Below are 83,136 nucleotides of genomic sequence, written 5' to 3' on the forward strand. Positions count from 1 at the left end.
TACTGCAGACCGCGGATCCGCGCTTCCAGGAGCTCCGGTGAGGCCGGTCCGGGTGCACTACCCCCGTCAGGCGTCTCCGTCACGAGCACCGTCCTTCCAACCTCTGCCCCGCGACCCTAGGGGGTGTCTGCTGGACCAGCAGCCACGACCTCTCCTTGCCTGGGGTAACCATGTCACATCGGTAGTCCCAACTGTCACTCCAGGCATCACTGGTCTCACCTGTCAATCGGGTGCGACGATTTCCAGCTCGTAGCCGTCGGTGTTGTGCAGGAAGGCGGCGTAATGCTGCGGACCGCCGGCGTAGGGGTGCCGGTCCGCGAACATCAGCGTCCAGCCGTGTGCGGCAGCCTCCGCGACGATCGCGTCGACCTTCGCGCGGCCGGCCGCGTTCAGCGCCAGGTGGTTCATCCCGGGCCGCATCCGGTCGTGCTCGCCGGCGGACATCGCCGGGCTCTGCTCGACCACGACGTAGCTCCCGTCCGGAGCGGTCCAGGTCATCCCACCGGGCCAGCCGTCACCGTCCTTCCAACCCAGCCGGTTGAGGACCCAGCCCCAGCTCTGCTCGGCCCGGGACAGGTCCGGGACCCAGATCTCGATGTGATGCACCGCGGCGACCATCGGAGCATTATCTGTGCTCGTCGAAACGGCTCGACACCGCCATCGAGATCGCCCCCGACACGACCAGCCAGACCGGCGCCGCGACCAGCCACGGCCACCACTCGCGACCCTGCGCGGCCTCGGCCACCGCCTCGCCGAACAACCCACCGGCCGGCGCGAACACCAGCACGAGCAGAACCCGCGCCACCGCCGTCTCCCTGGTCATTCCTTCATTGTCAGATCCCGCCACCAGGCCCGCAGAAACCTTGGCGTTTCGCGCCCGGACACTTTCTTGTCCGTGGGAGGGTTTACCGTCTGCGATGACAGTGACAGATCGGCGAGAGGTTGGGAGTTCGTCGTGAGCAGCACGCGGATCGAGAGCACGGCGTACGGCGCTGCCGCTCTGGAGCGCCTGCAGGCCGTGGTGGCGCGGCTGAAGGCGGACGATCCGATGAAGCCGGTGACCCTGCTGCTGCCGAACAACCTGGCCGGCGTGATCGCCCGCCGGCACCTTGCGCGAGACGGGATCGCCGGCCTCTACCTGGCGACGCTCGAGCGCCTGGCCGAGCAACTCGCGGCCGGCTCTCTCGCGCCGCGCCGCCCCGCCACGCGGCCGATCGTGGCGGCGACGTGGCGTACGGCGCTGTCGAAGGCGCCGGGCATCTTCGAGGAGGTGGCGGAGCACCCCTCGACCATCCAAGCGCTTGCATCGGCTCACCGCGAGCTGCGCGACCTGAGCGACCCGGCTTTGCACAGCGTCGCTGAGGCGTCGGCGCTCGGTCCGGACCTCGTTCGCCTGCACCGGCACGTGACTGGCGAGCTGGCAGCGGACTGGTACGACGAGACCGACCTGCTCCGCGCAGCGGCCAATCGCATCGCCGCTGCACCGGAGGTGGTCGCCGAGCTCGGCGCGCTGGTCCTCTACCTGCCCCAGGAGCTCACGCAGTCCGAGGCAGCGTTCGTGGCAGCGCTCGGCGACGCTGCTGCCGATCTGACCGTGATCGTTGGTCTGACCGACGTTCGCCGGGCCGACCGCGCGGTCCGGCGGTCGCTCGAGCGGATCGGGATCGACCTGCCGTCGTCGATCTCGAAGAACTACCCGGTCGCGACCGAGATCCTGAACGCGTCCGACGCCGACGACGAGGTCCGTTGCGTGGTGCGCGACGTGGTCGCGGCGCTGCAGCACACGCCCGCCCACCGGATCGCGGTGCTGTACTCCGCGGCCTCGCCGTACGCGCGTCTCCTCCATGAGCACCTGGGCGCCGCCAACATCGAAGTCAACGGACCAGGCACGCGACCGGTGCACGAGCGCGCGCTGGCGCGGACGTTGCTCGAGGTGCTGGCTCTGGTCGACCAGGACCTGCCCCGGGCAGACGTCTTCCGTGCGCTGGCGAACGCACCGACGCGAGACTTCACCGGCGAGCGGATCCCGGTGCCGCAGTGGGAGCGGATGTCGCGCGCAGCCGGTGTGGTGCGTGGTGGCGACTGGGACACCAGGCTGGCTCGCTACGCCGAGTCGGAGCGGCGCACTGCCGATCAGGAAGAGGCTGCTGACGACCCACGGCCTGCTGCGGTGCGGCGCGCGCAGTACAACGCGACTACGGCCGAGCGGTTGCATGCGTTTGCTTCCGAGCTGCGACGTCGGCTGACTGCCCTTGCTGAGCTCGAGACATGGTCCTCGCTGGCGTCCGGTGTCCTGCAGCTGTTCCAGGAGCTCCTTGGGGACTACTCGCAGCTGCCGGCCGAGGAGCAGTACGCCGCTGCCGCGGTCGAGGGGTCGCTGAAGGGCCTGTCCACGTTGGACGAGCTCGGTACGCCGGCCAGTCTCGCCGTACTGCGGGACGTGCTGGATCTCGAGCTGCAGCAGTCATTGCCGCGGGTCGGGACGTTCGGCACCGGAGTACTGGTGGCGCCGTTGTCGGCGAGCATCGGGTTGTCGGCGGACCTGGTGTACGTCGTGGGGCTCTCGGAGGACCTGTACCCGGGGCGCGTGCACGAGGACGCACTGCTGCCGCATCGGGTGCGTGAGGCGGCGGCTCCGGAGCTGGCGTCGTTCCGGGACCGGCTGGATGAGAAGCAGCGGCACCTGTTGGTGGCGTTCTCGTCGGGCGCACGGGTGGTGGCGTCGTTCCCCAGAGGTGACCTGCGGCGTTCGTCGCGTCGGCTGCCGACGCGGTGGCTGCTCGGGTCGCTGCGCGAGCTGACCGGCGACCACGCGCTGCCGGCAACGCAGTGGGACCGGCACGACAAGGTACTGCGGACCTCGGCGTCGTACGCCGGATCGTTGACCACGGCAACCATGCCGGCGACTGAGCAGGAGTGGCAGACACGGGCCGCGGCGGCGCGGCTCTGGGTCCACGACGGCGTGCTGGTGCGAGCGCGGGAGCTGCTCCGTGGACGAGCCTCGCAGGCCTTTACACGCTTCGACGGAGACTTGTCCGGCGTGCCCGGCCTGCCCGAGTACGCCGTAGAGGACCGGATCGCGTCGCCAACGGCGCTGGAAGCGTATGCGACGTGTCCGCACGCGTACTTCGTCGAACGCCTGCTGCAGGTGGAGCCGATCGAGTCACCCGAGGACCTGCTGGTGATCTCGCCGATCCAGGTGGGGAACCTGATCCACAACGGTCTGGACGCGTTCGTCAGCCGGTTGGCCGGCTCGCTGCCCGGCTACGGCGAGCCGTGGCCGGACGAGCAGCGGTCATTGTTGCTGGCGATCGGGGCGGAGCTCGCCGAGCAGTTCGAGGCTGAGGGGCTGACCGGACATCCGCGGTTGTGGCAGCGGGAGCGGCTGCGGATCCTGAGCGATCTCATGGTGTTGTTGACGGACGACGATCGCTGGCGGGCCGAGCGGTCGGCGTCGGTGGTGGCGAGCGAGCTGCGGTTCGGGTCCGACGGCGAGCCGCCGGTGGAGATTCCGGTGCCGTCGGGGCGGGTGCTGCTGCGCGGATCGGCCGACAAGGTCGATCTCGGGTCGGACGGGACGATCTACGTGACCGACGTGAAGACGGGCGGCTTCTCGCGGTACGAGGGGATCGAGTCGGATCCGGTCGCGGGCGGGACGAAGCTGCAGCTGCCGGTGTACGCCTACGCGGCGCGGGCCCGGTTGGGCGAGCCGTCGACTCCCGTTGAGGCGTCGTACTGGTTCGTCCGGCGCGGCGGGAAGCGGATCCCGGTGCCGCTGACGCCGGAGGTCGAGGCGCGGTACGTCGACACGCTGGACGTGATCGTGTCGTCGATCGCGGCCGGGTACTTCCCGCCGAAGGCGCCCGAGGTGCCGGACTTCTTGTGGGTGCAGTGTCCTTACTGCAACCCGGACGGGTTGGGACACAGCGAGGTGCGGGCGCGGTGGGACCGGAAGCGGCACGATCCGACGCTCGAGCGGTTGGTGCGGCTGATCGATCCGACGGCGCTGGAGCCGGTCGCTCCGGCTGCGACTGGGCCGGGCGCTTCGGGGGTGGTCGGCGATGAGTGAGCAGTTGCTCGACGGCGACGCTCGGGAGCGGATCCGGACCGACACGGACGCGACGTTGTTCGTCGAGGCCGGCGCGGGGTCGGGGAAGACGCACGCGCTGGTCGATCGGGTGGTGACGCTGGTCCTGCGCGACGAAGTACCGCTGCGGAGGATCGCGGCGGTCACCTTCACCGAGAAGGCCGGGGCCGAGCTTCGCGACCGGTTGCGGGTCGAGTTCGAGAAGGCGCGTCGCGGTCCGTCGGGTGCGCTGGCCGACGCTGCGCTGGACGATCTGGACTCGGCGTCGATCGGGACGTTGCACTCGTTCGCGCAGCAGATTCTGCTCGCGCATCCGATCGAGGCCGGGCTGCCGCCGCTGATCGACGTCCTCGACGAGGTCGGGTCCTCGGTAGCGTTCGAGGAGCGTTGGGCGGAGCTGCAGCAACAGTTGCTGGACGACGATTCGATCGCCGAGCCGTTGCTGCTGGCGATGGCGGTGGGTGTCGAGCTGAAGCATCTGCGGTCGCTGGCCCGGCTGTTCGGCAACGACTGGGACCTGATCGGTGAGCGGGTGCTGGTGGATCCGCCTGAGCTGGTGTCGATGCCGGACTTGACCGGGCTGATCGCGGCCGCGGCGAAGATCGGTGGGTTGGCGGAATCGTGCCTCGACGGCGAGGACCGGTTGCTGCCGAAGATCGTTCAGATCCGCGAGCTCGGGCTGATGCTCGGCGCGGCGTCCGATCAGGAGTCGCAGCTGGCGATTCTGCAGACGTTGCGTGGGCTGAAGGTCGGCCGGATCGGCCGGAAGGAGAACTGGCCGGACGTCAACCGGGCGCGCTCGGACTGCGGTGAGGTCGTCGAGGTGGCCGGTTCGCTGGTCGAGCTGCTGCTGGATGCTTGCCTGCGGCATCTTTCGCACTGGATCGCGGAGCGGGTGCTGGAGTCGGCCGAGGTCCGGCGTGGCGAGGGGCGGCTGGAGTTCCACGACCTCCTGGTCCTGGCGCGGGACCTGCTGCGGCGGGACGCGGTGGTGCGGGCGGCGTTGCAGGAGCGGTACGAGCGGTTGCTGCTGGACGAGTTCCAGGACACGGACCCGATCCAGATCGAGCTCGCCGTCCGGATCGCGGCCGGCGCCGACGGGGATGCTGCGGATTGGCGTGACGTCGAGGTGCCTGAGGGGCGGCTGTTCGTCGTCGGCGACCCGAAACAGTCGATCTACCGGTTCCGCCGGGCGAATATCGCGACGTACCTGACCGCGCAGGATCTCCTGGGTGAGACGGTCGCGCTCACCACCAACTTCCGCACGGTCCCGCCGATCCTCCGCTGGATCAACACCGTCTTCGACACCCTCATCCAGCCGCAGGAACAGGCCCAACCGTCGTACCAGTCGCTGGCCCCGCACCGGACCGCCGCGACGTCAACGGCACCTCGGGCCAAGCAGGTCACCACCCAACCCGAAGACGTCCGTGGCGACCAGCTCTCGATCTTCGACGACCCCGACGAACTGACCCTCTTCGACGATCCGGCCGCCGAGCCGTCACTCTTCGACGACTCTCCAGCCACCTCCGATCCCGAGAGCTCCGGGGTTGGTGACCTGGCGACCGTGCTCCCGTTCAGGCGACGCGGTGACTCGGCGACGGCCGACGTACCTGTTGATGAGCCGGCTGACGACGTGCCAGAGGACCCAGCGGCTGGGCCGGCGGTCACGATCCTCGGGGCGGAGGTGCATGACGACCTGCCGCGCGCGCAGGCGTCCGTGTTGCGCGAGCGCGAGGCGGCCGACGTCGCGTCGGTCATTGAGCAGGCGCTCCGCGAGGGATGGCTGGTGTACGACGAACGCTCGGAAGGCTGGCGCCCCGCGGAAGCAGGCGACATCGCCGTACTCGTCCCGGCCCGCACCTCGCTCCCGTTCCTCGAGGACGCGCTCGACCGCGCGGACATCCCGTACCGCGCCGAGGCCAGCTCGCTCGTCTACCAAACGGCCGAGGTTCGCGACCTGCTCGCCTGTGCCCGCGCGCTCGGCGACCCGAGCGACCAGCTCGCGCTCGTCACCACCCTTCGGTCCCCGCTGTTCGGCTGCGGCGACGACGACCTCTACACCTGGAAGCGCGGCGGCGGCTCGTTCACCCTCACTGCGCCGGTGCCCGACCAGCTGCTGACGCACCCCGTTGGCGAGGCGGTGGAGTGGCTGCGCCGCACGTACTACGCCGCCCGCTGGCTCACCCCCAGTGAGGTGCTCGCGAAGATCGTGGCCGACCGCCGCATGCTCGAGGTCGCCGCGATCGGCCCGCGCGCCCGCGACGCCTGGCGCCGCATCCGCTTCGTTGTCGACCAGGCCCGCGCGTGGTCCGAGGTCGAGCACGGTGGCCTGCGCTCGTATCTCGCCTGGGCCGCCCACCAAGGCGAGGAAACGTCCCGCGTCGCTGAGGCCGTCCTCCCCGAGACCGATGCCGACGCCGTCCGGGTGATGACGATCCACGCGGCGAAGGGCCTCGAGTTCCCGATCGTGATCCTGTCCGGCATGACCGCGTCCCCGAACCGCCAGCGCGGCGTACAGGTCCTGTGGCCGCCCGACGGCGGGTACGCCGTGAAGCTCAAGGCGTCCGTTCAGACCGAAGACTTCGACCTGGTCCAGCCGGTCGACGAGCAGATGGACGACTACGAGCGCCGCCGCCTGCTGTACGTCGCGGCGACCCGCGCCCGCGACCATCTCATCGTCTCGCTGCACCGCTCCGGCAACCGCCGCCACTCCAGCAACGCCGAGCTCCTGGCCTCAGCCGGCGGAGTCGATGCACCGCACGCGACCGTCTTCACAGGCCAACCGGTCCCGGACCGCGAACCGGCAACGACCGCTGACGTCACCCCACCGATGTCCCGGACCGAGTGGGAGACCCGCTCCGCCGCGGCCCGAGCCGCAAGTCGCGCCCGGTCCGCCCAAAGCGCGTCCGGCCTCGAAGGCACCGGTCCAGAGGTCGCGCTGGCCGACATCGACCCGGGTACAGCGAAGGCCGCCCGCGACCTAGAGCTCCCGCCATGGTCCAAGGGCCGGTACGGAACCGCGATCGGCCGCGCGGTCCACGCCGTCCTACAGGTCGTCGACCTCTCCACCGGCGCCGGGCTCGAACCCGCGGTCGCGACGCAGTGCCTCGCGGAGGGTGTGCTCGAATACGCCGACGTCGTCACCGCACTTGTCCGCTCGGCGCTGGCGTCGGACGTCGTACAACGGGCGGCTGCGCGGGAGCACTGGCGCGAGTCGTACGTCGGCACCGTCCAGCCGGACGGCACGGTCCTCGAAGGCTTCGTCGACCTGATCTACCGCGAAGACGACGGCCGCCTGACGATCGTCGACTACAAGACCGACGCGATCCCAGCCGCAGCCCTCGACAGCCGGGTCGCGTACTACGCCCCACAACTCGAGGCGTACGCAGCGATCCTGCCCAACACCGCGCCACCGATCCTGCTGTTCCTCAACCCCGGCGGCGCGGTCGAGCGACGTCTCTAGTCGTTCTCCCGCGCCCCAGGCCCGTCGGCGACCTCAAGCGAGCAGCCGAATCGCGAGCACGGTGATCAGCGCGCTTGAGGCCAGCGTCGTCACCAATCGGCCGACGTGCCCAGTGAGCACCCGACCGAGCAGTGCTCCGCCGCCCGCCAGCAACAGTTGCCAACCGGCCGACGCGACGAACGCGCCGGCCACGAACACGATCCGCTCCAGAGTCCCCGAGGCGCCCGATCCGCCGAGCACCAGGGCGGCGAAGTAGATCACCGTCCACGGGTTGAGCAGCGTCATCCCGAGCATCCCGAGGTACGCCGTGAGCGCCCGCATCGGCGTCTCCTGCTCGATCGCGACCAGGCGATGCGCGCGGTACCGCCGTACTGCCTTGACCGCTCCCATCACCGCGAGCGCGAGCAGTACGGCGACGGACGCCCAGCGCAGCGGGTCGACGATCGGGACGAGCAACGGCGCCAACGCCGTACCGGCCACCGCGGCGACGACGGCGTAGATCCCGTCAGCGGACGCGATCCCCAACGCCGCGCACGCACCGATCCGCAGCGAGCTCCGCGCGGTCAGTCCGACCAGGTAGGTCCCCACGGGCCCGACCGGCATGGCAACGCCAAGCCCGGCCAGCAACCCGGCGACCAGCGCCGCGGTCACGATCGACCGCTGATCGACCCCCACCGACGACCGGTCTGCTGCTGCTTGCCCGCCGCCAGGTCGGCAACCGGCATCAACAGCAGCACTCCACGGGTCGTCGTCATGTCCCACATGATGAACACCTGCCTGCGCACCGGCAACCGATTAATTTGTTGCCTCCGACAACCATTTGACGACTGCTTTGACAACCAGGGGTTGACACTGACAACCTGGGGTTGTCATGATGCCTGCATGGTCAAACGCTTCGACACCCCGGCCCACCAGGAGCTCCTCGCCAACCTCAAGGAAGTCCGCGCCGAAGCCATCAACCACGCCCGCCTGGCTCGGGACCTCTCCCGCCAACGCCGCCACCTCATCGACACCCTGCTGGCGGAAGGCTTCTCCCAGTCCGACCTCGCCCGGGAACTCGGCGTCACCCGCCAAGCCATTCAGAAAATGGTCGCCGCCGGCTCCGACTGACCTGCCACTACACCAGACCAATTCCTCCGTTGTGTCGCCAATGGATTACTGACAGTCTATGGGGTTCCGGGGGTTGACGAACCGAATGGTTACAGGTTGTGGACAACGGGAAATGACGTGTGCGTGTGGGTCGGCGTGAAGTCGCTACGATCTGCGGAAACAGACGGATGATGGTCCGCCGCCGGCGGGTCTGCCACCGCGAGTGTGTGAGGGTGTGGCTATGAACATCGGTACCCGGAAGATCGTCGTCGACGAGGCGATCGCGCAGCTGCGGCTGTACGCCGAGACGAACGGCGCCGTCCTGCAGTACTACGACGGGCTGCCGGGGATGACCACCGTCGGCGGCTCCGACCCGAACCGGGTGACGCTGGAGGACCTGGGGCGGACGATGGTCATCGGCGCGGACCTGCGCGCGGCGGACATCCCGTGGCTGCTCGAGGTCGAGGCGGAGAAGGAGCTCGCCGCGATCCCGGTCGACGCGCGGCTGGAGGATGCCGCGCCGGGCAGCGACCTGTTCAAGGCGGCGATGGCGCTGGACGACCTGTTCACCGGTCACCGCGGCTTCGGGCACGCCAAGAAGTCCAAGCTGCTGCACCTGAAGCGGCCGTACCTCTACCCGGTGACCGACAGCTTCATCCGGATGACCTACGGGAACGCGTCGGCCGGCGCCGACTTCCTGAGCGCCGTCCGCGAGGACCTGGTCAACCCGGCGAACGTCCGCGACTTCAAGCTGCTTCAGGTCCGTCTGACCGCCGAGCCCTCGACCTCCGCGGCCCGCTTGCTCGGCGAGGTCCCCATCCTCCGCCTGCTCGACATCCTCGCCTCCCTGCTGGGCGAGGCGAAGTAGCGCCTCACGCACTCCGGCAGCGCCGCCGGAGCTAGAGCATCCCGAACCGAGCCAGCGGCTCGACCAGCTCCCGCTCCTCGTAGGACAGATGCGACAGCAGCGTGTCGTTCAGCAGGTCCACTGCAGCACGCAGCCCGTCGATGCTCCCTGACCCATCAACCAGTGCCACTAGTGCCTTGTCCACGCCCTCCAGCACTTCGTGGATGACGTGGTGCTCCTCCTGCAGCCGGTCCACCACAGGTACCAGCGCTGGGTCAGCCCGCCGCAGGTGCGGGAACATCGACGCGTCCTCCAGCGAGTGATGCGTAGTCACCAGCCGGCAGTACGACTCGCAGTACGTCCCCAGTGTCCAGTTGTTCTGCCGCATGGTCATGGTGTTGATCGCAGAGCGCGCAGCTCCCACACCCAATGTTCCAGCGGCGACCTGCTCCACCAGGTCCTGTACCTGCTCGAGCTCTGCCCGCAGATGGTCGTGTACGTCGATCAGGTGCTGACCCGACTGCAGCTGGTACGGCGTGTACGTCCGAGCCGGGTCCAGCGCGGGGCCGGTAGGCCGCTCCGACACGTCCAGGACCTGTACTGCGCTCCGCCGTACAGCCGGAGGTGGTGTCGGCACCACGTCGAAGCCACCGGCCGGAACGGGCGGCGCAGCAGCCACGACAGCACCCGACCGCGCTGCCTCGACGGCCTCGCGCACACCGGCAGCAACCGTAGCGAACCGCCGGATGTCGTCCGGATCGTCCGAGGCGAGGATGTACCCACTCATCCCCTCCCCCAACGTCAGCTCGCTGAGCTGGTCGATCCACACCTCTTCCGGCCCCTGCAGGAATCCATCGTTCCCGGCGAACCGACCGGACACGTTGTAGAGCCGTCGTACTTCGGCCGGATCCCGCCCAACCGACATGGCAGCCTCGTCGATGGTCTTGTTCATCGCCGGCAGCTGGTCCGGCCCGGCGTACCCGCTGCTCGGCAGCCACCCGTCCGCCAGCCGACCGGTCACGCCGAGCATGCGCGGCTTGTAGGCGCCGAGCCAGATCGACACGTCATGCGCCGGCACCGGCCCACGCTTCGCGCCGGCGACCTGGTAGTGCTTGCCGGCGAGCCGAATGCCTCCAGCTGCGGAGCTCCACACCTCGCGCATCAGCGCGATCGCCTCCTCCAGCGCCGCGATGCTGGAACCGGCGGTGAGTCGCGGCCCACCGTTCGCTGCGACTGCGTCCAGGAAGCCACCGGCACCCAGGCCGAGCTCGACGCGTCCGCCGGTGATCAGGTCGAGTGTGGCGACGCTGCGAGCGAGCACGACCGGGTGGCGGAGCGGAAGGTTCGCCACGTTCGTGGTCACCTTCACCCGCGAGGTCTGGGCGGCGACCACCGACAGTAGGGTCCATGCGTCCATCAGCCGCGGCTGGTACGGATGGTCCTGGAAGCTGACCAGATCCAGACCGACCTGCTCGGTCAGCTGGGCCAGCGCGATCACGCGGGCCGGGTTGTCGACCGCTGGGGTCAGGAACGTGCCGAACACCAGCTCGTGGCCGTAGTCCATGGTTCACCTTCACCTGTCGGGGTTCGCTCGCGCCCAAAACTACTTCGTCAGGCAAATAATCTCAACCACAGAACATCTACTGCCGAACCAATGCGAAGGCCTCCTCCGGCCCCAGCCGGCCACCCGCTGCAAAGGCAACGTCGTAGCCCGGGAACTGTGCCGCGGCCACCGCCCGGGAGAGGTCCTCAGCCTCGGTGGCCGCCGTCAGATACGGCTCAGACGCCCGCGCCGTCGCGGCCGCACCCAGCAGGGTCGCCGCCAGCGTCTTGTCCGGATGGCAGGCCGCGATCCCCTCCAGTGCCCAGCACATCCCCCGCTGCGACCCGAACTCCGCAGCGACCTGGAAGGACTCCGAGTGCAAGGCCAGAGCCGCAGCCAGGTCCCCCTGCAACTCGCGCACGAACCCGAGCTCCGCCAGCACCATGGGCAGGTACAGCACCGGCTCACCCTGCCGCCGGGCACCGTCGATCAGCGTTTGCAGCCGCTCCGCCGCCTCGTCGAACGCCCCGGTACGGCGGGCCGCGAAGGCGAGCACTATCTCCGCCAGCGCCTGCGTGGCCCATTGCCCTTGCTCGGTAGCCAGCCGGTACGCCCGCTCGGCGCGCATCCGCGCCTCGTCGTACCGGTGCCGTCGGATCGATGTCCAGCCGAGCACGCTGAAGGCAGTGGCCACCTCAGGCCACAGACCGATCTCCTCGGCGGCCTGCAGACCCTCCAGTTGCAGCCGCTCTGCCTCGTCGAAGTCGCCGGCCAGCTCCGCATGCCCTCCGAACGAGCCAGTCGCCTGCAGCACGCCCCACCGGTCCCCCAGCGCCCGGAAGATCGTGATGCTCTGACAGGCGTCGTCGTACAGCGCCGGCAGGTCAGCTCGCACGTGGGAGTGCTTGGCCCGGGCCGCCAGCACCGCAGCCACTCCCCACTGGTTGTCGTCGGCCTCGAAGCGCTTCAGCGCCCGCTCCAGCATCGCCAAGCAGGTCGACAGATCGCCTGCGTCGCTGCCGGTGTACGCCATCCACCACAACCCGAATGCCTCGGCCGCCTCGATCGACCGGTCCCGCTCCGCGGCAGCCGCAGGGTCCCCCAGGAGGTACATGAAGCCGGCACGCCACGCGCCGACGCCCTCCAACGGCTCCAGCGACCGCAGGGCCTCGACATAGCGACCACGCAGGAACCAGTACCAGCCCAGCGCGTCGACCAGCCGCTCAGCCAACGCGAACTGACCAGTGGCGACGGAACGGTCCAGAGCGCTGCGCAGATTGGGAGAGTCCTCGTCCAGCAGACGCAACCACCTCGTCTGCTCAGCACCGAACAGCTCGGCCGATTCCGCCAACGAGACGTAGTACTCCAGATGCCGCTGCCGCGCGTCCTCCAGCTCTCCAGCCGCGCGCAGCTTCTCCACGCAGTACGCCGCCACCGACTCCAGCAGGCGGAATCGCCCGCCCTCCACCGGTACGACGAGTGAGCGATCCACGAGGCGCACCAGCACGTCCACTAGGTCGGCCCGCGAGCACACAGCCGCAGCAGCCTCCGCAGTACAGCCATCTGCGTGTACTGCGAGGCGCTGCAGGACGGACTGCTCGTCTGGAGCGAGCAGCTCCCAGCTCCAATCGATCATCGCGTGCAGGGTCTGCTGCCGTGGCGGAGCACCGCGGTGACCCGTCGCCAGCAACCGGAAGCGGTCATCCAGCCGGGCGACGAGCCCATGCACGCCCAACGCCCGTACCCGGGTCGCAGCGAGCTCCAGCGCGAGCGGAATCCCGTCCAGCCGCCGGCACAGCACCGACACATCAACCACGGTCTCCGCGGTCAACGCAAACCCTCGCGAGGCCGCAGCCGCCCGCGTCACGAACAGCTGGACGGCACTGCACGCGCCAACCTCATCCTGCGAAGCAGATGGCGTGGGTACGTCGAGCGGCGGCACGTTCCACACCACCTCACCAGCCAGCCCAAGCGGCTCTCGACTGGTCGCCAGCACGCGCAGGCCGGGCGCAGCGGCCAACAGCCGATCGGTCAGTACGGCGACCTCCTCGACCACCTGCTCACAGTTGTCGAGCACGAGCAGCCGGGCGCCCATCACCGCTGCGAGGCGGTCGAGGACCGGCGCCGAGCCGGTGTCGCGGAGGTCCAGCGCCGTCTGCACAGCGTCAGTGAGCGCACCGCCAACCGACAAGATGTCAGGTGTCACCGCAGCCAGCTCGACCAGCACCACGCCATCGGCAAAGCGGTCTGCGACAGCAGACGCCGCACCCAGCGCCAGGCGTGTCTTGCCAACACCTCCGGGGCCGACCAACGTGACCAGCCGCGACGAGCCCAGTGAAGCGCCAACGTCCGCAAGCGCCTCGGAGCGACCAATCAGGTCGGTCAACGCAGCAGGAAGGTTGCTGCGCGCATGCGGCAGCTCCTGCGCCAGGATCGACTGCTGCAGAGCAACCAGGTCAGGGCTTGGATCGAGCCCCAACTCGTCCAGCAACACACGCCGCAGCTCAGCAAAGCTCTCCAGTGCCTCACCCTGACGACCAGCCCGGTACAGCGCGCGCATGTGGGCAGCACGCAACCCTTCACGCAGCGGGTGCTCCCGAACCAGCTCAGACAGCTCGGTCACCGGCAAGTCGGCCTGCTCGCACGCACTGAGCCTCAGGTCGGTCAGCCGCGCCACGGCGGTCTCCACGAACGCGTGGTCGGCAAAGTCGGCGTACGCCGGACCACGCCACAGCGCCAGCGCCTCGCCGACAGCGCCCGAAGCCAGCAGCTCACCGAAGCGCAACGCATCAAGAGAAGAGGCAGAGACCACAATCGAGTAGCCGGCCGGACCCGACTGCACCAGCGAGCGGCTACCCGGCTCGGCGTCCTCGAAAGCACGGCGTAGCTGCGACACCTTGGCGGACAGGGTGCCCGCCGGGTTGCCGGGCAGCTCAGTGCCCCACAGGTCGTCGATGAGCCGGTCAGCCGGCACTGGACGGCCCTCGTGCACGAGGAGATCGGCCAGCAGCGCGCGCACCTTCAGGCCCTGGATCACCACCGGTGCTCCAGCCGAAGTCCAAGCCGTCACCGGCCCCAGCACCCCGAAGCGCATGGCCGCACCCTATTCCGCCGCCGGACTAACGCACCGGAAAGAAACCGTAAACGCCTCCCGGCAGAGTCAGGGCCGTCGGAAGGGGTCAGCGAAAGGAGGGGCACATGCGACTGGCAGTGATCATCGGCAGCACCCGGCGTGGCCGCTTCGGACCGACCGTGGCGCGCTGGCTCGTCCAGCAGGCGGCCAAGCAGTTCGACGTCGACCTGCTCGACCTGAAGACCACCAACCTGCCGGTCATCCTGCCCGACACCGACGACGAGGCCCCACTGGAGGTCGCAGTACTCGCACCGCGGCTGGCAGCGGCCGACGCGTTCGCCGTCGTCACTCCGGAGATCAACTGCAGCTTCCCGGCGTCACTGAAGACCGCACTGGACTGGTACTACGCCGAGTGGCACGCCAAGCCGGTCGCGATCGTCAGCTACGGCCGGGAGACAGGCGGACGCCATGCCGAGGCACAGCTCCGGCAGGTCTTCACCGAACTGCAGGCAGTCACCATTCGCAACACCGTCGCACTGCCCTGCTATTGGGAGCAGTTCACCGCAGACGGCGGCTGGCCGCGGCCGTCCGCCGGCTACGAGGCAGGAGCCAAGCTCATGCTCGACCAGCTCGTCTGGTGGGCCGAGGCACTCCGGGACGCCCGCGACCGGCGCCCGTACCAACCATGAGAGGGAAAGACCCATGCGAAAGCTGATCGAGTCCACCTACATCACCCTGAACGGCGTCGTCGACAGCCCGCAGAACTGGGGCGGCCAGTACTGGGACGCCGACCAGGCGGCGTACGCCGAGTCCCTGATGGACGGCGTCGAGGCGCAGGTACTCGGCCGCGCCACCTACGAGGCGTTCGCCGACGTGTGGCCCCAGCGCACCGGCGATCCGTTCAGCGACCACTTCAACGCAATGCCGAAGTACGTCGCCTCCCGCACGGTCACCGACTGGAAGTGGAACGCCCAGCCGCTCCAGGGCGACGCTGTGGAGGCGGTCCGCAAGCTCAAGGCCGAGGACGGCGGCGACCTGATCAAGTACGGGACCGGGTCGTTCTCGAACGACCTGCTCGAGGCCAAGCTGGTCGACGAGTACCACTTCTGGTACTTCCCGATCGTGATCGAGGGCGAGAACGTCTTCAACAGTCTCAGCCTGACGCATTTCGACCTGCTCGGTACGACGACCTGCAAGTCCGGCGTCGTCATCCACAAGTTTGCTCCGAAGGCCTGACCGGACGACAAGCTCGGCCGGTGCACCAGTCACGGTGCGCCGGCCGCGCTTGTGTGTGCATGACGTGGGTACCGGTCGGGCCTGACGGGGGTGTGAGGCGGCGTGGGGACCGCCTGTCGAGGGTCCTTGCGACCGGGCCGACCGGATCGCAGGTCCACACATGTAATCGGACTGGAGGTCTGATGGGTACCGTCCTGACCATCGTGATCATCGTCGTGGTGGTACTCGCCGCGGCGGCGCTGCTCGTGGTGTACCAGCGCAGACGTTCCGGAGCGCTGCAGAGCCGGTTCGGACCGGAGTACGAGCGGACTCTCGAGGAGTCCGGTGACCGGCGCAGCGCGGAGCGTGAGCTGCGGGAGCGTGAGAAGCGCGTGTCCGGCCTGGACCTCAGGCCGTTGAGTCGCGAGTCCGCCGAGACGTACCGGAGCGAGTGGGCCGATGTCCAGCGGAGCTTCGTGGACCGGCCCGCCGGTGCGGTCGCGGACGCGGACCAGTTGGTACTGCGGATGATGCGCGAGTGCGGCTATCCGGTCGACGAGTTCGACCAGCGGGTCAACGACATCTCCGTCGACCACCCCGGGGTCGCTACGCACTACCGCGACGCGCACCGCGTCGCCGTTGCCCAGACGCGTGGCGAGGCCAGCACGGAGGACCTGCGCCAGGCCGTCACGTCGTACCGGCAGTTAGTCGAGGCACTGCTCGACGACAGCGACCATGCCCGCGTCGATCGCAGCACGCCGGACAGCCGGCCGACAAACGCCAAGGAGCAAGCATGACCACCCCCGACGACCGCCGCTACGACCCCGCCGTCGACGACGACCGCCTGATGACCGAACCGGCGGACGACCTCACCGACCGCACCACCGGCACGGCGGAGCACCAAGCAAGCAACGTTGAAGCCAGCGGTGATCTAACGAGAGACGATCTGCCAAGAGACGACCGGTCGACAAACGATCTGGCGACAAACGATCTGGCACGAGATGACTTGGCGCGAGACGATCTGGCGAGGGACGATCTGGCCAGCGACGATCTAGGCAGGAACGATCTGGCGGCCGACGATCTCGCGACACATCGGACCGCAGATCCAACAGGAGATCCGACGGCAGATCGGACCGGAGATCCGACGGCGGATCGGATGGCCGATCCGACGGCGGCCGAGCGGCTCACCCCGGCGGACGCGGCCGTTGGTGACCCCAATGATTTGCAGGCCGACGAGCGGGACGTCGCTGGCTCCGGGCCGGCTGTGGACGAGCCGCTGGTCGCGTCCGGGGCGTCCGTCGACTACCGGCTGCGCTGGGATGTCATCCAGCAAGGCTTCGTGGACGACCCGCGGAACGCAGTGACTGAGGCCGACAAGCTCGTCGACGACCTGCTCAAGCACCTCGCCGACGGCTTCGACCGGCAGCACCGGGGTCTCGAGCAGCAGTGGTCCGACGGCGAGCCGTCCACCGAGGACCTCCGCACCGCCCTCCAGCGCTACCGCACCTTCTTCCAGCGCCTCCTCACCATCTGACGAACCAGCTGAACGAACCACGGCCGGTGCGGCGAAACCCCGCCGGACCGGCCGGTTCGTTGCCTACGGCACGATGTTCTGGTTCAGGTGGAACAGGTTGCCCGGGTCGTACTTCCGCTTGACCTCGACCAGCCGGTCGTAGTTCTGCCGGTAGTTGTCCCGGATCCGGCCCTGGTCGTCGTCGGCCATGAAGTTGACGTAGCCGCCGGCCTCGGAGTGCGGTGCGACGTCGTCGTAGTACGAGCGGACCCACTCGATCCCGGCCTCGTTCTGCGCCGGGTCCGGCCACATCCCCGCGATCACGGTGGCGAAGTTCGCGTCCCGGTACGCGAACGCCGTACCGTCCGGTGTCACCCGGTGACAGGCGCCGTTGATCGGGTAGATGTGCACGGTCGAGTTGACCGCCGGCAGTCCGGGCGCGTGCCGGACGTGCGCCTGGATCGCCTCGTCGGTCAGCTCGGTGACGAAGTTCGCCTTCCAGTAGTGCTGCAGGCCCGGCGGCACCAGCGCGTCGAACGCACCGTTCAGCGCCGGGTACGGCATCGGCCCGACCATCTCCGCGACCACCGGCGCGAACTCGCGGAACTTCGAGATCTGCGCCTCGCCCTCGTCGAGGTCCCCGGCCCAGCAGCCGACGATCGCGGCGAACGGCTCACCGTGCCGGTTCTCCGGAATGAACGGCAGCGGCGGCGCGATCTGGAACGCCGGGAACCCACCGAGCTGCTCCGGCGCGTCCTTGATCAGCTCCCGGAACCCGGACAGTACGGCGACCGCGTCCGACAGCTCGAAGAACATCGGCCCGCCGTACACCGTCGACACCGGCGCCAGCCGGAACTCGAGCGCCGTCACGACCCCGAAGTTGCCGCCGCCACCGCGGAGCGCCCAGAACAGGTCCTCGTTGTCCTTCTCGCTGGCGATCAGGAACTGCCCGTCCGCGGTCACCACATCGGCCGAGATCAGGTTGTCGCAGGACAGCCCCAGCCCACGGGCCAGGTACCCGATCCCGCCGCCGAGCGTCAGTCCGCCGACGCCGGTGGTGGAGATGATGCCGCCGGTCGTGGCCAGTCCGAAGGCGTGCGTGGCCGCGTTGAAGTCGCCCCACGTCGCCCCGCCGAGCGCCCGCGCGGTCCGGTTCACCGGATCGACCCGGACGCCCCGCATCGCACCCAGGTCGATGACGAGCCCGTCGTCGACCGTGCCGAACCCGGGCACGCTGTGCGACCCGCCGCGCACCGCGAGGTCGAGCTCGTGGGTCCGTGCGTAGTTCACCGCGGCGATCACGTCGCCGGCGTTCTCGCACCGCACGACCACCTGCGGGTGCTTGTCGTGCATCGCGTTGTAGACGCGGCGCGCCTCGTCGTACCCCTCGTCACCTGCCGTGAAGACCTGTCCCCGGACGCTTTGCCGTAAGTCCTCGATCGTGCCCATGTCTGCTCCCCGAACCGTCGCCTGTCGCAACAAACCGGCGTGCGTACCGCGCACACCGCGCAGACCGGTTGTCCCCGTCGAGCGCGACGCGAAGACTTCACCCCAGTGAGCGTCAGATCCCCCGACGAGCGGCCGGCCCTCCCCCAGACCTCGCCCGTTCAGTCCCGACCATGGCAAGCCGGGCCGGTTTCGTCAATGGCTTCACCACTCGCCGTCCGCAATCCGTTAGCGACTGCCGCGACCGCGGGCGTCCGGGTCCGGCGGGTCAGCAGGAAGACCTCGCGCCCGACGTCGCCTTCGGCGGGCAACCGTACGGCGACTCCCGGTGCACCTTGGCCGAGGACGAGGTCCGGGAGCAGCGCACCGGCGCCCGTCGTTCGGACGAGCTCGAGGAGGATCAGGAAGTCGTCGGAGCTGTAGCGGATGTCAGGCTCGAAGCCGCCGAGCTCGCGGCAGACGCGGACGTGCATCTCGCGGTGGCCGGTGCTCGGCTGGCAGGCCGCCCAGGGCAGGTCGCGGAGGCTGGAGATCGGTACGCGGTCGGCCTGGGCCGCAGGATGATCGGCCGGGAGCACGACGCGGATGTGTTCGCGGAGCAGCGGTTCGCGGTCGAGATCGGGGTGGATGGCGCGCGGCTGACCGTCGTACTCGTCGCCGACCATGACGTCGAGCTGCTGCAGCCGCAGCGCCGGTGCAGCCTGTTCGACCTCGGCCTCGGCCGCCTCGACGCGGATATCAGGGTGCGTGACGGCGAGCTCGCGGATGGTCGGTGCGACGACGCGCAGGAACGCCGACTGGAACGACGCGACCCGTACGACGCCTGCCACGCGCCCGGCGGCAACAGCGGCGAGCTCTGCCTCGGCCGCTTCGACCCCGTCGAGCAAGGTGGTGGCGTGCCGGACCAGGACCTCGCCGGCGGGCGTCAGCCGGACGTTGCGGCCGATCCGCTCGAGCAACGGCGTACCGGCCTCGCGCTCTAGGACGGCGAGCTGCTGCGAGATCGCGCTGGGCGAGTAACCGAGCGCTCGCGCCGCGCCGTGCACAGTGCCGCGACCGTGGACCTCACGGAGTAGACGCAGGCGGTGCAGATCCATCATTCGTGCAGTTTAGCTTCACGGTATCGTCCTTGAAGCCGTGATGGACGTGAACGGTTCTCCTGGCTGACCATCGAACTCGTGGGACGCCTCTTCTGTTTACTCTCCGCCGCGGGCTTCGGAGTCATGGCCGTGTTCGGCAAGCTCGCTTACGACGCCGGTGTGTCGATGGACGCACTGCTACTGGTCCGCTTCGGCCTGGCCGGCGGGTTGCTGCTGACTGTCGCGCTGGCGCGCGGTTCACTCCGTCGCCTGCCGCGGCGTGCGGTGCTGACCGGCCTCGGCATGGGCGTTTTCGGGTACGCCGCCCAGTCCGGGCTGTACTTCTCCGCGCTGACCCGGCTCGACGCGTCGCTAGTCGCGCTGATCCTGTACCTCTACCCGATCCTCGTGATGGTCGGCGCGATCGCGCTCCGCCGGGAGCGGGCCTCGCGGCGGCGGGTGTGGGCACTCGCGGTCGCGCTCGTCGGGATCGGTCTGGTGCTCAGCGGTGCGGTCGCCGGTCGCTTCGACCTGCTGGGCGTGCTGCTGGCGTTGGGCGCACCAATCGTTTACACCGGTTACATCCTGGTCGGAGACTCCACTGACCTGCCGCCGCTCGAGCTGAGCGCGCTGGTGTGCTGCGGCGCGTTCGGGACTTTCGTGGTCGTGGGCGTGGTGCGCGGGACGAGCTTCGACTTCGCGCCGGTCGGGTGGCTCTGGCTGGCCGCCGTCGCACTGATCAGCACAGTTGGCGCCATCCTGTGCTTCTTCGCGGGGATGGCCAGGGTCGGTCCCTCGGTCGCGTCGATCCTGTCGATCTTCGAGCCGGTGGTGACCGTGGTCGCGGCGGCTGCCGTGTTCGGCGAGCAGCTCACCGCGACCCAATGGTTCGGCGGGGCGCTGGTGCTGTCCGCCGTCCTGATCGTGCAGTGGCCAACAAGGGGGCCGTCATGCGTCCGGTTTGACCGCGCTGACCGCGTACATGGTGAGCGACATGTGGAAGCTGCCGCGATCGGCGGCCTCCCCAATCGTCTTGGCGAACGCGTCGGCCTCGGCCTGGGAGATGACGCCGGCCTGCTGTGAGGTCACGTGCATCATCCCGACGAACCCGCGCCGCGCGCCTTCCTGCGGTTCGATCCAGGTCGCGGCGGTCTCGCCGGTGATCTCCAGGCCGGCGTCGACGAGCAGGCCGCGGAGCTGCCGGCCGGAGTACGGGTTCGCGGACTCGCGGAGGAAGAAGTCGATCATCCGCTGCAGGACGTCGGGGTCGGCGGGATGAATGATCGCCGTCGACCAGTCGGTGTCGATCAGCGCGATCCGGCCGCCAGGCCGTAGTACCCGGGCCATCTCCTGGACGACGGCCGCGGGATCCTCGACGTGCTGCAGGACGCGTTCGCTGCGCAGTACGTCGACCGTCTCGTCCGCGAACGGGAGCAGCTCGGCGTGGCCGTCGACGTACTCCGCCGACGTACCGGCGGCCCGGCGTACCGCCTCCTCGCGCAGGCCTTCGTTCGGCTCGACGCCGATCGCCTGGCCGGTCGGCGTCACCAGCTTCGCGAACGCGACCACGTCCTCGCCGGTCCCCGAGCCGACGTCGACCGCGGTCTCCCCCACGGCCGGCGCGAGTTGAGTGATCGCCCACGACTTGAGCGTCTGGACGGCCGGCCGCTGCGCCATCTGGTCGAGGATGAAGGACTGCAGCCGGATGTCCTGCTCGCCGATCCGGGCCCGGCGAAAGCTGCCGCGCTGGCTGAAAGCGGGCTCGTCCGTTGTCATCTTTCCCCCCTTGTTCGTTGCACGAGCGTAGCGGCGGACGAGCCCATCCAGCCTTTTAGGGCAATTGCCATTCGTCATTGGGCATCCGGAGGATCGCCCACCCCACCGCGGCGAATCCGGCGGCCTGCAGGCCCCACCCGATCAGGTCGAGCGTGTGGCTGCTGACGATGACGGCGGCGATGAAGTGGATCGGCTGCGACACCGTGACGGCGAGCGCGGCCCAGCGGGCGACGATGTGGGAGCGCCACATCGCGATGCCGAGCAGGATCGTGCCGACGACGTGACCGATCACGAAGACCGCTCCGGCGACGTTCATCGAGCCGTGGGTGACGTCGGCCGCTCGTGTGATGGCTGCCGGGTCGAGTCCGGCGGTGCCGGCGGACCAGGTGAACGCGTCGCTCGAAGCGGTCCACGGCAGCGACAGGTAGCCGGGGATGACCAGCAAGAGAGCCACCCCGGTCAGCCACGGCGTACGGCGGCGGGTGAGACGGCCGACGGCGTACGCGCCCGGGACCAGCGTGAGGATGGCGATGTAGGCCAGCCAGAGGATCAGCGAGCTGCGGTCCAGGTTGCCGATGATCTTGTGGACGATCGTTGGTACGTCGTCCGTCGTGTTGTACGGCAGCAGGTAGCGGAGCAGTGCCACCGCCGCAGGACCGATCGGCAGGATCAGCGCCTCGGTCCACCGCCAGGCCGGGCGGACGTCAGCGGGCGTCTTCGTAGTGGTCACGGTGGTCATCGCGCACCGGCCAGCTGACGCTTCGGACGCAGTACTGCGATGACGCCGACGACCGTGGCCGCTACGCCGACACCAGCAGCGGCTACTGCGGCAGCGGGCACGTCCGACGCGAAGAACGCGGGTACGGCGAGCAGCGCGGACGCCAGGCGCAGCGTGATGAGCGGTGCGAGCGCCCAGCGCTTGCCACGCCAGGTGACGACGACCAGCACCAGGCTCAGCAGGCCGACGACGGACGCTCCGATGGCGATGGCCATCGGTGGATGATCGCCGTCCGTGAGCAGCGGCGTGAACAGGTCGGCCACGGACAGGAGCCCCAGCAGGACCAGACCGAACTTCATCTCAGTTCCCCCTTCGGGTGGTTGGTTGGCTCAACCGTGGCTGTTGGGACGGGGTGCGGGCCTGGGGACGGGTTCCCCAGGCGGCAGGCAGTTCCCCGGGTGGCTCGGGAGCGCGTTCCCGAGACAGCGGGAAGGTCTCGGGAGCACACTGCCGGTATGACTTCGAGCGTGGGCAGCCGGCGGGGGCTGGTCGGTGCGCTGGCCGGCCTGGTCGTTGCTGAGGTGGCGGCCGCGCTCGTCTTGTCGCTGGCCATCGGCTGGGGCTGGCAGGAGCTGCTGGACACGTTCATGGTCACGAACGGCCTGATGGCGCTGACCTTCGGGCTGTGCGGGGCGGTGATCGCCTGGCATCGGCCACGGAACGCTATCGGGTGGCTGTTCATCGCGGACGGACTCGGGCACGCGACCACACCGCTCGCGGCCGCGCTGGCGGCGTACCTGGCTCGTGCGGGTGCACCCGTGCCGGTGCAACGGGTGTTCGTGACCCTGTCCATGTTCGCGTGGCCATGGTCGATCGCGCTGTTCCTTCCGCTGGCTCTGCTGCTCTTCCCGACCGGGAGGCTGCTGTCGCCGCGGTGGCGGTGGGCGTTCTACGGCATCATCGTCACGGCACCGCTGTTCACGCTGGAGATGGTTGGTGGGGGCGAGGCCATTTCGCCCGGACTGCCTCGCGGCTACCTGCAGGTTCCGTCGGCCGACTCGTTGCAGCCGTTGTGGACGGCAACCGAGCTCCGAAACGTCGTCGCGATTCTCGTCGGGATTGTCTGTCTGCTGGTCCGTTACCGGCGTGCGGACGAAGTTGGCCGGAGGCAACTGTTGTGGTTGCTGCTGGCATCGGTCGTCGCGGTGCTGTTCGTGATGCCGTGGGCGTTCATCGCCGGGACGCCGATCCTTGTGCTGCTGGCGATTCCGTTGATTCCGATCTCGGTCGCGGTGGCGATCGTTCGGTATCAGTTGCTCGATATCCGGCTGGTGGTCTCGCGGGCATTGACCTGGGCGTTGCTGTCGCTGGTTGCTATTGGCATCTACGCGGCGTCGGTGGCGGTGCTAGACTCGCTCATCACCTCGCAGGTGGGGCGGTCGGCCGCGGTGACGGTGCTGGTCGCACTGGTGATTGCGCCGGTGCTTCCTCGTCTGCAGCAGCTCGTCGACCGGGCGTTGTACGGCGACCGCGGCGATCCGGCGAGTGTCGCCTCCCGAGTTGGCGAGCAGCTGTCGGCCGGCCTCCCCGGTGTTGTTGATGCCGTGCGGTCGGCGCTGCGGCTGCCGTACGTCGGCCTGGTCGTCGAGGACGAGGTGGTCGCCGCGGCGGGGGCTGCTGTGGAGAGCGTCGTGCCGGTTCAGCTTTCTTACGGTGAGGAAGTTGTCGGATGGCTGCGGGTGGGGGTTCGGTCAGGTGAGTCGGGGCTGTCCTCGGCGGACCGGAGCGTGCTCGGGTTGGTCGCCGTACCGCTCGCGCTTGCGGTGCATGCAACCCGGCTTTCGGCGGAGCTGCAGGCGTCGCGGGAGAAGCTCGTGTCGGCGCGCGAAGAGGAGCGGCGACGGCTGCGGCGAGACCTTCACGACGGGCTCGGACCCACGCTCACCGGTGTAGCTTTCAGCGCGGACGCGGCGGCGAACCTGATCTCGACGTCGCCTGAGCGGGCTGAAGAGCTCCTGGCCACATTGCGCTCGGACACGCGTACGGCGATTGCCGACGTGCGGCGGCTGGTCGACGATCTGCGGCCGCCGGCGCTCGACGAGCTCGGCCTGGTCGAGGCGCTCCGGCAACGCGCTGCGCAGCTGTCGTTCCGCGCGGACGGCGCCGCGATCCACGTGTCGGTCGCTGCGGACGGGTTGCCGCCGTTGCCAGCCGCTTTGGAGGTCGCGGCGTACCGGATCGCGACCGAGGCGCTGACGAACGTCGTACGGCACTCGCGCGCGACCAGCGCAGTACTGTCATTGCGCTGCGGCCCCGACCTGGAGATCGAAGTGACCGACAACGGCCCACCTACCGCGCCTTGGCACCCCGGCGTCGGCCTCCAAGCCATGCAGGAACGCGCCGCCGAACTGGGCGGCACCTTCCAGGCCAGCCCCACCTCCACAGGCGGTCAGATTCACGCCCGCTTTCCGCTGCCTGTTCCGACTGCCCAGTCTCAGGACATCCTGCGGCACCCGTGTTTGCCGGTGGAGCAACTGTGATCCGGGTCGTGCTGGCCGACGACCACCCGGTCGTGCGAGCCGGTCTGGCAGCCCTGCTCACCTCCATCCCGGGCCTCGAGGTCGTCGGCGTCGCCTCGACGGGCCGCGAAGCAGTCCGCGAGGTCGTCACCACCCGTCCCGACGTCGCCGTACTCGACCTGCAGATGCCCGACCTCGACGGCTTCGCCGCCACCCGCGAGCTGGCCCGCTCCGCGCCCGACACCGCGGTCCTTGTCCTCACCATGTTCGAGGACGACGACTCGGTCTTCGCCGCCATGCGCGCCGGCGCCCGCGGCTACCTGGTCAAAGGCGCCGAACAAGACGAGATAGCCCGCGCCATCCGCGCCGTCGCCGCCGGCGAAGCCATCTTCGGCCCGGGCGTGGCCCGCCGGGTCCTTGGCTTCTTCTCCGCCCCACCGCCCGCGGCCGAACCGTTCCCCGACCTGACCACGCGGGAACGCGAGATCCTCAACCTGATCGCCGCCGGCCTGTCCAACCCCGCCATCGCCGACCGCCTCGCCCTGGCCTCCAAAACGGTCGCCAACAACGTCTCCGCCATCTTCACCAAACTAGGCATCGCCGACCGCGCCGCCGCCATCATCCAAGCCCGCAACGCCGGCCTCGGCACGGATCAACCAGGCTGACGGATCGCTTGCAGGTACCGGTTGCCGATCGTTTCCAGGTGCTCCACGAGTTTTGGTGGGGCGTCGACGTGGAAGTCGAGGCCCAGCATGCCGATGTAGACGGCGATGATCTCCAGGGAGTCGGCGCCGGTGACGAGGACGCAGGTGTTGTCGTCGATGGATTCGACGATGCCGACGGCGGCGTGGATGCGGGAGAGGACCTCCTGGGCGGGGGCGAAGACGGTGATGCGGGCGTGGACGGCCCAGCCTGTGGTCGCGACGTCGCGCAGTACGAAGTTGATGTAGTCCTCGGCGGGCATCGGTTTCGGTGCGTACTTGCGACCTGTTGCCATCCGCAACGACATCCAGTCGACGCGGTACGTGCGCCAGACTCCCACCTCGTCGCGGGCGACCAGATGCCAGTACGCGTGCCAGCTCACCAACCGGTACGGCTCGACCAGGATCGGCAGGTCGGCGCCGACACCCGATCCGGCGCTGCGCATCGAGACGCCCTCCGGGACGTGGTACTCGAAGCGGAGGTAGTGCTCATCGCGGATGCAGGCCGCGATCATCGACAGTACGGCGGCGTCGATCTCGGGCGCCTCGACGTTCGAGCCGGTGTTCTCGGGGCCCTTCTCCATGGCCTGGTGGATCGCGTTGACCTGCCGCTGGAGGCGGTGCGGAAGGACCTGCTCGAGCTTCATCAGCGCGCGGGCGCTGCTCTCCGCCATCCCGGCAACCGTGCCGCCGCTGCGCAGGCCGACCGCGACCGCCACCGCTTCCTCGTCGTCCAGCAGCAGCGGCGGGAGCTTCGCGCCGACGCCGAGCTGGTAGTGACCGGCCGGCCCGCGTGTCGCGTCGACGGGGTACCCGAGCTCGCGCAGCCGGTCGATGTCGTTGCGCACGGTCCGCGTCGTCACCTCGAGCTCCTCGGCCAGCTCGGCGCCCGTCCAGGCCGGGCGGGTCTGGAGCAGGGCCAGGAGCGCGAGCAGACGCTGCGAAGTCTCGAGCAAATCAATCTCCCAATTAGGAATCTAATGTTCCTATACGGATTCTACGGTAGTCCCATGAGCACAAACGAGAGCATCCGGACCTTCGCCGTCTCCATCGACCAGGCTGACCTGGACGATCTGCACGCCCGCCTGGCGCGGACGCGACTGCCCGAGCCCGCTCCCGGCGACAACTGGGACTACGGCACCCCGAACCACTACCTCCGCGAGATGGTCGACCACTGGCAGCACGGGTTCGACTGGCGGCAGCAGGAAGCGCGGATGAACGAGTTCCCGCACTACCTCACCGAGATCGACGAGCAGACCGTGCACTTCATCCACGTACCGTCCGCGGTCGAGGGCGCGACGCCGCTGCTGCTCCTGCACACCTACCCGGGATCGTTCATCGACTTCCTCGACATGATCGGCCCGCTCACCGACCCGGCGGCGTACGGCGGCAACCCCGAGGACGCGTTCTCGGTCGTCGTACCGTCGATCCCCGGCTTCGGGTTCAGCACCCCGCTCGTCGGCGGCGGCTGGACGATGGCGCGGGTGGCGCGGACCTTCGACGCGCTGATGCGCCGGCTCGGCTACGAGTCGTACGGCGCTCACGGGTCGGACGGCGGCGCGATGATCGCCCGGGAGCTCGGCGTACTCAACCCGGCCGGCTTCCTCGGGCTGCACGTCCTGCAGCTGTTCTCGTTCCCGTCGGGCGACCCGGCCGAGTTCGAGAAGTTCACGCCGGCGGACTACGCGGCGCTGGAGCACCTGAAGTGGTTCCAGTCGGTCGGCGGGTACAACGCGATCAACTCGACCCGCCCGCAGACCGTTGCCGTCGGCATCTCCGACTCGCCGGTCGGCCAGCTGGCCTGGAACGAGCTCTTCAACAGCTTCGGCAACGGGACCAGCCTGGTCACCCGCGAGCAGATCCTGACCGAGGTCTCCCTCTACTGGTTCACCAACACCTCCGCCACCGCCGGCCGCTACCACTACGAGGAGGCCCACGCCGGCGCCGAGCCGCAGCTCAACCACGCCCCGACCGGCGTCGCCGTCTTCGCCGACGACTTCAAGACCATCCGTCCCCTCGCCGACCGCGACAACCCCAACATCGTCCACTGGTCAACCTTCGAAAAGGGCGGCCACTTCGCCTCCCTCGAACTCCCGAACGACGTCACCGCCGACCTCCGCACCTTCTTCCGCAGCCTGTAGCACCGTTACCGGGCCGGCCCCTCGTCGAAGGGGCCGGCCGGTCAGCGTTTCAGCTCGATGACGCCGATCGCCTTCGGCCGAGCGGCGTCGACCACGATGATGCCGGGCTGAAAGAAGTTGCCGAGATAGATCCGCTGACCGTCCGCGCTGACCACCATCCGGACGGCCACGCCCAGGTCGTCGTTCAACGTCCCCACCACCTGGTGACTGCCGACGTCGACGACCTGCACGGAGTCCTGCCGGCCGGAGTACCCAAGAACGTAGAGCGTCTTCCCATCGGGTCCCGGCTGACCCTCGCTCAAATCCCCCGGCACGTCGTACGCCGTTGGCCGGGAGGTCTTGACCTCGGTGTTGATGACGGCGTACGAGCGGATGCCGATGACGAACAGGGCGCCGTCAGGCCCGAGGGCCAGGTCGCGCGGTTCGGCGCCGACCTTGATCGGGCTGCGATCGGGCATCCGGGTCGCCGTGTCGATGACCGACACCGTGCCCGCGTCCTGATTGGCGACGTACAGCCGCTGTCCTTTCGCGTCGACGGCAAGATCGGACGGGCTGGGTCCGCTGGCGAGTGGGCCACCGACCGTCTGACGCGTCTCCGTGTCGATCACCGTGATCGTCTGGGTCTTCTGGCTGAGCACGTAGAGGCGGTGGGTCGCGGTGCTGAGCGACAGGTCCGTGGACTCGGGCGCAACCGCGATCGGCTGCCCGATCACCTTCCACGCGGCAACGTCCACGACAGAGATCGAGCCGGAACCGGAGTTGCACACGTACAGCGTTCGGCCGTCGGGCGAGAGCAGAAGCCGGCTCGGCTCGACACCGACGGGCAGCGGATCGCCGATCTGCTCGCGGGTCGTCGTACTGATCTTCAGCACCCGGCCGTTCCCGACGTCGGCCGCGTAGAGGAACTGGTCATCAGGGCTGAGAGCCAGACCGAGGGCGACCGGTGCCCGCGGCGCAGGCGGTACGACGGCCATCGCGACCCCACCCAAGGCGGCGGGGGCGAGCAGGGCAGCCGCCATCACCCAGGAAGGCAAGGCGACGCTCATGCCGACCGGTCTGAGGCTGAGGACGCCGAGCAGCAGCCAGACCACGAGCAGCGCCACGACAACCAGCCACGGCGAGCTGAATCCGCCCACGCGATGGAAGAGGCCGAGCCAGACCACGAATCCGCCGAGCACATAGCCCGCAGAGAACGCCCTCCCGAAGTTCAGCAACCCACCGGTGAGCGCCAGCTCGGCGCCGAGGATGCTCAGGAGCGCGGGGTGGAGGAGGTGCGGCCAGGCGCGGTACCCGTAGACCGTGATGATCAGGACGAGGAGTGCGGCGACCACCCCGACCAGGACCAGGACGAGCCGCGGACGAGCCTTCGGCGGACGCCAGCGGACCGCTGCCACGCCTCCGGCCGCCAGCCAGGTCACTTCGGCCGCGATCAGGAAACCGAACGGCATGCGATGCACCGGATTCGGGAGGTAGCTGGTCAGCCAGCTCGTCAGGAGCGCCGCGCTCACGAGGCCGGGCAGCACGCTGCCCGCGACATACGCCGGGCCGGCGCCGCGGAACTGCATCACCAGCGCAGTGGCGAGGAATGCAGCGAGGGCGATCGAGTACGGCGTGGGCTCGAGCGCCGCGGCCGTCACCGCCGCCGCGGCGGCCAGCAGGGTCAGGATGATGATCGGCCAGCCCGGCCGCAGCTTGTCGCGCAATTGGTGGGCTCGGTGGCGCCAGCGGCGCCCGCTCGCCTTGGCCGCGGCGCCGAAGGTCGGTCCGCTCGGACGCCGTACGGGCGGCGCGGTCGCGACCAGCTGCGGTCGGGGCGGCGGCGCGTCGAGGTAGGCCCGGGCGGTTTCGGAGATGGCTCGGCTGTCGTCGTCGACCAGGCTTTCCAGCTTCGCGCGGGCGGCCCGCCGTACCTGATCGTTGCTTGCCTGGAGCAACTGTCCCAGCTCGATCAGGGCGGATTCCCGGAGCGGCTGGAGCGGGCTCTCGAGGTTCGCGGTGATCTGGGCCGGCATCGTCCAGTGCGGGTTGGCCGCGATGACCGTGCGGCCCTGGACGTCCGCGAACTGCTTGGGACGCTGGTTCGGCTGCTCGGCGACGACCGCGTCGTACGCGTACCGGTACAGCTCGTCGGCGGTGATATCGCCGTCCGCGTCAAGATCGGCCGCGCCGCTGCGGAGGCCCTCCACCACGTGCCGGGTGAAGACGGACTGGGCTGCCTGACCGCGAATGCTGTCGCCTTCGAAGGCGTACTGCGTGGAGTCGGTGGCCGTCAGCACGATCCGCCCGCGCCCACCGAGCTCGGTCTTGGTATGTACCCCGGAGTCCGCCTTGGCGAACTGCTCCACGCCGTACGCGCCTCCGTAGCAGCAGTCCAGGATCAGGATCTGCTGCCGTGCCGAGCTCTCGTCGACGGCCTCGTTCACCATGTACGTCGGAAGCGCGGTGAAGCGCAGCCGCTCGCGTCTGGTGTTCTTCATCGCCAGGTAGAGGCGGCCGTTGTCGTCCTTCAGACCGTGCCCGCTGAAGTAGAGCAGGGTCAGGTCGTCGCGGTCGGCGGCCGCGTAGAACTCACCGATTGCCTCACCCACCCGGCTCGACGTCTCGTTGATCAGGACCTCGACGTCGAAGCCGGCAATCGCGGGATCCGCCAGCACCTCGGCGAGCGCCTCGGCGTCGTACGCGGGAGTGACGAGTTGGCGCAGCCCGGCGTCCTCGTACTCGTAGGTGGCGACGAGCAGCGCTCGGCGTGCCATCGCTCAGCTCGCTTCGTGCTTGCGCAGGAAGCTCTCGATCAGGCGTTCCCGCTCCTCCGCCGACGCCGCGTCCACCTCGATCGAGTCCGCGCCGATCGTGACCTTCACCCGCTGCCTCGGATCACGCCGCGCCAGCCAGTCCTTGAGGATGGTCACCAGGACCGACACCATTCCCCCGGCCCCGCCCACCGCCACCACGAGCTGCCCGACCGTGGCCGCGTCACCCTTGCTCCCCGCCGGCGCCGTCGTCCGCACGTCCCGTGTCTCGAACTCCGCGAGCTGCCGCCGCAACTGACGGATCCCCCGGTCCGCCAACTCCTGGTCCTCGTCCACCAGCGCGATCTGAACCCAAACCTCCACAACCACCCTCCCCGGCGTCGGCACCATGATGTCGGTCCCCATTGCCGCTCGCAACGGTCCGTAACCGGATGCATCCCGTCCGCCCGTTGTCAACGGACTCTTCCGGGTTTGCCGTAGACCACTTGGTCCAGGTCGTAAGGATTGTCCGGCCGTTTGCTGCCCTCGACGATGGCCCGGTTCCGTTCTCGAACCGAAGGGACGAATTCTCCTGATGATGTCCAGACTCAGCGTGCTGGCGGCGTCCGTCGCCGGTACTGCGTTGCTCGGCGTACTGATACCGCCCGCCGTCGCGACTCCCACCTCCCGCACTGTCCTCGGCTCCCGCCCCAGCTGGGCAGCGGCCGCCACCGACCGCGGCGCGACCGATCCGCGCGCCGAGCTCGACGGGCGCGTCAACCTCGCCGGTCGCGATCCGCAGGGAATGACCGCATATGCCTTGTCCGTGATCGATCCGCACAGTGCCAACTACCGTCATTTCCTGTCGGCCGCGGAGGTTCGGGGACGGTTCGGGCCGTCGGCCGAACAGACTACGTCCGTCGTCTCCTGGCTGAAGTCCGAGGGCCTCGAGGTCACCGACGTGAACGAGCACTACGTCGGGTTCCATGGATCGGTGGCCTCGGCGCAGAAGGCGTTCGAGGTCGAGCTGCACAACTACGCCGACGGCAAGGGTGTGCACCGCGCGCCGGCCGGTGAGGTGAAGGTGCCGGCCCGACTTGCGGCCGCGGTCCAGGGCGTGATGGGCCTCGAGGACCAGACGCGGCAAGGGGTACGGCCGAAGATCCTGGACCAGGCTGTCGCGACGGCCGCGCCGGCGGACGCCGATCCGTGGGGGCCGACGCCCGCGTTCTACCGTGCCGAACCGTGCTCGCACTACTGGGGCGAGAAGCAGGCCACCGACCAGCCGCCGCTCGAGGGCAAGACCCGGCCGTGGACCCTGTGCGGATACGGGCCGCAGGAGCTGCGAACGGCGTACGGCCTCAACAAGTCCCGGTGGACCGGGAAGGGCGTGACGGTCGGCATCATCGATCCCTACGCGTCGCCATCGATCGAGTCGGATCTGGTGGCCTGGGCCAACAAGCACAACTTCCAGGGCTGGCGGCCCGGTCAGTTCAAGCAGTTCACGTCGCCGGGTGGCTCGCCGGACTGCTTCGGCGGCGCGCCGAACGCGCTCTACGTCGAGGAGGCGCTCGACATCGAGGCCGCGCACTCGATGGCGCCGGACGCGAACATCACGTACGTCGGCGCCAAGGACTGCTCCGATGCCAGCCTGATCGATGCGTTGAACCGCATGGTCGACAACCATCTCGCGGACCTGGTCAGCAACTCGTGGGGCGACGGGGCGAACGGACCCGCGACCGAGGCGATCCGGAGCGCCTACGAGTCCGTCTTCCAGCGCGCGGCGATCCAGGGGATCGGCGTGTACTTCTCCTCCGGTGACTGCGGGGTCGAGCCTCAGGACAGCGGCTGCGGACAGTTCGAGGGCTCCAACGGTGTGCAGACGGAGTACCCGCCGGAGAGCGCCTGGGTGACCGGCGTCGGCGGTACCACGATGCCGGTCGACGCGCAGGGCAAGAAGGTGTTCGAGTTCGGCTGGGGGAACATCCGGTCGCCTCGGACCGGCGACGGGTGGAGTCCGGATCCGCGCGCAGGGTACCCGGCGGCGTTCACCGGCGGAACCGGCGGCGGTACGAGCGCGAAGGTACGGCAGCCGTCGTACCAGGCCGGGGTCGTACCGGCGAAGCTGGCGCGGACGTTGCTCACGGGCGAGACTTCGGCGTACCCGATGCGCGTCGTACCCGACATCGTTGCCGACGGCGACAACAACAGCGGGATGTTCGTCGGCCAAACCTGGCTGAAGCCGGACGGGACCACCGGGTACCTGGAGGTGCGGCTCGGCGGGACCTCGCTGTCCAGCCCGCTGATCGCTGGGATCCAGGCGCTCGCGCAGCAGGCGCAGGGGTCGCCGATCGGCCTGGCCAACCCACAGATCTACCAACGCGCGGGGACGACGGCGCTGACTGACTTGACCGACCCGCCCGCTAGCGAGTTGTTCAGCGTGGTCCGCAACGACTACGCAGACTTCACCGACCCGACAAGCCCCGTCCTAACCCGCCTAATCACCTTCGGCTTGAACGGGCCACTAACGGCCACTCCCGGCTACGACAACCTAACCGGCCCCGGCACCCCCAGTTCAACCTACGCCGACTCCTACCACCACTAACCACCCACCGCTGGCGACGGGTTAGCCACGACCCACCGGCCTAACCCGTCACCCGCGACCAACACACCACCGTTCGGTGGTCGGCCGCTCAACAGCCGACGGTTAGCCAGTCGACCGCTCAACACCAGCCCCGTCTCACAACCGCTCCACTCAGCAACCCGGCTGGTCGGCTGGTCGGCTGGTCGGCTGGTCGGCTGGTCGGCTGGTCGGCCAACGATCCGTGCATAGGCAGCGGCACGTTCGACAGCCGGCGCATCATCGGACCTGAGCACGACGACACAATCCGAGCAGGACCCCGCGACGCACGCCGCGGGGTCCTGCTCTTGAAGCCAGCCCGACTCAAGCTGGTCCGCAGCCGCTCAGTGCGTCGGGCCCCGCACGGTCGTCAGCCAGTCCCAGCGCAGACACCCAGCACGCTCAACAGCCAGTACGTGCCTAGACACCCGGCACGTTCGACACCGCGACCTCGGACACTCCCCCGCCAACGCCGCGGCCATGCCGGCGCAGCTCGGCGCACCGACCGCCGGGCCCGTACGTAGACAACCGCCACGTTCGACAACGCGACCTCAGGCGGCTCCCCGCCAACGTCGCGGTCGTGCCGGCGCGACCGTGGCCGCACCGACCGCCAGCCCGTACGTAGACACCGAGCACGTTCGACACCGCGACCTCGGACACTCCCCCGCCAACGTCACGGCCGCGCCGACACAACCCGGCGAACCGACCGCCAACCCGTACGCAGACACCCGGCACGTTAGACAGCGGCACGAAGACGGTCGAAGTAAAAGAACCCGAGTACAGGGAGCGGAGTACAGGGAGCGGAGTACAGGGAGCGGAGTACAGGGAGCGGAGTACAGGGAGCGGAGTACAGGGAGCGGAGTACAGGGAGCCCGGGGTGCTAGCACCCCGGGCTCCTTTGGGCTCCACCCATCTGGAGGGACGTCCGGGCGGAGCTTCCTCGGCCGGTTCGACCTACACCCGGTGGTGCTCCCACCTGCTCCGCCGCAGTCCCCCATGACGACAACGAACTCCCCGCCGCCGAAGGCCTCCCCGAATCCTGCCCCGCCCAAGTACCGCCATCCCATCCCCCTGAACCGCACCGGCACCCCCACCGGCAGCGCTCTCGACGCTACGCCCGCTCCCCGCAAACTCACAACGCCGGGAACCCACCTACTTCTGCTGATGCCGCCCCAGAAACCCTTCCAGCACCGCCCCCTCGAACCCCTCTTTCTCCACCTTCATCAAATCGTCCCCCATCCGCACCACCACATACCCCGGACTCTTCCGCCGCCGAATCCAATCCCCCATCACCGAAGCAACCGACGCAATCACCCCAGGTCCCCCCACCAACCCGACAGCGAGCGCCACCTCCCCACCCGCCTCCTCCATCACATCCTGCGTAAACACCCCCTCCTCAGCCAACTCCTTCCGCAGCTGCCGCAACGCCTTCCCCCCATCCCCACCCACCCGAACCTCAACCCAATGCCCCTCACCCATAACCCCTCCTAGTTGCCCAAGGCCCCTGTGGATAACTCCAACCGCACCCACCGTCCACCTCCTATTGTGAAACCACAACAGACCACCGAAAGGAAGACACATGGACCCCGGCGAAACCCAACATCTCCTCCCCGACAAACTTGCCGCCGAGCTCGGCGTGAACCTGGACGAACCGGCGGCCGATGCGGACTTGCCGAAGCCGCGACCATCCGCGGAAGGACAACCATGAGCTCCGACGAAACTCCGCACATCCTCGGCTCCGGCGAGCGCATCTGGGTGATCAGTCCGTCCGCCGCGGCCAAACAACTTCCCCAGATGCTCGAGCGCTTCCGCGCCGGCGAAGGCGGCCCGTTCCTCATCGGCAACGCCGGCCAGCCCGAAGGTGCCTTCGTCTCCTGGGACGCCTTCCGACGCCTCGCCGTACTCGCAGCAGACACCACCGAGTTCGACCACGTGTACGACGAGGCCCACGATCGCCTGGCGGACGACGAGCCCTCCGTCCCCCTGGAAGACGTCGCGGCCGAGATTGGCTGGGACCTCGACCAGCCGATCGACGACTCCGACCTACCGAAGAAGTGATCCAACGCTTCCGCATCCTGCTCGACGGAAAGCTCCGACGAAAATCGCGATGCTTGAGGTCGCCGCAGCCCCCAGCCAAACAGCCTGCGCTCGCGAACTGCGAGCCCTGAAACTCGGTCTCCTCGCGCTGGTCAAGGGTCGCGAAACAGACACGAACGCGAGCTCTAACCAGCCAACAACACATCCACCTGCACTCCTCACACTCGGCCGGCCCAACGATTCGGCTACGCTTCTGCAGTGGGACTGCAGGTCGCTTGGCTTCCACTGCAGCTCACTCAGTCTGAACAACGTCGCCCGATCAGACCGGACGGGGAAGCGTGGGGGAGAGCAATTGGCTGGGCTGAGCTTGTCCGCTGATCTGGTGCTTCGGGAACGGATCATGGAGCGGCTCGCCCTGGTGTGTGATCAGACTGGCGGGACGATGACTCGGCAGCAACTGACGAACTTCGATGTTGGTGGCGTCCAGCGTCGACTTGTCGATGAGTCCAAAGGGATCTGGAATCCCAAGGATTTGAATGCCACGCTGTCGATCAACAGCTCGCCTGATGGACCGTACGAGGACGGCCACACCGACCAAGGCCTCTTCGTCTACGCCTATCGTGCGGGATCGACGGATGGGATAACAAGAAAGTCCGTGCCGCGATTCAGTTCGCACTGCCGATGATCCTCCTGATGAAGCTGCAGCCGAGTCTCTTCGTTCCAATCTTCCCGGTGTACGCGGTCTCCGACGTCAAGGAGTCGCGTCATTTCCTCATCGCGCTCGACGAGTCGTTGCGATTCATCGATAACCCGCAGACGACCGACGTCGCCGTCAAGAGGTACGCGGAACGTGTGACGCGTTCGCGGCTCCATCAACCGGTCTTCCGAGCGTCGGTGATCCGCGCGTACGACACCCGATGCGCCGTCTGTCACCTCCAACACGGCGAACTCCTCGACGCCGCCCACATCCGACCTGACTCGGATGCAATCGGCATGCCGCATGTCAGCAATGGGCTGAGTCTCTGCAAGATTCATCACGCGGCGTACGACCAGAACCTGATGGGCATTCGCCCAGATCGTATCGTCGAGATCAACCGACACCTCCTAGAGGAGCGTGACGGCCCAATGTTGAAGTACGGCCTGCAGCAGATGCACGGCACGACGATTGCCCAGCCTCGCCGGCGCATCGAACGACCCGACACCGACGCTCTCGCATGGCGCTACGAACTCTTCAAGGCGAGCTAGGCGTATTCTCTGCCAGCAGGTGCGGCAACCTGGGAGGGGCGACGGGGTGAGCACGAACGGCATTTTCTTGAGAGTCGGGAACAAGTTCGAGTTGTTGGAGGAAACGCCGTACGACTCCGAGAACGTTCTGCAAGCGGCATTGGCGGAGTATCCCGAGGTGTTGGCTGGCCCAACGACGGAGGCGGACGGCGAGGCACGGTTATTGCTGGTCAGCCGTGAGATGGGCGTCCCCTCGACTGAGCACGGACCGGCGACCTTCAGCCTGGATCACCTGTTCATCGACCACGAGTGCATACCAGTACTCGTCGAGGTGAAGCGCGCATCCGATACACGGATCCGTCGCGAAGTGGTTGGCCAGATGCTCGACTACGCCGCTAACGCCGTGAAGCACTGGCCGCTGACCTTGATCCGACAGGCCCCCGAGACCCGAGCGGCGGCCGAAGGTAGCGCAGTCGAGACCATGCTGGCGGAACTACGGCCGGGGCTCGATCCAGACGAATTCTGGAAGTCGGTCGAGTCCAACCTGATCGCCGGGCGGGTACGGATGATCTTCGTCGCCGACGTCCTGCCGGCCGAGTTGATCCGGATTATCGAGTTCCTCAATGAGCAGATGAACCCGGCCGAGGTGCTTGGCGTTGAGCTGCGCCAGTTCGTCGCTGGTGGCAACGTGGCCTATGTTCCGCGGGTGGTCGGTCGAACTTCTGCGGCGATCAGTGTCAAGAATCCCAGTGGGCAGCAATGGTCGCGGGAGTCCTTCCTCGAGGCGGCCCGGGCACGCTGCACTCCGGCGGAGATGACCCTGGTCGAGAGGCTGCTGGCGGACGTCGAGGTACGCGGCGTTCGACTCTCGTGGGGTCGAGGTGCGACGCCCGGCGTCGGCGGGTGGTACGACATCAAGGGTCGACCGACGGCGGTATGGGTACTGAACGCCAACACGGACAGACCTAGCAGCAAGGCCTACTTGGTGTTCTAGTTCGGCGACATCAAGGAACGGCTCGTTCCCGATCGCATCGAAGCCGCGGCCGTGAAGCTGGAACAGATCGAATCGCTACGGCTCAAGATCGCTGACGCCCGCGCCGATGAGTGGCGGAAGTACCCATCGATCCGGCTCACCGATGTGCTCGCCGATCCGCTGGCCACCGACATCATCTTCGACGCCATCACCGACCTGATCGATTCCTAAGCTCACCTTGCGCCTCACTCAGAAGCCGGGGCGATGAGACTGTGCGGATTCTTCTGTTGGAAGTCTGGGATGGGGCGCGGGAGGGTGGGAGGTATGGACTTCACTCATCTTGGGCGTACTGGGTTGTCGGTTAGTCGGATCGTTTTGGGGACTATGAATTTTGGGCCTCATACCGAGGTGGGGGACTCGCACGCGATCATGTCGCGGGCGCATGAGGTAGGGGTCAACTTCTTTGATACTGCCAACGGGTATGGGCGGGCCATCTACCCGGGGCGGACGGAGGAGATTATCGGGGAGTGGTTTGCGCAGGACGCCGGTCGCCGGGAGAAGACGGTGCTGGCGACCAAGGTTTACGGGGACATGGGCGACGGGTCGTGGCCCAACACCGGGCGGTTGTCGGCGTTGAACATCCGGCGGGCGCTCGACGCGAGTCTGACGCGGCTGCAGACCGATCATGTGGATCTGTACCAGTTCCACCACGTCGATCGGGAGACGCCGTGGGACGAGATCTGGCAGGCGATGGAGGTCGCCGTACAGCAGGGCAAGGTGCTGTACGCCGGGTCGTCGAACTTCGCGGGATGGCACATCGCGCAGGCTCAGGCCGCGGCCGAGAAGCGGAACTACACCGGGCTGGTCAGTGAGCAGTCGCTCTACAACCTGATCGTTCGTGACATCGAGCGCGAGGTGCTGCCGGCCGCGCGCGAGTACGGGCTTGGCGTGATTCCGTGGTCGCCGCTGCAGGGTGGACTGCTCGGTGGCGTGATCCGCAAGGAGAACGAAGGGGTACGGCGCCTCGAGGGCCGCGCCAAGGAGGCGCTCGAGCAGCTGCGGCCGCAGATCGAGCAGTACGAGGCGTTCGCCGACGAGCTCGGCCACGAGCCGGGTGAGCTCGCGCTGGCGTGGCTGCTGCACCAGCCGGGGGTGACCGGGCCGATCGTCGGGCCGCGGACGATGGAGCAGTTCGAGTCCGCCGTACGCGCAGTCGACGTCAAGCTCGACGAGAAGGCCCTCGCCCGCCTCGACGAAATCTTCCCGGGCTACAAGACCGCCCCGGAGGACTACGCCTGGTAAGACGGATACCGCCGTACCCCCACCCGCGGGGTACGGCGGTCATCGTGCAGCGATGGCTTCGATCTCGAGCAGCCAGGACTCGTCGTAGATCCCGGTGATGATGACGGTCAGCGCCGGGGCGTGGTCGCCGAGAACCTCCCGGCGGATGGCCGAGTTCTCGGCGCGGTAGGCGCGGTCGGACAAGTAGGTGGTGACCTTCACCAGGTCGGCGTACGTCAGCTCGTGCTCGGCGAGCGCGGCGGCGATGTTGGCCCACACTTGGCGGCACTGGCTGGCGAAGTCCGGCGCCAGTTCGCCGGCCGGCGAGACCGGGATCTGACCGGAGATGTACACCGTGCGGACCGGTGTGGAGACCTCGACCGAGTGGCGGTAGCCGCCGCCGTCGGGGACGAGCGGACCGGGAAGGATCGACATAGCGGTCAATTGTGGCCAACAGTGGTCGGGAGCATGCCGATGAGGGCGTCGGCGGCCAGGGAGGCGGCAGGGCCTGTGGGGACGGCGACCGAGACCTGCCAGTCGGCGGCGGCGCCGGGGGCGAGGCTGACGGTCACGTGGTCGCCTCGTTTGGCGGCGATGCGTTCGGGGACGAGGGCGACGCCGAGGTCGTGGGCGACGAGCGCGAGGAGCGTGTGTACGTCGTTCACCTCGATCGTCACCGGATGCGCAACCCCGGCTGCCGCGAACGCGCGGTCCGAGATCGCTCGCGCACCCCAGGTCGGATCGAAGTCCACGAACGACTCACCCGCCAGATCGTGCAGCGTCACACCCGACGCCTTCGCCAGCCGGTGATCGGGTGCGCAAACGAGCACCATCGACTCCCGCGACAACGGCCGCAGATCGAGCCCGTCCACCGGATCGCCCGCGGTCGCGACGAACGCCAGGTCGAGCCGTCCGGACGCCAGTTCGTCCAGCATCGGCGTAGACCCCGCCTGCCGAACCTCGATCTCCACCGCCGGGTACGCCGACCGGAACTTGGCCAGCAACGCCGGTACGTCGACCACCCCGAGGCACTGCTCGAGCCCGACCGTGAGGTGCCCGCGAAGCAACCCCTGCACCGCGGCGACCGCGTCCTTGGCAGCCTCGGCGGCGGCCAGGGTACGCCGTCCCTCGCACAGTAGCGCCCGCCCCGCCTCGGTCAGCTCCACGCTCCGGGTGTTCCGAACGAACAACGAGGCCCGCAACTCCCGCTCGAGCGCCCGGATCGAGGCCGACAACCCGGACTGCGAGATCGACATCGCCTCGGCCGCCCGCGTGAAGTGCTTCTGCTCGGCCACCGCCACGAAGTGCTCCAGATGCCTCAGCTCCATGACTAAGAACTGTAGTCGATCGAAGGAAATCGATTCACCTCTCCGACCACTCAGGAGGCTGGGCACCCGGGATGGATAGGGTGTGCGCATGGCGGATGAGGAGTTTCGGGTTGAGGTTGTGCTCTCGGATGAGGGGCATCGGTTGACGTTGTGGGATCGGGTGCGGGCGTTGGATCTGGATGATGACGCGCGGAAGCGGCTCGGCGGTCAGGTGACGGTGACTCGCGATGGGGACCGGATGCTGATGTACACCAGCACGCTCGAGGACGCGCAGGAGGCGGAGCGGACCGCCAGGGAGCTCGTGGCCGGCGAGCACCTGGAGGCGGAGTACACCGTGACCCGGTGGAACGCGGCCGAGCAGGACTGGACCGACCCGAGCGTGCCGGACGGCGCGCACGACGCGGACAGCGACGCGGCGAAGAACGCGAACATGGAGGTCCCGGACCCGCGATACGTCGTGATGCAGGCCTACAAGCCCGAGTTCCTCCGCGACCTGGGGCTGTAGCGCGGGACGCACCGTCGTGTGCAGATCCGCCTAGTCTGGCGGCCATGGATGTCTCTCTGGGGCCGGTGACGGACGAGGATCTGCCGATGTTCCAGCGGTTCGCGGTCGAGCCGGGATTGGTCGGGCTGGACTGGGGTGGGTTTCGCGATGCGCAGGCGCCGGTCAAGCGGTTCGCCGAGGACGGGTACCTCGGTAAGGACGACGGCCGGATGATGGTTCGGACGTCGGACGGGACGGCGGGGTTCGTGAGCTACCTGTCGGGGACGTTCGACGGGAAGACGCAGTACTGGGAGATCGGGATCGCGTTGCTCCCGGAGTACCGCGGGCGTGGGATCGGGTGGCGCGCGCAGGCGTTGCTGACGGAGTACCTGTTCCTGCACACACCGGTGCACCGGATCCAGGCGGCGACGCATCCGGAGAACGTCGCGGAGCAGAAGTCCTTGGAGAAGGCGGGATTCCGGCTCGAGGGCGTGATCCGCGGGTGCGAGTTCCGGGACGGGAAGCTCCGCGACGGGTACCTGTACAGCCGGTTGCGGGACGATCCCGCGCCGGAGGTCGGCAACGGTTCGGCAACGGCACTCTGAGCGCGGCCCCTCGGCCGACTAGTCTCGGCGGGTCGCTGCGCGCTCACTGGGCGTGGTTCTGCGACGCTGAAAGTGCTGACGAGAGGGGATGCCGTGACGCGTCGACGTGGTCTGGCCGCTGGTGCCGTCGTGCTGTCGTTCGTGGTCGCCGGATGTTCGGACGTGGCGGCGAGCGAGACGAACCCTTCCCTGACGCCGTCCAGTACGCCGACCGCTCCCACGCCGACCGTTTCTACTCCCGCTGCCAAGCCGACGGTGGTGAAGCCGAAGCCGCGGGTGAAGCAGAAGCCGGCGTACTACGCTCTGCGCGTCGAGCGGCAGCTGGACAAGCTCGGGTACCCGGTCGGCGACGTCGACGGCGACATCACCGTCCGCGCCAAGCAAGCGCTGTGTGCATGGCGCGAGACGCACGGGCTGCCGGTCAACCGCAACGGGCTCAACTTGAACGACGCGTACTCGGTGCTCAACGCAACCACTCGGCCGGCGGCGACCCGCTCGCCCGGCATCTACGTCAACAAGACCTGCCAGATCCTGTACCAGGTCGTTGGCAAGACCTACAAGCGGATCGTCTGGATCTCCACCGGAGCACCCGGTTACGACACCCCGAACCGCACCGGCAAGGTGTGGCGCAAGTGGGCCGGCGCGCACGAGAGCAGCCTGTACGACGACGCGTTCATGTACGACTCGATCTACTTCCTGAAGGACCGCCCCGGCATCGCCCTCCACGGCTCCGGCGTCAACACCCTGATCAAGCCCTATCCCGCCAGCCACCGCTGCGTCCGCGTCCTCCGCCCCGAAATCCACCAAATCTACGCAGACACTCCCCTCGGCACCAAGGTCCAGATCTACGGCGAGTTCTGATCGCTCAGTGCTTGGGGAGGCGTTCGAGGTGGGGTTTTAGGGTGCCGTCGTAGAGGTTGGGTGGGAGGCCGGTGAGTAGGTCTGGTAGGTGGAAGGTGGGGAAGAGGGACGGGTCGAAGAAGGCGACTGCGTGGACGATCGCGGCGGCTGTGAGGGTTAGGACCTGGAGCTGGAAGGCTCGGTGGATGTTGTCTCTCGGGTCTCGCATGTAGACGGCGAACGCTGGTTGGCCGTTGGCGCGGAGGGGGATGAGGATCTGGTCGCCGGGGCCTTGGGCGGGGCAGTGGGTGGAGATGAGCCGCCCGATGTCGCGGGCGCCGCGGAACCAGGAGGTGAACGGCGGCATCTCCCAGATCGTGTCGTCGGTGAAGAGCCCGACGATCGCGGGTACGTCGTACTCCTCGAACGCGGCGCGGTACCGCTGGAGAAGCAGTACATCGGTGCGAGGCGGGACGCCAGCCACGGATCCCAGGGCCGACGCGGGCTCGACGGGTCCGAGGAGGTTGGTGATGCGGTCCGCCGGCCAGGCCTCGATGTCGTGGAGGACCGTGGCGGCGCGCTGGCGGGGCGGGAGGCGTTGCAGGGCGGCGATCAGACCGAGATCGAGCGGTCGGCCATCGATCAAATGATCAGGGATCGGCTCCAGCCAGAGGACCTCGGAGCGTTCGGACAACGCTCCCTCAGGATTTACCGACGGCGGCGCGAGATCCGTCGGCAGTGACCGCGCGCCCGCGCGGACAAGGCACTCCCGGGTGGCATCGTCGTACGACGACACGCCCCGCGCGACCTCGGCGGCCTCGGTGATGGAGCCGAGGAGGCGGTAGCAGTGCGAGGTCAGTCGGCGCTGCAGGGTGTCAGCGCTGGGTGGCGTACCTCCGGGAGCGTCCATCTGGCCAGGTTCCTCACGGCCAGTCTCGCCTTTCCGCGCGTTGGGTGTCGAGATAGGCGGCCAGAGCAAGCGCTCTCAAGTCCTGGTGGTGCGGTACGGCGAGCTGCGCGCCGATCGGCAGCCCCGCCGTCGACCACCCGGCGTTGACCGTGGTCGCCGGGTGCTGCGACATGTTGTACGGCACGGTGAACGCGATGTGTTCGAACGGTTTCGAAGGATCATTTGTCGGATAAGCGAGCTCCGCGGGAAACGCCGTGATCGGAGCCACCGGAGACAGAATCACGTCGTACGCCGTAAACACGTTGCCCACCGCACTGGCCATCGCGCCCATCTGGCTGTACCCGCGGAACACGTCGAACGCGTCCAGCTCCCCCGCCGTCGATACCCATTCGCGGATCTGCGGAAGGACCTTCGCCCGCCGTTCCTCCGGTAGCGCAGCGATGTCGCTGGCAGACCGTACCCGCCAGAAACGGTCGAGGCCGTCGAGCATTTCGCGGGTGATGATCGGCGAGATCGGTTCGACGATCGCTCCCGCCTTCTCGAGCGTCGCGGCCATCGCGGACACGGCCGCCGTCACTTCGGGATCGACCGGGAGACCGAGACCGGCGTCCAGGAGCAGCGCGACCCGCAAACCGTTGAGCGTGATCTCGTAGGTGTCAGAGGCAGCAGGGATCGAGGTGTGATCCCGCGGGTCGTACCCGGACATCACCGAGAGCGCGAGGGCCGCGTCGTCCGCCGTACGGGTGAGTGGTCCGATCGCGCGGCCGGGGTACGGGTTTCCGACCGCGATCCGGCCGTGCGTCGGCTTCAGCCCGACCAGTCCGCACCAACCTGCCGGCAGCCGGATCGAGCCGCCGATGTCGGTCCCGATATGGATCGGGCCGTATCCCGCAGCTGCCGCCGCGGCGGCCCCCGCGCTCGATCCGCCCGCAGTCTTGGACAGATCCCACGGATTCCGGGTCAAGGCATGGAACGTGGAGACGCCGGACGAGAGCATCCCGTACTCCGGCATCGTGGTCTTGCTGAAGATCACCGCTCCGGCTGCCCGCAGCCGCGCCGCCGCCGGTGCGTCCTCGGCCGCCGGGATCAGCTCGGTGGCCGCCGTACCTTGCGGGACCGGCGTACCGCGGGTCGCGATGTTCTCCTTCACAGTCACCGGTACGCCGTCGAGCGCACCGGCCGTCCCGTCCCGCCAGCGCCGCTCCGACTCCTGCGCGGCCGCCCGAGCGCCGGCTGGGTCGAGAGCGTAGAGAGCGCTGATTCGCGGTTCCCACTCCTCGACGCGGGCCAGGACGTCCTCGAGCACCTCGACGGGCGAAAGGCTCCGGTCCCGGTACTTCGCCACGAGTTCGGTGGCGGGCAGATCAGCGAGAGTCATTCAACCTCCTCAGTTCGGGGGATCGAAGCGGCCGTCGACCGCGGTCCAGCCGCCGTCGACCGCGAGCACGCTGCCGGTGACGAAGCTGGCGGCGTCGGAGGCGAGGTACACGACCGCGCCGGCAAGCTCGCTCGGTTGTGCCCAGCGGCCGAGCGCGCCCTTCTGCGCGTAGGCGTCGTACCAGGCCTGGTTTGCTTTGATCTGCGCGGTGAGTGGGGTCTCGACGACGCCGGGAGCGATCGCGTTCGCGCGGACACCGTTCGGCCCGAGCTCGGCGGCCGCGGTCCTCAGCAGTTGGACGAGACCGGCTTTCGTTGCCGCATACACCGATTGCCCGGGCTCGACCGTCGTACCGCGAATCGAGCTGAACCCGATGATGCTGCCGCTCCCCCGCTCCGCCATCCCCCTCCCGAACGCCCGCACCAGTTGGAACGACGCGCGCAGGTTGAGCGAGACGACTCGATCGAACTCCTCGATCGTGTAGTCAATGATCCGTTTCCGAACATTGGTCGCCGCAGTGAACACCAGAACATCCACGGCTTCGAGTTCCGTGATTGATCGTTCGATCGCCGCGTCGTCCAAAACGTTCAACTGGTACGCCGCCATCCGACCGGCGAGCTCGTGGTCGAGGGTAGCTGTTTCTTCGGCGGCGGTGAGGTTGAGGTCTGCGCAGGTGACGCGGGCGCCGTGGGCGGCGAGGGCGAGCGCGCTCTCCCGGCCGATCCCGCTGCCGGCGCCGATCACCAGCGCATGCTTGCCGTCCAGGCGGAACAGGTTCGCGTAGTCCATGGCCACCTCTCAGGGACGTGGTCGGATGATCGCCATCCGGGTCGTGGTCAGCTCCTCGATCGCGAAGCGAGGACCCTCCCGGCCGGTGCCTGAGTCCTTGACGCCGCCGTACGGCATCACGTCGGACCGGAACCCCGGTACATCGTTGATCACCACCCCGCCGACCTCCAGCCGATCGATCGCCGCGAACGCGGTCTCCAGGGAGGAGGTGAACACACTCGCGTGCAGCCCGTACCGCGTCTCGTTTACCACTCGGAGAGCGCTCGCTACGTCCGGGACGGACCGTACGGCGATCACCGGCCCGAAGATCTCCTCGTCCCACGCCAACTGCCCATCCGGTACGTCGGTGAGCACGATCGGCCCCAGCACTGCACCACCTGGAACCTCCGGGGAGGTCGCGCTCTCGGAAGATGCCGTACCGGGGGCGCCGTAGGCGATCGTCGCTCCGGGGGCGCCCTCGGCGATCGGCCCCAGCACGTCACCGCCTGGAACCTCCGCGGCGGTCGCGCTCTCGGACGTACCGGGGGCGCCGTAGGCGATCGTGGCGCCGGCACGGACCGCGTCTTCTACCCAGGTGCGGACCCGCTCGGTGGACTGTGGGTTAATGAGCGCGGAGACGCGAGTGTCTGGATCGCGGGGGTCTCCAACGACGACGGCGGGGAGACGAGCGCCGAGCCGCTCGAGCAACGCCTCTCGCACTGACTCGACCGCGATGACGCGTTGGACGGAGATGCAGGCCTGACCGGAGGCGTAGTACCCGCCCCGGATGATCGCGTCCGCCGCCGCATCGAGATCAGCGTCCTCGGCGACCACCAGAGCCGAGTTGGAACCGAGCTCGAGCAGCACCTTCGTCGGCGCTGCGTCCCGGGCAATCCGATGACCAACAGCGGCCGACCCAGTGAACGAGACCGCGCCGATCCGACCATCCGTCGTGAGCGTTGCGCCTACATCCGATCCCCCGGTGATCAATTGAACAGCGCTCTCCGGCGCTCCCGCGTCAGCAAGAGCGGAGCGCATGAGATGCACGAGCCAGAGCGTCGCGAGCGGTGTCTGCGGCGCCGGCTTCACGATGATCGGACAACCGGCCGCGAACGCAGGCGCGACCTTGTGCGCCGCCAGAAGCAGCGGATAGTTGAAGCCGGTGATCCCGACGACAACCCCGATCGGCTTCCGCACCCAAAAACCTTGCAGACCCTCGCCACTCGGCAGCAGGTCAAGAGGCACCGTCTCACCGTGCAACCGGGCAACTTCCTCGGCCGATGTCTCCAGCGTCAACAATGTTCGATCGATCTCAACGCGACAATCGATCATCGGTTTGCCGGTTTCGAGCACGAGCAGATCAACGAACGCATCCCGCTCAGCAAGGACAGCGGAATGCACGCTCTGCAAGACTTTCCGGCGCAAGTACGACGGCAGCCGCCCGACAGTCTCGCGTACGCCGACAGCGTGATCGATCGATCGCCGAGCGAGCTCGACGTCCCCGACCGGTGCATCCGCCACCGCCGACCCGTCGTACGGGAACACCACGGGAGCGCGATCGGAGGTCTCGATCCAGGACTCACCGATCGGCAGGCCGGCTGGAAACTTCACGCTGGTTCTCCCTTCGTCGTGAGCAGGTCGGAGGTCGTTGCTCCGGACAGCGCTCGCTGCAGGGTGGGGATGGCGGAGACGAGGCGTTGCGTGTACGGATGCTGGGGTGCGGCATAGACGTCGCCGGTGAAGCCGGTCTCGACGATCTGGCCGGCGTGCATGACGGCGACGCGGTCGCAGACGTGCTTCACCACGGAGAGATCGTGCGAAACGAACACCAAGGTCAGGTTGAGCTCGTCGACCAGATCCGAGATCAGGTTCAGCACCTGAGCACGGACGGAGACGTCGAGCGCACTCACCGGCTCGTCGGCGATCAGGATCCGCGGCCGCGGCGCGAGCGCGCGGGCGATCGAGATCCGTTGCCGCTGGCCACCCGAGAACTGGTGCGGGTACCGGTCCCCGGCATCCGCGGACAGCCCGACCGCCTCCAGCAGCTCGCGAACACGCTCTCCCGAGGCGGGATGACCTTGGACCACGAGCGGCTCGGCGATGATGTCGCGGACCCGCATCCGCGGGTCGAGAGAACTCATCGGATCCTGGAACACGAGCTGCAGGTTCTCCCGCAGGAACCGCAACCGGCGTTCCGGGAGACGCGTGATGTCGGTGCCCTCGACGATCACGTTTCCCGAGGTCGCGCGGTCCAGAGCCGCGATGATCCGGAGCAGCGTCGACTTCCCGCACCCCGACTCCCCCACGATCCCGAACCGCTCCCCCGGCTTCACCTCCAGGCTCACCCCGCGCAATGCGTGCACGACCGGCGCGGTCTTCACCAACGAGGTCCGAGGTCGTGGATAGTCGCGCACCACGTCAACTGCTCGAATGATCGGCTCGACCTCTGGATGCGGAACCGGAATGTGCTCGTGTGTGGTCAAGGAGTCAGGCATCGGTGGCTCCTGCTGGATGGAAGCAGGCGAAGCCGCGCTGTTCGGAGCCAGTCCACGGAGGTGGTTTCTCGCAGGCTTCGGTCGCATGCGCACAACGGGTACGGAAGACGCAGCCGGTGGGAAACTGGCCCGCGGGTGGGACGTTGCCGGGGATCGTGGTGAGCCGGTGCGCAGCGGTTTCCAGATCGGAAGCGGCGAGCAGGCCCTCGGTGTAGCGATGGCGGGGTCGGGTGAAGACCTCTGCGACCGGACCGGACTCGACGACGCGTCCGCCGTACATGACCAAGACTCGTTCGCACACCGTTGCGACGACGGCGAGGTCGTGGGTGATGAAGAGCAGGGCCGACGAGCGGGCCATCACGCCACGGACGATGAGGTCCAGGACGAGCGCTTGGACAGTGACGTCAAGAGCGGTGGTCGGTTCGTCGCAGATCAGCAGCGCCGGATCGTTGGCCAGGGCAAGCGCAAGGACGACTCGTTGCCGTTGGCCACCAGAGAGCTGGTGCGGGTACGCACGCAGTGTGTCCACAGGCAGCTGTACCAGCTCCAGCAGCTCGGCCGCGGCAACCCGGGCAGCACGACCGGCGGCTCCGACACCGCGCCGCGCCGATCGCGTAGCGGCGTCGCCACGACGATCCCTGTGGATCAGGATCGCCTCAGCAACCTGGTCACCGATTCGCATGGTCGGGTTGAGGGCGGTCATCGGTTCCTGGAAGACCATCGCGACGTCGCGACCGCGGATCCGCGACATCCGCCGCTCGTCCGCGCCGATGAGGTCGTGCCCAACACCGTCGAGCCGCACCGACCCGCCGGCGACCACATCCTCCGGCAGCAGACCGAGAATGCTCAGCGCGGTCAGCGACTTCCCAGACCCCGACTCGCCGATCAACCCGACCCGCTCCCCCGGCCCCACGGTGAGATCCACGTCCGAGACCAGCGCCTTGTCGCGCACCCGCACAGACAGCTCGCGAACAGTGAGTACGTCGCTCATCGCCGGTCCTCCAGCTTCGGGTCGAACCGGTCGCGGAGCCCGTCGCCGAGCAGGTTGAAGCCCAGCACGGCGATCGCGATCGCCACCCCCGGGGAGATAGCCAGCCGTGGCGCAGTGAACAGAAACTCCTGGCTCTCCTGCAGCATCCGTCCCCACGACGGCGTCGGCGGCGGCGTCCCGTACCCGAGGAAGGAGAGCGCGGCCTCGGCGAGAACGGCGATCGCGAACGACACCGACGCCTGCACCGTGATCAGGCTGGTCACGTTCGGGAGCACGTGCCGGACCGCGATCGGCCACGGTTGCCGCCCGGCCGCGCGCGCCGCGAGCACGTACTCCGAGCGCATCACCTGCAGCGCCCCGCTCCGGATCACCCGGGCGAAGCTGGGCACCGAAGCGATGCCGATGGCAATCATCGCGGTCAGCGTGCTGGCGCCGAACACGGCGCCGAACATGATCGCGAGCAGCAGCGCGGGAAACGCGAGCAGCAGATCGTTGGCGCGCATCACGAGCTCGCCCGGCCAGCGCCGTACCATCGCCGCCAGGATCCCGAGCGGTACGCCGATCACCGCGGCGACGCCGACCGCGACCACGCCGACGAAGAGCGTGGTCCGGGAACCGACCATGATCTGGCTGAGGATGTCCCGGCCGAACTTGTCAGTCCCGAACCAGTGCGACCAGGACGGCTTCAGCAACCGCGACGCCGGGCTCACGAGCGTCGCGTCGTACGGCGTCCAGACGAACGAGATCAGCGCCGCCAGCACGATGATCCCGACGATCACCGCGCCCGCGACGAGGCTGGGATTCAGGCGTCTCATCATGCCGACCTCAAGCGCGGGTCGAGGGCGACGTACAGCAGGTCGACGAGGAAGTTGACGAGGAGAACCGCGATCACGAGGACCATGACCACGTCCTGCACGAGCAGCAGATCGCGGTTGGAGACGCCGTCCAGCAAGAGGCTGCCGAGGCCCGGGATCACGAACACGCGCTCGACGACGACGGCGCCGATCAGGAGCGTCGCCAACTGCAGGCCGAGGACTGTGACGACTGGTACTGCCGCATTGCGCAAGCCGTGTCTCCAGAGCGCCTGGAACGGACGGAGACCCTTGGCCCGCGCGGTCCGTAGGTAGTCCTCGCGGAGAACATCCAGCACCGCGCTCCGGACGTACCGGGTCAGAACCGCGCCCTGGACCAGGCCGAGAGACAGCGCCGGGAGGATCAGTTGCTTGAGGAACATGAGCGGATCCTGAGCCGGTGGCGTCCACCCGTTGGCCGGCAACCAACCGAGCTTCACCGCGAAAGCCACGATCAGCAAGATCCCGGCGAGAAACGCGGGAACCGCGACGCCGACCTGGGAAACGGCGGAGAGCGCGAGTCCGGAGAGCTTCCGGTGCCGGGCCGCCATCACCGTCCCGGCCGGCGCCGCGACCAGCAGCGCGATCACCATCCCGGCGATCACCAGCCACAACGTCACCTGCAACCGGTCGAACACCTGCGGCCCGATCGCGACCTTGGAGATGTACGACGTCCCGAGATCACCGTGCAGCAGCCCGCCGACCCAGTCGAAGTACTGCGTCGGCAACGGCCGGTCGAGGCCGAACTGGCGCCGCAGCTCGGCCACGGCCTGATCGGACGCGTTCACGCCGAGCGCGACCCGCGCGGGATCGCCGGGCAGCACCGCCATGAACGCGAACACCAGCACCGAGCTCACCGCAAGACTGATCAAGAACACCCCGGTGCGCTCGATCAGGCGGAGAATCATCGCGCGAGCTTCGACAGATCGAAGTTCTCGGTGATCGCGTTGGTCGGGAGCCCCTTGATGTTCTTGTCGGCCACCATCAGGTTCGGCAGCAGGAAGAGCCAGTCGCCGGCCGCCTGCTCGGAGATCCGGCGGGCGGCCTTCTTCAGGTTGTCGACCTGCGCGGCCTCGTCGCCGGTGTCCGCCGCGGTCAGGTACCCCTGCAGCGTCGGATCGTCGTACCGCGTGTAGTACTTCGGGTTGAACACGGCCCCGAGGTCGCGCGGCTCGACGTGGGCGATGATCGACATGTCGTAGTCGGCGTTCTTGAAGACCGTCGTCAGCCACGCCGCCGGGAACTCGAGCTGGTCGATCTGCACCTTCAGCCCGGCCTGCTCCAGCTGGCTCTTCACCACCTGACCGCAAGAGGTTGCGTAAGGCAACGTCGGCAGCCGCAGCCGCAGTGTCTTGCCGGCGGCACCGGATGCCTGCAGCAACGACTTCGCCTTCACCAGGTCGTACGGCGCGACGCCCGTCAGGTCCTCGTACCACGGATCGGTCGGCGGGACCATGCTGCCGATCAGCTTGCCGCGACCGGCGAAACACGTGTCCAGCAAGGCCTTGTGGTCGATCGCCTGCCGGATCGCCTGGCGGGTACGGACGTCCTTGAAGACCGGCCGCGAGTTGTTGAACGAGAGCAGCACCTCGCCGTTGGTCGTCCCCTCGATCACCTGGTACTTGTCGTTGCTGGTGAACTGGGAGAGCGCTTCCGGCGCCTGGACGGTGCCGACCACGTTGATCGTGCCGGTCAGGAGTGCGTTGTTCAGCGCGGTCGGGTCCTTGAAGTACTTCAGCGTGATCTGCTGGAAGAACGGCTTGCTCCCCCAGTAGCCGTCGTTGCGGACCAGCACGATCGAGTCGCCCCGGTTCCACTTCGAGAACTTGAACGGTCCGGTGCCGATCGGAGTCGTCGCGAGAGCGCTCACCCCGCTCTCCGAGAACATTGCGCCGATCCGGGTGGTCATCCGGAACAGCCAGTCGTTGCTCGGCTTGGCGAGCGTCACCTGCAGCTGGGTCGGCGAGAGTGCTTTGGCAGCCGAGACCACGTCCATCGCGCCCTTCAGCGAGATGGTCCACGCCGACTTGACCCGGTTGATGCTGAACACCGCGTCCGCCGCGGTGAACTGTTTGTCGTTGCTGAACTTCGCGTTGTCGACCAGGTCGAACGTGTACGTCTTGCGGTCCGGCGACACCGTCCACGACTTCGCCAGCGACGGCACGATCTTGCCGGAGTCGTCCTGCTTGACCAGCGTCTCGTACACGTTCCCGAGCAGCGCCTGCGGGATCGCAGCGCCGTCGGTGGTAGTGAAGTCCAGGCTGGCCGGCTCGGCGACCAGACCGATCGCCAGGTTCTGGTTGGCGCCCGGCGAGCTGCCCGACGATGTACCCGAACCGGCCGAGCAGGCCGTCACCGCCAGCAGCGCCGCGGAGGCGAGGAACGCGACCGCTCGAGTGGAAAACGACGACTTCACGTCAGCTCCTCCGTGCCGCCAACTGGTCCGACCAGTGGACTAGGTCTCAATGGGCCACTAGGTTTGTCCCCTACTCAGGTGCCTGTCAAGCGATGGGAGGCGTGCCGGATGACAAAAGGTCCGCAGTTCCAGCCGGTACAGCCCGTGCGCGCGTACCAGCGGATCGTCGAGCAGGTCGAGGACGCGCTCGCCCGGGGTGACCTGACGCCGGGCCAGCGGTTGCCGAGCGAGCGCGAGCTGGTCGCTCAGTTCGCGGTCAGCCGGTCGACGGTGCGCGAGGCGCTCCGGGTGCTGGAGAGCAACGGCGTGGTGCGGTCCCGGCCCGGGGACCCGAACGGACCCGAGATCCTGCCGTTCTCGCAGGCCGCCCTCCGCAAGCAGATGGTCCGGCTGGCCCGCGTCGACGAGCTCACGCTGAGCGAGCTGATCGGGTTCCGGATGATCATGGACGGCGCCGCGATCCAGGTCGCGTCCCGGCTCCGGACCGAGACCGAGCTGGACGAGCTCGAGCACACGCTGGTCGCGATGCGGGACGCGATCGACGTCGACTTCGCTGCGTTCGGCGAGGCCGATCTCGCGTTCCACGAGCTGATCGCGCGGATCAGCCGCAATGCGCTGATCCAGACCTGCAACGAGGTCGTCCGCGGCGTCGTCCTCAGCCTGATCTCGGACAAGATCGCGCACGCGCCGAACAGCCGGGCCCTGATGCTCGAGTCGCTGCACCACCACGCCGACGTGGTCGACGCGATCCGGACCGGCAACGGGCACGCGGCCGCCCGGATCGCCCGCCAGAACATGTTCGACTACTACGCCGGGTATGTGCCCGACTCCGAACAGGAAACGTTGCGCGCGCTCATAGAGGACTGAGGGTTTCCCGTGGCATTCTGACGGGATCGGTTCACTGGTGGGGGGCACCGCGTGAGCAAACCTGCGATTCTCACTGTCGACGACGACCCGATGGTCTCTGCCGCGATCTCCCGGGATCTGCGCCGGCGGTACGGCGACGACTACCTGGTGGTGAAGGCGACCTCGGGCGACCAGGCCCTGGCCGCGCTGACCAAGTTGGCCCTGCGCAACCAACCGGTCGCGCTGATCGCCACCGACCAGCGCATGCCCGGTATGACCGGGATCGAGCTCCTGGAACGCGCCCGGGCGCATGTACCGAGTGCGAAGTACCTGTTGCTCACCGCATATGCCGACACCGACGTCGCTATCAAGGCGATCAACGACATCGGCCTGGACTACTACCTGCTGAAGCCGTGGGATCCGCCCGAAGACCAGCTGTTCCCGGTCATCGACGACCTGCTCGGTGACTGGCAGCACGCCAACCCCGAGCACACGTCCGACGTCCGGGTGGTCGGCAACCGCTGGTCGGACCGCGCCCACGACATCAAGACCTTCCTCGCCCGCAACCACGTGCCGTACCAGTGGTACGACGTGGATGGCGATGCCGAAGGCAAGCGACTCCGCGAGCTCGCGGGTGCCGACGACAACGACCTGCCGCTGGTCCTCGTACCGGACGGCGAGACCCTTCGCTGCCCGACCGCCCTGGACCTGGCCGCTGCACTCGGCCTGCGCACGAGGGCCGAACAGCCGCTCTACGACGTCTGCATTGTCGGCGGCGGCCCGGCCGGCCTGGCGGCCGGCGTCTACGCGGCGTCCGAGGGCCTCAGTACGGTGATCGTCGAGCGCGAGGCACCCGGTGGTCAGGCCGGCCTGAGCGCTGCCATCGAGAACTATCTCGGCTTCCCACGCGGACTGACCGGCTCCGACCTCGCGCAGCGCGCCGTCGCGCAGGCCGCGCGGTTCGGTGCGGAGATGGTGCTGGCCAGATCGGTCGTCGGACTCGAGTCCCGCGGCCCGGTCCACGCCGTACTGCTGGAAGGGGCGGGTGAGATCGAGGCACGCGCCCTGATCGTTGCCACTGGAGTCGAGTACCGCAATCTCGACGTCAAAGGGCTCAGTGACTTCAGCGGGCGCGGCGTGTACTACGGCGCGACCGCCAGCGAGGCCAGCCAGGTGCAGGATGACGAGGTGTACGTCGTCGGCGCGGCGAACTCGGCCGGCCAGGCTGCCCTCAACCTCTCCCGGTACGCCAAGCGGCTGGTCCTGCTGGTCCGCGGCGACTCGCTCGAGCGCTCGATGTCGAAGTACCTGATCGACAAGATCACCAAGGCACCAAACATCGAGGTGCGCTGCCGGACCCAGGTGGTCGGCTGCCGCGGCGACGGTCACCTCGAGGCACTGACGCTGGCCGCCGACGGGCGGGTCGAGGAAGTGTCCGCGAGCTGGCTCTTCATCTTCGCCGGCGCCATCCCGCGCACGGACTGGCTCGGTGACTCGGTGGTCCGCGACGAGAAGGGATTCGTCGTCACCGGCCCCGACCTGGTCGCCGCGGAGCGCTGGACGTTGCCACGGCCGCCGTACGCACTCGAAACCAGCGTGCCGGGCGTGTTCGCGGCCGGCGACGTACGGCTCGACTCGATGAAACGCGTCGCCTCAGCAGTCGGTGAGGGTGCCATGTCGATCTATCTCGTCCACCGCTTCCTTGCGAGCACCTGATGGACGCCGACGTCCTCCGGGACATCCCACTGTTCGCCGGTCTGACCAGTGCGCAGCTCGATGAGCTGATCGCCGGCAGTACCGCCGTGCCGATCGAGCTGGGCAACGACCTGTTCCACGAAGGCGAACCGGCCGACTTCTGGTGGGTGCTGGTCGAGGGTGTGATCGCGCTGCACCGCAAGATCGGTCGCGAGGACACAGTGCTGGGCAAGATGGACGTACCGGGCCGCTGGGCGGGCGGATTCTGCGCGTGGGACGAGCACGGCGTCTACCTGGCCAGCGGGCGCGGCCTTGCCGACGGAGTGGTACTGCGGGTGCCCGCAGAGCTGCTCCGGGACCGCATCGACGCCTGGTTCCCGCTCGCTGGTCATTTGATCAAGGGCGTGTACGGAACTGCGCGAGCGATCGAATCGACCGCTCGGCAACGCGAGTCGCTGATCACTTTGGGCACCCTGGCCGCTGGACTCGCGCACGAGATCAACAACCCCGCTGCGGCGGCTGCTCGCTCGGTCAGCGCGCTCGACACCGCCTGTGTCTCGTTGCTGTCCGCGCTGCGCCGGCTGGCCGAAGGGGAGGTCACCGCGGCCCAGTTCAGCGCGCTCGACGAGCTACGCCTCGAGTTGGCCGACGGGACACCTGCACCGGACCCGGTGGACCTCGCTGACAACGAGAACACGATCTCGGACTGGCTGGACGACCACGGCATCGCCAACGACTGGCTGATCGCACCCCCGCTCGCCGCAGCGGGCGCGGACATCCAGTGGTGCGAACGTGCCGCCGCCGTACTGGATCATGCTGTCGAGCCTGGTCTGGAGTGGGTGGCGAGCACGCTGTCCACCGCTACGTTGCTGAGTGAGGTGAAGGAGTCGACGCGCCGGATCACCGAGCTGGTCGCGGCGGTCCGCTCGTACTCCCAGCTGGACCGCGGCTCGATCCAGACCATCGACGTGACCGAGGGCATCGAGAGCACGCTGGTGATGCTCGGGCACAAGCTCCGCGACCGGGTCGAGGTGATCCGCGCGTACGGCGCCGACGTACCGCTGATCGACGCGTTCGCCGGGGAGCTCAACCAGGTGTGGACGAACCTGATCGACAACGCCGCCGACGCCATCGACCAGGCCGGGACGTTGCGGATCACGACGCGCTCCGAGAGCGATCAGATCGTCGTCGAGTTCACCGATTCTGGCCGGGGAATGCCGGCCGAGGTCGCCGCGCGGGCGTTCGAGCCGTTCTACACGACCAAGGACGTCGGCAAGGGGACCGGGCTGGGCCTCGACATCGCCCACCGGATCGTGGTGGAGCACCATGGCGGCACGATCGGGATCAGCTCGCACCCGGGCGAGACAACGCTCCAGGTGCGGCTCCCGCACCGGCCACCGAAGACCGGCGGCTGAAGACCGGCGGCTGACGTCGTAGCGGACGGCAGGAGGCCTGTACTGCGGACGCCGTGAACCCGCCCGCTCAGCGGCGTCCGGCGACCCCCTGCCGTCCGGTACGGGTCTCAGGTGGAGTGCTCGAGGATACGGACCCTCGGCACCTTCAGGATCTTGCGGGCCTTGGTGGTCCAGTCGGAGCAGAGGAAGCTCGCCGCGGTCTCCGGCCACGCGACCACGAGCACGTCCTCGCTGCGGGTCGTCTTCACCATCTGCATCAGCGCCAGCAGCACCTCGCCGTGGGTGATGGACACCTCGACCTGCTGGCCGCTCGCCGCGCGCAGCCGGCGCGAACTGTGTTCGATCACGGCAGCCAGGTCGACGGCCGGGTCAGCCAGCGTGGCCGTCGGGGTTCGGCTCGGCGGGGCCGCGGTGCTGACCGCGGTGCGGGCGGCGCCACCGGACAGACCGGCCACGTCGTCGAACGTCGCGCCGAGCAACGCCATCGGCCCACCGAATCCACGCTCCGGATGGCTGGAGACGAGCAGGTGGTAGTTGACGGGTTCCTCGTGCCTTGCGTACAGGGCGGCAACGCGGCGCGCGTCGCCCTCGCTCATCTCCCGCTCGATGAGCACCACCACGTCGTACGTCATGCGTGGCTCCCTTCGCGTCACTTCCGTTGTACTCCCGCAACGGTTCGCACCAAAGCACCGCCCCGGCCTCCGTCACCGAATTGTCAAACTCCTCTCAGGTTGCTGCCAGACTCGCCCGGGCGCAGGGCACGGCGTGTCAGGTCGGCAGCGGTGCGTGTGCGCGGGAGTCCGGCGCGAGCGTGGCCAGCAGGTACGGCGCGTCGACCAGCGACACGCTCCCGTGGTCGAGCAGGTGCGGGTGCAACGCGAACACCTCGGTGCCGGCCCGCGGCGTGATATCGCCGGTCAGTACCGCGACGAAGTCGGACCGGCTGGCCGCGTCCTCGTCCCACGCACGGTCCGGCTCGAGCCGCGCCGTGAGCCGGCGCGCGAAAGCCGCAACGTCTTCGGACGGGTCCCGCAGGTAGCCGACGACCGACCCGTCGGCGGTCCGGACCGCGACCTCGTCGGTCCGCGCGGCCGCATGCCAGCAGCAGATCTCCCAGAGGCTCACCCGGTCGCCCGAGCCGTGCACCTCCTCCAGCGTCGCAGCCATCAGCCCGAGGTGACCGCCGTACCGCGCGATGTTGTGCCCGTAGCCGGCCGCGCCGAGGTTGACGTCGTACCAGCGCAGCTCCCTGCTCAGCAGGTCGACGCCGAACGGCATGAGGATCTTCGCCGGCCCGGAGAGGTCGAAGCGGTCCTGCACAGCGGCTGGGTCGAAGAGCCCGCTTGGCTGCCGCATGACCCCGACAAAGCCGCGCTCGAGCTGGTCGAACGGTACGTCGTTGTAGCTGAAGACCACTGGGAGCACATAGCGCCCACCGACCCGCCGCACCGCCCGCAGGTCGAGGTCGACGAACTCGGTGGAGCCGTGCGGTCCGGGAGCTGATGTGAGGTCGCCGGAGTGCACCAACGCGTCCTGGTCGAACCGCAGCCTGGTGTAGTCGCACAGGCCGACGAAGCCCCACTCCTCGTCGAACACAGCCACCGACAGGTCCAGGTCGATCCGGCGGTCCTTCGGCTCGACCCAGTGCAGGAACAGGCGGAGCAGCTCGTCCTGTGGGACCGGCGCCGAACTCCCCCGGGTCATGCGGAGCAGCGTGGCCGACGAGTTCCGCTCTGACGCCGGCGCGGCCAGGCGGACCAGCTCCTCGTCCAGGAACGTCCGCCGCCAGCGCGGCAGGTCGGTTGCCCTACGCAACATCTCACCCACGAGCACGGCGGACAGGTCGGCAGCCAGTGCCGGCGGCAACGGCTCACGCTCGTCGACAGTGGTCCAGATCCGGGCGGTCCCGCCGCGAGGGAAGAACAACCGCAGGTCGCCCGGTGGCGTCCGGACCTGACCGAGCGCGGCCGTCAGCACAGCGGGTGAGACGTCGGAGACGGCTGTCGTCAATGCGTCCACGAGCACCGGGTGCTGGGCCGCCTCGAGTGCACGGGCTAGCTGGAGCAGGCGCCGTACCAACTCGCCAGGACGCTGCGCCAGCAGGTCCAGCGCGCGGTCCGGCCGTCCGTCGGCGAACGCGCCCTCGACCCGGGCGGCGAACGTCCGCATCACGAGCTGGCCGTCCTCGAGCCGGACGAACGGGTGGCGCGCCGCCTCGGACGCGACAGCCCGCCCCGCGGCCGTGGACAGGTCGAGGTGGGTACGGCGAAGGATCGCGAAGGCCAGCGCCGCCACCGGGAAGCGGGTCGCGAACTCGAACGGATGCAGGTTCTCGGCCATCCGCTTCCAGGCGCGCTCGTGGCGGAGCATGTCCTCGATCAGCGACTCGACCGGCAACCGGTTCAGCCGCTGCAGCATTACCCGACGCGTTGCTCGCGGCAACGACTTCCGCCGGGCGGGTGCGGTGCGCAGCCCGGGGTCGGCGTCCATGAGCGCGTAGATCAGCCGCAGTACGTCGGTCGCCGTACCAGCGCGGTCGATCAGGGTGGGGTCGTCGGCGAGGAAGTGAGCGATGACCAGGGCCCGCGTCTCCCGCACTGGGATGTCGTCGGGCAGCCAGGACGGATCGCCTCCGTCAAGCAGCACCTGCAGGTCGGCGCGGTCCGAGACCGACAGTGGCGAGCGTCGGAGCAGCAGTGCTTCGACTGTCTCGCGCGCTGCGTCCTCAGTCGCCAGCGACAGCAGTCGGAGGCGGTCGGAGCGGACGTGTGCCGGCTGCTCCTGCTCGGCCGACGGCCTGAGGAACGGGTCCTTGGGGTCGATCCGCCGCAGGCACAGCGGGCAGGCGCTGAAGTCAGAGCCGTCCCAGCAGGTCCGGCAGACCAGGTGAGCGCAGGGCGACACCGGATGCACCGCTTTGGTGTCGCCGCACAGCACACAGGGCTGGTCGGGCTCCTGCAGCAGCTGGGCGAACACCCGGTTCACGTAGAAGGTCTCGGTGTTGCCGGGGACGCTCTCGGGGAAGCCACGAAACAGGGGTGTGTGCTCGGTGTCGTAGCCGGACTCGGCGTCAAGCAGGTCGAGCATGGCCTTGCCGAAGCCGGCCAGTGCGGGAGCTGACAGCGAGGCGCAGTACCGGTAGAGGCTGACTGACAAGAGGAAGCCGCGCTGGATCAGGTCAGCCTGGAGTGCGGACAGGCCGAGCTGGATGGTGAGGGGACGGCGCAGCCACTGCCAGGCCGAGCGTCGCACCGGCGGCGTCAGCGTGGTGGCGTCGACCAGCCGGCGACGGCGCAGCAGGACGGCGGCCTGCGCGTCGACGGTGCGCTCGGGCATGGCGGACTCCCCCAGGTAGCGGTCGGTGAAGACGGCGCCAGGGGCGGAGAGCGGACGCGCTACATGGCCTGGTAGAGGAGAAGGAAGCACGTCCAGGAGCCGCCCCTGGCACTGAGAACGCTACCGGGTGCCGCCGACAGTTTTCGGGACCCGCTCCGGGCTCTTGGGGGCCCGGTTCGGCCCTGGAAATGAGAGCTCCGGTAGCAAGGTCGGGGCCGCCCCGCCCAGACCTCGCTACCGGAGATCTCCAGAGTAGAACGTTCATCCAAACAGTGCGCTACCGGGTCCCCCTGTTGGAACCGGAACTGGCACTGATGCGCCGCAAGTAAACCCTTGATCCGGCCGCCGACACGGATTTGATCACACTCGGGAGGTGGGGTGCCACGGATCGTGGTTACGTCGTTGGTATGAGGAGCCGCGTGGTCGAGCGCGCGCTGTGGCGCGACGTGTTCGGGCATGCGGAGTTCCGCGCGCTGTTCCTCGCCGGGGTGCTGTCGGTAGCAGGTGACCAGCTCGCCAGGGTGGCCCTGTCGGTGCTCGTCTTCGAGCGGACGGCCTCGGCCGGACTGACCGCGCTGGCCTACGGGCTGACCTACGTGCCCGACCTGCTCTTCGGACCGCTCCTGGCGGGCCTCGCCGACCGCTACCCCCGCCGTACGGTCATGATCGTCACTGACGTGACGAGGGCGATTCTCGTTGCAGGTATGGCGATTCAGGCACTTCCGCTGATCGCAGTGATCGGTTTGCTGCTCGCACTGCAGGCCTTCGGGTCGCCGTTCAACGCAGCGCGCGCGGCGACGCTTCCCGCCGTACTCCCGGGTGATCGCTACGTGCTGGGCAAGGCCGCGAACGACATGGTCGTGCAGTTCAGCCAGGTGCTCGGTTTCGGGTTCGGTGGCGCCGTCGTGGTGGCCGTCGGGGCCTCCGGTGGCCTGCTGCTCGACGCTGCAACCTTCGTGCTCTCCGCCGGCCTCGTGGCGATCGGCGTACGGCGTCGTCCGGCAGCAACAAGTGGCACTGATCTGCCACCGGCCAATTACGTCCACGAGCTGGTCTCTGGGATCGCTCTGGTTGCCCGCTCGCCGAAGCTTCGGACGCTGGTCTTCCTGGCGACGGTTGCCGGCTGCTACGTGACTGTGGAGGGCCTTGCGGTCCCGTACGCGCACCAGATCGGACACGGCACCACCGCGGCCGGACTGTTGCTGGCGGCGAGCCCAGCGGGCTGTGTGGCCGGCATGTGGCTCATCACCCTCTGGTCGCCCGAGCGCCGGATGCGACTACTGGGGCCGCTGGCAGTGGCTGCTTGCCTCCCACTGGTGTTCTGCGCCCTACAGCCCGGGCTGGCCGTCACCGTCTGTCTCTGGGCCTTGTCCGGCGCCGCGTCGGCGTACCACCTGCCGACGAGTGCCGCGTTCGTCCAGGCTGTGCCGGACCACCAGCGGGGCAAGGCGTTCGGGGTCGCGAGCACCGCGCTGAAGGGCAGCCAGGGCCTCGGAATTCTGCTCGCGGGCATGCTGGCAGAAACATTCGGCAGTTCTGTCGCACTCGCCGCGATGGGCGCTGCCGGCGCATTGCTCGCGGCCGCGGCAGGCGCGGCGTGGACCCGCGCCCGCCGAAACGGCGACGATTCCGGAATATCACGGTAGGATCAACTTCTCCGGCCGCCGGGTTTACCCCGTGAATGACTTCTCCGGAATGTTAGAAATAGGTAAAGATTTACCTTTCGTCACCAATCGTTACCGCCCTTGGCGGCGGCTGGGACGAACCAGTCGTTACCGGCCCGGAGCCAGTCGTTGCCACCACCGGTGAACCAGTCGTTCCCGCCCGAGAACCAGTCGTTCCCACCGTGGAACCAGTCGTTGCCGCCGGTGAACCAGTCGTTGCCGGTGCTGGTGGCGCGCGTTGTCTTCTGCATGATCCCGACCCTTCGATTTGACCAACTGATGGAATGCCCCGGCCACGGGCGTGACCTGACGTGAACAGGTCGTTACGATGAACGTACAAACCGCTCAGATCGACCGTGTGTGAGGCTCATGATGATTCTGATCGGTCGGAGCAGCTGGGGGCCACCCCGGCAATGGAAGCTCTGGTCGTTGCCGAGGACCGCGTTGAGTTATGTGATCGCGGTTGATGTGATTGCGGTCACGATTACCACATTGGCGGTTCGGGCCACGCTGACCGGACCGAATGCCGGGGTCACGCACTCCGAGTGGGTTGCGTTCGTGGTGCTCGCGGCGACCTCGACCCTGCACCTGGAGTCTGCCCGCGGAATCGAGCGCCGACGCGAGATGGCGGCGAATACTTCGCCGCACACGAACCTGAAGTGCCTGTGGGTCTTCGCGGCGCTGCTGCTGCTCCCGCTGTCGCTGGTGATCCCGCTGATCGTCTTGTCCTACACGTACTCCTGGTTCCGCGTGTACGGCCGGACCATTGCCCACCGCAAGGTCTTCTCGACAGCGACGTACATCCTCGCCAGCGCTGCGGCTGCCGCCGTACTGCGTGCTGGTGGGTTGCTGGACGCCCCGCGGGTGCCGACCGGGTTCTGGTCGCTGCTGGTGGTGCTCGGTGCGGCCGCTACCTGGTGGCTGGTGAACTACGCGCTCGTCATCGGCGCGATCCTGCTGGCGTCTCCCGACGCGACGGCACGGGAGGCGCTCGGTGAGCTGTCTGACCAGATGGTCGTCTGTGCCGGGCTTGGTCTCGGTGTGGCGATCGCTGCGGTCCAGTCGTCGTACCCATGGGTCGTCCCTGTGCTCATGGTGACGGTGCTGGCGCTGCACCGGGACCTGCTGCTTCCGCAGTACCAGCGCGCGGCCGGCACGGATGCGAAGACCGGTCTGGCGACGTCGTCGTACTGGGCAAACGCAGTGCCGGCTGAGCTGGCGCGGGCGGACACGCTACGCAGCACGGTCGGCCTGCTGATGCTGGACCTGGACAGGTTCAAGGAGATCAACGACACGTACGGGCACCCCGCTGGTGACGAGGCGCTGCGTGCGGTCGCTGAGGCGATCCGTGCCGAGGTCCGGCACGGCGACCTGGTCGCCCGGGTCGGTGGGGACGAGCTGGCGGTGCTGCTGCCGGGTGCGTCCGAGACGGAGATCCTGGAGGTCGCAGAGCGGATCCGGGAGCGGCTGGTAAGCATCAGTGTCTCGGTCAGCACGACCAACAACGGCACTGCGGTGATCAAGGGCGTGCCGGCCTCGTTCGGTGCGGCTGTGTACCCGGACTGCGCTGCGACGATGGACCAGCTGATCCTGGCCGCGGACGACGCGCTGCTCACGGCGAAGCGCTCGGGCCGCAACCAGATCGTCGCCGCGAAGCCCACTCCGCCGACGATCGAGCACTCCGACCAGCCTGTCGACTGACCTTTCCGAGGTTGTCCACAGGGCCCGACGACGGGCGGGAAACTGTCGGCCGTCCGGCGTACTCTGCGGGACATGTTCGATGCCGTCTTCGTCCCAGCCGACCCGCCGCGTGCGGGCCGGTTGGCGTTGTACGGCGACCTGTCCGCCGAGGTCGCGGACGGGACGGTCGAGCTCGTGCTGCCGAAGGGGTCGACGGTTCGTCGGACGACGGTGCCGGCACGACTGCTGCGGATGGATGAGGTCATCGCGCGGATCTCCCAGCCGCCGGAGGAGGCGTCCGTCACTTGGACGGCTTGGCGGGCAGCGGCGTTGGCTGGGCTGGGGTTGATCGGGCGCGGGCGACTCGTGCCGGACAAGAGCCCGGACGGGTACGGCGCTTGGCGGGTGGCGCCGCTGGACCCGCTCGACCGGGCCTGGTTGCGGAACCTGTCTGCCGCGCTTCCGCCCTTCGGCTACGCGCTGCCGCTGGCCGGCTCGCGACCGGTCCGGCTGGTGGACCCGGAGCGGTTGATCCGTGACTTCTGGGATGCGCTGGCTGACAGCCTGGTCCGTTCTCCGGCAGCAGCGGTGGCCGCTCGTCCGGGGGCCGCAGCCTTTGCGGCGGCTGATCCCGTTGCTCTGACCGGTCCGTCCAGTTGGCTGGACGAGACTGCCCTGACCGAGGAGGCAGGCGCCCGCCTGGTCCTGCGCATCGAACCACCAGAAGATTTAGGCGACTTCCGAGCCGTCCTCCAGCTCCGCAGCGGCGTAGACCCCAGCCTCCTCGTCGATGTAGCAGATGTCTGGAGCGCCCCAGCCGCCGTCCTCTCCGCCCTCGGAGAGCGGGCAGAGACCGACCTCCTCCTGGCGCTCCGCCGAGGCGCCCGCGTCTGGCCACCACTAGGCGCCGCGCTGAAGGACGTGGCTCCTGAAGAGGTCGACATCGACGACGACTACCTGGACGACCTCGCCGAGGACACCGCCGCCCTGGAAGGCGCCGGCATCGAGGTGCTCTGGCCGAAGGACCTCTTCGCCGGCGAGCTCGCAGTCCGCGGCACCGCCGGTACGCCGACACCCGGCGCCGTCACCGGCCCCGACTTCAACCTCAACGACCTCGTAGCCTTCCGCTGGCGGCCGACCATCGACGGGCAGGAGCTGACGGAGGACGAGGTTTCGGCGCTGGCCGAGGCCAAGCGGCCGATGATCCGGATGCGCGGCCGGTGGATGCGGGTCGACCAGGACCTCGTGCGGAAGCTGCGGAGCGGGAGCAGCCGCAAGCTGACCGGAGCGGAGGCGCTGGGGGCGGCGCTGACCGGGACAATCGAGGTCGATGGTGAGCTTGTTGCCTTCGACGCGGATGGGTCGTTGGCGACGATGATCGGCAAGCTGCGGGCGGCCGAGGAGCCGGCGCCGTTCGCCGAGCCCGCTGGGCTGCAGGCGACGCTGCGCGATTACCAGCGGCGAGGCGTCGCGTGGATGGCGCACCTGGCCGATCTGGGACTGGGCGGCTGCCTAGCCGACGACATGGGTCTGGGCAAGACGATTCAGGTGATCGCCTTGCACCTGCGGCTCGCTCGGCGCGGGCCGACGCTCGTCGTCTGTCCGTCGACTCTGCTTGGCACGTGGGAGCGCGAGTTCGACCGGTTTGCTCCGGACGTGCCGACGCGGCGGTATCACGGTGCCGGCCGGACGTTGAGCGATCTCGGGCCGGACGAGGTGGTGCTGACGACGTACGGCGTCGTACGGCAGGACCACCGCGTACTGGGTGAAGTGGCGTGGGGGTTGGCTGTTGCGGACGAGGCGCAGCATGCGAAGAATCCCTTGTCGCGGACGGCCCGCGCGCTGCGGACGTTGCCTTCGGCAACCAGGATCGCGCTGACCGGGACGCCGGTGGAGAACCGGTTGTCGGAGCTGTGGTCGATCCTCGACTGGGCGGCGCCGGGGTTGCTGGGGACGCTCGAGCGGTTCCGGCACGATGTCGCCGTACCAGTTGAGCGGTATCACGACGAGGAGGCGACGGCTCGGCTCGCGCGGGTGACGCGCCCGTTCCTGCTGCGGCGGCGGAAGAGCGATCCGGGGATCGCGCCGGAGTTGCCGCAGAAGACGGAGCGAGATGTCGTCGTACCGCTGACCAGCGAGCAGGCGACGCTGTATCAAGCGGTCGCCAAGGAGGCGCTGGCGAAGATCGAGTCTGCGGAGGGCATCGCGCGGCGTGGGCTGGTGCTGAGTCTGCTGACACAGTTGAAGCAGGTGTGCAACCATCCGGCGCAGTTCCTGCACGAGCCCGGGCCGCTGGAGCGACGGTCAGGGAAGCTCGCGGCCCTCGACGAGCTGCTGGATGTGATCCTGGCCGAAGGCGAGTCGGTGCTGATCTTCAGCCAGTACGTCGAGATGTGCCGACTGATCGAGGCGCATCTCGCGGCGCGGCAGGTGAAGACGCTGTTCCTGCACGGCGGGATCGGGGTCCGGAAACGCGAGGAGATGGTCGCGCAGTTCCAGGCGGGCGAGGCGCCCGTCTTCCTGCTGTCGTTGAAGGCCGGCGGGGTGGGCCTCACGCTGACCCAGGCGACCCACGTCGTCCACTACGACCGCTGGTGGAACCCAGCAGTCGAAGACCAAGCAACCGACCGCGCCTACCGAATCGGCCAGGACCGCCCCGTCCAGGTCCACCGCCTGGTCACCGAAAACACCCTCGAAGACCGCATCTCGACGGTGATCGCGGCCAAGCGCTCGCTTGCGGATGCGGTCGTCGGCGCGGGTGAGGCCTGGCTGAGCGAGCTGTCCGACGCGGAGCTGACAGAGCTCGTCGAGCTCTCGACCGGACCATCGAAGTCCGGCTCAACCAGTGCCTACAACCCTTCAGCCGTCGGCAAATCTCCTCCCCCACTAGCTGGAGCGGCTGGAGCAACCTCGCCGGGTCAGGCCGATCCAGCAGACGAAGGAACCTCACCGGGCCTAGGAGGTGAGGTGGGTGGAGCAACCCCGCCGGATCTAACAGGTGGAGCAACCTCGCCTGCCCCGGCGGGCGGAGCGGCTGAAGCGACCTCGCCGGATCCAGCCGGTGCGCCGGGCGAAGCGACCCCAGCGGACCTGGCAGGTGGAGCCAGCTCGCCGGACCTGACGGGTGGAGCGGGTGAAGCCACCTCGGCACCTCCGGGCGGACAGGCGGGTGAACCCACCTCGACGGGTTCAGGTGGGGTAGGTGGAGCAACCTCGCCGGGTCGAGCAGGTCGGGTAGGTGAAGCGACCTCGCCTGCCCTGGCGCGCAGAGCGGGCGGAGCAATCTCACCTGACGCAGCGGCCGGGGTCGGCGAAGCAACTTCACCGAGTCCGGCGGACGGAGCGGGTGGAGCAGCCCCGGCGGGACCTGCGCGTGGGGTGGGTGGGGTGTCTGATGGTTGAGCGGGAGCCTTGGCGGGGGTGGCGGGGTAAGGGGGAGGATGCGGGGTTGCCGGCGGCGAAGGGGCCGGGGAGTCGGCGGCCGTTTGGGTCGACCTGGTGGGGGCGGGCTTGGCTGGAGGCGTTGGAGCAGCGGGCACGGCTGGATCCGAACCGGTTGTCGCGCGGGCGGTCGTACGCGCGGCGCGGGAGCGTGCTCGAGCTGACCGTGAAGCCGGGCGAGGTTGTTGCGGTGGTGCAGGGCAGCCGCGTCACGCCGTACCAGGTGACCGTGCGGATCCGAGCGTTCACCTCGACCGAGTGGGACTCGGTGCTGGACATCGTCTCCGCCCAGATCGGCCGAGTAGCAGCCCTCCTCGACGGCGAACTCCCACCCGAACTCATAGACGACGTCCGCGACGCCGGCCTGGACCTCCTCCCCGGCCCCGGCGAAGTCCTGACCCACTGCACCTGCCCCGACTTCGCCGTCCCCTGCAAACACTCGGCCGCCGTCTGCTACCTCATCACCGACACCCTCGACGACGACCCCTTCGCCCTACTACACCTCCGCGGCCGCCCCAAACAAACCCTCCTAACCACCCTCCGCTCCCGCCGCACCACCACAACCCCTCCCACCAACCCACCCCCAACTCCCCCGCCCCCCGGCATCCCAGCAATAGCCGCCTTCGCCCCCTACCTGACCAACCCCAACCCCATACCCACCGAGCCCCCCGCACCCACCGGCGCCGGAGCTCCTGCACCCACCTCCCCCTCCCTCACGAAGCCCACCACAGCGCCCACTGCACTTCCCCCAACCACTCCCACCTCCCTCACGAAGCCCACCCCAACACCCACTGCGCCTCCCCCAACCACTCCCACCTCCAGGACAAAGCCCAGCCCATCACCCGCCGGCCCTCCTCCAGCCACCTCCACCTCCCGTACAGAACCCGCTGCACCTTCTGCAGCCGCTTCCGCTTCTCTTGCCGAACCCACCACGGCGCCCGCCGCACCTCCAGCCACCTCCACCTCCCTTACGCAACCCGCCGCAGCACCCGCTGGACCTCCTCCAGCCGCAGCCGCCGCTCCGGCACCCTCCGAAGCCCGAGCTCCTGCAGCCACCTCCACGTCCCTTACGGAACCCACCCCAACACCCGCCGGACCTCCTCCGGCCGCAGCCACCTCCTCCCCTACAAAGCCCACCCCAACACCCGCTGCACCTCCTGCGGTCGCCTCCGCCTCCGCCTCCGCGCACGTCGCCTCCGCCACAGACGCTGCCGCGGACACCGCAGGCATCGCGCCAGCTGTTGAGGGGCGTCCTACGGCGGCTGGTTCAAGGGGGCCAGCCGTGCCTGTGCCGGTGCCGCCGCGGCCGCTTGGTAGTCCGGGCGTCCCCGCGGCGGTGAAGGCGTTGGATCCGCCGCGGTCGTCGGGGGTCGACGTACGGGACCTGGTGGTGTTGGCGACGGATGCGGCTCGGCGGGCTTGGGAGGTGGCGTCCGGGGACGGCGACGGCGGGCTCGGGCTGACGTTCGAGGAGGATCTGGCGCGGCGAGCGGCCGACTTGCTCGGTACGCCGGAGCTCGCCGACCTGGCCCATCGCGCCGGCGTACCAGCCCGTCAACTCACCAGCTGGGCCGCCGCCTGGCACCAAGCGGGCCCCGGCGGCCTGGCCGTCACCATCCACACCCCCACCGACACAGACCCCGACACCCTCAAAGAAGCCCTGGCCGTCCTCCCCGAGGCCACCATCGACGCCAACCGAGTCACAACAGGCAAACTCCAACTCCGCCTAGGCCCGGACAACCTCTGGTACCGCTTCGACCAACACTTCAACGACTGGACCCTCACCCGCCCACCCTCCCCCGACCCGACCGACCTCCTCTAGACGCCGATCCGTCAGCCCTTACGAGCCACAAACGCCGTGGCCAGTTGGGAGATGAGGTTGTAAGGGATCGGGTCTTTCAGGGGGAACTTGAGGGTGCCTTTGCCGGAGCGGTAGGGAGCGATGGCCATGGTCAGCGCGCCTGAGGTGGGTGGGACGGGGTAGAGGCTGAGGTGGTGTTTCCAGGCGCTGAAGTGGAGGAGAGCCCGGTCGTCGAGGGTGATGGTCGGCATTTGGTAGCTGATCTTCTCGCCGGCGTCGGGGACCGCGGCGTGGATGGTACGGCGTACCTCCCGCAGCACCTCCTGCACATCAGCCGGGAACGACGCGATGTACTCGTCGACAGTCTCGAACGCCATCACGCCATCGTGGCGCAGCAGGTCAGTCCGGGGGAAGCGGCGTGAACTGCATCGGAGCGGCGACTGGAGCCGGGTCCCACGGTTCATCGAGCGGCGTCGGCCGCCACCTCCACGACGCGGGCGACGGCGTACCGGCGACCGTGGCGCGACCAGTCAGCCACCGCAGGTTGAGCCACGGATCGTCAGCCACGCGAGGCTCATGCGGGAACAGACGGGCCAGCAGCCGCTCGCACAACTCCGCGGGTGGTTCCAACTCGCAGCCAAGCCCGCTCGCGAGATCCTGCCCGTGCACGAGCACCTCAACGCACGCCATGCCCGCGAACCCCGCCGGATCCCCGATCCCCCACGGGTGAAACGCGCGTACCTCGGCAGGACTCGCCCGCACCACCAGCGCCAGGATCCGCCCGGCTGCCTCAACAAACTCGAGCATCCCCGCCGGAGGCGCCAACTCCTGCGCCCGCGCCGACCAACGGACGTACTTCGTCGGCGCCTGCACGGCCAACTGCGAAGCCCAGTGCAGGTGCGCCTGCCCAATGTGCTCAGCGGTCTCCCGGCAACTCCACTCGATCGTCCCCGCCCGCACCGACCAATCCGCGTCCACGGCAGGCTTCAGCGCATCGACCAGACACCCGACCGCGCTCTCCAGATCCTCCGCAGCAGTCACCGCCGCTCCCCCAACGACGTGTGCTCCTTCAACGCCGCGATCAAGTGATCGGCGATCTTCCGATGGCCCGCCACCGTCGGGTGGACCTGGTCGGTGCAGTCCTCCTCGCTGATCCATCCGGTCGAGTCGACGTAAACGACCCGCGGATCATCGAGCGACTTCACCGCAGTCTCGATCGTCTCCGCATGCTTACCGTTGAAGGGCGTCAGCGCCACAATCGTCGTGTCGCCGTACGCCGCTCGCACCCGCCGCAGATAGCCGGCGTACTCCGCGACCTCCAGCGTCGGATCGTTCACCCCGAGGTTGACCACGACCACCTCCGGCGGCGCGACGCGCTCGGCCGGAGACCCCGCGAAGTTCCACCCGAACGACTCGAGACCCGACGGCACCGACCCGTTCCCCGGCTTGCTGATCCCCTGACTACCGAACCCAACCTGGTACGACGTCGCGCCGAACGCCCGCGCGGTCAAATAGGCGTACGACGACGCGCCGTCCGCCCCCTCCGACTCCGGGTGCTCGCTCAGCGACCGCACGCCCTGCGTGATCGAGTCACCGTAGAACTCCAGCCGTGGACCACCCGCCAGACCGCTCAACCGCAGCACGGTCCGCGCATCGAGCACCAGCCCCGCGAACACGACCGCGCACTCGAACGGCGGCTCCCACCGGTTGGCGTGCTCGTTGACGTCCTTCACCACGACCGAGACCTGGTGCCGGCCGTCCGGTGCGGACAGCTCAATCACCGGGCTCTCGATCAGGTACAGCTCCGGCTCACCGTCGTCGACCGTGATCCACAGGTGCGGCGCGACGGTGAGCCCGTCGGTGTCGAACAGCAGCTGCAGCCGCTCACCCGCGAACGAGAACGAGATTCGCGAGCCCGAGTTCACGGTGATCGCGACGCCCGGCTGGTGGCCCCACTGGCCCTCCAGGACGATGCGCGGATCGGACGGGGCGACGACCTCGCCTGGCTCGAACGGCACGGCAGACTCCTTCTCTTCGGCGGCCGTGCCATTCTGCCTGGCAGTTCACCAGCCCTCCTTCCGGGCCCGGGCCTCGAACAGCAGGATCCCGGCCGAGAGCGCGACGTTCAGCGAGTCCGCCTCGCCGAGCATCGGGATCGACACCGCGTCGAACCCGTGCGTGTGCCAGTCCCGCGACAGCCCCGAGCCCTCAGACCCGACCACGAAGGCGGTCGGCCCGTCGTACGGCGGGACCCGGTAGCTTCCGGTCGCCGCGGGATCGGCGAGGTGGACCCGGAAACCGTGTCCACGCAGCCAGCTCGCGGCGCTCTCGACGTCGTCGAACTCGAGGATCGGCAGCGAGAGAACAGTCCCTCGACTGGCGGAGTAGACCGCCGGATGGCTTGGCCGAGCGCGGCGGCTGGTGAGGACGAGGCAGTCCGCTTTGGCGGCGTCCGCCGTACGGATCAGGGTGCCGAGGTTGCCGGCGTACTCGACGCCGTCGGCGACCAGGACCAACGACTGGCTGGTGAATCGGAACGTCTGCGGCGTCCACTGCGGCAGCCGGGCGATCGAGATCAGGCCGTCGGAGCGGGTCTTGCGGGAGAGGCGGGCGAGGAGCTTCTCGGAGATCCGGTAGACCTCCGCGGCGCGTTCAGCGATCCGGTCGACGTCGGTCGCACCGGCCTCCGGGCACCAGAAGAACGCCTCGATAGTGGTCGTCGTGGCGAGCAGGCGGTCGTGTTCCCAGCTGCCCTCGATCATGATCCGGCCGGGAGAACCGTCCTTCCGGATCGCCAGCAGGTCGCGGACACGGGGATGTTGCGCACCGATCGAGCGCGCACTGTGCACAGTCATGTGCAGACTCCGTCAGGAGAGAATCAACAAGCGCGCCGGGGACACCCTCAACAGGGGTCCATGCCGGCGGGGCGACACCGTCAACGGTGTCGTGGTACTGACGCGGCCTTCCCGACCGCGTCAGCCAAGGATTCTCATCACACCTCGGATGGTAGGCACCGGCGCACGACGCGTCACCCGGTTTTCCACAGCCTGCGTTGTCCACAGGCCGGCGGGGTGGTGGTTTTGGTCTGTCGGTGCGGGTGGTTAGAGTCCTTTCCTCTGGTAACGCCGGTCGTTATCACACGGGAGGGAGTGCGGATGGACGCGACACTGCTCGACGCCGAGGCCGAAGCGGCCGTGCTCCGGGTGTACCGGCAGGTCTTCGCCGTGCTCGCCCGCGAGGCCGGCGCGATGATCGTCGACCCGGACCTCCTGGACGTCGACCAGGCCATCCTCGACGCGTTCGCGGAGGCGGGCAGCGACGGGTTGACCGTCGAGCAGGCGACGCTCGCGTGCCGTGCGTACGAGCGGGAGCTGATCGTCCGCCGCTTCGAGGTACTGCGGCAGTACGGCGCGATCACCAAACTCGTCGACCGGCCGAACGAGCTGCGCCACCGCGCCGCGTTCGCGCCGTACGTGATGCTGATGTTCCTCCGCCGGATGTCGGTGCAGGGCGGCCAGGCCGAGCTGCACCAGCTGCTCACCCTCGAGGCGCACAGCGTCAGCGATCCGCAGGCGACAGCCGATGACGGCCGGGCGTCGGTCGAGCGGCTCACGAAGGTCTTCCGCCTGCTCGGCAACGAGCTCGCGATCCTCGTGTCAACGAGCACGACCGCGCAACTACGGGAGAACGCACAGCTCGCGTGGGGCAACGAGCGCCTGATCGAGCAGGCGGAGAAGGTGCACCGCATCGTGCTCGAGCGCTGGCCGGAGCTCCACCGGGACTGCACCTCACTGCGGATGGCGCTCGCCGCGTACGCCGATGCCGTGCAGCTTGCCGCTGGTCGTCTGGTCGAGCGAGCCGGTACGACGCGGGCGCTCGGGCTGCTGCCGATCGAGACGTGGCTGACGTTCAGCCGGAGCAGCGAGCCGGACGCGTTGGCCGGCGTACTCGACGGGCTGCTCTTCGATGCTGCGGCGCCGGACTTCTCGCCGCAGACGATGGTGGAGGCTGTCGAGACGGGACGGCGTACCGGGACCGCGCGGATGGCGCCGCCGCGGCCGACCGGGGACGTCGATGCGCCGGAGTCCGCGGCGGCGACTGACCGCGAGGAGCTGCGAGCCGAGGCCGAGCGGGTCCTCGCTGGCCGCGCGGCGGTCGACATCGTCGAGGTCGTGGACGAGGCCGGCGACTGGGTCACTGCGCGGCGGGTGCTGGCCGAGCTGACCGCGGCGCACCTGCATGACGAGCTCGAGTATGAGTTGGTCTGGTCGGACGGGATGAGGGTCGATCCGACGGCCGGTACGCCCTGGGCGACCGAAGGCGTGTTCCGCCGGGTGGGTGCATGAGTACGCAACCGTCCGAGGCCGTGGAGCGGCGGCTCTACAACGCTCTCTGGTGGGCGAAGGTCCAGTCCGCCGGGCCGCTCAAGGTCGATCCGGACACGCCCGCCGTCGCTGGGCTCACTCGCGCCGCTTCGCCAGATGGCGCGACGGTGTGGTTGGTGCCGACGCTCCCGTCCGGTGCTGGGCATGCCGTGCTGGAGGAGCTCGGCGCTCCCCCGGTCGCGGTCGAGCAGCCCAACGAGACCGCTCGCCTGCTGGCGATCTGCGTCGCCTGTTGCTGGATCGATCGCAGCGAGCCGGCCTGGCCCGGTGCGGTGGGGACGCTCGCGCAGATCAGGTCCGTGTACGCCGGGATGCGCGGCCGCCCCGAGCAGTCGAGCGACCTGACCCTGATCATCGGCAGCCTGCGCCGCCTCCACGCCACCCACTGGATCCGCTGGAACGAGAAGGCCGCCGAGGTCCGCCTCGGCCCCCGAGTCGTCACCTGGACTCCTGCAGACCTGTCCACCCTCCGCGATCTCTGCCGCCACCTACCAGACCCACCCCCGGCCGTCCGCAACGCACCGACTGCTGCTGAGCCGTCTGACGAGCCCCTGCCGCCAACGGAGGTAGCGGATGACTGAGCAGCATGCGTTGTTCGACTCCCTGCTGCAGGACCTCGGGGATCGGGCTCGCGATGAAGTGCTGGCTGCCTTCAGCGCCGTGCAGTTCGCCGCGCACCCGGTCGCCGAAGTACAGCTGGCCGGGCTGCGCGACGTCACCCTCCGGCGCCACGTGCAAAAGATGCTGAAGCTGATCGGGCGGACGCTGGTCCACGTCGACGGCACGCACTGGACCGCCGGGTACGCCGACGACATCGCCGAAGCCCTGACTGCGCAAGGCTGGCAGCCGCTCAACGTGATCGATCGCGCCGTGCTCGTCCTCGTGCTGATCCACTCCGTCGCGATCCCCCGCAGCGAGGGCATCCTGACCGGCGACAGCTGGCAGTCCGCCCGGCCCACAACCGTCGACGAGCTGCGGACCACCAGGATCAGCGGAGAAGAACGCCGACTGGCACTGCAACGCCTCCGAGCGGCAGGCCTGATCCAGCTATCAGGCGACCACTCCAGCGGACCGGCGTACATCCCAGGTCCACAGCTCCAGCGCCTCACCCCGGCGGCCCGCCGTCGCCTCCAAGACCAGCTGATCCTTGCCGCCGCACCCGCATCACCGATCGCCGAAGCCATCCGCGCCCGCAACGGCGGTCCAGTACTAGTAGGAGATGAGACATGAGCCCCGCGGACGATGGGCCGTTCGACATCCTCGGGTCCAAGGTGCTGCTCGGCGTACAGGTCGTCGACCTGTCCCGGCTGTCCACGCACCCGATCCCGATGATCGGCCGCGGCCTGATCACCGTCGCCGGCCAAGGCCCCACCGACTCCAACGGCGCGGGCAAATCCTCCTGGATCGCGGCGCTCAGCCTCCTGCACGCGGACGACCAGTGGCGCCTGACCAGCGGTGCTCCCGGTGCCGCCGAGCTGCTCTTCACCGCGGAAGCTGCCGGTCAGGAAGGCAACTGGTCCAACGTCGACCGCGGCTACATCGTCGGCGTCTTCGCCGACCCTGACCTCACCGATCTGGCCGACGTCGAAGGCTCAGCGATCACCGTCTGGATCCGCATCAACCGCAAGGCGTCGTACATCGACCTCCGCTGGAAGCACGGCCTCCACATCCCGCACGGCGCGACCGAGGCCGAGCGTGCCGCCGGCGCCGACGCGCTGTGGGCGGCGCTCCCGCACTCCAACGGGCGCACGGACTTCCACGCCAACAAGCTCTCCCAGGTCCTGTACGGCGGCCAGGTCCGCTGCGTCTCCTTCTTGTCGACCTCCGTCCGATCGAGCCCGACCGCGAACCTGCTCGCCGAACCGCTCAACGAGCTCGGCCCGGCCCGCATCTTCAACGCGATCGCGACGCTCACCGGCCTCGACCACGAGCTCGAGCAGGAGCAGGCGCACCGATCCGCCGAGCACACGCAGCGCGAGGCCACCAAGCAAGCGACCGCCGACCTGCAGCGCTGGGAGCAGGAGATGGCCACGGTCGAGGCCGGCATCCTGCAACGCGCCGCCGCCCGCGACGCCCTGGCCGCGGCGAAGGAGTCGTGGCAGGCCCGCTGCGCCCGGCACCTGATCGACGGGGACGCCCGCAACCGCGAGATCCTGCAGGAGCTCGCCGTACTCGACGAGCGTGTCGCCGAGCAGGAGGCCCGGCTGGAAGCTGTCGACACGGAGATAGATGCCTTTGGCAATGAAGAGGGCATGCTCCGGGACGTCCAGCTGACCCGACAGGAGCGGGACAAGCTCGATGCCCGCGACCGCGAGCTCGACCTGGCCCAGCGATCGGTGCGCGAGCAGCTCGAGCGACTTGGGCAGGAGCACCGGCGTCTGCTGGAAGCGGGACGGTCCGCGGACGGACGCGACCTGTCCGTCGCCGCGGAGGAGCAGGTCGAGGCGCGCGAGTTCCTCGAGGAGCACATCGGTCGCGATCACGCGGCGCGCATCGCGGTCGAGCACGCGACGGCCGAGCTGCGCGAGGCGGAGAGCGGTCAAACCGTGTCCGCGACCCAGCAGCAAGTGCTGGAGAACGCGGGCCTCGAGTGTGGTGCGCTCACGGACATCACCGAGCTGCCCGAGTCCGACCGCGCGGAGTGGGAGCCGCGACTCGCGCCGTACCGCGAGGCCGTGGTCATCGACGCCGGTGACGCGACGGTTGCGTCCACCGCGCTGGCCGACGCCGGGTACGCCGGATTCCTGCTGGTGCTGGCGAATCGGCCAGGTGCGCCGAAGTCGCGACGCGGACCGAAGTCGGCGGACAAGCGGTTCGCGCTGGACGGATTCTTCGCCGCACTGGGCGAGCGCGCAACCAAGGAGAACATCGACGAGGCCGCCGGCGTCGTCGCGGTCGGCCAGTTCGACGAGCCGATCACCGGCCGGACCGCACGGATCCAGGCGGCCGGTCGGCGCGTGGAGGCGGCCCAGGCGGCCAGGGCGGTCGCCTCCGCCGCGCTGGAGCAGGCACGATCACGCGTCGAGCAGGCAGAACGCCGTACGGCGGCCGCCCGCGCGCTGGCTGACGCGGACTCGGTCCAGGAGCAGATCCTCGCGCTCCGCGAGACGATCGACCGGCACGAATCCGATCGCGACTCACTCGCGCCGCAACTCCAAGCCGCAAAGGAGTCCGCAGAAGCAGCCGCCGGACAGCAACTGGTCCGGGACGAGCGACTCAAGAACCTTGAGGCGACCCGCCGCGACCACGGCCGCATCCTCGACGACCTGACCGGGCGTCGCCTCGCTCTGCTCGAGGAGCAGACGACGCTGGACCTGACCACGCGGACGACCGCGTGGGGAGGGACGCCGGCGGAGGCGGAGGAGTTCATCCTCGGTCTTCCCGACGACGCGCAACGCCGGACGACCGCCGACTGGAACCACCAGGCCAGCACCCTCGTTGACGACGTCATCCGCCGCTGCTTCCCCAACGCGCGCTCGCGCGAGGATCTCCCGACCGAGCTCTGGGAGATCCTCAACGGACCCGACGGCTGGACGAACGGCACCCTCGGCGACCGCGTCGGCCTGGTGCCGGCGTTGCACCGGACGCTGAGCAGTCACCTCGCGCAGCACGAGACGTTCGACAGCCTGCAGCAACAGCAGATCGCCAGCCAGCGCGCCGAGCGAAACGCCGCCCTCGAGCGCGCTCGCGAGGGTCTCGCCGAGGCCGAGAGCACCGCGCGCGCCCACCGCGCCTCGCTTGCCGACGGCATCAAAGCGCGACTTCGCCTGGTATCGCAGGAGTTCGACCGCCTCGACCAGCAGTACGGCGGGTACGGCGCGAAGCTCGAGTTCCCCGAGCCGGACCCGCCCGCCGAGCCGGACAAGCCGTGGCGCTGGACGGTCACGCCGAAATGGCGACGGTCCGAGGGCGGCCCGTTCTCCGCGTTCAACGTGAAGGGCAACACCGCTCAGATGGACGAGAAGGCGGTCAAGCTCGTCTGCGCGGCCGCGCTGGCCGGCGGTTCCGAGCGGCCGTTGCTGCTGATCCTGGACGAGCTCGGCCGCAACCTCGGGTCCCAGCACCGACGCGAAGCGGTGGCGCTGTTCGAGCAGATCGGCCGCGACCGGAACATCACCGTCATCGGCGCGCTCCAGGACGACATGGAGCGGTACGCGCTGGCGTCCTCCCGGCTGTACGTGAAGCTGCGGCGGAGCTCGGACACCATGCCGTACAACCAGGCGCCAGTGGTGAAGGGCAACGAGGACAACGCGGCTCGGGTCGAGCTGCTCCGCGAGTGGCTCACGTCGTACCGCGGCTCGACCCCGACGCTGGAGCTGGCCTCGCCAACACTGACGTAGTCGGACACTTTCCGACAGAAACAATCACTCGAGGGCTTGACCCTGCCTCGCGGTCCGCCATACTCACGGGTGAGAGCGCTCTCTTCCTACCGCCCCAGGGAGAACCACATGTTCCGCTCGCTGCTTGCTGCCCTGCTGCTGCCGACGGCTTTGCTGGTGCCGGCGGTGACGCCGAAGCCACCGCCGTTGACGACGCCGTGGACCAATCAGGTGTCGGTCAGCAACCCGCTCCCGGAGTACCCGCGGCCGCAACTGACCCGCTCCGAGTGGCAGAGCCTCAACGGCGCCTGGCAGTTCGCACCGACCAACTCGTTGGACAACCCCCCGACCGGCACGCTCGGCGAAGAGGTCCTGGTTCCCTACCCGATCGAGTCCGCGCTGTCCGGCATCCAGCGGCACGAGACCCGGATGTTCTACCGGCGCTCGTTCACCGTCCCGGCCGGCTGGTCCGGGCGGCACGTTCAGCTCAACTTCGGCGCGGTGATGTGGCAGTCGAAGGTCTGGGTCAACGGCACCCTGGTCGGCACGCACGAAGGTGGGTACGACGCGTTCTCGTACGACATCACCTCCGCGTTGCGGGCCGGGAGCAACGACATCGTCGTCGGTGTCTGGGCGCCGGTCGACGCCGAGGACATCCCGCTCGGCAAGCAGCGGCTCAACCGCGGTGGCATCTGGTACACGCCGTCGTCCGGGATCTGGCAGACCGTGTGGCTCGAACCGACGCAGCCGACCTGGATCACGCGCCTGGACACGATCCCCAACGTGGCGGCGGGCGGTCTCGATCTAACCGTCCAGGCTTCGTCGACCGGTCAGCCGGTCCACGCGCAGGTGCTGTCCGGCGGCCAGGTCGTCGGTGAAGCGTCCGGTGTGAGCGGTGCGCAGTTCCGCGTGCCGGTACCGAACGCACGCCTCTGGTCACCCGATGACCCTTTCCTCTACGACCTGCGCGTCACCCTCGGAAGCGATCAGGTTGGTGGGTACTTCGGGATGCGGTCGGTCGGCAAGGCGATGCTCGGCGGCTTCCTGCGACCGACGCTCAACGGCAAGTTCGTCTACGCCCTCGGCACACTCGACCAAGGCTTCTGGCCGGACGGTCTCTACACCGCACCGACCGACGACGCACCGCGGTTCGACCTCGAGCAGCAGAAGGCGCTCGGCTTCAACATGGTCCGCAAACACATCAAGGTCGAGCCGGCCCGCTGGTTCTACTGGGCCGACAAGCTCGGCCTGATGGTGTGGCAGGACATGCCGTCGCTCGTCGCCGGCCGCAATGCGTCGGCGGCGGGCGAAGCGCGGTACGAATCCGAACTGCGCCGGCTCGTCGAGACCCACAAGCAGCTGACGTCGATCGTGCAGTGGATCCCGTTCAACGAGGGGTGGGGCGAGTTCCAGGCCGGCCGGATCGCCGATCTGGTGAAGAGCCTCGACCCGAGTCGGCTGGTCAACCACGACTCCGGCTCGAACTGCTGCGACTCCGATCCGGACCCCGGCAACGGCGACGTGATCGACGACCACATGTACGTCGGACCCGGCGTGGCCCGGGCGCCGACGACGACACGCGTACTGCAGCTGGGTGAGTACGGCGGACTCGGTCTGCACGTACCCGGGCACGAATGGCCGAGCGGCAACAGCTTCGCCTACGAGATGCTGCCTTCGTCTGACGCACTCACCAACAGGTATGTGCAGATCACCAGTCAGCTGCCGGAGCTGATCAACGGAGTCGGCCTGTCCGGGTCGGTCTATACCGAGCCGACCGATGTCGAGGACGAGATCAACGGCTTCTACACCTACGACCGTCAGGTGCAGAAGATGGACTTCGCCCGTGTCCGGGCCGTCAACCAGCAGGTGCTCGCCGCCGCCCAGGGTACGACGCTCCCGATCGGCAAGCTCGTCTCGCTCCGGGTCACCACGCCGAGCTACACCAACCGCTATCTGCGACACATCGGCGGCGTCGCCAACACCGACGTGATCGATGCTGGCGGCAATCAAACTCTCAAGCAGGACGCGACGTTCTGGGTGCGTCCCGGACTGTCGAACAGCAGTTGCTACTCCTTCGAGTCGCGCAACTTCCCGGGTCAGTACCTGCGCCAGCGCTCACTGCGCATCTACAAGGAGGCGGACTCGGGCGGCACCTTCGCGGCCGACGCGACCTTCTGTGCGCGGGCAGGCCTGAGCGGCGGCGGTACCTCGCTCGAATCGGCCGCGCGCCCTGGCTACTACCTGCGGCATCGCAACTCCGAGGTCTGGATCGACACCGACACCGGCGGTTCCTATCGCGACGACGCGACCTGGAACCTGGTGCCGGCGTGGTGGCGAAGCGGCGCCGACCTCGCTGTTGGACAGGTCCGCACGTTCCGCGTGACCACGGCCGGCTACACCAACCGGGTACTGCGGCACCGCGACGGCCTCGCCCGTACGGACGTCATCGACGCGGGATCGCCACTCGCGGACCGGCAGGACGCGAGCTTTATCGTCAGGCCCGGCCTCGCCGAGGGCAGCTGCTACTCACTCGAGTCGGTCAACTTCCCCGGCCAGTACCTGCGGCACAGCAACTACCGGCTGCAAAAGGCTGCTGACGACGGCACGGACACGTTCCGCAAGGACGCCACGTTCTGCGCGCAGCCACCGCGCGCCGGCGGCGCGGGCAACGTGTCGCTGCAGTCGATCAACTATCCGACGTACTACGTCCGGCACGCGAGCGAGCTGGTCTATATCGCGACTTCGACCGGCCCGAACCCGTGGGACGGCGGCGGTTCATACGACGCGGACACGACGTGGGCCGACCAGGCCGGACTCGGAGGCTGACATGCGCGTTCTGCTGGCACTTGCTCTGCTGTTCACGCTGACACCCGCACTTCCTGCCGAGGCTGTAGCTGCTTCGGCTGCTTCGGCTGCTTCGGTTTGCTCGGTTGCCTGCGACACGCTCGATCCGTCGAAGGCGCAGGAGGAGACGTTCCCCGTACCGGAGAAGGTGATCAATGGGCGTCGCGTCGTACTGCATGTGTCCGACAAGGACGCGATGGCCTGGGGCAGCATCGACAACGGAGTCACGAACGACGCGGTGTGGCTGGATCGGAGCTGGGACGGCGGCGCGACCTGGGACGGTTTGCTCGGCAAGGCGTGGATCCCGTCCGGCTGGACCGGGACGCGCACACTCATGTACAACCTGGCCGATCCGGTCGGCCATCGACGCGGGCTGATCCGCGCGTGTGGTGACGCGGCCGGCGTCGACTGCACTGCCTGGGTTCACACCGCTGTATGCGCGGCGGCCTGCGACGGAAGTACCGGGCCGTCCGGCGACAACCAGCCTGTACCTTCGACGACTTTGTCGGGTCGCCGCATCGCCCTGCACGTCGACAACCGCGGCATGGCCTGGGGCACGATCGACAACGGCAGCGCCGGCGACGAGATCTGGCTCGACCGCTCGTGGAACGAAGGCGCCTCCTGGCCCGGCGGCTCTTCCCTCGGCCGGACCAGCAGCGTCTCCAGCAGTGCCAGCACGCTGTTGTATGCCACCAGCGATCCACTCTCCAAGCTGTACGGCGGCGCGGTCCGGGCCTGCGGCCGAGCCGCCGAAGGCCAGAACGGCAGCTGTACGGCGTGGGCGCGTCCGGCGACCGATCGCGTCGGAGCGGCCGCCGACGCGCTGATGTACTCGTACCAACCGAACACCGCGTGGTGGTTGTCGAGCTGGTGGAACTCCGCGGTCGCAGTCACGACGTTGATGGACTACCAGCAGCGGACCCGGCGTACCGACCTGCGCTGGATCGTGAACGAGGTGTTCGAGAAGAACAGGGGCGTCTTCCCCGCCGGGGTGAAGAGCGGCGACGCGTTGGAGGGGAACTTCGTCAGCCGGGCGATCGACGACACCGAGTGGTGGGGCATTGCCTGGATCCAGGCGTACGACCTGACCGGTGACCAGCGGTACCTCGACATGGCCGTGACGATCGCGAACTACGTCCAGGGGTATTGGGACACCAGCACGTGTGGCGGCGGGGTGTGGTGGGACCGCGAACGCACGTACAAGAACGCGGTCACCAACGGGCTGTACATCCGGCTGACCGCAGCCCTGCACAACCGGCTGCCGGGTGACACCGTCTGGTTGCAGCGAGCAACGACGGCATGGAACTGGTTCCTGCACAGCGGTCTGATCAACTCTGCTCAGCTGGTGAACGATGGGCTGACCGGATCGTGCGCGAACAACGGCCAGACGGTCTGGACCTACAACCAGGGGCTGGCGATCGGCGGCGCGTTGGAGCTCTGGCGGGCGACCGGCGACGGATCGCTGCTGACCGCGGCGCGACGGCTCGGTGATGCCGGCATGTCAGCCTTGAGCCCCGGCGGCATCCTGACGGAGTCGTGCGATGCGGCGGATTCCTGCGACGACAACCAGAAGCAGTTCAAGGGCGTGTTCATGCGCTACCTGATGGACTTGGCCGACTCCACGGGCGATGCGTCGTACCGGACCTATGCCCAGCGGCAGGCCGACTCGATCTGGGACCACGATCGCGACTCGCTCAGCCGGCTCGGGCAGCGCTGGGCGGCAGGCGGCGTCCGCGACTGGCGGACCCAGGCGAGCGCGTTGGGAGGTCTCCTTGCCGCGACAACTGCTTGACAGTTGTCTAGATTTCGTTGGGTGATTACCAAAATACGACCCCGGTGCTGTCGCCGGACCGGCCGGTGCAGCACACTGGTCCGGTGCAGATTCGACCGGCGCGGGATCGGAGGGCGTGAATGGCTTCCTGGCTGCTCCGCGCCCAGTGGTCGCACCGTGACGAATCGGTCGAGCACCGGGCCCTTCGGGTGCTCAGGACCCTGACGGCGGTCGCCGTCGCGTTCCCCGATGTCCACAACTGGACGCAGGACGAGCGGTGGGGCTACCACGTCCTCGAGGCGGACGGGTCGACGCCGCTGCAGGAGATGGTCGAGGCCACCACGAAGGTGCTGGCGAACGGCACTTCGACGACGCGGTTGCACCTGCAGAGCACGGGTGAGCTGCCCTGGCTGTTCGACCTGTCCATGGGCGGGACGATGACCACGGTGTCTGATCAGCTCACGCTGCACTGGAGCGACGAGGAAGCGCTGCGGCAACCGGAGCGGTTCGCGCAGGTGCTCCGGGCGGTCGTGACGATCTGGGAGCCGCAGTGGGCCAGCATCGCGGACACCGAACTCGCGGCGGCGGCCGGAGTGTTCCGGCGCGGGATCCCGATGATGGGGTGGCTGACGTATGTCCGCGGCATGATCGCCGGGGCGCCGGGCATCGACATCTCGCTCACGCCGTTCGAGCGTGGCACGCTGCTGCAGGCGCCGGTCTCTCCCGATGACATGACGCCGGTGCACATCTGCGCGGCCGCCGCGCTGGTCGGTATCGCGCCTGAGGAGAGCTAGAGCCGGCGGTCCCAGCGCTGGAGCTCTGCTTCAGTGGGTCGATAGAACCTGGCGCTGTACTCCATGAGCTCGTCGCGAGTGATCCGGAACGTCCCGGGCGGCAGGTTGTCGTTGCGTCGACTGATTCGGTCCCACAGAACCTCGAACGGCGGATCGAGGAACACAATCTCCGTCTGGGCGCCCAGATCTCGTGCTCGCGTGCGGAACAACTCGCGCTCCTCCTCGGACCAGCAGCCGTAGTCGAGGATCGCGTCCACTCCCAGAGTCAGCACGCGGGCGGCAACGCCCCAGAGCAGCTCGGACTCGAGCACCCACCGGCGGCCGTCGACCTCATTCGTGTTGAACAGCGCCTCCATCCACACGTCCGGGGTCAGCCGAACGGCACCACGCTCCTCCTCGAGGCGCCGCGCGTACGACGTCTTGCCGGAGCCGGGCAGGCCGACAGTGAGTGTCAGCGTGGCCATCAGGTGTTCGCCAGGGTCGTCGTACCCGCGCCGCGGCGGCGGAGGGTAACGAGATCGTGGCGGGCACTGGGGAGGGACACCTCATCGACACCTTCGACCGTGAAGCCCGCGTCGGCGATCAGTTGGAGGTCGTCGCCGCCCGGTTGTCCTTCGCTGGTGAGGTAGTCGCCGAGGAAGATCGAATTGGCAATGTGGAGCGCGAGCACCTGGAGACCGCGAAGGTGGATCTCACGTCCGCCGGCCAGGCGTACTTCGACGTCGGGGAAGCAGAAGCGGAACAGGGCGAGGATGCGCAGGCAGCGCTCGGGGGTCAGGTCCCAGCGGCCCTCCATCGGGGTGCCCTCGAACGGGATCAGGAAGTTGATCGGAACCGAGTCCGGGTCGAGCTCGCGGAGGGCGAAGGCAAGATCGACGATGTCGTCGTCGGACTCCCCCATGCCGAAGATCGCTCCGCTGCACGGCGAGAGACCGGCCTTCGTCGCCTTCTGCAGGGTGTCAACGCGGTCGTCGTACGTGTGCGTCGTACAGATGTCGCCGTACCGCTCCTCGCTGGTGTTGAGGTTATGGCTGTACGCGTAGGCGCCGGCGTCCTTGAGCCTGTCTGCCTGATCGTCCTTGAGCAGGCCGAGGCAGACGCAGATCTCCACCTGTGGGTGGTCCGCCTTGATGGCGCCGATCGTGTCCTCGACCCGGCGGATGTCTCGATCTCCCGGTCCGCGACCGGACGCGACCAGGCAGACTCGCTTCACGCCGACTTCTACAGCCCGCCGCGCCAGGCCGGCGGCGTCAGCTGGATCGATCCACGAGTACTTCATGATCTCCGCGGTGGATCCGAGCCGCTGGGAGCAGTAGCCGCAGTCCTCGGGGCAGAGCCCACTCTTCAGGTTGACGATCGTGTTCAGCTTCACCCGCCGACCGAAGAACTCCCGCCGCACCTTCCCCGCGGCCGCAACGAGGTCGAGCACGTCGTACTCCGGTCCGAGCACCCGCAGCGCCTCTTCACGGGTGGGCAACTGCCGGTCGATCGCCTTGCGAGCAAGCTCCTCGAGTTCCGTCACCCGCCGATCCTGTCATCCCACGTGATCGAGGCACATTGGTGGATGTCTCCAATGGTCGGGGTGTCCGATTCGTTCAAGACGGCTAGTGACTCATTGCCGCAGGCTGTCGGTATGTCGACGACTTATGCGAGTGACCTGACAAGCCTGATGAACGTCGGCCCAGCCGTGGCGCGGTACCTTGCGCTCGCCGATGTCACGCGGGTCGACCAACTGGCCGGCCGAGATGCTCTGGAGCTCTTCGAGACCATCTGTGAGCGCGGCGGAGAACGGTACGACCCGTGCCTACTGGACACGATCATGTCCGCTGTCGACCAGGCGAACGGTGAGCCGGCGCGAGCATGGTGGACCTACACGACGCAGCGCAAGAAGCTGCTGTCGTGAACTACCTGGACAAATGTTAAGGGCCACCCCGGATGGGGTGGCCCTTAACAGTGTGAATGTCCGGCGGCGTCCTACTCTCCCACGACCTCCCGGTCGCAGTAC

72 protein-coding genes and 2 pseudogenes (1 of these 74 cut by a window edge) are annotated in these 83,136 nt (G+C 68.5%); 39 read left to right on the plus strand and 35 right to left on the minus strand.

Annotation, left to right across the window (positions count from 1 at the left end):
• From AB0E69_RS11460 to AB0E69_RS11470, 3 genes are all read right to left on the minus strand, one after another.
• Nucleotides 1-83, minus strand: the 5' end (the start) of a protein-coding gene (locus tag AB0E69_RS11460; protein ID WP_360142852.1) for an FtsK/SpoIIIE domain-containing protein. 2,668 nt of this gene lie to the left of the window's left edge; only the first 83 of its 2,751 coding nucleotides appear in the window; its start codon is at nt 81-83; the stop codon falls past the left edge of the window.
• 139 nt (nt 84-222) lie between these two features.
• Complete coding sequence (locus AB0E69_RS11465; RefSeq protein ID WP_360142854.1) at nt 223-618, minus strand: VOC family protein; 396 nt, start codon at nt 616-618, stop codon at nt 223-225.
• A 7-nt stretch (nt 619-625) separates the two neighbouring features.
• On the minus strand, nt 626-823 hold the full coding sequence (locus tag AB0E69_RS11470; RefSeq protein ID WP_360142856.1) for a hypothetical protein: 198 nt from the start codon (nt 821-823) through the stop codon (nt 626-628).
• A 132-nt stretch (nt 824-955) separates the two neighbouring features.
• Here AB0E69_RS11470 and AB0E69_RS11475 point away from each other — a divergent pair, with 132 nt between their 5' ends.
• Entirely contained in the window at nt 956-4,069 is a 3,114-nt protein-coding gene (locus tag AB0E69_RS11475; protein ID WP_360142858.1) for a PD-(D/E)XK nuclease family protein, read from the plus strand.
• Entirely contained in the window at nt 4,062-7,550 is a 3,489-nt protein-coding gene (locus AB0E69_RS11480) for a UvrD-helicase domain-containing protein (RefSeq protein WP_360142860.1), read from the plus strand. The genes AB0E69_RS11475 and AB0E69_RS11480 overlap by 8 nt, the downstream gene beginning before the upstream one ends.
• A 33-nt stretch (nt 7,551-7,583) precedes the next feature.
• Here AB0E69_RS11480 and AB0E69_RS11485 read toward each other — a convergent pair whose 3' ends face one another.
• Entirely contained in the window at nt 7,584-8,225 is a 642-nt protein-coding gene (locus tag AB0E69_RS11485; protein ID WP_360142862.1) for a LysE family transporter, read from the minus strand.
• A gap of 207 nt (nt 8,226-8,432) precedes the next feature.
• On the opposite strand from AB0E69_RS11485, the gene AB0E69_RS11490 reads away from it, so the two are divergent.
• Nucleotides 8,433-8,660 carry a TrfB-related DNA-binding protein gene (locus AB0E69_RS11490; protein ID WP_360142864.1) on the plus strand — a complete coding sequence of 76 codons (228 nt, stop codon included), beginning with the start codon at nt 8,433-8,435 and terminating at the stop codon, nt 8,658-8,660.
• Between the two features lie 220 nt (nt 8,661-8,880).
• Nucleotides 8,881-9,507, plus strand: coding sequence for a DUF6308 family protein (locus tag AB0E69_RS11495; protein ID WP_360142866.1), 627 nt, complete (start codon nt 8,881-8,883; stop codon nt 9,505-9,507).
• 31 nt (nt 9,508-9,538) lie between these two features.
• On the opposite strand, the gene AB0E69_RS11500 is transcribed toward AB0E69_RS11495, so the two are convergent.
• Both AB0E69_RS11500 and AB0E69_RS11505 read right to left on the minus strand, forming a co-directional pair.
• The gene (locus AB0E69_RS11500) at nt 9,539-11,050 is read right to left on the minus strand and encodes an LLM class flavin-dependent oxidoreductase (protein ID WP_360142868.1); all 1,512 of its coding nucleotides are present in this window, start codon (nt 11,048-11,050) and stop codon (nt 9,539-9,541) included.
• A 76-nt stretch (nt 11,051-11,126) separates the two neighbouring features.
• A complete protein-coding gene (locus tag AB0E69_RS11505) occupies nt 11,127-14,123 on the minus strand; it encodes a BTAD domain-containing putative transcriptional regulator (protein WP_360142870.1) in 2,997 nt (998 codons plus the stop codon).
• A gap of 104 nt (nt 14,124-14,227) precedes the next feature.
• Between AB0E69_RS11505 and AB0E69_RS11510 the strand changes: the two genes are divergently transcribed.
• From AB0E69_RS11510 to AB0E69_RS11525, 4 genes are all read left to right on the plus strand, one after another.
• On the plus strand, nt 14,228-14,791 hold the full coding sequence (locus AB0E69_RS11510; RefSeq protein WP_360142872.1) for an NAD(P)H-dependent oxidoreductase: 564 nt from the start codon (nt 14,228-14,230) through the stop codon (nt 14,789-14,791).
• A 13-nt stretch (nt 14,792-14,804) separates the two neighbouring features.
• Entirely contained in the window at nt 14,805-15,338 is a 534-nt protein-coding gene (locus tag AB0E69_RS11515) for a dihydrofolate reductase family protein (protein WP_360142874.1), read from the plus strand.
• Between the two features lie 182 nt (nt 15,339-15,520).
• Nucleotides 15,521-16,114: a hypothetical protein gene (locus AB0E69_RS11520; RefSeq protein WP_360142876.1), complete on the plus strand. Its 594-nt coding sequence runs from the start codon at nt 15,521-15,523 to the stop codon at nt 16,112-16,114.
• Nucleotides 16,111-16,851 carry a hypothetical protein gene (locus AB0E69_RS11525; protein ID WP_360142878.1) on the plus strand — a complete coding sequence of 247 codons (741 nt, stop codon included), beginning with the start codon at nt 16,111-16,113 and terminating at the stop codon, nt 16,849-16,851. Before AB0E69_RS11520 ends, AB0E69_RS11525 begins: the two co-directional genes overlap by 4 nt.
• 63 nt (nt 16,852-16,914) lie before the next feature.
• Here the strand turns inward: AB0E69_RS11525 and AB0E69_RS11530 are convergent, their stop codons facing one another.
• Together AB0E69_RS11530 and AB0E69_RS11535 are read right to left on the minus strand one after the other, a co-directional pair.
• Nucleotides 16,915-18,279 (minus strand): FAD-binding oxidoreductase, encoded by a 1,365-nt coding sequence (locus AB0E69_RS11530; RefSeq protein ID WP_360142880.1) that lies wholly within the window; start codon nt 18,277-18,279, stop codon nt 16,915-16,917.
• 158 nt (nt 18,280-18,437) lie between these two features.
• On the minus strand, nt 18,438-19,376 hold the full coding sequence (locus tag AB0E69_RS11535; protein ID WP_360142882.1) for a LysR family transcriptional regulator: 939 nt from the start codon (nt 19,374-19,376) through the stop codon (nt 18,438-18,440).
• Between the two features lie 78 nt (nt 19,377-19,454).
• On the opposite strand from AB0E69_RS11535, the gene AB0E69_RS11540 reads away from it, so the two are divergent.
• A complete protein-coding gene (locus tag AB0E69_RS11540; RefSeq protein ID WP_360142884.1) occupies nt 19,455-20,438 on the plus strand; it encodes a DMT family transporter in 984 nt (327 codons plus the stop codon).
• A gap of 87 nt (nt 20,439-20,525) precedes the next feature.
• Here the strand turns inward: AB0E69_RS11540 and AB0E69_RS11545 are convergent.
• The 3 genes and pseudogenes from AB0E69_RS11545 to AB0E69_RS11555 all read right to left on the minus strand — a co-directional run.
• Nucleotides 20,526-21,209: pseudogene (locus AB0E69_RS11545) on the minus strand (methyltransferase domain-containing protein); the annotation flags it as partial.
• Nucleotides 21,187-21,861, minus strand: a complete 675-nt coding sequence (locus AB0E69_RS11550; RefSeq protein WP_360142886.1) for a hypothetical protein — start codon at nt 21,859-21,861, stop codon at nt 21,187-21,189. The gene AB0E69_RS11550 and the pseudogene AB0E69_RS11545, both read right to left, overlap by 23 nt.
• A gap of 5 nt (nt 21,862-21,866) precedes the next feature.
• Nucleotides 21,867-22,208 (minus strand): hypothetical protein, encoded by a 342-nt coding sequence (locus tag AB0E69_RS11555; RefSeq protein WP_360142888.1) that lies wholly within the window; start codon nt 22,206-22,208, stop codon nt 21,867-21,869.
• Nucleotides 22,209-22,364: 156 nt separating this feature from the next.
• Between AB0E69_RS11555 and AB0E69_RS11560 the strand changes: the two genes are divergently transcribed.
• Complete coding sequence (locus tag AB0E69_RS11560) at nt 22,365-24,389, plus strand: histidine kinase (RefSeq protein WP_360142890.1); 2,025 nt, start codon at nt 22,365-22,367, stop codon at nt 24,387-24,389.
• The gene (locus AB0E69_RS11565; RefSeq protein ID WP_360142892.1) at nt 24,386-25,033 is read left to right on the plus strand and encodes a response regulator transcription factor; all 648 of its coding nucleotides are present in this window, start codon (nt 24,386-24,388) and stop codon (nt 25,031-25,033) included. Before AB0E69_RS11560 ends, AB0E69_RS11565 begins: the two co-directional genes overlap by 4 nt.
• On the opposite strand, the gene AB0E69_RS11570 is transcribed toward AB0E69_RS11565, so the two are convergent.
• Nucleotides 25,021-26,025, minus strand: coding sequence for a WYL domain-containing protein (locus AB0E69_RS11570; RefSeq protein WP_360142894.1), 1,005 nt, complete (start codon nt 26,023-26,025; stop codon nt 25,021-25,023). The genes AB0E69_RS11565 and AB0E69_RS11570 overlap by 13 nt on opposite strands.
• Nucleotides 26,026-26,079: 54 nt before the next feature.
• Here AB0E69_RS11570 and AB0E69_RS11575 point away from each other — a divergent pair, with 54 nt between their 5' ends.
• On the plus strand, nt 26,080-27,210 hold the full coding sequence (locus AB0E69_RS11575; protein WP_360142896.1) for an epoxide hydrolase family protein: 1,131 nt from the start codon (nt 26,080-26,082) through the stop codon (nt 27,208-27,210).
• A 41-nt stretch (nt 27,211-27,251) separates the two neighbouring features.
• On the opposite strand, the gene AB0E69_RS11580 is transcribed toward AB0E69_RS11575, so the two are convergent.
• Together AB0E69_RS11580 and AB0E69_RS11585 are read right to left on the minus strand one after the other, a co-directional pair.
• A complete protein-coding gene (locus AB0E69_RS11580) occupies nt 27,252-29,963 on the minus strand; it encodes a caspase family protein (protein ID WP_360142898.1) in 2,712 nt (903 codons plus the stop codon).
• A gap of 3 nt (nt 29,964-29,966) precedes the next feature.
• Nucleotides 29,967-30,323: a hypothetical protein gene (locus AB0E69_RS11585; RefSeq protein WP_360142900.1), complete on the minus strand. Its 357-nt coding sequence runs from the start codon at nt 30,321-30,323 to the stop codon at nt 29,967-29,969.
• A 214-nt stretch (nt 30,324-30,537) separates the two neighbouring features.
• On the opposite strand from AB0E69_RS11585, the gene AB0E69_RS11590 reads away from it, so the two are divergent.
• A complete protein-coding gene (locus tag AB0E69_RS11590; RefSeq protein ID WP_360142902.1) occupies nt 30,538-32,544 on the plus strand; it encodes a S53 family peptidase in 2,007 nt (668 codons plus the stop codon).
• A 1,167-nt stretch (nt 32,545-33,711) separates the two neighbouring features.
• Here the strand turns inward: AB0E69_RS11590 and AB0E69_RS11595 are convergent.
• Complete coding sequence (locus tag AB0E69_RS11595) at nt 33,712-34,038, minus strand: hypothetical protein (RefSeq protein WP_360142904.1); 327 nt, start codon at nt 34,036-34,038, stop codon at nt 33,712-33,714.
• 100 nt (nt 34,039-34,138) lie between these two features.
• On the opposite strand from AB0E69_RS11595, the gene AB0E69_RS11600 reads away from it, so the two are divergent.
• The 7 genes from AB0E69_RS11600 to AB0E69_RS11630 all read left to right on the plus strand — a co-directional run bounded on the left by AB0E69_RS11600 (nt 34,139) and on the right by AB0E69_RS11630 (nt 38,095).
• Nucleotides 34,139-34,267: a hypothetical protein gene (locus tag AB0E69_RS11600; protein ID WP_360142906.1), complete on the plus strand. Its 129-nt coding sequence runs from the start codon at nt 34,139-34,141 to the stop codon at nt 34,265-34,267.
• Complete coding sequence (locus AB0E69_RS11605) at nt 34,264-34,617, plus strand: hypothetical protein (RefSeq protein ID WP_360142908.1); 354 nt, start codon at nt 34,264-34,266, stop codon at nt 34,615-34,617. Before AB0E69_RS11600 ends, AB0E69_RS11605 begins: the two co-directional genes overlap by 4 nt.
• A gap of 331 nt (nt 34,618-34,948) precedes the next feature.
• On the plus strand, nt 34,949-35,281 hold the full coding sequence (locus tag AB0E69_RS11610; protein WP_360142910.1) for a hypothetical protein: 333 nt from the start codon (nt 34,949-34,951) through the stop codon (nt 35,279-35,281).
• Between the two features lie 8 nt (nt 35,282-35,289).
• On the plus strand, nt 35,290-35,841 hold the full coding sequence (locus AB0E69_RS11615; protein ID WP_360142912.1) for an HNH endonuclease: 552 nt from the start codon (nt 35,290-35,292) through the stop codon (nt 35,839-35,841).
• 46 nt (nt 35,842-35,887) lie between these two features.
• A complete protein-coding gene (locus tag AB0E69_RS11620) occupies nt 35,888-36,814 on the plus strand; it encodes a hypothetical protein (protein ID WP_360142914.1) in 927 nt (308 codons plus the stop codon).
• Nucleotides 36,815-36,865: 51 nt separating this feature from the next.
• On the plus strand, nt 36,866-37,024 hold the full coding sequence (locus AB0E69_RS11625) for a hypothetical protein (protein ID WP_360142916.1): 159 nt from the start codon (nt 36,866-36,868) through the stop codon (nt 37,022-37,024).
• Nucleotides 37,025-37,117: 93 nt separating this feature from the next.
• On the plus strand, nt 37,118-38,095 hold the full coding sequence (locus AB0E69_RS11630) for an aldo/keto reductase (protein ID WP_360142918.1): 978 nt from the start codon (nt 37,118-37,120) through the stop codon (nt 38,093-38,095).
• A gap of 39 nt (nt 38,096-38,134) precedes the next feature.
• Here AB0E69_RS11630 and AB0E69_RS11635 read toward each other — a convergent pair whose 3' ends face one another.
• Together AB0E69_RS11635 and AB0E69_RS11640 are read right to left on the minus strand one after the other, a co-directional pair.
• Nucleotides 38,135-38,509 (minus strand): RidA family protein, encoded by a 375-nt coding sequence (locus AB0E69_RS11635; RefSeq protein WP_360142920.1) that lies wholly within the window; start codon nt 38,507-38,509, stop codon nt 38,135-38,137.
• Nucleotides 38,510-38,514: 5 nt separating this feature from the next.
• Entirely contained in the window at nt 38,515-39,402 is an 888-nt protein-coding gene (locus AB0E69_RS11640) for a LysR family transcriptional regulator (protein ID WP_360142922.1), read from the minus strand.
• Between the two features lie 88 nt (nt 39,403-39,490).
• On the opposite strand from AB0E69_RS11640, the gene AB0E69_RS11645 reads away from it, so the two are divergent.
• From AB0E69_RS11645 to AB0E69_RS11655, 3 genes are all read left to right on the plus strand, one after another.
• Nucleotides 39,491-39,907, plus strand: a complete 417-nt coding sequence (locus tag AB0E69_RS11645; RefSeq protein ID WP_360142924.1) for a hypothetical protein — start codon at nt 39,491-39,493, stop codon at nt 39,905-39,907.
• Between the two features lie 44 nt (nt 39,908-39,951).
• Complete coding sequence (locus AB0E69_RS11650; RefSeq protein ID WP_360142926.1) at nt 39,952-40,491, plus strand: GNAT family protein; 540 nt, start codon at nt 39,952-39,954, stop codon at nt 40,489-40,491.
• 93 nt (nt 40,492-40,584) lie between these two features.
• Nucleotides 40,585-41,352 carry a L,D-transpeptidase family protein gene (locus tag AB0E69_RS11655; protein WP_360142928.1) on the plus strand — a complete coding sequence of 256 codons (768 nt, stop codon included), beginning with the start codon at nt 40,585-40,587 and terminating at the stop codon, nt 41,350-41,352.
• 4 nt (nt 41,353-41,356) lie between these two features.
• Here the strand turns inward: AB0E69_RS11655 and AB0E69_RS11660 are convergent, their stop codons facing one another.
• From AB0E69_RS11660 to AB0E69_RS11700, 9 genes are read right to left on the minus strand one after another with little or no spacing between them, the layout of a single operon-like run.
• Nucleotides 41,357-42,241 (minus strand): RNA polymerase subunit sigma-70, encoded by an 885-nt coding sequence (locus tag AB0E69_RS11660; RefSeq protein WP_360142930.1) that lies wholly within the window; start codon nt 42,239-42,241, stop codon nt 41,357-41,359.
• 13 nt (nt 42,242-42,254) lie between these two features.
• Nucleotides 42,255-43,619, minus strand: coding sequence for an amidase (locus AB0E69_RS11665; protein ID WP_360142932.1), 1,365 nt, complete (start codon nt 43,617-43,619; stop codon nt 42,255-42,257).
• Nucleotides 43,620-43,628: 9 nt separating this feature from the next.
• Nucleotides 43,629-44,408 (minus strand): SDR family NAD(P)-dependent oxidoreductase, encoded by a 780-nt coding sequence (locus tag AB0E69_RS11670; RefSeq protein WP_360142934.1) that lies wholly within the window; start codon nt 44,406-44,408, stop codon nt 43,629-43,631.
• Nucleotides 44,409-44,417: 9 nt separating this feature from the next.
• Nucleotides 44,418-45,998: an aldehyde dehydrogenase family protein gene (locus tag AB0E69_RS11675; RefSeq protein WP_360142936.1), complete on the minus strand. Its 1,581-nt coding sequence runs from the start codon at nt 45,996-45,998 to the stop codon at nt 44,418-44,420.
• Nucleotides 45,995-46,882 carry an ATP-binding cassette domain-containing protein gene (locus AB0E69_RS11680; RefSeq protein ID WP_360142938.1) on the minus strand — a complete coding sequence of 296 codons (888 nt, stop codon included), beginning with the start codon at nt 46,880-46,882 and terminating at the stop codon, nt 45,995-45,997. The genes AB0E69_RS11675 and AB0E69_RS11680 overlap by 4 nt, the downstream gene beginning before the upstream one ends.
• Entirely contained in the window at nt 46,875-47,873 is a 999-nt protein-coding gene (locus AB0E69_RS11685; protein ID WP_360142940.1) for an ABC transporter ATP-binding protein, read from the minus strand. Before AB0E69_RS11685 ends, AB0E69_RS11680 begins: the two co-directional genes overlap by 8 nt.
• A complete protein-coding gene (locus AB0E69_RS11690) occupies nt 47,870-48,688 on the minus strand; it encodes an ABC transporter permease (RefSeq protein ID WP_360142942.1) in 819 nt (272 codons plus the stop codon). Before AB0E69_RS11690 ends, AB0E69_RS11685 begins: the two co-directional genes overlap by 4 nt.
• Nucleotides 48,688-49,632, minus strand: coding sequence for an ABC transporter permease (locus AB0E69_RS11695; protein WP_360142944.1), 945 nt, complete (start codon nt 49,630-49,632; stop codon nt 48,688-48,690). The genes AB0E69_RS11690 and AB0E69_RS11695 overlap by 1 nt, the downstream gene beginning before the upstream one ends.
• Nucleotides 49,629-51,140, minus strand: coding sequence for an ABC transporter substrate-binding protein (locus tag AB0E69_RS11700; RefSeq protein ID WP_360142946.1), 1,512 nt, complete (start codon nt 51,138-51,140; stop codon nt 49,629-49,631). Before AB0E69_RS11700 ends, AB0E69_RS11695 begins: the two co-directional genes overlap by 4 nt.
• A gap of 108 nt (nt 51,141-51,248) precedes the next feature.
• On the opposite strand from AB0E69_RS11700, the gene AB0E69_RS11705 reads away from it, so the two are divergent.
• Genes AB0E69_RS11705 through AB0E69_RS11715 form a run of 3 tightly spaced genes read left to right on the plus strand, consistent with a single transcriptional unit; the run spans nt 51,249 to nt 55,096 of the window.
• Complete coding sequence (locus AB0E69_RS11705) at nt 51,249-52,007, plus strand: GntR family transcriptional regulator (RefSeq protein WP_360142948.1); 759 nt, start codon at nt 51,249-51,251, stop codon at nt 52,005-52,007.
• A gap of 51 nt (nt 52,008-52,058) precedes the next feature.
• Entirely contained in the window at nt 52,059-53,702 is a 1,644-nt protein-coding gene (locus AB0E69_RS11710; protein WP_360142950.1) for an FAD-dependent oxidoreductase, read from the plus strand.
• Nucleotides 53,702-55,096 (plus strand): ATP-binding protein, encoded by a 1,395-nt coding sequence (locus tag AB0E69_RS11715; RefSeq protein WP_360142952.1) that lies wholly within the window; start codon nt 53,702-53,704, stop codon nt 55,094-55,096. Before AB0E69_RS11710 ends, AB0E69_RS11715 begins: the two co-directional genes overlap by 1 nt.
• Before the next feature lie 107 nt (nt 55,097-55,203).
• Here AB0E69_RS11715 and AB0E69_RS11720 read toward each other — a convergent pair whose 3' ends face one another.
• Both AB0E69_RS11720 and AB0E69_RS11725 read right to left on the minus strand, forming a co-directional pair.
• Nucleotides 55,204-55,728 (minus strand): hypothetical protein, encoded by a 525-nt coding sequence (locus AB0E69_RS11720; protein WP_360142954.1) that lies wholly within the window; start codon nt 55,726-55,728, stop codon nt 55,204-55,206.
• Between the two features lie 136 nt (nt 55,729-55,864).
• Nucleotides 55,865-58,432 (minus strand): MXAN_6230/SCO0854 family RING domain-containing protein, encoded by a 2,568-nt coding sequence (locus AB0E69_RS11725; protein ID WP_360142956.1) that lies wholly within the window; start codon nt 58,430-58,432, stop codon nt 55,865-55,867.
• Between the two features lie 407 nt (nt 58,433-58,839).
• Here AB0E69_RS11725 and AB0E69_RS11730 point away from each other — a divergent pair, with 407 nt between their 5' ends.
• Nucleotides 58,840-60,078 carry an MFS transporter gene (locus AB0E69_RS11730; protein WP_360142958.1) on the plus strand — a complete coding sequence of 413 codons (1,239 nt, stop codon included), beginning with the start codon at nt 58,840-58,842 and terminating at the stop codon, nt 60,076-60,078.
• An 80-nt stretch (nt 60,079-60,158) separates the two neighbouring features.
• On the opposite strand, the gene AB0E69_RS11735 is transcribed toward AB0E69_RS11730, so the two are convergent.
• Nucleotides 60,159-60,347, minus strand: coding sequence for a DEAD/DEAH box helicase (locus AB0E69_RS11735; protein ID WP_360142960.1), 189 nt, complete (start codon nt 60,345-60,347; stop codon nt 60,159-60,161).
• A 202-nt stretch (nt 60,348-60,549) separates the two neighbouring features.
• Here AB0E69_RS11735 and AB0E69_RS11740 point away from each other — a divergent pair, with 202 nt between their 5' ends.
• From AB0E69_RS11740 to AB0E69_RS11755, 4 genes and pseudogenes are all read left to right on the plus strand, one after another.
• Nucleotides 60,550-61,797 (plus strand): GGDEF domain-containing protein, encoded by a 1,248-nt coding sequence (locus tag AB0E69_RS11740; RefSeq protein ID WP_360143026.1) that lies wholly within the window; start codon nt 60,550-60,552, stop codon nt 61,795-61,797.
• A gap of 72 nt (nt 61,798-61,869) precedes the next feature.
• Nucleotides 61,870-65,178: an SNF2-related protein gene (locus AB0E69_RS11745; protein ID WP_360142962.1), complete on the plus strand. Its 3,309-nt coding sequence runs from the start codon at nt 61,870-61,872 to the stop codon at nt 65,176-65,178.
• Nucleotides 65,171-65,662 (plus strand): annotated as a pseudogene (locus AB0E69_RS11750) (hypothetical protein); the annotation flags it as partial. The gene AB0E69_RS11745 and the pseudogene AB0E69_RS11750, both read left to right, overlap by 8 nt.
• Nucleotides 65,663-66,499: 837 nt before the next feature.
• Nucleotides 66,500-67,039: a hypothetical protein gene (locus AB0E69_RS11755; protein WP_360143030.1), complete on the plus strand. Its 540-nt coding sequence runs from the start codon at nt 66,500-66,502 to the stop codon at nt 67,037-67,039.
• Nucleotides 67,040-67,050: 11 nt separating this feature from the next.
• Here AB0E69_RS11755 and AB0E69_RS11760 read toward each other — a convergent pair whose 3' ends face one another.
• The 4 genes from AB0E69_RS11760 to AB0E69_RS11775 are packed head-to-tail and all read right to left on the minus strand — an operon-like array spanning nt 67,051 to nt 69,873.
• Nucleotides 67,051-67,395, minus strand: a complete 345-nt coding sequence (locus AB0E69_RS11760) for a DUF1801 domain-containing protein (RefSeq protein WP_360142964.1) — start codon at nt 67,393-67,395, stop codon at nt 67,051-67,053.
• A 22-nt stretch (nt 67,396-67,417) separates the two neighbouring features.
• On the minus strand, nt 67,418-68,059 hold the full coding sequence (locus tag AB0E69_RS11765; protein ID WP_360142966.1) for a maleylpyruvate isomerase N-terminal domain-containing protein: 642 nt from the start codon (nt 68,057-68,059) through the stop codon (nt 67,418-67,420).
• Complete coding sequence (locus tag AB0E69_RS11770; RefSeq protein WP_360142968.1) at nt 68,056-69,036, minus strand: SGNH/GDSL hydrolase family protein; 981 nt, start codon at nt 69,034-69,036, stop codon at nt 68,056-68,058. Before AB0E69_RS11770 ends, AB0E69_RS11765 begins: the two co-directional genes overlap by 4 nt.
• Nucleotides 69,037-69,081: 45 nt before the next feature.
• A complete protein-coding gene (locus tag AB0E69_RS11775) occupies nt 69,082-69,873 on the minus strand; it encodes an RNA methyltransferase (protein WP_360142970.1) in 792 nt (263 codons plus the stop codon).
• 300 nt (nt 69,874-70,173) lie between these two features.
• Here AB0E69_RS11775 and AB0E69_RS11780 point away from each other — a divergent pair, with 300 nt between their 5' ends.
• The 7 genes from AB0E69_RS11780 (at nt 70,174) to AB0E69_RS11810 (ending at nt 81,131) form a co-directional block, all read left to right on the plus strand.
• Nucleotides 70,174-71,364 (plus strand): hypothetical protein, encoded by a 1,191-nt coding sequence (locus AB0E69_RS11780; RefSeq protein WP_360142972.1) that lies wholly within the window; start codon nt 70,174-70,176, stop codon nt 71,362-71,364.
• Nucleotides 71,361-71,984 (plus strand): hypothetical protein, encoded by a 624-nt coding sequence (locus tag AB0E69_RS11785; RefSeq protein ID WP_360142974.1) that lies wholly within the window; start codon nt 71,361-71,363, stop codon nt 71,982-71,984. Before AB0E69_RS11780 ends, AB0E69_RS11785 begins: the two co-directional genes overlap by 4 nt.
• Nucleotides 71,977-72,633, plus strand: a complete 657-nt coding sequence (locus AB0E69_RS11790) for a hypothetical protein (RefSeq protein ID WP_360142976.1) — start codon at nt 71,977-71,979, stop codon at nt 72,631-72,633. Before AB0E69_RS11785 ends, AB0E69_RS11790 begins: the two co-directional genes overlap by 8 nt.
• Entirely contained in the window at nt 72,630-75,743 is a 3,114-nt protein-coding gene (locus AB0E69_RS11795) for a chromosome segregation ATPase (RefSeq protein WP_360142978.1), read from the plus strand. Before AB0E69_RS11790 ends, AB0E69_RS11795 begins: the two co-directional genes overlap by 4 nt.
• A gap of 108 nt (nt 75,744-75,851) precedes the next feature.
• Complete coding sequence (locus AB0E69_RS11800) at nt 75,852-78,548, plus strand: AbfB domain-containing protein (protein ID WP_360142980.1); 2,697 nt, start codon at nt 75,852-75,854, stop codon at nt 78,546-78,548.
• Nucleotide 78,549: 1 nt separating this feature from the next.
• On the plus strand, nt 78,550-80,358 hold the full coding sequence (locus AB0E69_RS11805; protein WP_360142982.1) for a glycoside hydrolase family 76 protein: 1,809 nt from the start codon (nt 78,550-78,552) through the stop codon (nt 80,356-80,358).
• Nucleotides 80,359-80,477: 119 nt separating this feature from the next.
• Nucleotides 80,478-81,131 carry a hypothetical protein gene (locus AB0E69_RS11810; RefSeq protein WP_360142984.1) on the plus strand — a complete coding sequence of 218 codons (654 nt, stop codon included), beginning with the start codon at nt 80,478-80,480 and terminating at the stop codon, nt 81,129-81,131.
• On the opposite strand, the gene AB0E69_RS11815 is transcribed toward AB0E69_RS11810, so the two are convergent.
• On the minus strand, nt 81,128-81,595 hold the full coding sequence (locus AB0E69_RS11815; RefSeq protein WP_360142986.1) for an ATP-binding protein: 468 nt from the start codon (nt 81,593-81,595) through the stop codon (nt 81,128-81,130). The genes AB0E69_RS11810 and AB0E69_RS11815 overlap by 4 nt on opposite strands.
• Complete coding sequence (gene bioB / locus AB0E69_RS11820; RefSeq protein WP_360142988.1) at nt 81,595-82,653, minus strand: biotin synthase BioB; 1,059 nt, start codon at nt 82,651-82,653, stop codon at nt 81,595-81,597. Before bioB ends, AB0E69_RS11815 begins: the two co-directional genes overlap by 1 nt.
• Nucleotides 82,654-82,764: 111 nt before the next feature.
• Here bioB and AB0E69_RS11825 point away from each other — a divergent pair, with 111 nt between their 5' ends.
• Nucleotides 82,765-83,034 carry a helix-hairpin-helix domain-containing protein gene (locus tag AB0E69_RS11825; RefSeq protein WP_360142990.1) on the plus strand — a complete coding sequence of 90 codons (270 nt, stop codon included), beginning with the start codon at nt 82,765-82,767 and terminating at the stop codon, nt 83,032-83,034.
• Nucleotides 83,035-83,136 lie beyond the last annotated feature (102 nt).

This window comes from Kribbella sp. NPDC026611 (assembly GCF_040638345.1).
GTDB lineage: Bacteria > Actinomycetota > Actinomycetes > Propionibacteriales > Kribbellaceae > Kribbella.

Coding starts and splice junctions, on each gene's coding strand:
- AB0E69_RS11465 (WP_360142854.1), bottom strand. CDS start 618: ATGGTCGCCGCGGTGCATCACATCGAGATCTGGGTCCCGGACCTGTCC.
- AB0E69_RS11470 (WP_360142856.1), bottom strand. CDS start 823: ATGACCAGGGAGACGGCGGTGGCGCGGGTTCTGCTCGTGCTGGTGTTC.
- AB0E69_RS11480 (WP_360142860.1), top strand. CDS start 4,062: ATGAGTGAGCAGTTGCTCGACGGCGACGCTCGGGAGCGGATCCGGACC.
- AB0E69_RS11490 (WP_360142864.1), top strand. CDS start 8,433: ATGGTCAAACGCTTCGACACCCCGGCCCACCAGGAGCTCCTCGCCAAC.
- AB0E69_RS11495 (WP_360142866.1), top strand. CDS start 8,881: ATGAACATCGGTACCCGGAAGATCGTCGTCGACGAGGCGATCGCGCAG.
- AB0E69_RS11500 (WP_360142868.1), bottom strand. CDS start 11,050: ATGGACTACGGCCACGAGCTGGTGTTCGGCACGTTCCTGACCCCAGCG.
- AB0E69_RS11505 (WP_360142870.1), bottom strand. CDS start 14,123: ATGCGCTTCGGGGTGCTGGGGCCGGTGACGGCTTGGACTTCGGCTGGA.
- AB0E69_RS11510 (WP_360142872.1), top strand. CDS start 14,228: ATGCGACTGGCAGTGATCATCGGCAGCACCCGGCGTGGCCGCTTCGGA.
- AB0E69_RS11515 (WP_360142874.1), top strand. CDS start 14,805: ATGCGAAAGCTGATCGAGTCCACCTACATCACCCTGAACGGCGTCGTC.
- AB0E69_RS11520 (WP_360142876.1), top strand. CDS start 15,521: ATGGGTACCGTCCTGACCATCGTGATCATCGTCGTGGTGGTACTCGCC.
- AB0E69_RS11525 (WP_360142878.1), top strand. CDS start 16,111: ATGACCACCCCCGACGACCGCCGCTACGACCCCGCCGTCGACGACGAC.
- AB0E69_RS11530 (WP_360142880.1), bottom strand. CDS start 18,279: ATGGGCACGATCGAGGACTTACGGCAAAGCGTCCGGGGACAGGTCTTC.
- AB0E69_RS11535 (WP_360142882.1), bottom strand. CDS start 19,376: ATGATGGATCTGCACCGCCTGCGTCTACTCCGTGAGGTCCACGGTCGC.
- AB0E69_RS11555 (WP_360142888.1), bottom strand. CDS start 22,208: ATGAAGTTCGGTCTGGTCCTGCTGGGGCTCCTGTCCGTGGCCGACCTG.
- AB0E69_RS11560 (WP_360142890.1), top strand. CDS start 22,365: ATGACTTCGAGCGTGGGCAGCCGGCGGGGGCTGGTCGGTGCGCTGGCC.
- AB0E69_RS11575 (WP_360142896.1), top strand. CDS start 26,080: ATGAGCACAAACGAGAGCATCCGGACCTTCGCCGTCTCCATCGACCAG.
- AB0E69_RS11580 (WP_360142898.1), bottom strand. CDS start 29,963: ATGGCACGCCGAGCGCTGCTCGTCGCCACCTACGAGTACGAGGACGCC.
- AB0E69_RS11590 (WP_360142902.1), top strand. CDS start 30,538: ATGTCCAGACTCAGCGTGCTGGCGGCGTCCGTCGCCGGTACTGCGTTG.
- AB0E69_RS11595 (WP_360142904.1), bottom strand. CDS start 34,038: ATGGGTGAGGGGCATTGGGTTGAGGTTCGGGTGGGTGGGGATGGGGGG.
- AB0E69_RS11600 (WP_360142906.1), top strand. CDS start 34,139: ATGGACCCCGGCGAAACCCAACATCTCCTCCCCGACAAACTTGCCGCC.
- AB0E69_RS11605 (WP_360142908.1), top strand. CDS start 34,264: ATGAGCTCCGACGAAACTCCGCACATCCTCGGCTCCGGCGAGCGCATC.
- AB0E69_RS11615 (WP_360142912.1), top strand. CDS start 35,290: ATGAAGCTGCAGCCGAGTCTCTTCGTTCCAATCTTCCCGGTGTACGCG.
- AB0E69_RS11630 (WP_360142918.1), top strand. CDS start 37,118: ATGGACTTCACTCATCTTGGGCGTACTGGGTTGTCGGTTAGTCGGATC.
- AB0E69_RS11635 (WP_360142920.1), bottom strand. CDS start 38,509: ATGTCGATCCTTCCCGGTCCGCTCGTCCCCGACGGCGGCGGCTACCGC.
- AB0E69_RS11640 (WP_360142922.1), bottom strand. CDS start 39,402: ATGGAGCTGAGGCATCTGGAGCACTTCGTGGCGGTGGCCGAGCAGAAG.
- AB0E69_RS11645 (WP_360142924.1), top strand. CDS start 39,491: ATGGCGGATGAGGAGTTTCGGGTTGAGGTTGTGCTCTCGGATGAGGGG.
- AB0E69_RS11650 (WP_360142926.1), top strand. CDS start 39,952: ATGGATGTCTCTCTGGGGCCGGTGACGGACGAGGATCTGCCGATGTTC.
- AB0E69_RS11660 (WP_360142930.1), bottom strand. CDS start 42,241: ATGGACGCTCCCGGAGGTACGCCACCCAGCGCTGACACCCTGCAGCGC.
- AB0E69_RS11665 (WP_360142932.1), bottom strand. CDS start 43,619: ATGACTCTCGCTGATCTGCCCGCCACCGAACTCGTGGCGAAGTACCGG.
- AB0E69_RS11670 (WP_360142934.1), bottom strand. CDS start 44,408: ATGGACTACGCGAACCTGTTCCGCCTGGACGGCAAGCATGCGCTGGTG.
- AB0E69_RS11680 (WP_360142938.1), bottom strand. CDS start 46,882: ATGCCTGACTCCTTGACCACACACGAGCACATTCCGGTTCCGCATCCA.
- AB0E69_RS11685 (WP_360142940.1), bottom strand. CDS start 47,873: ATGAGCGACGTACTCACTGTTCGCGAGCTGTCTGTGCGGGTGCGCGAC.
- AB0E69_RS11690 (WP_360142942.1), bottom strand. CDS start 48,688: ATGAGACGCCTGAATCCCAGCCTCGTCGCGGGCGCGGTGATCGTCGGG.
- AB0E69_RS11695 (WP_360142944.1), bottom strand. CDS start 49,632: ATGATTCTCCGCCTGATCGAGCGCACCGGGGTGTTCTTGATCAGTCTT.
- AB0E69_RS11705 (WP_360142948.1), top strand. CDS start 51,249: ATGACAAAAGGTCCGCAGTTCCAGCCGGTACAGCCCGTGCGCGCGTAC.
- AB0E69_RS11715 (WP_360142952.1), top strand. CDS start 53,702: ATGGACGCCGACGTCCTCCGGGACATCCCACTGTTCGCCGGTCTGACC.
- AB0E69_RS11720 (WP_360142954.1), bottom strand. CDS start 55,728: ATGACGTACGACGTGGTGGTGCTCATCGAGCGGGAGATGAGCGAGGGC.
- AB0E69_RS11725 (WP_360142956.1), bottom strand. CDS start 58,432: ATGCCCGAGCGCACCGTCGACGCGCAGGCCGCCGTCCTGCTGCGCCGT.
- AB0E69_RS11730 (WP_360142958.1), top strand. CDS start 58,840: ATGAGGAGCCGCGTGGTCGAGCGCGCGCTGTGGCGCGACGTGTTCGGG.
- AB0E69_RS11735 (WP_360142960.1), bottom strand. CDS start 60,347: ATGCAGAAGACAACGCGCGCCACCAGCACCGGCAACGACTGGTTCACC.
- AB0E69_RS11745 (WP_360142962.1), top strand. CDS start 61,870: ATGTTCGATGCCGTCTTCGTCCCAGCCGACCCGCCGCGTGCGGGCCGG.
- AB0E69_RS11760 (WP_360142964.1), bottom strand. CDS start 67,395: ATGGCGTTCGAGACTGTCGACGAGTACATCGCGTCGTTCCCGGCTGAT.
- AB0E69_RS11775 (WP_360142970.1), bottom strand. CDS start 69,873: ATGACTGTGCACAGTGCGCGCTCGATCGGTGCGCAACATCCCCGTGTC.
- AB0E69_RS11780 (WP_360142972.1), top strand. CDS start 70,174: ATGGACGCGACACTGCTCGACGCCGAGGCCGAAGCGGCCGTGCTCCGG.
- AB0E69_RS11785 (WP_360142974.1), top strand. CDS start 71,361: ATGAGTACGCAACCGTCCGAGGCCGTGGAGCGGCGGCTCTACAACGCT.
- AB0E69_RS11790 (WP_360142976.1), top strand. CDS start 71,977: ATGACTGAGCAGCATGCGTTGTTCGACTCCCTGCTGCAGGACCTCGGG.
- AB0E69_RS11795 (WP_360142978.1), top strand. CDS start 72,630: ATGAGCCCCGCGGACGATGGGCCGTTCGACATCCTCGGGTCCAAGGTG.
- AB0E69_RS11800 (WP_360142980.1), top strand. CDS start 75,852: ATGTTCCGCTCGCTGCTTGCTGCCCTGCTGCTGCCGACGGCTTTGCTG.
- AB0E69_RS11805 (WP_360142982.1), top strand. CDS start 78,550: ATGCGCGTTCTGCTGGCACTTGCTCTGCTGTTCACGCTGACACCCGCA.
- AB0E69_RS11810 (WP_360142984.1), top strand. CDS start 80,478: ATGGCTTCCTGGCTGCTCCGCGCCCAGTGGTCGCACCGTGACGAATCG.
- AB0E69_RS11815 (WP_360142986.1), bottom strand. CDS start 81,595: ATGGCCACGCTGACACTCACTGTCGGCCTGCCCGGCTCCGGCAAGACG.
- AB0E69_RS11825 (WP_360142990.1), top strand. CDS start 82,765: ATGTCGACGACTTATGCGAGTGACCTGACAAGCCTGATGAACGTCGGC.